This is a genomic window from Rhodococcus sp. KRD197, assembly GCF_017168235.1.
GTDB lineage: Bacteria > Actinomycetota > Actinomycetes > Mycobacteriales > Mycobacteriaceae > Rhodococcoides.
Genome location: NZ_JABFAO010000004.1, coordinates 827,066 through 919,927, shown reverse-complemented (window position 1 = coordinate 919,927; position 92,862 = coordinate 827,066). Strand labels below are relative to the sequence as shown.

Genomic DNA, 92,862 nt, shown 5'->3' with positions numbered 1-92,862 from the left:
CTTCTGGATCGAACGCAGCCCCGGCAACGTCTTTCGACTGTCGCGAATCCTGGGGTCGGTATCGGCGACCTCGGCGACCCAGGCTGCAGTGGTGGTCGCGATGCCGGATAGGTGGCACAGCAGGTTGAGCATGGTTCGCTCGGCGGTCAGAAGTCCCCGTGTCGGTGCGGTGACCGTGAGGATCGACTGACCCGGAGCCACTCGGGCGCCGTCGACCGCCCGGTCGACGATGTCGTAGTTGCCTGCCCCGATGACCTCGTCGAGCACGAGTAGTGCGATGTCGAGGCCGGCGACGGTGCCGGGCTCGCGCGCGACGACAGCGGCCGTGCAGGACGCGTCGGCGGGGACCGTTGCCGTGGTCGTCACATCGGATCCGTACCGGAGGTCCTCGTCGAGGGCTGTTGCGACCAGCGCGCGCACCTCGTCGACGTCCAACCCCTGCCGCCGGAGAGCGTCGTGCGCGCCCGAAGTGTTCGAGGTGATCTCACTGCTGGTCATGTCACTCCTGTCAGGGCGGCGGTGGATTCGAGAACCCCGTCGCGCAGACGCAGTCGAATGCTCCGCGCCGAGTTCTGGTCGAGGTTCGGAAAATCACGCCGGGTGTGCGCGCCGCGGCTTTCGCGCCGCTGTGTGGCAGCGAGGACAAGGGCCGATGCTGTGAGCGTCAGGGCTGCGTCCTCCCGGGCGCGATCGCTGGGCGGCGATTCGCACGCTAGTGAGGTCAGCGCCGATGCCGCGTTCTCCAGGCCCTCCGAATCCCGGACCACTCCGGCGCTATTGGTCATCAGTTGCTGCAGAGCGGCTCTGGGGACGCTGCGGGTGGGGCCCACGGCCGCATCCAATTCGGGGATGTCGAAGTCGGGGATGTCGAAGTCGGGGATACGGCGACCGCGCCGCTGCGCGGCGGCCACACCGGCACGCTCGCCTACGACAAGACCTTCGAGCAGGCTGTTCGAGGCCAACCGGTTCGCGCCGTGCAGACCGGTGCGCGCAACTTCCCCGGCTGCGAGAAGACCGGGAACGCTGGTGCGGCCCGAAACGTCGGTGACCACACCTCCGCAGGCGTAGTGCGCAGCCGGTGCCACGGGAACCAGGTCGTCGAGCGGGTCGATCCCGGCTGCGAGACACGATGCGGTGACCGTGGGAAACCGCGTGTGGAAGTTGCGAATCGCTCGCGCGTCGAGCCACACGTGTTCGGCGCCGGTCCGGTGCAGCTGCTCCGCGATCGCACGCGAGACGACATCGCGCGGAGCGAGGTCGGCGAGAGGGTGTATGCCCGTCATGAACCTCACCCCGTCCGTGTCGACGAGATGGGCACCTTCACCTCGAACAGCTTCGCTCACGAGGGGACGAATACCGGTGGCCCCGGCGGCGAACAGCACCGTGGGATGAAACTGGACGAATTCGAGATCGGCCACTTCTGCGCCGGCATGCAACGCCAGCGCGATGCCGTCTGCCGTGGCACCTTCCGGATTGGTACTGCAGGTGTACAGCTGGCCGGATCCGCCCGTGGCCAGCAGAACCGAGGGCGCATGGATGACGCCGTAGCCGTCGGCGGAGGCTACGAGCAGTCCGGCCACCTCGCCGTCGGCGAGGAGAACTCGAACGGCCGAGGTGTCGCGCAAAACAGGGGTGTCGCGAAGAACAGAGCCGTCGAGCGCGCGCTGTACCTCGGCTCCGGTCGCGTCGCCGCCTGCGTGCACGATTCGGTGCGCCGAGTGGCCACCCTCTCGTGTTCGCGCCCACGCACCGTCCGGTCCGCGGTCGAAGTAGGCCCCGAGCGTTTCGAGCGTGGCGACCGCACGCCGGCCGTCGGCGATGATCGATCGGGCGGCGGACTCGTCGCACAAACCACCGCCGGCCTCGCACGTGTCGGCGACGTGCGCGTCGACCGAATCCGCAGTCCGAGAATCACCGGGAACAGCGATGCCGCCCTGCGCGTAGCGGGTGGCCGTCCCGTCCGAGCCGCCCTTGGCGACCGTCACCACCCGCAGTCCGAGACGTGCGGCAGCCAACCTCGCGCTGAGCCCGGCGACGCCGGCCCCGACCACGACTAGGTCAGCGGACGCTTCCCACGAGACGGTCGTCCCGCGAGGTGTTCTCACTCCCCGCCGCCCGGATTTCCGATCTCGATCATGCGCTGCACCGACTTGCTCGCGACATGCGCGGTGTCGAGGTCGACGTGTACCTCGTCCTTGCCCTCGACGAGGCAGCGAAGCAGCGCGGCCGGAGTGATCATCTTCATGTAGCTGCACGACGCGCGATCGTTGACGGCTTGGAAGTCGACATCAGGCGCGGCGCGGCGCAGCTGATGCAGCATCCCGATCTCGGTGGCGACGAGCACCTGTTTGGCACCCGTGGTGCGGGCCGCTTCGAGCATGCCGCCGGTCGAGAGGATCTTGACCTTGTCCGCGGTGACGAACCCTTCGCCGGCGAGGTACAGAGCCGAGGTTGCGCAACCACATTCGGGGTGGACGTAGAGCTCGGCATCGGGGTGCGAGCGCGACTTCGCTGCAAGTTCGTCTCCGTTGATGCCGGCGTGCACATGGCATTCGCCGGCCCAGATGTGCAGGTTTTCCCGTCCGGTGACCCGTTTGACGTGGGCGCCGAGGAACTGGTCTGGCAGGAACAGGATCTCTCGGTTCGGGTCGATCGACTCGACCACCTCGACAGCGTTCGACGACGTGCAGCAGATGTCGGTGAGCGCCTTGATCTCGGCAGTGGTGTTGACGTACGAGACGACGACCGCGTGCGGGAAGTCGGCTTTCCACTCGCGCAATTGTTCGGCGGTGATGGAATCGGCCAGCGAACACCCGGCACGCTGATCGGGGATGAGTACCGTCTTCGACGGACTGAGGATCTTGGCCGTTTCGGCCATGAAGTGCACGCCACAGAAGATGATCTCGTCTTCCGGAACCTCGGCTGCGATGCGCGAGAGCGCGAGCGAGTCGCCGACGTGGTCGGCGACATCCTGAATGGCCGGCAGCTGATAATTGTGCGCGAGCAGTGTCGCGCCGCGCTTGCGCGCCAATCGTTTGATCTCTGCCGCCCACTCCTCGGTGGGCTCGACGCCGCTGTACCCGCCTGGACCGTCGACGATGTCGGCCGTCCCGGCCCACACCGACTCGGTCGACGCTGCTGCATCCCCTGGCAAGCCCCGGGGTTCGAGCTCGGTTGCACTGCTCGCCATGGCGGTTCTCCTTCGTCCATCATCCGGTCCGCTGATGCCGGATTTCGTTCTTGCAGGTTTTCGACTTACAATCGAAAACATGCGCAATCGTAGCACTGTGCACGAAGTCCTCATCGCGGTCTTCCAAGTTCGCAGCTTCGGCGCAGGTAGGGCACCTGAACTAGCGGTACTGCTCTGGCAGCGCGCGAAGGACCCGGAGAAGGGAACCTGGTCACTTCCCGGCGGCGTGCTCGAGGACGACGAGGACCTCTCGACGTCGGCGCATCGGCAGCTCGCAGTGAAGGTCGATGTCCGCGAGGTCGCCCACCTCGAGCAGCTATCCATTTTCAGCGATCCCAACCGCGTTCCCGGTGCCAGGCGCATCGCGTCGAACTTCCTCGGTCTCGTGCCCTTCTATGCGGATCCGACGCTGCCGCCGGACACGGCCTGGCACCCGGTTGCGTCACTTCCAGAAGCATCGTTCGATCACGGCACCGTTGTCTCGCACGCGCGAAATCGATTGATCGCCAAGCTGTCCTACACGAACATCGGATTCGCTCTGGCTCCCGTCGAGTTCGCGATGTCGACACTGCGCGAGATATATTCCGCAGCCCTCGGCTATCACGTCGACGCCACCAACCTCCAACGCGTGCTCGGCAGGCGCAAGGTGATCGAAACCACAGGCAGGACGTCACCCTCGGGCAAAGCTGGAGGTCGCCCGCCGGCGCTGTACCGGTTCGCCGAATCGTCGTTGCGGGTGACCGACGAGTTCGCGGCGCTGCGCCCTCCGAACCAAACGCTGCCGGACTAGGGCCGCTCGGCCTCGACGTACTCGGTGCCGTTCGCGGACGCGCTCTCCAACTCGTCGCACGGCACGTCTTCGTCCGGGGTGTACCGAAGATTGTCGTGCGGATTCATCGCCGCCAGCAGCACGACGACCAGCGAGGTGATCAACGGCTGCACGACAAGCACGAGCAGGGACCCGATCCCGGGAGCTACCGACACCACCGACCCGACCGCCGAGTCCTCGGGGCGGGGGTGGATCAGGCCGGCGATCCAAATTCCGATTGCGAGCATCGCCGCGGAACCGAGCGCAGCACCGACGAGCAAGCCCAGGTACAACATCGGTCCACGGGCTCGCGTCCATGCCCAGAATGCCACCGGCAGCACGATTCCCGCGACGAACGCACCACAGGCGAACAATGCAAGCGCGTCGAATCGATGCAAACTCTCGCCCGTCAGAGCGGCCCCCACACCGGGAGCGACTACGACGACCTGCTCCGGCGGCGCCAGGACGGACCACACCAGACCGCTCAGCGCGCCGACGAGCACTGACACCGCTATGGGCAAACCGGCCATCCGCCTTCGCTGCATGGTCGTCACCGCTCTCCGAATGCAGCCGAGTCGATCGCCCCATGACGCGAGCATGTCGACGACCACCCGTGCGGCAATACCTGAACCACCCTGCGGCGTCCGCAGTCCGCACAGAATCGAGGCGGTTCCAGCCCGAGCATCACCGCTCGGGGAAGCCTGTCGCCATCCCCGGGCTGCACGGGACGTCCCGTGTAGGGGTTGTAGCGCTCGTCGCTCGTCACGCAGTCCACCTTAGATGGTGGAATTGAGCGCTTTGATCGGCATCCGCAGGCTGTCGAGCAGGTCGAGATCAGCCTCCGCTGGACGTCCGAGTGTGGTGAGGTAGTTGCCGACGATCACCGCGTTGATGCCGCCGAGCATCCCCTGCCGGGCACCGAGGTCTCCCAGGGTGAGCTCGCGGCCACCCGCGAATCGCAGAATGGTGCGCGGGAGAGCAAGGCGGAACGCAGCAACGGCGCGGAGCGCCTCGGAAGCCGGGAGCACGTCGAGATCTCCGAACGGCGTGCCGGGCCTCGGGTTGAGGAAATTGAGCGGAACCTCGTGTGGTTGCACTTCGGCCAGGTCGGCGGCGAACTCGGCCCGTTGATCGAGCGACTCCCCCATGCCGAGGATTCCACCGCAGCAGACCTCCATGCCGGCATCGCGCACCATCGCAAGAGTGTCCCGCCGCTCCTCCCACGTGTGGGTGGTGACCACCTGCGGGAAATACGAGCGTGCGGTTTCGAGATTGTGGTTGTAGCGGTGTACGCCCATCCCGACGAGCCGGTCGACCTGCGCTTGGTCGAGCATTCCCAGCGAGCACGCAATGTCGATCTCGACCTCGCTGCGGATCGCCTCGATCCCAGCAGCGACGCGGTCGAGCAAGCGGTCGTCGGGCGCTCGTACCGCAGCGACAATGCAGAACTCCGTCGCGCCGGATTTTGCGGTCTGCTTCGCTGCTTCGACGAGGCTCGGTATGTCCAGTCGAACCGCGCGCACAGGCGACTCGAACAACCCGGACTGCGAGCAGAAATGGCAGTCCTCAGGGCAACCGCCGGTCTGCAGACTGACGATACCCTCGACCTCGATTTCGGGGCCACACCACGCCATTCGGACCTCGTGAGCGAGAGCGAGCAGCTCCTCCAGTCGCTCGTCGGGTACGTCGAGCGCGCTCCTGACCTGCGCCCGGTCCAGCCCCACCCCGTCGGTCAGCACCTGCTCGCGCGCGATGTCGAGGATGTCGTTTCGGTCTGCTACTCGGCTCACGGACACTCCTGGTTCGGCAATACGCCATCGATAGTTGAACACCGCATAATTGAACACCGTTCAAGTTGAACGGCGTTCAGGCTATGCTGGGCATCGGACGGTGTCAAAAGCCGATCACGACAGGGAGTGTGGAGTGCAACTGCGCAGAGCCGACGTCCTCGACGGCGCGATCGCGATACTCGACGAGTACGGTCTGGGCGATCTCACGATGCGTCGACTGGCCACGTCGCTGCACGTGGGCCCCGGCGCCCTGTACTGGCACTTCAAGGACAAGCAATCCTTGCTGGGCGCGATCGCAGACGCGCTGCTCGCCGATGTCGACGCGCCACCCTCGGGTGAGACATGGGACGAGCGGCTGCGCGATCTCGCGCACCGCCTCAGAAATGCACTGCTCTCACGCCGAGACGGCGCAGAACTGGTCGCGGCCACCTACGCATCACGGCTGGTGACCAACAACATTCGCGAGCGCCTCGCCGCAGTGTGCATTCGCGCGGGCCTCACCCGTCGCGACGCCGAGCCGACCGCCGACACCCTGCTCTACTACATCCTCGGCCAGACCGTCGACGAGCAGGCGCGGATGCAGATGGACTCCGCGGGGGCACTCTCCGAACACGCTTCGCCCCTGTTCGAGACTCCCGATGCGACAACACGATTCAACTTCGGTCTCGGTTTGTTCATCGACGGCGTCCGCCACAAACTCGGCGAGAACGCCCGTATCTAACTGCCGCCGAAAATCGGTCCGAGACCGGCGCTGTTGGCAGTATTGCCCGCAAATGGATTGTCGTGCACCATGTACGTCCACGTCGATGTCGGACGCTGCAGACCTGCCTCGTCGAGGTCGATTCCCTCGGCGGTGATCTCCGCGGATTCGAACGTCGCGCAGGCCTGTTCCATCGCCTTGTTCGACAACTCCCCGAACGCCTCCACGGCAATGCGGTGATACTCGTCGAGCGGGTTCTCGCGTCCCAACGCACGCAGGTGGATGCTCTCCCGCACATCGGCCAGGTGAGCAAGGTACTCCGACCACGATCTATCGAGATGGAACAGCACGATTCGGCGCGCCGCCGTCACGAGCACATCCTCCGAGATCGACTCGCGCAACGTCGCCGCGCGGGCAGGGACAGCGGCGGACAACACATCGAGAGCCTCGTTCGAGGCCAGAAACGTCGCCCGTCGTGCGTCGAGGATGCTGCGGTGTTGCGCCGTCAGCTGGTTGTAACGCCACGTCCGCGAGTGCACCTCGAGCATCGTCCCCTCGGCGATGCGTTGGGCATGGTCCATTCTCGACGCCACCCCCGGCGCCGTGATCAGACCCGAATCATCGTGTTGCCCAGGCTTGTCCTTCGGACCCAGATTCGCTGTCACGACCTCGTCCTCCCAGCTCGAGAAGAACACCGACCGCCCGGGGTCACCCTGCCGACCAGCGCGACCCCGCAGCTGATTGTCGAGTCGTTCGGTGGTGTGACGACCCGTCCCCACCACGAGGAGACCACCCAGCTCGGCCACCTCATCGCGTGCCGCGACGTCGCCGGAGGGGCCGCCGAGCTTGATGTCGGTACCTCGGCCGGCGATCTGGGTGGAGACCGTCACCGCGCCTCGAACGCCCGCTCGGGCAATCACATCCGCTTCCTCGGCGTCGTTCTTGGCGTTGAGAACCACCGCGGGCACACCTGCCGCCGCGAGCAACGCATTCACCTCCTCCGACTCGGCCACATCGTGGGTGCCGATCAGAATCGGCTGCCCGCTCTCGTGGATTTCCTTCACATGAGCCACCATGGCGGCGTTGCGGTGGGCCGCGGTGTCGTAGACGCGATCGGGCTCGTCGAGGCGAACGTTGGGTCGGTGCGGCGGAACGACGGACACACCGAGCCCGTAGAACTTCTTGAGTTGCTCACCGGCCGCCAGGGCCGTGCCGGTCATGCCACACACGGTTGCGTACCGGCCGATCAGTGCCTGGACAGTGATGGTGTCGAGGATTTCACCGGTCTCGGTGGGTTTGAGGCCCTCTTTGGTCTCCACTGCCGCCTGCAATCCGTCGGGCCACCGTTGTAGTTCGGCGACGCGACCGCGCGAGGCATTGATCAACTGGACCCGTCCATCACGGACGATGTAGTGCACGTCTCGCCTGACGAGCACCTGAGCGTGCAGGGCGACGTTGACGGACACGAGCGTCGATCCCACGTGCTCCTCGGAGTACAGGTCGATTCCGCCGAACTCCTTCTCCACTCGCTCTGCACCAGAGTCGGTGAGGAAGACGTTCCGGCCGTCGGTATCGGTGTCGAAATCCGTTCCGGCTTCCAGGAGGCGAACTGTCTCGATGACCTTCGCCGCCGGCACCTCGGTCGAGACCGAGCCCGCCAGCACCAGCGGCACCAGAGCCTCGTCGACCAGCACCGAATCTGCTTCATCGATCAATGCCACGTCGGGTGTCGCCGTCACCAGGTCTTCGGCGTCGTCCACGAGATGGTCGCGAAGCACATCGAAACCGACTTCGTTGACCGAGGCGTACGTGACATCGCTGCCGTATGCCGCCCGACGCTCGTCGAGCGTCGAGGATTCGGACACCGAGCCGACCCGAATGCCGAGAAGGCCGAACATCGGGCCCATCCATTCAGCATCTCGACGAGCAAGAAAATCGTTGATCGACACCACGTGCACGGAGCGGCCAGACAGGACGTATCCGACGGCGGCCATGGCTCCGGCCAGTGTCTTGCCCTCGCCGGTCGCCATCTCGACGACATCGCCTTCGAGCATGCGAAGCGCGGCAAGGAGCTGCACATCGAACGGGGTCATGCCGAGCGAACGGCTCGATGCCTCACGAACGAGTGCCAGGTATCGCGGGACATCGAGTTCGCTGCCGGTGTGGACGCGCAGCTCGTTGGCCGCGGTGGCGATGTCCGTATCGGACAACGCGCTCGCCCAGGCCGAATGCGCAGCCGCCCGGTCCACCTGAGTACGCGAACGCGCCTGACGCTTCTGCGCCGAGCGCCCGAGCACCTTCCAGAACCGATCAGAACCGAATGCCATTCACCAATCCCTACATGCGAAGCCACCGCGATGCTCGCGCATCGTCTCTACCAGCCTACTGACGGCGCCGCTGCAGTCCTCCAGGCCGAGGGTTACGGTCGACATCGAGCGCTGTTCGAGTCCATCGCTGTTCGAGTCCATGGAGTACGCAGCGAGTTCCGACGAAGGAGTACATCAAGTGAGCACTACCACCGAGACCGCCATCCTCGCCGGAGGTTGCTTCTGGGGCGCCCAGGAGCTGATCAGGCATCAGCCGGGCGTGCTGTCCACTCGCGTCGGATACTCCGGGGGTGACGTCCCCAACGCGACGTACCGCAACCACGGCACGCACGCGGAAGCAGTCGAAATCGTCTTCGACTCATCTGTGATCTCGTACCGGGACCTGTTGGAGTTCTTCTTCCAGATACACGACCCGTCGACGAAGAACCGTCAGGGGAACGACGTGGGAGTGAGCTACCGCTCGGCGATCTACTTCACCACCGACGAACAGAAGCGAGTGGCGCTGGACACCATCGCCGACGTCGACGCGTCAGGATTGTGGCCCGGAAAAGTCGTCACCGAGGTGACCGCAGCAGGCCCGTTCTGGGAGGCCGAGCCCGAACACCAGGACTACTTGCAGAACTACCCGAGTGGCTACACCTGCCACTTCGTTCGCCCGGGCTGGAAGTTGCCTCGCCGCGAAGTAGCAGGCAGCTAGCCCGTCGGCTGCTTCTTCGGGCCGGTGCGCGCGGCGTGTTCGATCGCACACCGGCCACCGGTGGTCTGCGATTGTTCTCCGAGGTGAACGCAAAGTATCGTTCGCGCCAACAGGACATCACCCCGATAATCGCCGACCCCCGGAGCCTCAGCCCCCCTTATGCACGCCCAGTACTTACCAGCAGGCGTCGCGGAGACAGATGCTCACGCCGTTGCACCGACGAAGCCGCGTCCGGCGTTGCGGGAGGATCTCAACGGTCTCCGCGGCGTCGCAATTGCGCTCGTGGTGGTATTTCACGTCTGGATGGGTCGGGTCTCCGGCGGCGTCGATGTGTTTCTCACCCTCACCGGTTTCTTCTTCACGGCGTCACTGATTCGCGCGGCCGCATCCGGTGGGTCGTTGAATCCGTTCACTCGGCTCGGACGCGTGCTGCGCCGCCTCGGACCGCCGCTGGTGATCGTGTTGCTCGGCGTCGCGATCGCCACTGTCGTCCTGCTTCCGCAGACGCGGTGGGTCGATATCGGCAACCAATTGATCTCGGGTGTCTTCTTCTTCGTGAACTGGGAGTTGGCGTCGACGTCACAGGACTACCTGGCAGCCGATCCCGATGTCAGCCCTCTCCAGCACCTGTGGTCGGTCGCTGTTCAGTTCCAGTTCTATCTGGCGGCGACCCTCCTCGTATTCGGTCTGGCCTGGGTTCTCCGTCGCTCACGAGGCGGACACAGATTCAGTCCCCACCCGCGAATCTTCTTCGTGATCTTCATGGGCATCGCAGTGGTGTCGTTCGTCTACGCCGCCGACGGCACGGCGCGCCTGCAGTCCTGGAATTACTACGACACCGGTGCGCGCCTCTGGGAGATCCTGCTGGGCGCAGCAGTCGCGGCTCTGTTCGCGTGGCGGCCGCCCAACTCCGGCGCCTGGGCCGACCTGTCTTGGTCGAACCGAGCGTCCAGAACAGTCCTCGCTTCCGCTGGCCTGATCGCGATCCTCGCCTGCGGCTTCGTGGTGAGCGGGGTCGAGGAGTTCCCGGGCCCGTGGGCGCTGCTCCCGGTCCTGGCGACGATCGCGCTGGTGATCGCCGGGCCGAACACGGCGGTGGCGCACCTGCTCAGCACCCGGTTCAGCCTGTGGCTCGGGTCGATCGCGTTTCCGCTGTACCTGTGGCACTGGCCGATACTGATCTTCACGCTCGCCTACACCGGTGCACCGACGGCAGACTTCGCCACCGGCGCACTTGTCATCGCCGCGTCGGTCCTTCTCGCCATGGGCACGGTTCGGCTGTTGGAAAAGCCGGTGCAGGCCTCCCCCCGATCGTTCCACGCCACAACCATCGCAGCCGTTTCGGCAGTACTCGCCGCTGTGCTGGTAGTCGGTGCCATCAGCTGGGATCACTTCATCCGGCAGTCGGTGGCCGACCTCCAGGCCACCTCCACCTTGGATCCCGCGCTCTACCCGGGGGCACTCGCACTGACCAAGGGCAACGTGCCCGACGACGCCGAGGTGGTCCCCGAGCTGTTCTCCGCTCCGGAGGATCTCCCGCAGAGCACGATCGACGGGTGCATCGCCGACTTCGAGACGACCGACGTGTTGAGCTGCGAATACGGCGATACCCTCGCCTCTCGAACCGTGGCCCTCGCAGGCGGCTCGCACGCCGAACACTGGCTGACCGCAGTGGACCTGCTCGGGCGCGAACAAGGGTTCCGCGTTGTCACGTTCCTGAAGATGGGGTGCCCCCTCACCGCAGGACACATGGTGCTCCTCGGCGACAACGAATACCCGGGGTGTGTCGAGTGGTCACGAGCGGCGCTCGATCGCATGGGGGAACTCCGACCGGACTACGTGTTCACCACGTCGAGCCGCCCGAGAGAGCAAGGCCCCGGTGACTACACCCCAGATTGGTACATCGACGTCTGGAACGAACTGGCGTCCTACGGCATCGAAGTCCTCGGGGTACGCGACAACGCATGGCTCGCCCGTGAGGACGTCGCATATCGGGCTATCGACTGCCTCGCCGACGGTGGTGACGCGACATCCTGTGGGATGCGCCGAAGCGATGCGTTGGATGCGGTCAACCCGACCCTCGCCGCATCCTTCCGTCAGCCGGCCGTCCTGCCACTCGACCTCACGAACGCACTCTGCGACACAGCAGTCTGCCGCGTCATCGAGGGCAACGTGCTGATCTACCGCGACGAACACCACCTGACCGCCACATACATGCGCACGATGGCGCCCGAGCTGGGTAGGCAGATAGCTGCCGCGACCGGCTGGTGGTAAGCCGGGTACCGGCGGCCACAGTAAAGTTGCACTCATGTCACAGGACGCACCCACCGAATCACCCGCCGTCGAAGTCTGGCCGGGAAGCGCATATCCGCTGGGCGCGACCTACGACGGGGCCGGTACCAACTTCGCGCTGTTCTCCGAGGTCGCGGAGGCGGTCGACCTCTGCTTGATAGCCGATGACGGAACCGAAACCCGCATCCGTTTCGAAGAGTCCGACGGCTACGTCTGGCACGCTTACCTGCCATCGGTGATCCCCGGCCAGAAGTACGGCTACCGGGTACACGGACCGTGGGACCCGTCGCACGGTCACCGATGCGATCCGAGCAAGTTGCTCCTCGACCCGTACGGCAAAGCGTTCGAGGGTGCGTTCGACGGAGACCGCTCGCTGTTCTCGTATTCGCTCGACATGCCGGAACCTTCGGCGCCGGATCCGCAGGGTGAGGCAGCTGACGCAGACAAGCCATTCGAGGATGCCACCGACCTGACAGATTCGGACAAGAAGATCCTCGAGTCCGATCCCGTCGCCCACGACGAGACCCCCAGCGATGAGTTTCCGCAGCACGATTCACTCGGTCACACGATGACCACGGTGGTCATCAACCCGTTCTTCGACTGGCAGGCCGATCGCGCGCCGAGGCGTCCGTACCACGAGACGGTCATCTACGAGGCGCACGTCAAAGGCATGACCATCGCACACCCCGACGTGCCGGAGTCGCTGCGGGGCACGTACGCAGGCCTGGCGCACCCGGTGATCATCGATCACCTGCAAAATCTGGGCATCACGGCGATCGAACTGATGCCGGTACATCAATTCATGCAGGATCAGACTCTGCTCGACCAAGGACTCCGCAACTACTGGGGCTACAACACGTTCGGGTTCCTCGCCCCGCACGCGGACTACTCCTCCAATCCCACGGCAGGTGCTGCGGTCACCGAGTTCAAGGCGATGGTGCGGGAGTTCCACGCAGCCGGGATCGAGGTGATCCTCGACGTCGTCTACAACCACACCGCCGAGGGCAATCACATGGGCCCGACCATCAGCTTCCGGGGCATCGACAACGCTGCCTACTACCGCCTCGTCGACGGCGACCTCGCGCACTACATGGACTACACCGGCACCGGTAACAGCCTCAACGCCCGACACCCGCACACGCTGCAATTGATCATGGACTCGCTTCGGTATTGGGTGACCGAGATGCACGTGGACGGATTCCGCTTCGATCTCGCGTCCACCCTGGCTCGCGAACTGCACGACGTGGACCGCCTCAGCGCGTTCTTCGATCTGGTGCAACAGGACCCGATCGTCAGCCAGGTCAAACTCATCGCCGAGCCGTGGGACATCGGCGAGGGTGGCTACCAGGTCGGCAACTTCCCAGGACTGTGGACCGAATGGAACGGTAAGTACCGCGACACGGTCCGCGATTACTGGCGCGGCGAGCCGGCCACCCTCGGGGAGTTCGCATCCAGACTCACCGGGTCCTCCGACCTCTACGAGGCCACCGGCAGACGTCCCGGCGCCAGCATCAACTTCGTCATCGCGCACGACGGCTTCACTCTGAACGATCTGGTCTCGTACAACGACAAACACAACGAGGCGAACGGCGAGGACAACAACGACGGCGAGAGCCACAACCGATCGTGGAACTGCGGGGTCGAGGGCCCCACCGACGACCCGGAGATTCTGGACCTGCGCGCCCGCCAGATTCGCAACATCATGGCCACGTTGCTGCTGAGCCAGGGCACCCCGATGATCGCGCACGGGGACGAGATGGGGCGCACCCAACAGGGCAACAACAATGTCTACTGCCAGGACTCCGAACTGGCCTGGATGGACTGGTCGCTCGCCAAGACCAACTCGGACTTGATCGAGTTCACCAGGGCGGCCATCGCCCTGCGTAATCAACATCCGGTGTTTCGTCGCCGTCGTTTCTTCGAAGGCCTACCGATTCGAAGCGGCGAACAGACACGAGACATCGCGTGGTTGACGCCTGCGGGTGAGGAGATGACTCCTGAGGACTGGGACAGTGGATTCGGCAAGGGCTTGACCGTGTTCCTCAACGGCGAGGGCATTCCGGAGCCCAATCAGCGTGGCGAGAAGGTACTCGACGATTCGTTCCTGTTGTGTTTCAACGCGCATCACGAGACCATCGAGTTCCAGACACCCGACGGTGAATACGCCAAGGAGTGGACTGTTGCGCTCGACACAGCCGCGCGAACGGGAGCGAGTGAGAATGTCATCGAAGCGGGTACACCGGTGAAGGTGGCGGCTCGGTCACTGCTCGTTCTACGAAAGACGGACTGACATATGCCGATCCCCTCCAGCACATATCGACTTCAACTGCGTGGGGACGGCTTCACGCTCGACGATGCTCGCGGAATCGTCGACTACCTCGACGACCTCGGTGTCACCCACGCTTATCTGTCTCCGATACTGACGGCGACCGAAGGGTCGACACACGGGTACGACGTGGTGGACCCGACGACGGTCTCCGCTGCACTGGGTGGGCGTGGGGCTCTGATCGAGCTTGTCGCCGAGCTGCATGCGCGCGGCATGGGCGTGATCGTCGACATCGTTCCCAATCATGTCGGTGTCGACAATCCGCGTCAGAACGCATGGTGGTGGGATGTCCTGGGCAAGGGGCAGGCGTCGGAGTACGCCACCTTCTTCGATATCGACTGGTCGCCGGAGAACGGCACCGACGGCAAGATCGCCCTGCCCGTTCTCGGCTCCGACGAGGACGCCTCGGAACTGTTCATCGATCGAAGCGGCGACGAGGTCCTGCTCGCCTACTACGAGCACCGCTTCCCCATCGCAGCCGGAACCGACTCGGCCGCCGACGGCACAGCTGTCGACGATGCGCGCGCCGTTCACGACCGCCAGGCCTACCGATTGGTGAGCTGGAAGGCAGGACTCGTCGGATATCGCCGCTTCTTCTCGGTGAACGGTCTCGCCGGTCTGCGGCAGGAGGACTTCGACGTGTTCGCCGCCTCGCACAAGCAGGTCGCGAGTTGGATGACCGAGGGGCTGGTAGACGGTCTGCGGGTGGATCACCCGGACGGTCTCGCCGACCCCGGCGCGTATCTCACCGAACTGCGTGAGCTCATCGGCGATGATCGCTGGCTCGTGATCGAGAAGATCCTCGCGCGCGGCGAACCACTCGACGAGTCGCTTCCGGTGGACGGCACGACGGGATACGACGCCCTCGCCGATCTCGGTGGAGTGTTCGTCGACCCTTCGGGTGCGTCCGCACTCGGGGACCTGTCTCTCGCGCAGACAGGTACTCGCAGCGACGGCGAATGGTTGCACGCGAGCGAACAGGCACTCAAGGAATCGGTCGCAAGCGGGGATCTCGCACCGGAGGTGCGCAGACTCGCCCGAGCGGTTCGAACCGAAACCGGCACCGATGTATCTGCCGACGTCGTCACCCGCGCGATCGTCGCTGTGCTCGCGCGTATGCCGTACTACCGCGCGGACTACTCACCGCTCGCCGGGACCACCGCACGAGTGCTCGGCGCGGTTGCAGGTGCGGAACCCGCGCTGGAGCCAGGATTGGACGCACTCGCCGCGGCCTTGATCGCGGATCGCGAGTCGGCAGTTCGGTTCGAGCAGGTCTGCGGCGCGGTGACAGCCAAGAGCGTCGAAGACTGCCTGTTCTATCGGGCGACCCGATTGATCTCGCTTCAAGAAGTCGGCGGCGACCCAGCACAATTCGGTTCCACTCCCGCCCAGTTCCACCTTGCGAACGCCGACCGCGCGGTGCGTTGGCCGGCCGCGATGACCACCTTGTCCACGCACGACACAAAGCGAGGCGAGGACGTCAGGGCACGAATCGGCGTGCTGTCGCAGACTCCCGATCTCTGGGCACGGTGCATCGCAGACTGGCACGCAATCGTCCCCGGACCTGACGGCTCCACCGCTCTGTTCCTGTGGCAGAACTTGTTCGGCGTATGGCCCGCCGACGGCAGGATCGACGACGAGCTGCGCGAGCGTGTCCATGCTTACGCGGAGAAGGCAATTCGTGAGGCCGGCCTCGATACCGGTTGGATCGAGGTGAACGAGGCTTTCGAGAACGCGGTGCACGAGTGGCTGGATTCGGTAATGGCAGGTCCGGTGGCGGATTCGATGACAGCACTGGTCTCGCGTCTCGATCCGCACGGCCGTAGCGACGCGCTGGGGCAGAAGCTCCTGCACCTCGTCGGCCCCGGAGTACCCGATGTGTATCAGGGCACCGAGCTCTGGGAGGACTCACTGGTCGACCCGGACAACCGTAGGCCGGTGGACTATTCGGTTCGGCGCGAACTCCTGGCCGCTACGGCTACACCGACTCTCGATCACACCGGCGCCGCCAAGTTCTGGGTCGTCAGAGCAGCCCTTCGCCTTCGGCGTGACCGGCCCGACAGTTTTGTCGGCGGCACCTACGCATCCGTGTGCGCGACAGGCGACGCCTCGTCCCACCTGATCGGCTTCGCTCGTGGACCCGTACTCGGCGCGCCCGATGTCATCGCCCTGGCGACGCGGCATTCGCTGAAACTCGAGTCCGAGGGTTGGGGTTCGACGACAGTGGTATTACCCGATGGGCAGTGGACAGACCGGCTCACCGGCACCACCTACGTAGGCGAGGCCGCAGCCGCCGATTTGTTCGCTGCATTGCCGGTGGCGCTGCTGGTGCGTCAGACACCGACCGTAGAGATCCCGGAGAGTTCAGGAGAGAACGACGCATGACCCACCGCTTCGAGGTATGGGCGCCGAGGCCGAACACCGTCAGTCTGCATCTGGACGGAGAACTGCATCCGATGCACCAGGGCACCGACGGCTGGTGGTACGTCGACGTCGATGCGGCGCCCGACAGCAGGTACGGTTTCGTCCTGGACGAGGACGACACCGTCCTGCCGGACCCCAGGTCGCCTCGACAACCCGAGGGTGTGCACGAGCGGTCTCAGGTACATCGTCTCGACGAGGGAGCTTGGACCGATTCCGCGTGGACGGGGCGACAGCTACCCGGTGGCGTCATCTACGAGTTGCACATCGGAACCTTCACTCCTGAAGGTACTTTCGACGCCGCGGTGGACAAACTCGACTACCTCGTCGATCTCGGTGTCACCTTCGTCGAAATCATGCCGGTCAACGGGTTCAATGGAACCCACAACTGGGGATACGACGGCGTCCTCTGGTACACCGTCCACGAGGCCTACGGCGGCCCCGACGGGTTGCAGCGCCTCGTCGACGCGTGCCACCGCCGCGGACTCGGTGTCGTACTGGACGTGGTCTACAACCACCTGGGACCGTCCGGCAACTATCTGGACCGCTTCGGCCCGTACATGGCCCAGGGAGCGAACAGCTGGGGTCAGGCGATCAACTACTGCGAGGCCGATTCCGGCGCGGTACGGCGTTACGCGATCGAGAATGCTCTGCGCTGGTTTTCCGAGTTCCATATCGATGCCCTGCGTCTGGACGCCGTCCACGCCATCGTCGACCACACCGCGACGCACCTTCTCGAAGAGCTGGCCATCGACACCCGCAGACTCGCAGCACATCTGGGGCGGCCACTGACCTTGATCGCGGAGAGCGATCTGAACGATCCGACCCTCGTCACCGCCCGGTCCGGAGGCGGTCTCGGGCTCGACGCCCAATGGGACGACGACATCCACCACGCGATTCACGCCGCGGTCTCCGGTGAACGGCAGGGGTACTACGGCGATTTCGGATCCCTCCAAGCCTTGGCGAACACGCTGCGCCAGGGTTTCTTCCACGCAGGCACCTACTCGTCGTTCCGGGGTCGTACACACGGTCGGCCGGTGGACACACGGCGCATTCCGGCAAGCTCGTTCGTCACGTACACCACCACGCACGATCAGGTCGGCAATCGCGCGATCGGCGACAGGCCGGGTTTCTACCTATCCCCCGGGCAACTCGCTGTCAAAGCTGCACTGGTTCTGGCCTCTCCGTACACGCCCATGCTGTTCATGGGCGAGGAGTGGGGGGCGTCCACGCCGTTCCAGTTCTTCACCAGTCACCCCGAACCCGCACTCGGCAAGGCCACTGCCGAGGGCAGAAAGGCGGAGTTCGCCGAGCACGGCTGGGACAGCGCGGACATCCCCGATCCGCAGGATCCGGACACCTTCGCTCGATCCAAGCTCGACTGGTCCGAGCTTTCCGCAGGCGACCACGCACGACTGCTGGATACCTACCGGGGCTTGCTGACGTTGCGGCGTCGCTTCGCCGAGATCACCAACCCCTGGCTCGAGAATCTCACAGTCGACTACGACGAGGACGAGCGGTGGATCGTTCTGCACCGTGGTTCACTGCGAGTGGTGTGCAACCTGTCGGAGAACGAGGTCACCGTTCCGGTCGGCGGCACGTCGCTGTTGGCGTGGACCGATCCGATCTCCGACGAAACCGGTTCGGCGACAAAGATTCCGGGTCACTCGTTCGCGGTTCTCGCTGACCCTCGCGCCTGATCGTCAGCGACGGGGCCGCAGACGCACCAGAACGCCGATTGCCGTGGCTGCCATCACGACTGCTGTCGCGATCGCAGCCACGTGCATACCGGTGACGAAGGCATCGTGAGCCGAGGCCGTCAGTGCTGCACCGATATCGGCCGGGAGATCCTCGGCGACAGCGCCTGCGCCGCCTAGTGTTTCCCGAGCCGCGGCAGCCGATTCGCTGCTCAGACTGCCGACGTCCAGACCCCGTCGGAAGAACGACATAACGACGGTGCCCAGGATCGCTACACCGAGTGCGATGCCGAGTTCGTAGGCAGTCTCGGACACTGCGGACGCCGCCCCTGCTCGTTCGGGTTCGACCGCCCCGACGACGAGGTCGGAGGTCAGTGTCAGCGCAACACCCGCCCCGGCGCCGACGAGCACGAACCCGAAGATGAACAGTGCCGGACCGCTGTCGACGCGCAGTCCGTAGAGCGAGGCGGCACCGATCGCGGCAAACGCGAGTCCCCCGGCCAGCAGCGTCGCCGGTGCCACGATCCGCACCATGTATGCCGCCAGCAGCGAGGCGACGATGCTTGCAGCAGTGCCTGGCAGCAACAACAGTCCGGCCTGCAGCGGACTGTTGCCGAGAACGAGTTGCAGATACTGCGCGCCGAAGAACAGCACGCCGGCCAAGGCGAAGACCGACAGGAAGTTCGTGAACACCGCGGTCGAGAAGGCGGGGTTGGCGAACAGGCGCAGGTCGATCATCGGGTCGGCGAGCCGTCGCTGCCTGCGCACGAAGATCACACCGGAGACAATTCCGACCACCGCGGCGAGAATGGTTGCTGGTTCCATGCCATGCGCCACGGTCTCTTTGACGGCGTAGACGAGCGGCACGAGCGCAAGCATCGACAGTGCTGAGCTGATGAGATCGAACTTTCCGGGAAACGGGTCCTTCGATTCCGGTATGACCAGCGGGCCGAAGCCGATGAGCGCGATCATCACCGGAATATTGATCAGGAAGACCGATCCCCACCAGAAGTGTTCGAGCAACCAACCTCCGACGAGGGGGCCGCCGGCCGCGCCGCCGCCGGCCATGGCTCCCCAGATTCCGATGGCCATGACGCGCTGCCGAGGATCGGAGAACATGGTGCGGATCAGGCCGAGGGTTGCCGGCATCAGCGTGGCACCCGATACGCCCTGCAGTACGCGGGCTCCGATCAGCATCTCCGGGCTCGTCGAGAACGCCGCGACCACCGATGCGATGCCGAAGCCCGCAGCACCGATGAGTAGAAGCTTGCGCCTTCCGACTCGGTCGCCCAATGTGCCCATCGTGATGAGCAGTCCGGCCAACACGAACGAGTAGACGTCGATGATCCAGAGCAGCTGATTGCTGGTGGGTGCGAGATCAGCACTGATGAAGGGCAGCGCCAGATCCAGAACGGTGCCGTCGACCGCGACGAGGAGCACCGCGAACGCCAGGACGACAAGGCCGAGCCACTCCCTGGGCGTCGCCTGCTGGGGTGCCTCCGGTTGCATGCTGGGCATGCGCAACTCACTCACTGACTTCTCCTCGAATCATCCGGCGACTGACCGTCCAGCCGGTACAGTGCCAAGCTAGCAGTAAACCGTCCAGCCGGTAAAGTCGATTGGGTACAGTGGGCGGCATGTCATCGGACACACGCGATCGGATACTCGACGCCCTGGAGGAAATGCTCCTCGATCACGGTCTGAGCAAAGTGACGCTGGAATCTGTCGCGGCAAACGCCGGGGTGTCCAAGGGAGGACTGCTCTACCACTTCAGCACCAAGGACGCGATGATCGCCGCGATGGTTCGACGGCTCGGCGAGCGATCCGATCAACAGCGCGCACAGGCCGCAGAGGGCGGCACAACCGTCGCCCAGTGGTACCTGCAACCACCGGGGTCGATCTCGGACAAGGAGACGGCCCTCTTCCGCTCGACACTCGCCGTGCTGCGCAGCGTCGACGGAAACCCCGGCGAGATCCACCGCGCGGTCACCGAGGTGATGCGGTTGTGGGACGAGGGTCTCCGGTCGGAGATACCGGACCCGGTCTCAGCCGAGATCGTTCGACTCGTGGGCGACGGTATCTATCTCGGGGCCCTGCTCGACCTACCGCCCGTGGACCGGGACCTGCATCGACGCGTCGTCGAGCGCCTACTCGGACCGGATCAGGTCAGATAGCGATAGGCGGGCGAACCCGGTTCGAGTTGTTCCACCCGTAGACGAGAGGTCCGCATGCGCTCGAGCAGCGCACTGAGGCCCGTCGCGACTCCCAACTGGATTCCCACCAGCGCAGCGCCGGTCTCGCGATTGTTGCGCTTGACGTACTCGAACAACGTGATGTCGTCCTCCGGGCCCAGCACCTCGTCGAGGAACCGACGGAGCGCACCCGGTTCCTGCGGAAAATCCACCAGGAAGTAGTGCTTGAGTCCGAGGTGGACCAGTGACCGTTCGAGGATTTCCCCGTATCGCGACACGTCGTTGTTGCCACCGGAGATCAGACACACCACGGTGCTGCCCGGCGCCACCGAGATATGCGTCAGCGCGGCCACACTCAACGCACCGGCCGGCTCGGCGATGACACCCTCGTTCTGATACAACTCGAGCATTGCTGTGCAGATGGCACCTTCGTCGACCTGTGTCATCAGAAACGGCCCGGAGTCTGCTGTTCTCCCCGGGAATGTCGGCACCGCCACCAGTGGCAGTGACGCGTGCGTGACCACCTCCGCACCCAGCGAACGCAAGGCCTCGAACGGGACGTCTCCGATGCGGCGAACAGCGGCGCCGTCGACGAACGGGTCGATATCGGTCAGCGTCACCGGTCCCCCGGCGACCAGCGCAGCCGTCATCGATGCCGCTCCCGACGGCTCGACACCGACCAGGGCGGTCGACGGCGACCTCTCGCGCAGGTAGGTGGAGATGCCGGCGATGCATCCGCCGCCGCCCACAGGCATGACGACCGTGTCCGGCGGCGACCCCAATTGCTCGATTATCTCCGCAGCAATGGTCCCTTGACCGGCCACAGTGCGACGATCGTCGAACGGCGGAACCATGGTGGCACCGGTTCGTTCCGCATCGTCCGCGGCAGCAGCCGCAGCCGCGTCGAAGGTGTCCCCCGTCAAGATCAGCTCGACGTAATCGCCGCCGTGCACAAGTATGCGGTCACGTTTCTGCTTGGGCGTGTTCGCGGGCACATAGATGCGGCCGCGCACCTTCATGGATCGACACGCGAAGGCGACGCCCTGCGCATGGTTGCCTGCACTGGCGGTCACCACTCCGACTGCCAACTCCTTGGGAGTCAGCTGCGACATCAGGTTGTATGCGCCCCGGATCTTGTACGAGCGCACGATCTGCAGATCTTCACGCTTGAGGTAGACGTGCGCGCCTGTGACGGCAGACAAGCGCTCGCAGTACTGGAGAGGTGTTGCTGCCACGACATCGGAAATTCGACGGGCAGCCGCGTCGATGTCGTCCGCGGTGACCGCGAACGAACGAGTGCTGTCGACGACATCAGAGGGTGCGACATCAGGGGTATTGACCACGCGTCCATGCTGCCACCAGTGACCATGGACAACCGACTCGGGACTATCCCCGAGGCTCGAACTGCGACGGCAGCGGTACGTTCCGCAAGTTCGACTTCGCCATCTGCACGGCCTCGCCGACGCCTCCGTTCATCACCGTTCGCGACATCGCCAGCGCGAATCCCTTGATCTGCCCGCCGGTGATGTTGGGCGGCAACGACAGTGCGTTGGGATCGGTCACGATGTCGACCAGCGCTGGCCCGTCGTGTTCTAGTGCCGAACGAATTCCCGAATCGAGATCCGACGGATCCTCGATCCGCACCGAGAACATGCCCAGCGCCGACGCCACGGCGGCATAGTCGGTGGCGGGAACGTCGACGCCGAAGTCGGGCAATCCTTCGACGAGCATCTCGAGTTTCACCATCCCGAGGGTCGAGTTGTTGAACACGACGATCTTGACCGGCAGGCGATACATGGCAACGGTCACCAGTTCACCCATCAGCATGGACAGTCCACCGTCACCTGACATGGACACGACCTGCCGTGCCGGCAGTGCAACCTGCGCGCCGATCGCGTGTGGGAGCGCGTTGGCCATGGAGCCGTGCAGCGCCGACGAGAGGAACCTGCGGCGTCCGTTGGGGTTGAGATAGCGGGCGCTCCACACGTTGCACATGCCGGTGTCCGCGGTGAAAACGGCGTCCTCCGCGGCAAGGTCGTCGAGAATCGAGGCCGCAAATTCGGGGTGGATCGGGATGCGCTGCTTGACAGGCTTGGTGTATGCGCCGACTACCTTCGTCATCAGGGTGTTGTGACGATCGAGCGTGCTCTGCAGGAATTTGCGATCGTCCTTGCGGTTCACCAGGTGCAGCAGTGCCGCCATCGTCGCCTTGGCATCACCGTGCACGGCCAGATCGAGACTTGTTCTGCGGCCCAGATTTTCGGCTGCACTGTCGATCTGTGCAGTACGAACGTCGTCCGGAAGAAACTGGTCGTACGGGAAGTCGGTTCCGACGAGCAGGAGCAGATCCGCGTCGTGAATACCGTCGTGCGCGGCGCCGTACCCCAGGAGCCCGGTCATGCCGATATCGAATGGATTGTCGTATTGAACGAACTCCTTGCCGCGCAGGGAGTGTCCGATCGGAGCACCCAGAACCTCCGCCAGCTCGAGTAGTTCCGCCCGCGCATCACGTACACCCGCGCCCGCGAAAATGGCCACCGTGCTCGCCTCGTTCACGGCGACTGCGAGCGCCTCGACGTCTGCCATCGATGGAACGAGCGACGGCGTACCCGTGCGCACGAACGCGGGTGCCTCCCGGGCGACCGTCTGATCCGCAATATCGCCGGGGAGCGTCACCACTGCAACTCCGGACTTGCCGACCGCGTGTTGCACCGCGGAGTGGATCACGCGCGGCGACTGCTCGGCGGTACTGATCAGTTCTGTGTACACCGAACATTCGACGAACAACCGGTCCGGGTGCGTCTCCTGGAAGAAGCTCGACCCGATCTGCACGCTCGGGATGTGGGAGGCGATGGCCAGCACCGGAGCTCCCGAGCGGTTGGCATCGTAGAGACCGTTGATCAGATGCAAATTCCCAGGGCCGCACGAACCCGCGCACACCGCCAGCTTCCCGGTCAGCTGGGCCTCGGCGGAGGCCGCGAAAGCCGCTGCCTCCTCGTGCCGAACGTGCACCCAGTCGATCCCCCCGTCTTTCGAACCGCCACTGCGTCGGACCGCGTCGACGATGGGATTGAGGCTGTCGCCGACTATGCCGTAGATGCGTTCTACGCCGGCTTCGATCAGCTGCGCGACTATCTGTTCTGCAACGGTTCTGGGGCTCAACTCGATTGTTTCCTCACACTTTGGTCAGCACGAAAACGGGGATCTCCCGGTCGGTCTTGCGCTGGTAGTCCGCGTAGTCGGGATACGCCGCTACGGCGCGGTCCCACCACACTGCCTTCTCGTCACCGATTACCTCGCGGGCAAGGTAATCGGCCTTGTCCGGACCGTCCTGGAGCTCCACCAGAGGTTCGGCTTTGACGTTGTAGTACCAGACCGGATGCTTCGGCGCGCCGCCCAGCGAGGCGACCACGGCGTACTCCCCGTCGTGTTCGACCCGCATCAACGGTGTCTTACGAAGCTTGCCGGTCTTGTTGCCCTTGGTCGTCATCAAGACAACCGGCATACCGTTGAGCGTCGTTCCCTCAGTGCCGCCGGAACGTTCGAGAAGCTCGGCCTGCTTGCGCGCCCAATCCATCGTGCTCGGTTCGTATTCTCCTGTAAGTGGCATGACATCCAGTCAACACTCCTGTACCCCGCCAGCGCCAGACAAACCCTGCCCTGCGCCCGCATGTGTCCGCCCCGCGCCCGCATGTGTCCGCCCCGCGCCCGCATGAATGGACCATCACAACGGCTAGACGGCTACAAGGGACCATTCATGCCGAAAAAAGTGCGAAAAAAGTGCGAAAAAAGAGGGGGAAGCAGAAAGTTCGGTGGACCGAATCCTGCATTACGTATACCCTGATGCGGGTAGACAGCATCGCCGAACGGAGAGATCGGATGACGTACGTAGTCCCGAGCACATCGACTCGTCAGCATCGGCGTCCGAACACGGTCGACATCGCGGGTATCGCGTGGCCCGTGTACAAAGTCGAGGCACTCGTACTCGGAATTGCGATCTTCGTCGGCACACTGGCGCTGACGACGTCGCTGCAGATAGCGGTTCTCACCAGCGCCGCGACGACTGTTCTCGCCTGGTGGTCGCTACTTCTCCTCGAGCGCCGCTCACGCGACTGACCCGGCGTCGACGTTCGAAAGCGAGCCCGTTCGGACGCGAGCCCGTCAGCCGGCGAGGCAGCCTGGACCGAGCAACGCTTTGAGGTCACCCATCAGCGCTGAGGTGGGAGTGACCCGCAAGCTGTCGTCGAGCTTCATGGCTGTGACCTTGTCACCGCTCACCAACCGTAGGTGCACATCCGACGTTCCCGGATGACTCATCAGCACCTTCTTGAGGGCACCGACCTTGTCCGCTGTGCACAACCGCGTCGGCAGGCTGACCGCCAGCGGTTTCGCGACGCCCACCGCCGACAGGTCCGGAACCGCAAGATCGTTCGCGATCAGTGATGTTCGGTCGTCGCGGACCGACACGCGCCCCTTCACCAGCACCACGGAGTCCTCGGTGACGTCCGCCCCGAACACCGAATAAGCCTGCGGGAAGAACAACACCTCGATTCCGCCGACGAGGTCCTCGAGCTGCGCCGACGCCCACGTCAAACCGTTCTTGTTGACGCGGCGATTCACCGAGGCAAGGATGCCGCCGATAGTGACCTGGGTGCCGTCCTTGACGTCACCTTCGAGGATCGCGGGGATGTTGGTATCGGATTGCGCCGCGAGCATGTGCTCGACGCCGAGCAGCGGGTGACCCGAAACGTAGAGACCGAGCATCTCGCGCTCGAGCGCCAACCGATGCTTGGATTCCCATTCCTCTTCGGGGACGCGGACATTGAACACCGCCGAAATCGACTCGTCGGCGTCCTCACCACCGAAGAGATCGAACTGACCGATCGCCTCGGCCTTCTTCGTCCCCATCACCGAGTCGATCGCGTCGGCGTGGATGAGCATCAAGCCCTTGCGAGGATGCTCGAGCGAGTCGAACGCTCCGGACTTGATCAGCGACTCGGTGACCTTCTTGCTGCATGCGGTCGCATCGATCTTGTTCAGGTAGTCGGAGAAGTCCGTGTACTTCGACTTCTCCTCGCGTGCCCTGATGATCGACGCCACCACATTGGTGCCCACGTTGCGGACCGCGCCCAGACCGAAACGAATGTCCTTGCCGACCGAGGCGAAGTTGAGCTCGGATTCGTTGACGTCCGGTGGCAGAACGGTGATGCCGAGCTTGCGGCAGTCGGCCAGATAGATGGCCGACTTGTCCTTGTCGTCGCCGACGCTGGTGAGCAGACCCGCCATGTATTCGCCGGGATAGTTGGCCTTGAGGTAACCGGTCCAGTAGGACACCAACCCGTATCCAGCTGCGTGCGACTTGTTGAACGCGTAACCGGCGAACGGGAGAATCGTGTCCCACAACGCCTTGATCGCAGGTTCCGAGAAGCTGTTGGCGAGCATCCCCTCGCGGAAACCGGCGTATGCCTCCTCCAGCACCGAGAGCTTCTTCTTACCCATGGCGCGGCGCAAGATATCGGCCTGACCGAGCGAGTATCCGGCGACCTTCTGCGCGATCTGCATGATCTGCTCCTGATACACGATCAGGCCGTACGTGTCCTTCAGGATCTCGGCGAGCGGTTCCTCGAGCTCGGGGTGAATCGGCTTGACGTCTTGACGACCATTTTTGCGGTCGGCGTAGTCGTTGTGCGCGTTCATGCCCATCGGCCCCGGGCGATACAACGCCAGAACGGCGACGATGTCCTCGAAGCCTGTGGGTTGCATCCTGCGCAGCAGGTCTCGCATAGCGCTGCCGTCGAGCTGGAACACACCGAGCGTGTCACCACGCGCCAGCAATTCGTACGTCGCTGGATCGTCGAGACCGAGAGTGTCGAGATCGACCTCGATCCCCCGGTTGCTCTTGATGTTGTCGATCGCGTCACCGATGACCGTCAGGTTGCGCAGACCGAGGAAGTCCATCTTGAGCAGGCCGATGGCCTCGCACGACGGGTAGTCCCAGCCGGTGATGATCGCGCCGTCCTGGGCGCGCTTCCACACCGGAATGGCGTCGGTCAGCGGCTCCGAGGACATGATGACCGCGCAGGCGTGCACGCCGGCGTTGCGGATGAGGCCCTCGAGTCCGCGCGCGGTCTTGTAGATGGTGGCGACGTCGGGGTTCGAGTCGATGAGCGCTCGGACCTCGGTCGCTTCCTTGTACCGCTCGTTGGCCGGATCGGTGATCCCGGCCACCGAGATGTCCTTGGCCATGATCGGCGGCGGCAGAGCCTTGGTGATCTGGTCGGCGATCGCGAATCCCGGCTGCCCGAACTGGACTCGCGCCGAGTCCTTGATCGCAGCCTTGGTCTTGATGGTGCCGAACGTGATGACCTGCGCGACGCGATCGCTGCCCCACTTCTCGGTGGCGTACCGCACCATCTCGCCGCGGCGACGATCATCGAAGTCGATATCGATATCGGGCATAGACACACGCTCGGGGTTGAGAAATCGCTCGAAGAGCAGGCCGTGCGGAAGCGGGTCGATGTTGGTGATACCCATCGCGTACGCGACGAGTGAGCCTGCCGCCGATCCACGACCCGGTCCGACGCGGATACCGACCGAACGTGCGTACGCGATGAGGTCGCCGACGACGAGGAAGTACGCGGGGAAACCCATCTCGAGAATGACGGAGATCTCATACTTGGCGCGATCACGGTATTCCTGTGGAACACCGTCGGGGAATCGCCATTCGAGGCCGCGGTCGACCTCTTTGGTCAGGAAAGAACCCTGGGTGTCACCTTCAGGGACAGGGAAGACGGGCATGCGATCGCGGTGCGCCCACACGTCGTCGTACGGCTGGACACGCTCGGCGATGAGCAGCGTGCTGTCGCACGCGCCGGGCACCTCGTCATCCCACAGCGCCCGCATCTCTGCTGCGGACTTGAGGTAGTAGCCGTCGCCGTCGAATTTGAACCGGGTCGGGTCACTCAGGGTCTTGCCGGTCTGAATGCAGAGCAGCGCTTCGTGGTTTTCCGCTGCATCCTTGGTGACATAGTGGCAGTCGTTCGTGGCTAGAGGCGGGATCGACAGCTTCTTGCCGATGTCGATCAGCCCTTCGCGCACGCGCCGCTCGATCGACAGTCCGTGGTCCATCAGTTCGAGGAAGAAGTTCTCCGGGCCCCAGATCTCCTGCCACTTGGCTGCCGCTTCGAGGGCCTCCCGATCCTGGCCGAGACGCAGCCGCGTCTGTACCTCACCCGACGGGCACCCGGTGGTCGCGATGATCCCTTCGGCGTGCTTCGCGATGATCTCCTCGTCCATGCGCGCCCACTTGCCCAGCTGACCCTCGATCGAGGCCAGCGAGGACAGCTTGAAGAGGTTCCGTACTCCGGTTGCGTTCTCGGCGACCATCGTCATGTGCGTGTACGCGCCACTACCGGACACGTCGTCCGACTTCTGGCTGCGATCGCCCCACAACACACGCTTCTTGTTGAATCGCGACTCGGGAGCGATGTACGCCTCGATACCGATGATCGGTTTGATTCCGGCCTTCTTGGCCTCGTTGTAGAACTCGCTGGCGCCGTACATGTTGCCGTGGTCGGTCATTCCGACTGCCGTCATCTCGAGGCGCGCGGCCTCTGCGAACATAGGCGCGATCTTGGCGGCCCCGTCGAGCATCGAGTACTCGGTGTGGTTGTGCAGATGAACGAACGAGTCGGCCACGAAGGTTCTCTCCTGAAGGTCGTGCGTTGTCGAAATACGAGCCGCGAACGTACCCACTGTAAGCGGTCCGACCGACAGAATTTTCACGCTGACGGTGTGTCCTGGGAGGACGTGACAGGTGTGACGGAAGAGACCGATCCTCTGCTTCAGAACGAAATCGGCGGCGGTCCCTGCTGCTGATCGGACGGCGCTCGGTAAAACTCCCGCTCGCGCACCCCCGCGATGCCGGCGAACAGTAGCCACGGGATCGTCACGACGAGCTTGTTCAGCGTCGCGACCGCATCGTTGTAGTACTGGCGGGCGAAGGAGAGTTGGTTCTCGGTGTCCGCCAGTTGCCGCTGTAGATCGAGGAAATTGGCGGACGCCTTCAGATCCGGATAGTTCTCGGCCACCGCGAGGACGTCGATCACGGCCTTGTCCAGCTGCGCATCGGCGGCGGCCTTCTCCCCGACCGTGCCCGATGCCGTGGCCTTCGACACGCTCGTTCGCGCTGCCGTCACCGCCTCGAGAACAGATTTCTCGTGGGCGGCATATCCCTTCACGGTCGTCACCAGATTCGGGATCAGGTCTGCTCGACGCGTGAGCTGCACATCGATGCCGCCGAGCGCTTCCTGAGCGGATACATCAGCAGATCTGAGCTTGTTGAAGCCGACGACGAACAGCGCGCCGACCGCGAAAATCACCACCGCCACCACCGCGAGAACCATCACTGTTGCCAACACCATGGAGTTACCCACCTTTCACTGGAGATCGTTGCCGTGTCACCAGGAACCGTAGGAGCTGATCGACGACGACAACGCCGAGTCGAAACTGTCGAACGAGGTCCCCGATCCGAGGAAGCCGTGCGAGGTTCCCGCGGTGACCGGATACCACGTCGGCGTCGGCGGCTCGGTGCCCGTCGCGTCGCGGAACTTCTTCGCCCATTGCTCCGCGACCCCGAAGCCGACGGCATAGGGGACGAACGCGGTGTACATGTCCGCACGCGCCGAGAAGTCGAACCTGTCGACGCTGGACGGGGTGGACAGCAGGCGGCGGAATCCGCCTGCACGGGACCATACTTCGCGTCCGCGTGCCGTCCTGCGCGTTCCGGTTCCCGGACGCGTGAGCGCTCGTCCGCCGATGACGAACGCCGCGAACGGCACTCCCGCCATCGTCGGTGCCAGCCATCCGACGAAGCCGACGATCGCGAGTACGAAGGCCAGAACGACGAGGCAGGCCCCGAGGTACTCGAACTTCGAGGACACGACCAGGTGTTCGTCGCGGCCCCACGCCTTGCACTCGGCCTCGGTCAGCGCCTTGGCGGAACTCAGTGTCTTGCCAGCCGACACCGAACCGTCGGCCGAGAACCCAGCGCCGCGGCGCGTGACACCGAGGCAGGCTCCCAGTGCCACGGTGACACGATCCATGCGGCTCCAGCCAGGGCCGTCGTCGTTGCCGACTATCCGCCAATCCTCGGTGCCCTGCTGTCGGAGCGTGACGACCCCCTGCTGGGCCATGTGCAAGAACGAACTCGACAGCGTTGTCGACCCGAAGCTCTCGCTGTGGATCCAGTTCGCCTGTACCGGTCCGATCCCCTCCGGCGGCGCGTACATCACCGGGAACCCAGGTTCCGGCTCGTGCGCAGCTCGCGCCCACACCCACCCGGCAGCCAGGCCGATGAGGCCGAGCAGCCCGACCAGGGTGGCGACCGCGGGCGAGCGGCCCAGAACCTTGTCGAACGACGACGACCAAGGCAGGGTGTCGCGCGCAGGTGCGGGGAGATTCATCCCGATTCGTACGGTGACCGGCTGTCGGGGATCGAGGTCCGACGCCGCAATCGTCACCACATCGGTGCCCTCTCCACCGACCGCGCAGGGCTGTGCGTTCCGGTCGTCCGCCGAACATTCGACCCGACCGGACGGAGCGGGAAGTGTCACGACTACGTTCGCCTGCCGAATCGGCATCTCCCAGCCCGGGGCGACGACGTTCCAGTAGAAGACCGACTGCGCCGAGGCCGAAGCGTCACCGACCACGGTGGCAAATTCACCTGCACCGGCCGAAGGAGGATCGATGACCCCTTCGACGGTGTACGAGATCTCGTACACGTGAACACCCTGCGAAACATAGGAATTCGGGTCTCCGATCTTTGCTACGACATAGCGTTCGGCAGACTCCGTGCTGTACTCGACCGGAACGTCGCGGCCGTCCAGCGTGACCGACGACACGGTGGGGATCTGCCGAGCACCACTGTCGGTCGGGTTCGTGACGTCCCAGTATCTGAAGATGCCGTGCCTACCCGAAGGAAACTGCGCGGTGATGGTCTCCACGGCGCTCAGATGCCCGTCGACCTGAATGTCGTAGCGCGCGGAGTAGTCGACGATCGACACCGGATCGGACGCTGCCGACGACGACGCGGGTATCGACGCCACGATCACGGGCCACAGTAGACCGGCGGCGGAGAGTATCAGCAGAACCACTACCGCACCGATTCTCTTCACGTGCCCCTCCGGCAGCCGATGAACTGCAGCAACTATGCACTCCGGCGGGCCCCGGTGCCACCGGAACTGTGCAGCATTCTCAGCGCGAGGGAACGTCGCCGTCGTCGGGTAGCGGCGCGACGACATCGACGTACTCCGGGAGGAGCGGCTCCACCGCAAATTTTCCGGACACTACATCCGGTGGAAGCGCCTGCACCGCCCGCACGTCAGCCCGGTCGGCCACCTCGGTCAACTCGGCCGCAGTCCCGCGCACCACCACCGTCACCACGCACGCGCACCCGTCGAGCAGACGTTGCTGCGACACCGCGGCGATCTGCGCCTCCCGGTCCCCCACCCCGAACGATTCCTGCACCTGGCTCGCTGCACGCACGGTCGAATTCAGTACCGACCGTGCGCTGCCCGACACTCCGACGGTGAGTATCGGAGTCTGCACACGATCGAGCGGAACACGCACCAACACCTGCGAGATGCGAATCCCGTCGGCGACGGCATAGGCCTGTTCGGCAGTGAGTTCGCGATCGAACGACACCGAGCCCCATCGAGGTTCGGTGCTGTCGGTATCGCGACTCTCCTCGGCGCGGGCCAGGTAGTCGGCCACCGGCTCACCGCTGTCCGGGCCGAGCCGGTCGGTGCTCACACCCAATTGCCGCACCGGATTCAGGTGCCCGATCACGGCGAGTGCCCCGATCACGGCAGCAGCGGCAACCACGCCGCCGAGCGCACCGGAGACTCCCCTGCTGCGCATCACGCCTTCCGGAGTACCTCGAGCGCGTGCTCCAGATCCGCGGGGTACTTGCTTTCGATTTCCACCCACCGGCCATCGGACGGGTGTGCGAATGCCAGCGATTTCGCGTGCAACCACTGTCGTTCGAGGCCGAGCCTTTCCGCAAGACGCGGATCCGCCCCGTACGTCAGATCACCGCAGCACGGATGCCGCAACGCCGAAAAGTGCACGCGGATCTGGTGCGTACGTCCGGTCTCGAGGTGCACATCCAGCAGGCTCGCCGCCTGAAAAGCCTCGATGGTGTCGTAGTGAGTGACACTCTCCTTGCCATCTGCGCGCACCGCGAACTTCCAGTCGTTGCTGCCGTGCCGAGCGATGGGCGCATCGATGGTTCCGCTACTCGGATCCGGGTGCCCCTGTACGAGAGCGTGATAGCGCTTCTCGATCGTCCGCTGCTTGAACGCTCGCTTGAGCAACGTGTACGCACGCTCGGAGGTCGCGACGACCATCACCCCGGACGTACCCACATCCAGGCGATGCACGATCCCCTGACGCTCGTGTGCACCCGAAGTCGAGATGCGGAAACCCGCTGCAGCCAGGCCCCCGATGACGGTTGGGCCGGTCCATCCGACGCTGGCGTGTGCCGCGACACCGACGGGCTTGTCCACAGCAACGATGTCGTCGTCCGCGTAGAGAATCTCCATGCCCTCGACGGGTTCGGCTTCGATGCTCAGTTCGCGTGCTGGTTCGGGCAGTTGCACCTCGAGCCAGGTTGCCGCCGACAATCGATCGGACTTGCCTACAGCCGAGCCGTCGACGTGCACCGAGCCTTCCTCTGCCAGCGTCGCCGCGACGGTCCGCGAGAGACCGAGAAGCCGCGACACTCCCGCATCCACTCTCATGCCGTCGAGGCCGTCCGGCACCGGCATCGATCGCGATTCCCTCATTCTCGACCCGCCGACTTCGTATCGGCATCGTCCTTGGTGGACCGCACACGCTCGCCGTTGGGTTCGAACCCGAAGAGCGTCAGCACCACGAGCATGATGGCACCACACACGATCGACGAGTCGGCGACGTTGAACACCGGCCACCACCCCACCGAAACGAAGTCGACGACGTGACCTTGCAGCGGACCAGGCGCGCGGAAGAAACGATCGATCAAGTTGCCCAGCGCGCCACCGAGAACGAGTCCGAGGCCGAGGGCCCACAGCGGCGAACGCAGTGTCCGCCCGATCCGAATGACAGCGATGACCACGCACACCGCGACGATGGTGAGAAGCCACGTCATCCCGGTTGCCATCGAGAACGCGGCCCCGGGGTTGCGCACCAATCGAAGAGTGACGACATCGCCGATGATCTCGACGGGATTGCCCGGTTGAATCCACCGCACTGCCGCGATCTTGGTGACCAGGTCCAACGCGAGTACGACGAAGGCAATCGTCACCAGCATGGAAGTTCTGAGCGGCTTCGGCGCCGCGGTAGCCACAGAAGCCGCGGCGGGCTCGCTACCGTCCGGCGGCGTTTCGATAGGAGTCGCTGATTCGTCACCGGAGTTCAGGGCAGAATCCAGGCTTGGTTCATCGGTTTCATGGCTGGTCGAATCGGTCGGGCGGTCATCACTCACACCTCTATCATGTCGCATCCTCGCGATGGCGCCGCCAACAGGACCTCCGGCGGCCGGCATCGCGTGTGTTCGCGGCGAGAGCGGCATACGTAGCCTGGTGGCCGTGATCTCGATTTCCGAAACTTCGACACAGCGTCTGCGTGCGCTTGCCGCCGCCACGGCCGCGGCTCTACTGCTGGCAGGGTGCGGTACCGCCGAGGACGATGCACCGACGGACACCGACGTGTCCGCGTCACCGTCGGCGATATCCCTTCCGGTCACCCCGGTGACGATCGAGTTGGTCGACCCTGGAGCAGAACCTCGCAGTTCCCTGACCTACGAGCCGGCCGGGGAGCAGTCGGTGGTGTTGACGACGAGCTCGACTGTCTCCCAGCAGATCGACGACCAGGCGGCACAGGACTTCTCCACCCCTGAAATCACGCTGCCGTTGACCGCCCAGGCACCGGAGTCCGACGCGGGCGGTGAGATAAGACTCCGCATCGGGACACCTACTTCCGCGGACCAGCGGCTGACCGAGGCCCTTGCCGTCGCCGAAGGATCCGAAGCGGGGCTGACGGTCACCGACACCGGCGCCGTCACCGCCCTGAGTATCTCGCCGAATGCCGACGCCGAGGATGCTGCCCGGGCCGCGATAGAACAGGCGCTCAATCAAGCCGTGTACCGTTCGATCTCTTTCCCGTCCGAGGACGTCGGAGTGGGCGCTGTCTGGACCACAGAGCAGCAGGTCGTCAGCGGGTTGACGCTCAATCAGACAACTACGGCCACGCTACGAGAGCGAGACGGCGACCGCCTGACCATCGATCTGCGCATCGATCAGACGCCCGAGTCGGCGACGCTGGAACTGCCCGACGATGCTGGCCAATTGGCGATCGATACATACACGATGTCCGGTTCCGGCACGCTCGAGTTCGACCTGGGTCGATCGCTACCTGTGTCCGGCGAAGTCACCGTCGCAGGTGAGCAGCAGTACAGCGACCCCGAGGGGACAACGGTGTTGCGGCAGGACATCAGCGACACACTCCGGTGGAGCACCCCGTGAGGCGCGCACGTGCGTTCGCCCCATCGTTTGTCTCTGCGTTCGCCTCTGCGGTCGCGGTCGCCGGTCTGGTCGCCTGTGGGTCTCCCGAAAGCGAAGCTCCGGACGCCGACACGTCCGTACCGGCCGGAGGTGGATTCGGCCCGCAGAGTGTCGCGCCGGACCCACTGCTGGGATCGACTATCACCGATCCGATAGTGCTCGAGTCGTCGATGCTGGCGGCACAGGAGCTCCCCGCCGGGTATGCAGCGATTCCCGATCCGGTCCGCGATCTCGGGCTCGATCCGGCACCCGATTACGACTCACCGGACCGATCCGGCACCGATCCCGACGAGTGCGCGAACGTGCTCGCACCGATCTCCGAACAGCGTGCGGATGCATCCTCCGATGCCGTGGTCCGCTACTCCGGGCCGAACTTCTCCTCGATCGACGAGGACGCCGCCAGTTATCTCGACGACGAAGCCGCTCAGGTGTTCGGCGCCGTGCAAGAGACGTTCGCCGGGTGCGCCACCTACACCGGTACCGACGCCGACGGTTTCGCCGTCGACTACCGACTCGAACCCCGAGATCAGGAAACGATCGGCGACGCGTCCGCGTCGGTTCGGCTCACCACGACGAGCGAGGGATTCAGCCTCGTCTCCGAGGCAGTGGTGGCCGTGGTGGACCGCACGGTGATGCAGTTGGTCGTAACCAGCCAGGAAGGCGCCGATCCCGCGGCCGTCACAGACCTGGCGAAGACCGCGGCCGAAAAGATCCGCGGCGCGAACACCGGCGTCTGACCCAGCCCGTCACAGCACAATGACCGTCACAGCACAATGCCGGTGTGCTCGCCTCGAGTGGGCGAACACACCGGCATCAGTGTGTGGAGACTAGGCAGCAGGCGGGCATGCGGGCGAGGTCAGCCCTGCGACCTGAACCAGACCACAAGCGTTCTCTCGCGACAACTTCCATACGCCGTCCTCGGCAACGAAAGTGAAGCTGCCCGGGTTGGCCTGACCGTTGATGGTCAAGGTCGCACCGGCGTTCAGAGTGCCGTCACCAAGATCGTCGACACTGGTGATCTCGATCTGAGCACCGTTCTGGACCGCCGCGGCAGCAACCTGGTTGATCAGCTCAGGATCCTCTTCGGCACCCTGAATCAGCAGTGCCTTCTCCTCGACCGGAACGGCCGGGTCGAGTCCGCGCATCAGTTCTTCGTTGAGTGCTTCTGCGGTGGGCACCGGCGGGTAGTCGCCCGAGGGCTCGACCGGAGCAGCTTCCGAAGTCGGTGCCGCTGCCGTCGTCGTGGCGTCGGCATCGTTGTCGCCCTCGTCCGATCCACAGGCGGTCATCGTCAGTGCTGCGGCAATAGCGACGCCGGCAACCATGGTCTTTCGGGTGTTACGAAGCTTCAACTGCTCTGTCCCTTCATCGGTTCTACTCGGTCACAGGTGACAACGGAGATCGTCTGAGACTCGTTCGTCACGGGCCGCTCCACTATGCCACCCGAGAACGCGGGCGTGAAGCACCAACCCTACTCGGCGGTAAGAACGAGTTACTCCAAACTACCGAGCGCATCCGCCACGACCAGCACGTCGTCCCCCTCCGCAAAGGTCCGTGCCCGCCCTGGCCCAGAGGACCGAGTCTCGAAGCGAACTGTCACCACGGAGTGTCCTGCCCCCTGAATCCATCCATATCCATATTCAGGATGCCGTACATCCATGCCCGGGTGCCACCTCGATCCGCCCTCACCGACCAAGCTGCCCGAGCTGCCCGCACGATCGAGTTCGAGCGCCGGCGTCGCGCCAGCCTCCCCCACCGCGGCAGCCTCCCCAACCGATTCTGGAGTGTCGTACTCGAGTTCCGGAAACAACGATCCCTGCCGCACCGCCGATAACCCGGCCAAACCGACTCCTACGAGGCGAACGGGTCCCAGCTCGACCGGATCGAGCACTTGACGCTGAGCCGTCGCAACGATCGTCTGCAGGTCGACGGTTGCGTAGGGAAGGGTGAGAGAACGCGTGATGACGCTCATGTCCGATTTCCGAAGTTTCAACACGATCGTTCGCGCACCGCGTCCGTCCTTGCGCAACCGCTCGTGCGCAGCCTCGGCGCTTCTGTCGACGGCGGTGCGCAACTGAGCAAGTGTGACGATGTCGTGCGCAAATGTCGTTTCCGCACTGACCTGTTTGGCCTCGCCTCGCTCGGCGACGGCTCGATCGTCGATCCCCCGCGCCAGCTTGTGCAGACTCGGCCCCACGGTAGCGCCCAGAATCGACGCCGCTTCGGACTCCGGTGTCGCGACGAATTTGCCGATCGTGTCGATTCCGAGTCGGCGCAACTTGTCCTCGGCTACGGGTCCGATACCCCACAGTTTGCGGACTGGCAGGGCTGCCATCAGCTCCGTTTGTTCCTCGGGCGTGACCACCGTGACACCGGCGGGTTTCGCGAGACCGGAGGCAATCTTCGCGATCTGCTTACCGGAACCCGCGCCGATGGAAGCGACGAGCCCGGTCTGCTCCTGAACCAGGTTGCGAAGCATCTCGCAGAATTCGGCGACCTCGAACGCCGTGGCACCGACCAGTTCCGGTGGCTCCCCGAATGCCTCGTCCATGGACAACTGTTCGAGTACAGGCATCCTGCCGCGCAGGCCCTCGAACACTCGACGACTGAGCGCTTGATAGAGGACACCCCGCGGCGGGAGCACCACAGCCGAGGCGCCCACCAGCCTGCGCGCCTGATGCATAGGCATCGCCGAGCGCGCGCCGAACACCCGCGCCTCGTAGCTGCATCCGGCGACGACACCGCGGCCCCCGGCGCCACCCACCAACACCGGCCGTCCCCTCAGTGTGGGACGGGTCAACTGCTCCACTGACGCGAAGAACGCGTCCATGTCGAGGTGCAGCACCCATCGCCTACTGCGGGATTCGGTCACGATCGAAAAATACTCTTCGCCGCGATCATGCGGTACCGGTGTCGTTCTCGGCCGGGTCGAGGTGGAAGTCGAGCACTTCGGCGGCCCGGCGCGGCGACGGGTCCGCCCACATCTCCGTGTAGACGTCGTTGGCGGCCAGCGACCTCACCTCGGCCCTGTCGATATACAGCGTGCCGTCCAGGTGATCGGTTTCGTGCGCGACGATGCGCGCCGGCCAACCCTCGACGGTCTCGTCGATTCGACCACCGTCGAGGTCCTGGCAGCGCAGCCGGACGACTGCGCTGCGCGAGACCACCGCCTGGTACCCGGGAACGCTGAGACATCCCTCGTAGAAGGATCGGCGCCCTGCACCGATGTGGGTGTACTGCGGATCGACCAAGACCCGAAACGGCAGCGGAGTGCGCTCACGTTCGCGCGCTACTTCCTCGGCCACCTCGTACGTATCCTCGATCACCGCCAGCCGCAACGAGATTCCGATCTGAGGGGCGGCCAATCCGACGCCGGGCGCGTCGTGCATCGTCGCGCGCATCACCTCGACGAGTCGTTCCAGAGTGCGCTGTTCGAGCTGATCGACGCGCCCGACCGCCGGCGTCCGCAACACGGGTTCACCGACCGGGACGATCGGCACGACTCCGTCGCGAGCCTCCGAGAGAAGCTCGCGGACGGTCTCCTCCAGCGGCCGGCGCAACGTCACTTCGCCCGCGTGATCCGAGCGCGCACACCCTCCCCCAGGTCCAGCGCACCGGAACCGGCAACGCCGCCCTCGGTGACATCACCATCGACCAGAGTCAGGGCGAGAACTTCGCCCGAAATGAGGCCACGATGGGTGTCGAGCCACGTCCGACGGTTCTCGGGCACCTCGATGACGATGTCGATCCGGTCGGACACGTCCAGGCCCATGCTCCGGCGGGCGTCCTGCAGCTCGCGGATACGGTCCTTCGCCCACCCTTCGGCTTCCAGCTCCTCGGTGACCCGCGAATCGAGCACCACCAGTCCTGCATTTCCGGGCAACGCAGCAGTCGAATCAGGCTCGGCCGCAACAAGTTTGCGGGTGTACTCGGCGGGCAGCAATTCGATGCCCGCAGCGTGGACGACGCCCGCCGCATCCTCGTTCCAGTCACCCGCCTTGACTGCCTTGATCACCTTCTGCACGTCCTTGCCGATTCGAGGACCGGCAGCACGAGCGTTGACGACGAGCTCGAACTTCCCGTGAACCGCTACATCCTCGGTGAGATCGACCTTCTTGACGTTGACCTCGTCCGCGATGATGTCGGCGTACGGACGCAGACGTTCCGCGTCCTCCGCGGCGACGGTGACCTCGGGCAACGGCAGTCGCACTCGAAGGTTCTGCGCCTTGCGCAGACCCAGCACCGTCGAGCACACCGTCCGCACCTCATCCATCGCACTGACGAGTTCGGGATCCGACGGCAGATCCGTGCTCGACGGCCAATCCGTCAGATGCACCGATCGTCCGCCGGTCAAGCCGCGCCAGACCACTTCGCTGACCAGTGGCAGCATCGGAGCGGAGATGCGGGTCAGCACTTCGAGCACCGTGTGCAGAGTGTCGATGGCGTCGGCGTCCTCGGCCCAGAACCGCGAACGAGACCGTCGGACATACCAATTGGTGAGCGCGTCACAGAACGTCCGCAGCTCGTCGCACGCGCCGGCGATGTCGGTCTTCTCGAGCGCCTCGGTGATGGCGTCGCGAGTTGCAGCAAGCTTGGCAAGCACGTACCGGTCGAGCACGTTCGGCGAGTCGGTTCGCCACTGCCCCGGTTTGCCGGCGTAGAGCTGCAGAAAGCTCCAGGCGTTCCAGATGGGCAACAACGCCTGACGCACGCCCTCACGGATACCCTGCTCGGTCACGATGAGGTTTCCGCCGCGAAGAATCGGCGAGGACATGAGGAACCAGCGCATCGCATCACTGCCGTCTCGGTCGAACACCTCCTTCACATCCGGGTAGTTGCCCTTGGACTTGCTCATCTTCTGGCCGTCTTCGCCCAGCACGATGCCGTGCGCGGCAACCGTCTTGAACGCGGGACGGTCGAACAGCGCAGTCGCCAGCACGTGCAGCGTGTAGAACCAACCGCGCGTCTGACCGTTGTACTCGACGATGAAATCGCCCGGATTGTGACCGTGTCGATCCCCCGTCGCTTCACTCGCCCCGTTGAACCATTCTTCGTTCTCGAACGGGAAATGCACCTGGGCATACGGCATGGACCCGGACTCGAACCAGCAGTCGAGAACCTCGGGTACGCGCCGCATCGTCGACTTGCCGGTCGGATCGTCCGGGTTGGGCCGGGTCAGATCGTCGATGTACGGGCGATGCAGGTCATCCGGGCGCACACCGAAGTCGCGTTCGAGTTCGTCGAGGCTGCCGTACACGTCGAGTCGCGGGTACTCGGGATCATCGGATACCCACACCGGGATCGGGCTGCCCCAGTATCGGTTTCGACTGATATTCCAGTCACGCGCACCTTCGAGCCACTTGCCGAACTGTCCGTCCTTGATGTGCTCGGGAACCCAGGTGATCTCCTGGTTGAGTTCCACCATCCGGTCGCGGAACTTCGTGACAGCAACGAACCACGAGGGCACAGCCATGTAGATCAGCGGCTCACCGCTCCGCCAGCTGTGCGGATACGAGTGCTCGATGGTCTCGTGACGCAGCAGTCGACCCGCCGCCTTCAAGTCCTTGATGATGACGGGATTGGCGTCGAAGACCATCAAGCCCTCGTACGGCGGCACCAGAGAAGTGAACTTCCCGCCCGGATCGAGCGGCTGTACCACCTCGATGCCGTGCGCCGTTGCCACGTCCATGTCCTCCTCGCCGAACGCCGGCGCGAGGTGCACGATCCCGGTTCCGGAATCGGTGGTGACGTAGTCGGCTTGGAGGACCCGGTGGGCATTTTCGTGACCGAGAAAGAAGTCGAACGGAGGTGTGTACGTGAGGCCGACGAGCTCGGCACCGGTGTGCTCGGACAGCAGCTCCGGTTCCTCACCGAGCTCGCGCGCGTAGTGCGCGAGCCGCTCAGCAGCTAAGACGTAACGTTCGCCGTCGCTTCCGCGCACCTGGAGGTAGCGGATCTCGGGGTGAACCGCGATTGCCAGGTTCGATGGGAGAGTCCAGGGAGTGGTGGTCCAGATGAGCGCCGATGCACCATCGAGCGGCGATCCCGGCGCAGACAGCGGCATCGTGACGGTGACGGCAGGATCCTGACGCATCTTGTACGCGTCGTCGAGACGTGTCTCCTGGTTGGAAAGCGGCGTTTGCTCGTACCAGCTGTACGGAAGAACCCGGTAGCCCTGGTAGATCAGACCCTTGTCGTACAACGACTTGAAGGCCCACATGACGGACTCCATGAAGTCGACGTCGAGAGTCTTGTAGTCGTTGTCGAAATCGACCCACCGGGCCTGACGGGTGACGTAGTCGCGCCATTCGTCCGTGTACTGCAACACGGATTGCTTGCAGTAGGCATTGAACTTGGCGAGGCCCATCTCGTCGATCTCGGACTTGTCCTTGATGCCGAGCTGCTTCTCCGCTTCGAGTTCGGCAGGCAAACCATGGCAGTCCCACCCGAACCGCCGTTCGACCTTCTTGCCGCGCATGGTCTGAAACCGCGGGATGAGGTCCTTGACGTATCCGGTCAGCAAGTGACCGTAGTGCGGGAGGCCGTTGGCGAAAGGCGGACCGTCGTAGAAGACAAACTCCTCGGCATCAGCGCGGTTGTCGATACTCGCTTGGAACGTCTCGTCGTCCGCCCACGCTCGAAGCACTTTCTGCTCCAACTCGGGGAACGACACGCTGCCGGCCTTGGTGCCCGAGATGTCGACACGTGGGTATCGGTCTCCGACGGGAAAAGCCGCAGTCTCCTGGAGCTGGGCGCCGGCCTGGGACTGTGCGTCTTGTTGGGACATGATGCTCGCTTCCGTGCCGTCCGATCCGCATGCGAATCGGCGATGTCGTTCGGCACGGGGACGATGACCGACGTGTGGGACGTCAGTACCGCGGTACCACCCCGTTTGCGGCAGGTTCATCGATCGATGAACCTGCCGCCACTCGCACAGGCTGTGACGGGCCGACCCGTTCGGTTCTACTGAGCCCCGCAGAAATGGGGCCGTTCTTCCGAAGACTCCCCGGTGATGGCCGGATCAACGCCTGAAAAGCTCTTTGCGTCGATAGTACGACGCGCCCACCCGTTCTATTGCTCAGGAGGGTTGTTACGCCCGGTGAGTGCACCGACCAGTAACAGGACAGCGCCGACGATACAGACCGCGATACATGCCCACGCCCATACTACGGACCCGGTAGTCAACGCGACCACCAGCAACGCAAAGCCGATTGCGGCCGCACACAAGGTCAGAACCAGCACAGCATTCCTCGCTCCGGACGAGCCTCACGGCTGTCGTCGGATCCAGGACGGGCCGTCACGCGCCGAGCCAGGAACAGACGAGAGTCAGTTGTTTCCCTTGGCATAGGACTGGCTGTATCCGGACGACTGATTGTCCTGGTTGAAGCTGTCGGAACCATTGTCCACCGGGAGGGCCGACGAACGGTTCTCGAGCTCCTCGAGCTGCGACTCCAGGTAGGACTTGAGCCGAACACGGTACTCGCGCTCGAACGTCTTGAGCTGCTCGATGCGACCCTCGAGGACCGAACGCTGCTCGTTGATCGTCGCCATGATTTCGGTGTGCTTGCGCTCGGCATCGGCCTGCAGGGCATCTGCCTTTTCCTTGGCCTGGCGCAGCTGCGTCTCGGAACGTGTCTGCGCGTCCGTGACGAGCGACTCGGACTTCTGACGGGCGTCGGAGACCATCGCTTCGGAGCGCGTCCGAGCATCCGTGACCAGACGCTCCGCGTTGGTGCGCGCATTTCCGAGCAACTGCTCGGACTCAGTCTTGGCGTCGCTGGTGAGGCGGTCGGCCATTTCCTGGGCGAGGCCGAGGATCTTCGCAGCCTGCATGTTGGAGTCGCCACTCTGTGCCGCGGCAACCGGAGCTGCGGCAGGGGCGACCACGGGAGCAGGCTTCGGTGGCTCGACGGGACGCGCAGGCTCGGGGGCCTTCGACTGGACTGGCGCGGACTGCGCTGCGCTGCCCCTGGAACTCTTGGCATCAGCCAGTTCCTGGTCGAGCTCTCCCACGCGCTGGCGCAGGTCGGCGTTCTCTTCGATGAGTCGCGACAACTCTTGCTCGACGAGGTCGAGGAAAGCATCTACCTCGTCTTCGTTGTAGCCACGCTTACCGATAGGCGGCTTGCTGAACGCGACATTGTGCACATCGGCTGGAGTCAGCGGCATGGAAGGATCCCTTCACGCGTCTTGAGGCGGTAGAGCAAGCATTCAGTTTTATCCCATTCCGCACTAGCCGGAACAATCAAACTGTAACTGGCGTCCATTCTGTCACATCGGTCGCGCTGGTCGCGCGCGCCCGACGAAGTCTTACTGCGATAGTGCGATATTCACGACGCCAATGTCCGCACGATCGTCATGAGAATGAACACTCCGAACAGCAGCACCATGATCGAAAGGTCCAGCCGAACCCCGCCCAGATTGACCGGCGGAATCAGTCGGCGCAGGAGTTTCACCGGCGGATCCGTCACAGTGAAAATCGCTTCGAGAACGATCACCACGAAGCCGGAGGGTTGCCAGTCACGCGCAAACGACCTGATGAATTCGATGATGATGCGGCCGATGAGGAGCAGCCAGAATATGAAAAGTATGAAGTAGACAACCGCGAACAAGGCCACACGTCATACTCTGCCCGAAAACAACGGCTCGATCAAAGCGAGCAGGTCAGACGGTCATGCCGAGAGGAGCGGAGCGCCCTACTGGCTGTAGAAGCCCGTCTCTGCGATACGCCGACGTTCCTGGGGCGAGACGTCGATATCCGCGGGAGAGAGCAGGAAAACCTTGGTTGCGACCTTGTCGAACGATCCCCTGAGCGCAAACGCGAGACCGGCCGCGAAATCCACCAGACGCTTGGCGTCAGCGTTGCTCATCTCGACGAGGTCCATGATGACCGGCGTGCCGTCACGGAAACGTTCGCCGATGGTCCGTGCCTCGCTGTAGTCACGCGGGCGCAGGGTGGTGATCTTCGACAGGGCGCTGCCGTCGTCGGTGACCGGGCTTCGGCGCGACTCGGCGCGCACCATCGAATCACTACGCAGGCTCCGCTCCGGATCCATGCGCGTGTCCACGGCGAGGTTCCCACGGGTGGCCGCACCGCGCCCTCCGCCCGATGTCGAACGCGAGGTTCGGCCGATCGGCGCAAGCGTCGGCGCAGATCGAGGCGCCTCGTAGTCGTCGTACTCGCCATCGACGTCGTCGAGGTCGTCACGGGTCGGCCGACGGGAGGAGAACGACGGCTTGACGAATTCACGATCACGCCGGTCGTCGAGATCGCCGTACGGATCGCGGCCACGCGAGGATCGATGAGAGTCCGGTTCGTCGAGGTAGTCGTCTTCGTAGTCCGCGAGCGGAACCATGCCGAAGTACGCCTTGAACTTGTGCAGGGTGCTCATCGATCTTGCCTTCCGTGGCGGGTGTCAACGTGGCCTGAGTGTCAGAAACACTGCCACTCGTCGAGCGCTGTGTCAGTTGTTACTGATGTGGTTTTCGGCCTGTACTGGCGAGGTTATCGGCCGTGAACCGAGTATTGCGGTACCGACACGCACGCACGTCGATCCGTGTCGCACTGCAGCTTCGAGATCGGAGGTCATGCCGGCCGACAACTCGCTCGCACCGGGGTGCTGCGTCAACAATCGCTGATGCAGCTCGGCCAAATCCGCGAAAGCGGCGTCGGGATCGGCCTCGATCGGCGGCACTGCCATCAACCCGGACAATCTCAGGTTTGCTGCCGAGGCCACGCGGTCGGTCAACTCGTCGAGATCCCCGCGCTCGACTCCCCCACGATGAACATCTCCGTCGAGACTCACCTGCACCAGCACGTCCAGCGGTGCTGACCTGTCGCCGTCGCCGATCGCCTTGCCGACCGCTTTCGCCAGCGCGTCCACAAGTCGCGCACTGTCGACGGAATGAATCGACGCAGCCCAGCGGGCGACCGACCTTGCCTTGTTGCGTTGCAGGTGACCGATCATGTGCCATCGGGCCGGTGCGGTGGCGAATACCTCGGCCAGCTCGTCCGCTTTCGCCGACGCTTCCTGTTCGCGGGATTCGCCGAACTCTCGGCAACCGAGCTTCCAGAGAATCTCGACATCGCTGGCGGGAAAGAACTTCGTCACCGGAAGCAGTCGGACTTCGTTGCTGCCGCGACCAGCCGACGTGCACGCTGCGCGCAGTCGCGCACGGACGGACTCCAGCGCGGTCTCGATCTGGTGCGACCTGTCCGAGGGTGTAGTCATGAGCCCAGTCAAGCAGGTCCACTTTCCATCCAGATGACGCTCGCCATTCGGCCGGTCGGGGCGGATCGTCGATGACTGAACAGCGTGCGATCCTCGATGGTGCAGCGCGGATCCATGGCGACACCAGCGATTCCCGCATCGAGAAGTTGCTTCCTGATCCCCGCTCGAATATCGAGGCCTGGGGTCTTCCTGACGGTCGTGGTGGCGCTACCGGGCAGGTGGCGTTCGACATCGGCCTGCATCGCGGCGGGCACCTCGTACTGACGCCCACTCGCCGCCGGTCCCATGAAGGCCCCGATACGGCTCAGTTCGGCGCCCTGCTCCACCATGGCGTCGAGAACCCGGGTGACGATGCCGATACGTGCCCCGACTCGGCCGGCGTGCACGGCAGCGATGACTCCCGCATCCTCGTCGGACAGCAGCAGAGGTACGCAATCTGCCGTCAGCACGACCAACCCCAAGTTCCGTGTGGTGGTCACCACCGCGTCGGTGACGGGGATCGGATCCGACTGAGGGCCGTCCACCACGGTCACCGACCGGCCATGGACCTGTTCCATCCACACCAGACGGTCAGCGCCGAGACCGAGCTCACGACCCAGTCGGGCACGGTTGGCGGCGACCGCCGACGGTTCGTCTCCGACGTGGTCGCCGAGATTGAAACTGTCGAACGGCGGGGCCGACACACCTCCCGCGCGGGAGGTGGTGACCCGACGAATCCTGAATGTCTCTTGCGGCACCGTGGATCTACCGACGCATGAACGATGGCACGTCCACGTCGTCTTCACCGTCGTCGTCGGCAACCGGGACGCGGCGGCCCGAACCGGACTGACTGCTCGACCCGCCATTGGAACTGGAGGACGGTAGAGGCGGAAGCGTACTGCCGTTTCCACCTCCGACGGAGTCACGGAAGACCGCGCCCGACTCGGCCGGTTCGGACGAACGCGAGGAGGCCACCTCGCCGGAGCGCGCCGAGCCGATCGGACTGCGAGTGGACGATGTGGACGCTTCGACGGGTCGGCGAGTAGGTGTGCCCCCGTCGAATCCGGCGGCAATGACGGTCACTCGCACTTCGTCGCCGAGCGAATCGTCGATGACGGTTCCGAAGATGATGTTCGCATCGATGTGCGCAGCTTCCTGCACCAGCGAGGCCGCCTCGTTGATCTCGAACAGTCCGAGATCGGAGCCGCCGGCTATGGACAGGAGTACTCCACGGGCCCCTTCCATCGAGGCTTCGAGGAGTGGTGAGTTGATCGCCGATTCAGCGGCCTTGATGGCCCGGCCTTCCCCACGCGAGGAGCCGATGCCCATCAGGGCGCTGCCGGCGCCCGACATCACGCCCTTCACGTCTGCGAAGTCGACGTTGATCAGACCCGGGGTGGTGATGAGATCGGTGATGCCCTGCACGCCGTTGAGAAGAACCTCGTCCGCGCTGCGGAAAGCATCCATCAAGCTGACCGCTGCGTCACCGAGTTGCAGGAGGCGATCGTTGGGGATCACGATGAGTGTGTCGCAGGATTCGCGAAGTTGCTGGATGCCGGTATCAGCCTGTCCGCCACGTCGTTTGCCCTCGAACGAGAACGGCCGCGTGACGACGCCGACTGTCAGTGCGCCGAGCTTGCGGGCGATGTTGGCCACCACGGGCGCACCTCCCGTGCCCGTGCCGCCACCTTCACCTGCGGTGACGAAGACCATGTCGGCACCCTTGAGCACCTCTTCGATCTCGTCTTTGTGGTCGTCGGCCGCTCTTCTGCCGACCTCGGGGTCGGCGCCGGCGCCGAGCCCACGTGTGAGTTCCCGACCGACGTCCAGCTTGACGTCGGCGTCACTCATCAGCAGTGCCTGGGCGTCGGTGTTGACCGCGATGAACTCGACTCCCTTGAGTCCCTGTTCGATCATGCGGTTGACCGCGTTAACGCCGCCGCCGCCGATGCCGACGACCTTGATTACGGCGAGGTAGTTGTGCGGGGGCGTCATTGGCTCTCGCCTTCCGTGGTTGTGTTCTGATGTCCCGAGCCTCGAGGCAAACCCTCAACCTAAACCACAGGCTCAGAGTTATGTCAAGTACTCGACGTTCGGAACGCTATTCACCGGGACCTCGATCCGCCACTAGGCGCGCCGAGGACACGGAAACAATTTCAGAAGTTGCATCACCGGCCGATGCCGATCCGGTGAAAAGTGCTACTTGGTGGTGGGAAGATCCGGACTCGACACGTCGATGATCTGTCCCGGCTGCGACAGCAGGGCAAGAGCGACAGCGGATTTGCGTTCCGCCTTGCTCCCATCCCCCCAGATGACAGTGCGTCCGTCGTTCAGCAATAGAGACACGTCCGAAACGGAACTCGCACGCACTTCCACGACCAGAGCGCGCAACGCCGGTGACATCGAGTCGAGTATCGCCAACGCGGCCTCGGTCGAACCGTCGCCGACGCCGGGGCTCTCGGTCACCAACCGCGGCAGCCCCGGCGGCGGCGGAGCAATCGCGAAATCGACTGCACTGGAATCCAACAGGTGCGTGCCGTCCGATTGATCGACGAAGACGACGGGAACGCGTTCGGTGACGGTGACCTTGACCGTCGAGGGGTAGACCCGCTGTACACGCACCGATGCCAGTGCGGGGATCGTTGCGACCCGCTGCGCCGCCGCACCGGCGTCGACGCGGACGAGCCTCTCCCCCAGCGTCACTCCGAGCTCGGCAATCACCTGCTCCTCGGCTACCGACTCGGCGCCGTTCACTTCGATCGCCCGGACCGAGAGCAGTGGGGTGAAATAGACCGCGGCCACACCCCCCGAAACGAGGGCGAGCACGGCGACCGCAATCATCACAGCCTTGCGCCGAGACCGCGATACGCGACGACGTTCCTCATCACGGGCCCGACGCCGATCATCGCGCTCCGAGGGTTCCGAACCAGGGACTGTCGAGGCGTCCGTGCTCGGACGTCCCGACCGCTCCCGCCTGGACGTCACGTCGTGGCCCGGCCGGTCCCGTTCCCGAAATCGGTCTTGGACCGAAGTGCGTCGAGAATCGGACCGGCGAGCATCGTGACGTCACCCGCCCCCATCGTGATCACCACGTCCCCGGGTGCGCTCAGGGCTGCGACTTGCTTGGCTACGAGCGAGAGATCGGGTTGATAGTTGACAGGCTTCGTCACCGCCGATGCCACCAATGCACCGGTCACGCCGGGCAGCGGTTCCTCGCGCGCGCCGAACACGTCCAGCACGACCACCTCGTCGGCGATGCTCAGAGCCTCGCCGAACTCGTCCGCAAACGTTTCGGTTCGTGAGTACAAGTGCGGCTGAAACACCACGACTACTTTGCCGCGGGGCGCGGAGTCCGGTACGTCTTTTCCGACGCCGGCGACGAGTTGCTGGGCGGCGTTCAGGACGGCACGCACTTCGGTCGGGTGGTGGGCGTAATCGTCGAACACCCGCACACCGTGCTCGCGTCCGCGCAGCTGGAACCGACGGTGCACGCCACCGAATCCGGCCAGTCCAGCCAGCATGTGCGACGGCTCGGCACCGGCCTGGATGCCGGCGGTGAACGCGGCCAGGGCGTTGAGCGCGGTGTGCCGCCCGGGGACGCCGAGCCGCAACGTTCGCGGCGCGTCCTCTCCCTGAATCATCAGCTGCGCTACCCCGCCGACGTCCTCTGGCTCCCATTGCAGCAACCGAACGGCCATCTCGACGTCACCGGTCTCGGTGTCGGCCGATCCGTAACCGAGAACTCGTACACCCGGTAGCGCACGCGCCTGCACTCGATGCGCCAGTGCTGCTGAGCCCGGGTCGTCCATGCAGGCGACCAGCACGCCGCCGGGACCGAGCAGAGCGACGAAGTCGTCGAAAACCTGAACGTAGGCCTCGGTGGTGCCGAAGTAATCGAGATGGTCGGCCTCGATGTTCGTCACGATCACGACGTTCGGTGTGTATTGGAGCAACGAACCGTCACTCTCGTCGGCCTCGGCGACGAAAACCTCGCCGCTGCCGTGATGCGCGTTGGTGCCGGCCTCGTTGAGCTCACCGCCTACCGCGAACGACGGATCGAAACCACAGTGCTGCAACGCGACGATCAGCATGGACGTGGTGGACGTCTTGCCGTGCGTACCGGAAACCAGCAGGGTGCGGTAGCCCTCCATCAGCGAAGACAGCACTGTCGGCCGTAGCACCACGGGTATGCCCCGCCGACGCGCCTCGACCAACTCGGGGTTGGTCTTCGGTATCGCCGCGTGGGTCGTCACGACCACCGTCGGGCCGCCGGGGAGAAGATCGAGCGCAGATGCATCGTGTCCCACCCGCACTTGCGCACCTCTGGCCCGCAGCGCGAGCACCGCCCTGCTGTCCTTGGCATCGGATCCGGAAACCTGGCCCCCACGGGCGAGCAGGATGCGCGCGATGCCGGACATCCCGGCACCACCGATGCCTACCATGTGCACCCGCGTCAGCTCTGCGGGAAGCTCGGACATGTCCGTCCCTTCACTTGTCACTTCGACTCACTCGTCACTGCGCCAGCGCCTCGCTTCTGTGTCTCGACGCCACATCGAGCACGATGCGCGCGACGGTCGTGGCTGCGTCACGATGACCTGCACTCGATGCTCCAGCGGACATCCGTGTCAGCGCCGCCGAGTCGGTGATCAACTCGACGATCTTCTCCGCCACATAGCGTGAGGTCAACGCGCTGTCCGCCAGAAGTATGCCGCCTCCGGACTCGACGATCGGCCGGGCGTTGAGTTCCTGCTCGCCGTTTCCGTGTGGAAGAGGAACATAGATCGCGGGCAGACCGGTCGCCGAGACCTCGGCGACCGTCATCGCACCCGATCGACAGATCGCCAAGTCTGCGGCGGCGTACGCCAGGTCCATACGAGTCAGGTACGGGACGGCAACGTACCGCGCGGCGGGCCTGCCATCGACAACGGCGGATTCGTTCACCGCGACGTCCACGGTGTTCTTCGGGCCGTGTGCGTGCAGAACGGAGACGCCGGCCTCGGCGAGCTCCGTAGCTGCTCCTGCGACGGCTTCGTTGAGTGACCTCGCACCCTGCGAGCCCCCGAAGACGAGCAGTACCGGTCCGTGAGACGGAAGGCCGAAATGCTCGCGCGCCTGTTCGCGGGTTGCGGCGCGGTCCAGTCCGGTGATGGTGGGGCGCACCGGAATGCCGACGATCTCCGCCTCGTCGGAACCGCGGGCCTTGACCCCGCTACCCGGGACTGCTGCCAGGACGCGCCGAGCCAGCCGCGCGCCGACTTTGTTGGCGATTCCTGCGCTGGCATTCGCCTCGTGGACGACGATGGGAACTGCTCGCCGGCGACCCAGACCGCCGCGTGCAGCCAGATAAGCGGGCAGGGCGACGTAGCCACCGAAACCGACCAGCACATCCGCGTCGGTAGCGTCGAGCACGGCCCTGGTCCGCCGCACGGACCGGACGACCCGAGCGGGCAACCGCAGCAGATCCAGCGTGGGCTTGCGGGGCAGCGGTACCGGAGGTATCAGTTCGAGGCGGTATCCACGAGCAGGGACCAGCGTCGTTTCGAGGCCACGCTGGGTACCGAGTGCGGTGATACGCACGTCGGCATCGAGCGCACGGAGGGCGTCGGCGACAGCCATCGCGGGTTCGATGTGCCCGGCGGTGCCGCCACCTGCCAGGACGACCGACAACGGTTCAGTTGGAGCATTCACCCTCGATATCCTCGCCCATCGGGGTGCCTGCGCCCATTGGCGGGTTGCCCGCGGCCGCGAACACCGGGGTCCGCGCGCCTTCGACCTGGGACGGGCTGACGCTCTCTGCCCGCTCTGCCACCGACTTCGGCCATATCGCGACCACCGCGTGGTCGCGGTGCTGCCTCTCGCGCTTCGGATCGGCGGCGTTCGGCGGCCCCGAGAGCGGGGCGCGTCGAGCGAGAGCGGGCCGCGGCTGCCCGCAGTGGTGAGTAGGAGGCGGGCATCGGCAGGCGTAGCACCCGGTCGAGTCGAGACTGGTGGCCCGCATGCAGCGCCGCGATTGCCTCGGGCTCGTGCCGCGCAGCATTGGCGATCACTCCGAACATGAGCAGTGTGATCGCCGTCGACGATCCACCGTAGGACACCAGCGGGAGCTGCAGTCCGGTGACCGGCAGTAGTCCGACGACATATCCGATGTTGATCATTGCCTGTGCGAAAATCCATGTCGTTGCGCCGGCGGCGAGGAGTCGCAGGAATGGATCGACCGAACGCGCCGCGATACGCAGACCGGTGTAGACGAAGAGGGCGAACAGTCCGAGCACGGCCATACAGCCGATGAAACCGAGTTCCTCGCCGATTATCGCGAAGATGAAGTCGTTGTGCGCGTTGGGTAGATAGCTCCATTTGGCCCGGCTCTGGCCAGGTCCGACGCCGAACAATCCGCCGTCCGCGAGGGAGAACCTGGCCTGATTGGACTGGTATCCAAGTCCCTGTGGATCGTCTCCGGGGTTGAGCCATGCCTTGATTCGGTTCGATCGATACCCGGCGGTGAAGGCCAACACCGTTGCGGCCGCGAGACCACCTCCGACCAGGATGGCGAACAACCGGGCTTGGAGGCCGGCGAACCAAAGCAACGCAACAAGAATGATCCCGATGGCGATCGCGGTGCTCAGGTTGGGCTGCAGGACGATCAGTCCGGCCATGAGCAGTGCGGCCGGGACGAGTGGAATCAGCAGCGACTTCAGACTGGCGTGCTCGCTGCGCCGCGAGGCCAACAGGTGTGCGCCCCATAGGACGAGTGTCACCTTCGCCAGCTCGGAAGGCTGGAACGAGACTCCGGCGACGTTGAACCAGCGACGAGCGCCGTCCGCACCCTCGGAGCCGACGCCAGGAATCAGCACCATCATCAGCATCACGACGGACATGCAGAACAGCGGGAAAGACAGTTTGCGCAGCATGCGAACCGACATCCGCAGCGCGATGTAGAAGCCGACTACGCCGAGACCGACACCGATCAACTGCTGTGTGAAGAGTGAGTACGCGGAGCCGTCCGCCGCGTAGGCCTCCGGGGCCGAGGACGAGAGAACCATGACCAGCCCGAGAATCGTCAGCAAGGCTGCGACGGTCACGATCAGGTGAAACGATGCCAGCGGCCGTTCCAGCCACAGGCCGATTCTGGTGCGCGGCGAAGGTGACTTCCGCTCGCCGGTCCCTTTCACGAGGAGTGCCCGCCGGCGCGCCCGATCTCGGCGCCGTCGAGTGCGAGGACCGCCTCGGCGAAGCTTCGGCCTCGGTGCCCGTAATCGACGAACATGTCCAGGGACGCTGCGGCCGGCGCGAGAAGCACGGTATCTCCCGGCTGTGCGCGAGACGCGGCCTCTCGCACGACGGCTCGCATCACTACATCCGCATCTTCCGCCACATGAGTCACACCCGTATCGTCTCCCGGCGGGAACGTCACGACCGGAACATTCGGCGCGTGTCGCGCCAAAGCCTCCGCGATCTGCGCCCCGTCCCGCCCGATCACCACAGCAGCTACGAGCCGCGGGGCGATCTCGGCGACGAGTTCGTCGACGGACGCGCCCTTCAACAGTCCCCCCGCTATCCAGACGACCCGTTCGTGAGCGAGCAGCGACGACCGCGCCGCATGCGGATTCGTCGCCTTGGAGTCGTCGACGAACGTCACCGCGGCAACCGTTGCGACCACCGCGGCGCGGTGCGGGCCCACGCTGTACGTCCGTAGTCCGGTGGCGACATGCTCGGCGGAGATCCCGATGGAACGGGCGAGTGCGGCAGCGGCGAGCGCGTCCATGAACCCGGCCGGGCCCTGAGGCACGATCTCATCTGTGTGCAGCAGTCGCCGCGCAGCACCGAACGCGTCGTCGATCAGGTATCCGTCGCGTATTCCCAGTTCTTCGCGGTTCGGCTCCGCCAGGCGAAAGCCGACGACCTTATTCGCCGGCGACGTCCTCGCCAACGCGGCTGCTCGCGCATCGTCGAGACCGACAACCGCGACATCCCCGGTCAGCGCGCGAGCTTTCGACAAGGTGTAGCCGTCCATTCCGCCGTGCCAGTCCAGATGATCCTCGGCGATGTTGAGAACGACCCCCGCATCCGGTTTCACCGAAGGCGCCCAGAACAGTTGGAAGGAGGAGAGTTCCACCGCAAGCACCGTCGGGTGCGGCGTGGCGCGCAGTGCGTCCAGGATGGGAAGACCGATGTTGCCGCACGCGGCACTGGGCAGACCTGCGGACGACAGGATCGACGCCAGCATCGATGTCGTCGTTGTCTTTCCGTTGGTTCCGGTCACCACCAACCATTTCGCCGGTGGCCCGTAGATAGCCGCGCGGTCGACCCTCCAGGCCAGCTCGACATCACCCCAGATCGGTATCCCGCGCTGCGCGGCTGCGGCGAGCACGGGCGCGTCAGGCCGAAATCCGGGACTGGTCACCACCAGTGCGATCCGGTCGAGCATCGCTTCGTCGGCGAGGAGCTCATCCTGGCGCACTCCCGCCGCACCGACCGAGCGCGCGGCTTCGATCGCATCCGGGTCGGAGTCGGTGACCACGACCTCGGCGCCGAGCTCGCGCAGCGGCACCACTGCCGCGAGGCCCGATATCCGCCCGCCGGCCACGAGGACGGTCTTACCCTTCAACCAGTCCAGACCCTCGGACACAGCATCTTCGGACACAGCGGCCTAGCCGCCGACCGCGGCGAGATACTCGCTGTAGAACAGCGCGAGACCCACCGCCGACGCGATTGCGGCCAACAACCAGAATCGAATTATCACCGTGGTTTCTGCCCAGCCACCGAGTTCGAAGTGGTGATGGAACGGAGCCATCCGGAAGACACGACGCCTGCTGGTTCGGAATACCGCAACCTGGATCACGACGGAGGCCGCCTCGGCCACGAACAGCGCTGCGATGACAACCATGATGAGCTCGGTCCGGGTCACGATGGACAGACCGGCGATCAACCCACCGAGTGCGAGCGAACCGGTGTCGCCCATGAATATCTTCGCCGGGGCGGCGTTCCACCAGAGGAAGCCGATACAGGCACCGGCCGCTGCAGCACAAATGAGTGCAAGGTCCAACGGATCACGTACGTCGTAGCAACCCGGTCCGGGGTTGGTGGAACATGCCTGCCGGTACTGCCAGAACGTGATGACGGTGTAGGCACCGAGCACCAACGTCATCGAGCCCGCCGCGAGGCCGTCGAGGCCGTCCGTGAGGTTGACCGCATTGGACCAGGCGGTCACCAGGAAGTAGCACCAGATGATGAACACGATGGGACCCAAGCTGATGGTCGCGATATCGCGGACGTAGGAGAGCTGCTGACTGGCCGGGGTGAGTCCGTTCTCACCCTTGAACTGCAGGGCGAGTATTCCGAACAGAACGGCTGCGACGAGTTGCCCGACCAGCTTCGCGGTCTTGTTCAGTCCGAGGTTGCGCTGCTTGCGGATCTTGATGAAATCGTCGAGAAACCCGACGAGCCCCAGCACCGTGGTCAACCCGAGCACGAGGAGAGCCGACGCCGACGGACCGTCCGCGTCGTAGCCGACGCCGATGAGGTGCGAGCCCCAGTAGCCGGCCCACAGGCCGGCGAGTATGGCGACGCCGCCCATGGTCGGGGTGCCGCGTTTCGACTGGTGACTGGCCGGGCCCTCGACTCGGATCTCCTGGCCGAAGCCCTGCTTCGAGAACGCTTTGATCAGCACCGGCGTCAGCAGAATCGCGACTGCGAGCGCAATACCTCCAGCGAAGAGGATCTGTCTCACTGCGATTCCTCCGGTGTCATGATGTCCTTCTCCCCATCCGCAGCGGTGTTCTGTACGAGCGCATCGGCAACCGACCACAGTGCGACCGACTGAGATGCTTTGACCAGCACGATGTCACCGGGCTCCAACTCGGCCGCGAGCACCGCGACTGCTGCTGCGTGGTCCGGGACGAGCATCGACTCCTCACCCCAGGACCCCTCCATCACCGCCCCCTGGTGCATTGCCCGTGTGGGCCTTCCGGACTCCACGATGATCAGCCGACTGACGTCCAGACGCACCGCGAGCCGTCCGATCGCGTCGTGCTCGACCACCGAATCCGGTCCCAGCTCGCCCATCTCGCCCAGCACCGCCCAGGTGCGTCTGGGCGGGCCACCTCCGGACCTCGACATCGACACCAACGCCTTGAGCGCAGCACGCATCGAATCCGGATTGGCATTGTAGGAGTCGTTGACGATGGTGACGCCATCGGCGCGAGTGCGCACATCCATCCGTCGGGCCGAGGCCGCAGCCGAGCCGGCGAGCGCGTCAGCTATCTGGCTGAGTTCGGCGCCGCATTCGAGCGCCACTGCTGCCGCAGCCAGTGCGTTACCGACTTGGTGTTCACCGTGCACAGCCAGCTCTATCTCGGTGCGGCCGACCGGGGTCACCAGGGTGAAACGTGCACGCGCATGGTCGTCCAGCACCACGTTCTCGGCACGAATGTCCGCATCGGCAGAGTGCCCGACGGTCACCACGCGTGCCGAGGTCCGAGATTTCATCTCGAGGACGAGGCGATCATCGGCATTGAGCACCGCTACTCCCCCGTCTGCCGCGCTGGGGAGCGACTCGACCAGCTCACCCTTCGCCAGAGCGATCCGATCTCTCGATCCGAACTCACCGAGGTGAGCCGTACCCACGTTGAGAACGACACCGATGCGGGGCGGGGCCGCGTGCGCCAGCGAGGCCACGTGACCGACACCACGCGCCGACAGCTCGAGAACGAGAAAATCGGACTCCTCGTCCGCGCGCAGCGCGGTCCACGGATGGCCGAGTTCGTTGTTGAACGATCCGGGCGGCGCGACGACTGTGCCCAGCGGGCGAAGGACCGATGCCAGCAGGTCCTTGGTCGAGGTCTTGCCGGATGATCCGGTGACTCCGACGACGGTGAGCCCCGAGGTGGCTGTCAGCTCCGTCACCGAGGCACGGGCCAACGCGCTGAGCGCGGTCAGCACCGCTGCGCCCGACCCGTCGGCGTCGTGTTCGAGAGCCATTGCTCGGCCGTCGTGCGGGATCGGGTCGACCACGATAGTCGGCACACCGAGCGGACGAGCGGCCAACACTGCCACCGCACCCGCATCCACCGCGGCGACCGCATGGTCGTGACCGTCCACGCGAGCGCCGGGCAGCGCGAGAAAGAGGCCCCCGGGAGCGACTCTGCGTGAATCGAATTCGACGGTGCCGTCGACGACGCGGGACGGGTCGTCGACATCGTGGAGCTTCCCGCCGACGATGTCGGCGATCTGCGCGATGGTCATGGCTTTCACGAGGTCGCTCCTGCTTGTTGGCCGATCTTTCGATCGATGGCGTCTGCCAGCACGACACGGTCGTCGAACGGATACTTCACGCCGCCGATCTCCTGCCCTGTCTCGTGCCCTTTACCTGCGACGAGAACGACGTCGCCGTCCTGCGCCCACCGCACGGCCTCGGAAATGGCGTTTCCGCGGCCCTCGACGTTCCTCACTTCTCCGCGATCCTCGGGAGCGAGTGACATGGCGCCGAGCAGTACAGCCTCGCGGATGGCCGCGGGATCCTCCGAACGCGGGTTGTCGTCGGTGATGACCAGCAGATCAGCGCCTCTGGCACCGGCTGCGCCCATCGGCGCTCGTTTCGTGGTGTCGCGGTTTCCCCCGGCTCCGAGCACGACGGCGACTCTGCCGGTGGTCTGCTTGCGCAAGGTTTCGATAACTGCCTCGACGGCGGCGGGTTTGTGGGCGTAGTCGACCACTGCCAGGAAATTCTGGCCCCGGGAGATGCGCTGCACTCGTCCCGGTACGTCGACCTCCTTCATTCCGGGCACCGCCCGTTGAACGTCGACGCCAGCTGAATCGCAGATCGCGGCAGCGAGCACCGCGTTGGCGACGTTGTAGCGTCCCGGCAGCCGTATCGACGCGTGGTGACGGCCTCCGCCGGGGCCGAGCAGGGTGAAGGTCTGGGCGCCGCTGGGATCCGGCGCCCAATCGGCGACGGTCCAGTCGGCACTGCCGGTCACCGACACGGTGATCACGTCGGATCCCCCCGAGGCGGCGACGTCGGCCATGCGGCGGCCCCAGTCGTCATCGACACAGACGCACGCAGACTGGGATCGCACACGCGAATCCGCTGCGAACAGTCGACTCTTGGCGAGGAAGTAGTCCTCGAGGGTGCCGTGAAAGTCGAGATGATCCTGCGAGAGGTTGGTGAAGGCAGCGACCGAAAACACGGTTCCGTCCACTCGTCCGAGTGAGAGTGCGTGACTCGAAACTTCCATCACGACGGTGTCGAGGCCACGTTCGAGCATCAATGCGAACAAGGCGTGTAGCTGCGGCGCTTCCGGTGTTGTCAGGGCGCTGGGTACGCGAGTGCCCGCAATCTTGGTTTCGATCGTGCCGATCAATCCGGTGCGGCGGCCCGCGGCGGTCAAGGCCGCTTCGAGCAGGTACGCCGTCGTCGTCTTGCCCGATGTCCCGGTGATCCCGACCACGGTCATCTTTTCCGAGGGTCGTCCGTAGACGAGTGCCGACATATCGCCGAGCACGGTACGCGGCTGGTCGTGCACGAGCACCGGTACCGGTAGAACGGGGAACTGTCGCTGCAGGATCTCGAGGCCGGCCGAATCGGTGAAGATCGCGACAGCTCCGCGCTCGATCGCGTCACCGGCGAAGGATGCCCCGTGGGCCGTCGATCCGGCCAAGGCAGCGAAAAGATCGCCGTCGAGGATGGATTGGGCGCGCAAGTCCACACCGGTCACCATTCGATGTTGTCCGTCTGCGGCCGGCACGACGGTGGCGTCCGCAGCGGCGGCGATGTCCTCGACAGTGGTGTGCGGGGGGTTCGACGGACGGGACGGGGTCGGAGCAGGCTGTGGCTCGGCTGGCACAGACACTGTGCTCCTTTCTGCTGAACTGCTGGCGCGGGACATTGAGACGGTGGTTGCGCTCGGGCCGAAACGAAAGGTCGAGGAAAGCGACATTTCGAAACCGAGCACGAGGACCGAAGGGTCAGGTTACCGGCGGGTGCCGGTCCCCCAGCCCCCCGACCCACGGGCCGAGAGGTCGATCACGCTCAATCGGCTTGCAGAACCAGCTTCGGACCGGGGTCTGCAGAGAACGGCACGCTGTCGCGTTCGAGCATCCAGCTGGCGATGTTGTGGAACAACGGCGCGGCCGACTGCCCTCCGGAACCATCGGCGCTCCGCGTTGGAGCATCGAGCATGATTCCGATCACGTAGCGCGGATCGTCCGCAGGTGCAATACCAGCGAAGGTGATCCAATAGTCCGAGTTCGAGTAGCAGCCGCAATTGGGATCCACCTGCTGGGCGGTGCCTGTCTTGCCGCTGATCTGGTAGCCCTCGACGCCCGCGGCGACGCCGGTACCCCGCTGGTTGCCGTTGTCGTCCTGGGTGACCGATCGAAACATCTGCCGGACGGTCGACGCAGTCTCCGGACTGACGACATGGACACCCTCAGGCTGTTCGGTCTCTGTCCTGTTTCCGTCCGGGTCGACCGTGGCATCGACGATGCGCGGCGGGATGCGTACTCCGTCGTTGGCAATCGCCTGATACATCGCAGTCATCTGCAGCAGGGTCATCGACAGGCCCTGCCCGATGGGGAGGTTCGCGAACGTGCCACCCGACCACTGATCGCGATTCGGCACGCTTCCCGCGCTCTCTCCGGGTAGGCCGACGTCCGTTCTCTGTCCGAGACCGAAACGAGCCAGCATGTCCGCGAAGCGATCCTCGCCGACGCGCTCGGCAAGCATCAGGGTGCCGACGTTCGAGGACTTACCGAACACGCCGGTCGTGGTGTAGGGCGCGAGGCCGTGCTCCCACGCATCCTTCACCGAGACACCTGACATGAAGATATTGCCGGGAACTTGCAGTACCTCTTCGGGTGTTGTCAGTCCGTACTCGATCGCCGCCGCTGCAGTGATGATCTTGTTGACCGAGCCGGGCTCGAAGGGTGTGGAGACAGCGAGGTTGCCCATCTCTTTGCTTCGGTCGTTGTTTCCGACACCGACACCGGGGTTGAACGTGTTGTCGTTGGACATCGCAAGAACCTCACCGGTTCTCGCATCCTGCACCACTGCCGAAGCGTTCTTTGCTCCCGACAGATCTTTGGCGAGCTGAACTTGCTGCTGCACGTAGTACTGCAGGTCGGCGTCGATGGTCAGTTCGACACCGGAACCATTGACGGCCGTTTGCTTGTCCCGCCAGCTACCTGGGATGACAGCGCCGTCGGACCCGCGATCGTAGGTCTGTGACCCATCGGTTCCGGCCAACGTCGAGTCCAGAGAGTCTTCGAGCCCCAGGAGTCCGTGACCGTCCCAGCCGGTTGCTCCCACCAGATTGGCAGCGAGGGACCCACCGGGGTACTCGCGAATGTCCTGTCGTTCGAGACCGACTTCTTCGAATTCTTCGCTGATCCGCGTAGCGATGGTCGCATCCACTCCGCGCACCAGATAGGTGAAGGTGTCGTCGCTTTCGAGTTTGTCGAGAATGACGTCCTCGGGTGCGAGATCGCCCAGTTCATCGTGTATCCCGGCCGCGATCGCATCGAGTCGGTCTTGCGTGGACGGCTTCGTCGGATCCTTCGCGCGCGCCTCGTCCAGTTCACGGCGAACCCGGACAGGCTGGAAGGTCAGCGCTTTCGCTTCCATCGTGAATGCGATGGGCTTGCCGTTGCGGTCCATGATCGAGCCTCGAGTCGCCGGATCGACGAGCGTCGTTGTTCGTTGCGAGGCCGCCTCGGCGGAGAGTCGGTGCCCGTCGACTCCCATGATCCAAACCAACTGCAGGGCCACCACGGCCAGTACACCGAACATGGCGATACGGCCGAACCCGCTTCGAAAAGCGAAGGACGACGCATCGAAGCGTGTATCGGATCCCGCGCGCGGTCGACCGGCGGGTGCTCCCGGACGTCGAGACGATTCGGCTCGACGACGCGGGACGCCGTATCGCTGATCGTCGGATGCATTCCGCGACAGCGGCTTACGGCGAGGCCTTCCGGTGGACGGCCTGGTCACTGCCGACTACCCGAAGGACTCGCCGACGGGATGCTCATGGGAACCAATTGTTCACCGAGGGCTGCGGTTCCAGCGGCATTCGATGTGTTCGGCGTGGCGCGTGTGACCGGTGGGACCGAACTGGCACGCGGGACGGAGTCGGCTGTTGAGCTTGCGGCACGCGCAGGCAGGGAGTTGCTCGAGCTGCCGGCAGAACCGGATTCGGACGATCCCGTCGACCGATCCGAGTTCGCTGCAGCCACCTCCGACGGGGGATCCAACGGGGCCACGGGCGCGCCCTGCGCAGGCTGTGGCGTACCGATCACCTGGACCGAGCCGTCCTCCGCGACGAGAAGGCGCGCGGTGTCGAGGGCAGGAATCATGCCCTGCTCTGCGGCTTTTCGGGCCAGCTCGGGCGCGGAATCCGCAAGCTCGACGTCCCGCTGCAGCGACGCACGTTCCTGGACGAGACTCTGGTTGTAGGCCTTCGCGTCACTGAGCATGTACGAGTCACCCGCAGAACGGGTCGTGAGCAGAAGGGTCAGACCCAGTCCCAGCGAAAGCAATCCGATGATCAGCGCCACGAAAGGAATTCGGGCAGTGATCGCGGACGCAGTCAGAGATCCACGCTCCGCCGGATTTCCGGCACCCAACCCGCGAGCGCTGGCCCGCTGCTGACGCCTCTCGTATGCGCGGAGAGCCGCTCCGGAACGCCCAGTTTCGGGTTCCGATCCCTTCGACCGTCGCCGACGCTTCGCCGGAGCCGTACCCGCGGTGACAGTCATGCCGATTTCCTCGCAATCCGCTCCGCCGCGCGCAGACGTACTGGCGCCGAACGCGGGTTCTCTTCGATTTCTTGGTCAGAGGCGCGCTCGGCACCTCTGGTGAGCAGACGAAACTCCGGCCCCATACCCGGAAGCTCAACGGGAAGCCCCTCGGGGCTCGTCGATTTGACGCGCGGCGCCAGCTCTCTCTTGACCACGCGATCCTCGAGCGATTGGTACGACATGAACACCACCCGACCCCCGACCGCGAGCGCGTCGAGACCTGCCGGGACTGCCCGCTTCAACGAGTCCAGCTCACCGTTGACCTCTATCCGCAACGCCTGAAACGTTCGTTTGGCGGGATGGCCACCCGTTCGTCGAGTGGCAGCAGGGATCGACGCGTAGAGCAGTTCGACAAGCGCGGCACTGGTGGTGAATGGCTTCGCTTCGCGCTGTCGAACGACCGCGGAGGCTATCCGGCCCGCGAACCGCTCCTCGCCGTAAGTGCTCAGAACGCGCGCGATCTCACCGTGCGAATAAGTATTGAGAACGTCCGCCGCGGTGATACCCACGGTGGGATTCATGCGCATGTCCAGCGGAGCATCCACCGAGTACGCAAATCCGCGTTCGGCTTCGTCGAGTTGCATGGAGGAGACGCCGAGATCGAACAGGATTGCATGCACCGCGTCACGTTCCGGCAACCCGGCCTCTTCCAATGCAGCACCGATTCCGTCGTAGGTGGTGTGCACGAACGTCGTCCGATCGGAGAAACCGGCGAGACGCTTGCTCGCGAGCCGGAGTGCATCCGGATCGCGATCGAGTCCGATCAACCGGAGTGTCGGATAGGTACGAAGGAAATGCTCCGAATGACCGCCGAGACCGAGTGTCGCGTCGATCATGACCGGCGACTCACCTCGCGCCGCAACTGCAGTCAGTGCAGGTCCGAGAAGCTCGTCTGCCCGGCCCAGTCGAACTGGAATATGTTCGGGTTCGAAAGCCTTCGACGTTCCGACTAGCTCGGGAGCGATCTCCGGGTCGGGCGAGTTCGTGTCGCCTTCCACAATGTTTCCTCCCGGTCTTGCTTGTGAACACCCTCGTGCGGTGCTCACATAGATCGATGATGGGGGCGAATGCCGCGAGGTCCCTGTCCGATAGGAACCTGGCGTTGGGGAAGAACGTCAGGGTCCTGATCTGCGAAACCTGGCGTTGGGGAAGAACGTCAGGGTTCTGATCGGGCAGAGGCCTCGCGGCACTCGGCGTGTTGATCCGGGCGGCTACACGATGCCTTCCAGCGATTCGTCGAACGCGTCCGAGAAACTCTGCTCACTCTCGGCCGAGTAGCGAGCCCACGCCTCTTCGTTCCAGACCTCGATGAACTCGATGGATCCGTTCACGACGACGTTGCGCTCGAGGTTTGCGTACTGGCGGTGGTCCGCCCTCAGGGTGATTCGCCCCTGGCCGTCGAGCTTCTGCTCGTCGGTGCCTGCGCCGAGCTGCCGTATGTACGAGCGAGCAACCGGGTTGGAGCGCGAGGCCTCGGTCAGTTTCCGAACCTTTTCCGCGAACGCGTCCTGGGTGTAGATGGCGAGGCTGTGGTCCTGACCTTTACTCACCATCAACCCACCCTCCAGCGCTTCGCGGAACTTCGCCGGCAGCGTCAACCGGCCTTTGTCGTCGAGCTTGGGCGTGTAGGTACCGAGGAACACTCGACACCTCCCACTCTCTTCGCTTCCACCACTTTACCCCACTTTCCCCCACATACAATCCCGCCAGCGCACTTTTCTCGAACTATCATCATAAAACTCCAGGTCGAGCGCGTGGAAGACAGTGGGGAAGAATTCTGCGACATGCGCACCGCCGCGAACCAGCGAAGGACATCGGACCGCAGTCGAGGTGCAAAACCCCAGGTGAAAGCCAGGATCTCACTCGATGCAATTCGGCATGCAAGATCAGTGGGGGGAAGTGGGGATCGGCGGTGCCACCACCGATCGAGTGGGTGAGAGTGGGGAACCTCAGCCGGCACGAGCCCGATCTATGACTTGCAGGAATTCAGCCAGCGCATGCAAAAGCGGCGCCTACCGTGTGGTAGACGCCGCTTCGACAATCAGAATAGTGACGATCAAACTTGTAGTGACGCTCGACCTTTGGGGGACGAGCGCACGTTGTATGTGATGACGAGTGGTGCCGTAGCCCTTCGGACCCCGTCACCGCTCATCGAGTTCACTCCTGTTCGAACCGCCGCCGGAACCGATCTTCCATTCGCGAAGTGAAACTGCCGCCCTTGCGGCCCGGCTTCGACTTTTGTCCCGAACTGCTGCGTTTCCCAGGACCTGCGGCCGCAGTGCCCGAGCTTTCGCCCGACGCCGTGTCCTCCTCGGAGGCAGACGCACCGCCGCGGGGGCCACCGAGCAGATACAGAACCCCGGCGCCGAACATGAACGCGAATCCGACAAGACTGATCACCGGGAACCCGCCGGGCTGGAATGGAATAGCCACACCGGAAACGAGAAGAACAAGCCCCAATACGAACAGCGCGATCGCTTGAAAGCGCCGCTTGCTCGTCGCCGTACGCATACGGCCGCTTCTCACGTGAGAGGCGAACTTGGGATCCTCGGCGTAGAGAGCGCTCTCGATCTGATCGAGCATGCGCTGCTCGTGCTCGGAGAGTGGCACGGTACCTCCCCCTGCACAGATATTGAAAGTCATTTCGGGTGCGAAACGACGGGAAGCTGACCTTGGCGGCTACCTACCGTTGATAATACGAGCAGAATCGCCCGCTTACCACCTACTCGGTCGATGTGTTCCTGAGAATGTTCGAAGAGTCCCTGCGCTGGGGTCCGGACCGCCACCGGATTCGGTCCGCGATCCGGCCCGAGGGCGGCGCTTCGACCACGTTACCGCTCCGTTTTCGGTGCAATGCGCCCTCTCACGCGGTCATCGAGCGCGGATGGGCGCCGACAGGGTCGAGGCGGGAATCCGCCCCGATATATTCCTCGACCACGTGCAGGAACCGCCCTACCTGGCGATAGAAATCGTCAGCCATGTCGAGGTCGATCGACCTCGACAGTCCTGCGAGAACCGCTGCCCGTGTTGCCGAGTAGCCGGAGAAGTACTCCGCCCACGCTTCCAGTTCGGGCGCTGCCTTGGTCAACAACACCCACGCATTCCGCGAACGCGCTCGTGCCGTCGAGATCGGCGCGGCCTCGATCACTGCGGCGGCCCCACGCAACGCAGCGGTGTAGCAGTCGAGAAACTGGTCCGATGCAGTAGCTGCGCCTATCGAACCGGACAAGAACGCATCCGCTCGACCGAGAAGCAGCCTGGCGCGCGGCGACACCGGCGGACGAACTCCGGCGCGGAGACCTTGTGTTGCCATACTCGAACACCTCCCGATCGATTCGCCGTTGTCGACCGCGTTTTCGCCACGCCCGGCCCTCGACGACGCTCTAAGGTCGGAACCCGGCGAACCCTCGCTTCCCTCGAGACTTCGCCGGATCGCCGACATCGAACATCCGTTCGACATATTCAATATAGCTGCGCCCACCGACAAGTAGTCAAGGAAAGGTTGAGAACAGTCGCCACCGAAGCGGAACCGACCCCCCACCTGGTCGACCTGTCAGCCCAGGAAATCCGCCGAAGACTGCCTGAAGCGCTGTCGATCTACGTCGAGGCGATGGGCTACCCGCAGGGCACCGAGTACCACCGCGCGCCGATGTGGTCCGAGCACGTCCTTCGGCCGGGCTGGCGCGGTGTCGGCGCAGTCCTGCCCACACCCGAGAGCCCTCTCGTGGCGATTGCCTACGGATATCGTGGAGCGCCCCACCAATGGTGGAATCAGCAGGTCCGCGACGGCCTGCGTCGTTCGGGAAAAAGCAACGAGTACATCGACGCAGTTCTGTCCGACTACTTCGAGCTCACCGAGTTGCACGTCCGACCGGACGCTCAGGGGCATGGCCTCGGTAGCGCCCTGACGCGCCGACTGCTGGCCGGACGCACGGAAAAAAACGTGCTGCTGTCCACTCCCGAGGTCGCCGGTGAGGACAACCGAGCTTGGCGACTCTACCGTCGGCTCGGTTTCGAGGACGTCCTCCGCGACTTCACGTTCGCCGGTGACCGTCGCCCCTTCGCAGTGCTCGGACGCGTCCTGCCGTTCGAATAGCGCCTGCTGTTCCAACACCGGCGCCCTTCCAACACCACAGCCGACCCGTCGCGGAAGACCTATAGCCTGGAGTGGTGATCGACGCTGTAGTTGTGGGATCTGGCCACAACGCCCTCACCTCGGCCTGCTATCTCGCTGACGCAGGGTTGTCGGTGGAAGTACTGGAAGGGGACACGATCATCGGCGGCGGGGTGTCCTCGGTCGAACGCTTTCCGGGTCACCAGGTGGATCGAGGTTCTTCTGCCCACATCATGATCCGGCACACCGGAGTGATCGAGGAATTGGAATTGGCCGAACACGGATTGCGCTACGTCGAGTGCGATCCGTGGGCGTTCGCACCGGGTGCGCCGGGAACCGACGAACCGCCGCTGGTGTTTCGACGCGATCTGGACGCTACGTGCTCGTCCATAGCGCAGGCGTGCGGGTCGCAGGACGCACGCGCGTACCGAAATTTCGTCGACAAGTGGGGACCGAGAAGCGTCCGAACGATGCGGGCCTTCTCCGGTGCGCCCACCGGCCCCAATCTGCTCCGGTCGTTCTGGGGATTGGATGCCCCGAGCGGTGGTAGCGCACTGTCGCGAGAATTCATCACCAGCGGTGATGCACTGCTGGACGAGACGTTCTCCTCCGAGCGCCTGAAGGCTGCTCTGGCATGGTTCGGGGCGCAGTCCGGTCCCCCGATGTCCGAACCAGGGACCGCACCGATGGTCGGATTCGCCGCTCTCATGCATACGCTGCCGCCGGGGCGGGCCATCGGTGGCAGCGGCGTGCTGACCGATGCTCTCGCCTCCAGACTTCGATCCCGCGGTGGACGCGTCACCGCGGGCGACGCGGTCGAAGCGCTGACCCCGTCGGAACAGGCGTGGACGACACGTACCGCCTCCGGCCGAACCGTGCGCAGCAGGATGGTCGTCGCTGGCTGCCACATCCTGACCACACTGAAACTTCTGGAGGCAGGTGGGCACAACCCACGCCAGATCGACACATGGCGGCGCGGCATTCGGGTCGGGCCCGGCATCGGAATGGCTGTCCGCCTCGCCACCGATGCCCTCCCCCAGTACCCGAATGCACCGTCGACGCTGTCCGCGACGTCCGGCCTGCAACTGCTTGTCCGAGATCGAGCCCAACTGAGGATGGCGCATGCGTGTGCGCTCACCGGCGAGCTACCCACCACGCCGGCTGTCCTAGCCATGTCCTTCACTTCGATCGATCCCAGTGTGGCCCCGGAGGGTGAGCATCAGATCTCGCTGTGGTCGCAGTGGCAGCCACACACTCTGACCGGCAGCCGGCAATGGCGAAGCAGCTCCGACAGGGTGGACCCGACCGATCTGGCCGAAATCGAGGCCGACCGCATCGTCGACCAGGTGGAAGCCGCTGCCCCGGGTTTCCAACGTTCGATTCTGCACCGCCACGTACAGTCACCCGCCGATATCGAACGGGAATTGGGAATGGTCGGAGGCAACATCATGCACGTGGAGATGTCCTTGGACCAGATGATGATGTGGCGCCCCATCCCGCAGTTGTCGCAGCACCGCGTTCCCGGCGCGCCCGGCTTGTACCTCACCGGCGCTTCGACACATCCCGGCGGTGGCGTGATGGCCGCGAGTGGCCGTAACGCCGCGAGGTTGGCTCTCGCCGACGCCGGCGCAGGTCGATTCCGTCGATGGATCGGTGCCCGACGCCGATGAACAAACTAGTGATAGCACTCGCTGCGGGCGCGATCGGAGCACAGATCGTGTATCCGCTCGTGAGCGGAAGTACCCGAGATATGGTCACCGTGGCCGTCGTCGGATTCTTGGCGGCAACTGCCGTCACCCACGCCGTGCTGACCCGGGGACCATGGTGGGCTGCGGTGATGGCCTGCGGCACTGCCGGCCTCGGCCTCGCCTCCGAGATAATCGGTACAGCGACCGGCTTCCCCTTCGGCAGCTACTTCTATTCCACCGGACGCCTCGGACCCGAGGTCTTCGGCATTCCCGCCGTCATTCCGTTTGCCTGGACCGCGGGCTTCTATCCGATCTGGTGCACGGTGACTTTCCTTCTGCAACGCAGACAGAGGTCGCCGATGAACATGTCCGTGCGACGTATTGCCCTCACCGCGGTGTCGATGGTGGGCTGGGACCTGTATCTCGACACGCAGATGGTCACCGACGGCCACTGGACATGGACGACACCCATCCCCGGTTTGCCCGGCATCCCGTCGATACCGATGAGCAACTACCTCGGCTGGTTTCTGGTTTCGCTCCTCATGGCGTCGATCATCGAGGCAGCCACCCGACTGCTGCTGCGAACCCCGATCGAATCCACCGCTACGGAAACCGCCACGCACGCTGGGACCGGATCCGATACCGTCCCCATCGTATTGTTCATGTGGACCTGGCTCGGGTCCGCCTTCGCACACGCCGTCCTCCTCTCCGGCGGAGAGATGCACTACTCGGCCATATACGGGTTTGTCGTGATGGGAGTGGTCGGGATACCTGTCCTGCGTTCGCTGATCGTCGATCGCCGACGCGCCGGCTCAGCCTCTGTCTGAGCGCCACCGACAGCTCTACGCGCACTGTCTGGCACGATGTCGCTGTGCAGTCGACAACCCGTGAAAGCAGGTCCCGCAACCATCGCCGGCTTCTGTCCGCGCTCACCCTGGCGTTGCTCCTCGCTCCCCTGTTGACCGGGTGCCTGCGCGCCCAGGTCTCGATGGGTGTGTCGGCCGACGACCGAGTGTCCGGACAGATAATCGCCGCGACGATTCCCACCTCGGACACCGACACCGGACCCACGCTCACGCCGCCGTCCACTCTCGCGAACAAGATCCGCGTCTCCGAGTATCGGCAGGACGGTTACGTCGGCAGCGAAGCCAGATTCGACGATCTGACGTTCGGCGATGTGCAGACGCTCGGGTCGATGTCCGACCAGGCGGTGGGCAGCTTCCAGTTGATCTTCCAGCGCTCCGGCGACACCGTCAGCCTCGATGGCAATGCCGACCTGCAGTCGGTCCCGACTCAGGGTTCCGATGTTCAATTCACCATCGCTTTTCCTGCACGTATCGGAACGACGAACGGGACTCGTGAAGGCGACAACATCATCACGTGGAAGCTCCCCCCGGGAGAAATCACCGCGATGCGTGCCGAGGTCAACTACCCCGACCCCAATACGCGCAGTTTCGCCGGCTGGGCCGGAATCGTAGGCGGAGTGACCATCGGTGTCGCTGCAATCGTCGGAGCAATGGCGTGGGTCAACCGCAATCCCCCCGTGCGGCGCCGCGACTCGTCTGCGTGAGCGCCACGTCCGATGTCATCCGACGCCTGACAGCAGCGGGCGCAGTACTAGCAGGGGTATCCGCAGCGCTCTCGGTCGTCAATGCGACCACGATGCGCCGACTCACGCCGCCGCGGACGGACGCTCCCGAAAGCGTCGCGATCTGCATCCCGGCCCGGAACGAAAGAGAAAATCTCCCAGCACTTCTGGTCGATCTCAGGGCACAGGCACGGTGCCCCGACCTCGAGGTGTTCGTACTCGACGACGGATCCACCGACGACACCTTCGCACTCGCCGAACGAGCGGTGGCGGCGGATCCTCGATTCGAACTGATCCGTTCGGATACGGACCCACCCCCGGGCTGGACCGGCAAAGCCGCCGCATGCCGAATCCTCGCGGAACGCGCGTTCGACCGTGGCAGCGTCGACTACATCGCATTCGTCGACGCGGACGTCCGTCTCGACAGCCATGCCGTCGCATCCGTAGCCTCGGCCCTTCGGTCCAGCGGAGCCTCGCTGCTATGCCCCTGGCCGCGGCAACTGTCCGGCACGCTTGTCGAATCCCTTGTACAACCGCTCCTGAGCTTTTCCTGGATGTCGACACTTCCGATACGAGCAGCCGACGCGTCGACACGCCCGTCCACTGTGGTGGCGTGCGGTCAGTTCATGATGTTCGACGCGAACGCGTATCGATCGATCGGCGGGCACGTTTCGGTGGCTGGGAGCCCGACCGAGGACCTCGACATCGCTCGCGCGCTCCGGCGACAGGGCCGACGCACAGTTCTCGTTGCCGGTGGAGAATTCGTCCGATGTCGCATGTACGACGGCTGGCCTGCGGTGCGTGACGGGTACACGCGGTGGTTGTGGAACGCGTTCGGGGGTTCTTTCGGGTCTGCTTCGCTTCTCGGCGCGATCAGCGTCATCTATCTCCTGCCGCCGGCAGCCGCACTTTTCGGGTCCGGAGCGACGCGCCGATGGGGGCTGCTCGGATACTGCGCCGCGGTCTCCTCGCGCGTCGCGGCGGGGTACGCGGAATCGGGTGGCTCGACACCCTCGCTGCGGACCGTCGCTCGCGCGACCGCGCACCCGGTGTCCGTGGCGATCTATGGCGCACTCACTATCGAGTCGTTTCGCCGCCACCGCCTGGGCACCACCACGTGGAAGGGCAGACCGCTGACGACAGAAGTCTGAGGGTGTCAGACCCGAGCTTCGCAGACACCGAGATTGGTGAGAACCTCGCGAGTCGCCCGCGCGAAGTTCAGTGTGATGAAGTGCAGCGCCGGAGCACCCTCGGCGATGAGCCGCTCGCCCATCGACGTCGCCAATTCGATACCCACCTCGCGAACAGCCGCGCGATCTTCCTCCGGACCGGTACCCGCTGCGGCCGTGAAACGATCGTCGATCTCGCGGGGTAGAGCAGAACCCGACAGCGCGAGCGCCCGACGAACCGTTCGCAGCGAGGTTATCGGCATGATCTCGGGAATGATCGGCTTCGCTCCCTCCTCGGGATCGCACGCCACCACGCGGTCCCGCAACCTCAGATAGTCGTCCACATCGAAAAACATCTGGGTGATGGAGTATTCGGCGCCCGCGCGCAGCTTGTCGACGAGAACTCTGGTGTCCTGTTCCAGGTCGATCGCGCGGTAGTGCCCCTGGGGGAACGAGGCGACGCCGACATGGAAATCGCCCAGCTCGCGGACCAGACGGACCAATTCCTCGGCGTACTCGACCCCGTCCGGGTGCTTCTCCCAGTGTCCCAGCGGATCACCGGGCGGGTCCCCGCGCAGGACAAGGACGTTGGAGATTCCGCGGTCCGCGTAGGCGCCGACCATCGACCGCAACTCGGCGACGCTATGGGACACCGCGGTCAGGTGCGCCACGGGCAACAGCGTGGTCTCCTCGGCGATCTGCCCGGTGACCCGAACAGTGCGGTCACGGGTCGACCCGCCGGCTCCGTACGTCATGGAGACGAATGCCGGTTGCATCTGTTCGAACTCGCGAACAGCCCGCCACAGCCTGGCCTCCGCGGCCTCGTCTCTGGGCGGTGAGAATTCGACCGAGAATGGGATCTTGGTGGAGTCGGCGTCGCGAAGCCGGTCCACTATCGACGGAGTTCGGGTGAGCCGCGCCGCGCTGGGCCGCCCCCTGACGGCTTCGGATGTCACACCGCAATCATAGTTTCGCACTGTGACACCGTCGACGGCAGCCTCACATGGCCGGGTACATCGTCGGCGTTGGCTAAAGTGGACATGCAGCATCGCTCTCTCGCGTCCGACTGGAGGATCCCCTGTCCGGCAAACTGCCCACGCACCCTGCAACCGCGACCATCGACACCACCGACACCACCGCCGCCGTGCTCGGCGCGGGCACGGCGAAGCCGCGCGAGCTCGTCGAAGCTGCGCTGATCGAATTCTTCGCCTCGAGGACCGAACAGGTAGCTGAGCTCGGCGACCGTTACGTAACGGCCGTTCGCGAACTCACCGAGTTCGTTCTGCGCGGCGGCAAACGAGTGCGTCCCGCGTTCGCCTGGACTGCCTGGCTGGGAGCCGGTGGCGACAGCACCAGCGACGGCGCGGCGTCGATCGTTCGCGCCTGCTCAGCACTCGAACTGGTCCAGGCGTGTGCATTGATCCACGACGACATCATCGACGCCTCGGTGACGCGGCGTGGCTTCCCCACCGTGCACGTCGCGTTCGCCGACCGGCATCGCAGTGCGAACTGGTCCGGCTCCTCCGAACGCTTCGGCGAATCGGCCGCAATCCTGCTCGGCGACCTCGCGTTGTGCTGGGCCGACGACATGCTCAGGGAGTCGGGCATCGACGCCGCGGCGGCCGCACGTGTCTCACCGGTGTGGTCGGCGATGCGAACCGAGGTGCTCGGCGGCCAGTTGCTCGACATCGAAGCAGAGGCAGGACTCGACGAGTCCATCGATGCCGCAATGCGCGTCAATCGGTACAAGACCGCTGCGTACACCGTCGAACGACCACTGCAGATCGGAGCGGTTCTCGCCGATGCCGCGCCGGACCTGACCGCTGCGTATCGATCGTTCGGCACCGACATCGGGCTGGCCTTCCAACTCCGAGACGACCTTCTCGGGGTTTTCGGCGACCCCGGTGTCACCGGAAAGCCGTCGGGCGACGACATCCGCGAGGGCAAGCGCACCGTTCTGATGGCCATGGGGATGAAATTGGCGGACCGCGATTCGCCTGTATCAGCACGAACTCTGCGCTCGACTCTCGGCACGATCGACCTGAGCGAGGACCGAATTGCCGATGTTCGATCCATTCTTTGCGATGTCGGTGCTGTGGCTGACGTAGAGCGCCGCATCGAGGACCTGACCGACCGGGCACTGGAAACACTCGCCGAAAGTGCCACCGAACCCGGCGCAGCGGCGCAACTGCGGGCCATGGCGATCGCGGCCACACAACGTACGTACTAGACCGCTTCTTCCTCGACCACATCTTCCGAAAGGCACACGTGCACTCGATAACCGGCCCCACAGAGTCCGTCGTCGTTGTGGGAGCGGGGCTCGCCGGACTCTCCGCCGCGCTGCATCTCACTGGCGCGGGGAGGCGCGTGACCGTATTGGAACGCGAGAACTTCGTCGGCGGTCGTGTCGGCATCTATCCGGTGTCGGCCGAGGACGGCTCGCGGCTGTACGACATCGACAACGGGGCCAGTGTGCTCACCATGCCCGATCTCATCGAGTCGGCTTTGGCAGCAGTGGGTGAGAACTTCGAGACCGTCACGCCCAGAATCGAACTCACTGCACTCTCGCCGAGTTATCACACCCGATATGCCGACGGGAGTTCCATCGACGTCTACGCCGACCCCGACGAGATGGCCGCGGAGGTCGCCCGCACGTGCGGTGCGGCCGAAGCGGAGGGGTATCGCGCGCTGCGTCGCTGGTTGGCTTCCATTTTCGATGCCGAGTTCGACCGATACATCGACTCGAACTTCGATTCGCCGCTCGACCTCGTGTCCACTCCGTCCGCGTTGCGCGACACGCTGACACTGGCGCGGCTCGGAGGCTTCGGTCGTCTCGGACCCCGAGTGGAGAAGTTCTTGAAGGATGAGCGGCTGCGTCGCGTGTTCACCTTTCAGGCGCTGTATGCCGGTATGGCTCCCGCGAAGGCACTGGCCGTGTACGGCGCTATCGCGCACATGGACACCTCGCTCGGGGTGTATTTCCCAGTGGGAGGTATGGCATCGATCGCCGCGGGCATGGCGGACGCGGTCACCCGCAACGGGGGTTCGGTGATCACCGGCGCCGAGGTCTCGCACATCACGCGCTCGCACGACCGGGTGAGCTCCGTTCGAACCACCGATGGCAGAGACTTCGAGTGCGACGCGCTCGTGTTGACACCGGATCTTCCGGTCGTGGACCAGTTGCTCGACGAGTCAGGTGCGCCGTCGCGTTTTCGACGCCGCGGCTACAGTTCGGTGTCGCCGTCGGCCGTGGTCTTCCACGGCACGGTTCCGACCGAGGTGACAGCGACCTGGCCGGCGCGTTCGCACCACAGCATCGACTTCGGTGCGGAGTGGGCGTCGACATTCGATCGGATCACCGCGCGCCGCGGTCGAGGCTCGCTGATGACGGACCCTTCGTTGTTGATCACCCGCCCCGGCGTGACCGACTCCGCACTGCTCGTCGAACGCGACGGCGAGTTGTGCGAACCGGTCTCGGTTCTCGCACCGTGCCCGAATTTGCGCAGTGCACCGTTGGACTGGAATCGTCTTCAGGGTCCTTACGTAAGAGAACTACAGCGAGAATTGGTACAACGCGGTTACCACGGGGCGACTTCGATGACGATCGACCACATCGACACGCCGCAGACCTGGGCTGATCGGGGAATGGTCGACGGCAGTCCGTTCTCGTCCTCGCACGTCTTCCGGCAAACCGGTCCGTTCCGCAGAAAGAACTTGGTGGCGGGCCTGGCCAACGTGGTGCTCGCGGGTTCCTCGACCACCCCAGGAGTGGGGGTACCGACTGTGCTCGTCTCCGGCAGACTTGCCGCCGAGCGTATAGTCGGCCGATCCTGACGCACAGGAAACGAACCGCCGATGATTGGGAATCTTGCCTCACGCACTAAACTGCGGCCGTGGGTCGGTGGCATCACCCCCTGCTCTGCAAACCGATACCGAGACCGCAAGCAACACTGAAATCGCAGACCGACCTGCCGTATGGCCGTGAGGAGGATGACCGTACCGATGTCCTCGGTCTCGAGATCAGCAGCCTCCGGCGCAAGTCGTCCCGCCCCGACGGGCCACGAAGAGCCGTCGGCGGTGCCGCACCGGTCGGCGGTCCGCCAGTTGGCGCTATTTCTCCGAAGCCCCGAAGGGCACGCAGCAGCTCTGGGCCTGATCGGTACAGTGCTGATCACCTTCGGCGGATTCGGCGCCGGCAGCGTACGTCGCCGCGATCCGCTCCTCGAGGTCATGCACCTGTCGTGGTTGCGGTTCGGCCACGGACTCGTACTGTCGTCCATCCTCGTCTGGCTCGGTGTGGTGCTGATGATCGTCGCCTGGGTTCGTCTCGGGCGCGCAACCCTCGGCGGGCGCACGACACTGAGCGAGCTTCGGTGGATCGTCCCCGTCTGGACAGCCCCGCTACTGCTGTCCGTCCCGATGTTCAGCCGGGACGCCTACTCCTACCTTGCGCAAGGCGCGCTGCTGCGCGACGGCTTCGACCCGTATGCGGTGGGTCCGGTGGCCAATCCCGGCCTGCTCCTCGACAACGTCAGCAATGTCTGGACGACGACGACGGCGCCGTACGGACCACTCTTCCTCCTGCTCGGTCAGGCGATCACCAGCATCACCGGCGACAACGTGATCGCAGGAACGATGCTGTTGCGCATCACTATGCTTCCCGGCCTCGCCCTGATGATGTGGGCAGTTCCGAGATTGGCGACGCACATGGGCGGCAAGCCCACGATCGCGCTGTGGCTCGCTGTCCTCAACCCGCTGGTACTCATCCACCTCATCGGTGGAGTTCACAACGAACTCCTGATGGTCGGGCTCATGACGGCCGGCATCGTGCTGGTTCTCGAACACAAGCACGTCGGCGGTGTAGCGCTCGTCGCAGTCGCCGTCGCGATCAAGGCCACGGCCGGTCTCGCGCTGCCATTCATGGTGTGGATCTGGATGATTCACGAACGTGAGCGTGCGATCGCGGAGAACAGATCCCCGATGTCGCCGGTGAAGTCCTTCCTCAAGACGGCCGGAACCGGGGCCGGGGTCTTCGGAGCGGTGTTCGTCGCAGCGTCGCTGGTGGCAGGTGTGGGCATCGGCTGGCTCACCGCGCTCTCCGGCTCCGCCAAGATCATCAACTGGTTGTCCTTGCCGACGATTCTGGCTCACCTGATCACGGTGAGCACATCGTGGTTCCTGGACACCAACCTCGGACCGGTCCTCGAGATCACACGCATGATTTGCGCCCTGGCTCTCGTGATCATCATCGTCGGAGCGTGGTGGTTCTACCGACGCACCGAGCGCGACGCGGTCAAAGGCATCGTCGTCGCTCTGGTCGCCATCGTCGTACTCTCCCCTGCAGCTCTGCCGTGGTACTACTCGTGGCCGCTTGCCCTCGCAGCAGGCTTCGCCCTGTCGACGCGCACGCTGATGGTGCTGGTCGGATTGTCTGCGTGGCTGATGCTCGTCTTCCGACCCGACGGTTCGATCGGGTTGTACACCCTCGGCCACGTCGCCCTCGCCACCTTCGCCGCGGTCGTGGCAGCTCTCTCACTCACCACCGTCGATCCATTGAGGCTGCGAGGAAAGCCCCCACATACATCGATTCCGGAGGAAAGCCGTGCCACATCGCAGACGACCCCTGCCGACCGTGGGTGAACTGGACGGAATCGATCCGGCGTTGCACGGTGCTTACCGGCTGTGCCGGGACCTGAACGCGCGCCACGGGAAGACGTACTTTCTGGCCACGCGTTTGTTGCCGGTGGACAAGCGCGCGGGGGTGCACGCCCTGTACGGGTTCGCTCGCATGGTGGACGACATCATCGATGTCGACGTCGACGGTTCGCTCGTCGACGAATCGTCCGAGGACAAGACCCCTCTGGCGCCGGCGGATCGGCGCGCAGCCGAGCGAGTCGACTCGCTCGAGGACCGTGTCCGCTCGGCACTGAGCGGTGCGGTACTGGGCGAGAGTCCCTCCGAGCAGGTTCTGACGGCCCTCGTCGACACGGTGGATCGGTACGCGATCCCCCACGAATACTTCTATGCGTTCTTCCGTTCGATGCGGATGGACATTCCCGGCACGGATTTCTTCCGGTCGCGCTACCGAACAATGGCCGAACTCCGCGAATACATGTACGGTTCCGCCGCCGTCATCGGACTCGAGATGCTGCCCATCCTCGGCGCCTCCAGCGTGAACGCAGAAGGGCCCGCTGCTGCCCTCGGCGAAGCCTTTCAGCTCACGAATTTCATCCGAGACATGGGAGAGGATCTCGACCGGGATCGGATATACCTGCCGACCGACGAATTGGCCGCCTTCGGCGTCGACGAGGCACTGCTGCGGCACTGTCGCGATTCGGGGCGCACCGACCAGAGACTCTCCCGAGCCCTGGCGCACCTGATTGCGCACACCCGCGCGGTGTACCGCCTCGCCGAACCCGGCATCGAGATGTTGGACCCACGCGTGCAGTCGAGCATGCGAACGGCATTCCTGCTCTACGGCGGGATCCTCCGCGAGGTCGAGGACGGCGGCTATCGGGTTCTTCAGGAGCGGGCCCGAGTGCCGGGATGGCGTCGACTCTCGGTTGCCGGGCCCCGCCTCGTGGCCACCGGTTGGACCAGGCTCAGATCGCCATCGCCTGTGCGCGCCTGATCACCTCGCGCATCAGATCCCCGTGCATCGCGTCGATCGGGGTGCCGGGAAGGCTGTCGTCCGGTTCGAACAGCCACTCCAGAATTTCTTCGTCTCGGTATCCGCCGTCGTGGAGCACGGCCAGCAAGCCGGGCAGCCCCTTGACGATCTGCTTGCCGGGAGTGTTCAGAAACACCTCTGGGACCCCGGGGACTCGATTGCGTTTGACCGCGATGAGCTGTCGGTCACGCAGCATCTGCTCAACCCTGGCCTTGGGAACCTCGAGAATTTTGCTCACATCGGCCAGCTGTAGCAGTGAAACCGAGGGAGCCAACACGTCGTCGGAATATGGGATAGCGCTCACTGCAGTAACGTTAACTGGTTGGTCCTCGGATGCGAAAAACACAGTCCGGGTGCGTTGCGCCGAGACTACGGCGATATCTGCGCTGGCTACCATCGTCTCGAAGCGCTCGATTCGGTGCTCATTTCTCGAGGAGGTACACCACGGTGATGTCCGGAGGATCCGTAACGGCGGGTTCACTGCTGGATCGGCGCTACCGCATCGACGCCCAGATCGCTCGCGGCGGAATGTCCACGGTGTATCGCGCCCTGGACACGCGACTGGATCGGCCTGTCGCGGTCAAGATCATGGACCCCAAGTTCGCCGAGGATCCGCAGTTCGTGGCGCGCTTCGAGTTCGAAGCCCGGGCAGTCGCGCGGCTGAACAATCCAGGTCTGGTGGCCGTTTACGATCATGGCCGCGACAGGGATGTCGCGTTCCTCGTCATGGAACTGGTCGAGGGTGGGACGCTCAGGGAGCTTCTTCGCGAACGCGGACCGATGCCGCCGCATGCTGCGGCCGCAGTCGTGGGACCGGTTCTCGGTGCACTCGCCACCGCACATCGCGCAGGTCTGGTCCATCGTGACATCAAGCCCGAGAACATTCTGATCTCCGACTCGGGCGATGTGAAGATAGCGGATTTCGGCCTCGTCCGAGCTGTAGCCGCTTCCAATGCCACATCGGCAAGCGTCATCCTCGGCACTGCCGCATACCTCTCACCGGAACAGGTCACCACCGGTTCGGCCAACGCCGGTAGCGACGTCTACGGGGTGGGAGTCGTACTGTTCGAGTTGCTGACGGGGCGTACACCCTTCAGCGGTGACACCTCACTCTCCATCGCCTACCAGCGAATCGACAACGACGTCCCCCGTCCGGGCGGTTTCATCGCCGGGGTGCCGCCCGAGTTCGACGATTTGGTGCGCAGGGCCACCGAGAGAGACCCGGCGACGCGATTCCAGAACGCCGATGAAATGGCACGGGCGCTTCGCGCAGTATGCGCCGAGCTCCAGTTACCGCCGTACCGCGTACCTGCGCCTCGCCGGTCGGCCGGGCATCGAAGTGCCGCAGCGTTGGGCGCCCCCACCACATTCGCCGACCGTGAGAGCGAACAACCCCGGGCCCCGCAAACCGAAGTCGTCGCGGCATCCGCAGGCACGGGCACCCATCACACGCGTGTACACACCGCGCCGACCTCTCGCGACGAGCAGGATGACGTCGATTCGGTCCCACCTCGTCGAGTCGGACGTCGAGAATACGAGTTCCCCGATTTCGTCGCCGACAGGCAACGCTCTCGCCGCGCAATCGTCGTCTGGCTCACCATAGTTGCCTTGCTCGCGGTCCTCGTCGGAGTCGGCGGCTGGTGGATGGGGTCAGGTCGCTACACAAGCGTGCCCGAGGTCGGCGGACTCGATCTCGTCAGCGCACAGAACGCCCTGGAATCGGCGGATCTGGCGAGCGAATCTCGTGGAACCTACTCGGACACGGCACCGGTCGACATGCTCATCGGCACCGACCCGGCGTCAGGGTCACGGGTCGCGCGGGGTGAGACCGTGTTCCTGCTGGTATCCCTGGGACAGCCAACCGTGCCGGAGGTTCCGCCGAACACCGACGTCGCCGCCATGGAGGAAGAGCTGCGTGAACGTACCTTCGCTACCGAGGACGGCGGTGAGGTCTTCAGCACGAACGCGCCGATAGGCGATGTCGCGGCACTCGATCCGCCGCCCGGGACAGTGCTGTCGGTCGGGGACACCGTCAAGGTACTGCGGTCGAAGGGAGCTCCCCCCGTCGATGTACCCGACGTTGCGGGAATGTCCACCGACGATGCTGTCGCGACCCTCGCGTCGATCGGCATTTCGGTTTCGGCCACCGATGTGGAGTTCGACGAGAACACCGACGGTGGCAAGGTGATCGATACATCGCCGCAGATCGGTACCACCGTCACCGCCGGTAGCAGCGTTCGAATGCAGGTGTCCAACGCCGTCACGGTCCCGTCGCTGCTGGGACGATCCGCCGGGTCGGCTCGTGAGATTCTCGAGCGACTCGACTTGGAGGCGCAAGTTCGTCAGGTATTCGATACCGACGGTTCCCTCGTGGTCTCGCAAACCCCGGGGCCGGGGTCCAGAGTTGCCCCGGGGTCGTCGGTGACCGTGGTGTCCTTGCCGTAGCGGCCACCTGCTGCGGGCCTTCGGCCAGCCGAGCTCAGCCTCGCAGCATCTCCGCGACGAGGAACGCGAGCTCGAGCGACTGCTGGGTGTTGAGCCGCGGATCACACGCAGTCTCGTAGCGTCCCGCCAGATCCAGATCCGATATCTCCTGCGCACCGCCCAGGCATTCGGTGACGTTGTCCCCGGTCAGCTCGACGTGGATTCCGCCCGGGTGCGTTCCGAGTCCGTTGTGGATCTCGAAGAACCCCTGGACTTCGTCAACGATTCGATCGAAGTGCCTGGTCTTGTATCCAGTGGACGCCTCGTGGGTGTTGCCGTGCATCGGATCGCACTGCCAGATGACCTGATGGCCGGTTGCCTGGACCTTCTCGATGATCGGCGGAAGCATCTCGCGGATCTTTCCGTTGCCCATCCGGGAAATGAGAGTCAACCGGCCAGGCTTGTTGGTCGGATCCAATCGCTCGACGTACTCCACCGCCATGTCGGGCGTGGTGGACGGCCCGATCTTGAGTCCGATGGGATTGCTGATCAACTCGGCGAGTGCGATGTGTGCGCCGTCGAGCTGCCTCGTCCGATCGCCGATCCACAGGAAATGAGCGGAGAGATCGTACAATTTCGGGTGGTCGGCGTCGGCGTTGTCCAACCGCAGCATCGCACGCTCGTAGTCCAGCACGAGCGCCTCATGGCTGGCGAAGATCTGGGCTGTCTCCAGATTCGGGTCCTTCACTCCGCATGCATCCATGAACCGCAGTCCCCGATCGATCTCGCCGGCGAGAGCCTCGTACCTGGCTCCTGCTGGTGAGCTCGCAACGAATTCGCGATTCCAGTCGTGCACCTTGTGCAGATCGGCCATCCCTGCGCCGGTGAGAGCTCGCACCAGGTTCATTGCGGCACTCGCGTTGGCGTACGCACGCACGAGCCTCGACGGGTCGTGCCGCCGCACGGCCTCGTCGGCGAAGAGTGAGTTGACCATGTCGCCGCGATAAGACTTCAGTCCGAGCGCATCGACATCGGACGAACGCGGTTTCGCGTACTGCCCTGCGATGCGTCCAACCTTCACCACCGGCATACTCGCGCCGTAGGTGAGCACCACGGCCATCTGCAGCAGGGTGCGGATGTTGCCCTTGATGTGGGGTTCGGTGTTGTCGACGAACGTCTCCGCACAGTCACCGCCCTGCAGCAGGAACGCCTCTCCCCTGGCGACAGCTGCAAGCTGATCGGACAGCGCCTCGACCTCACTGGCAACGGTGATCGGCGGTACACTCTCGAGCACCTTGCGCATGTCGGCGGCCTGCGCGGGATCCCACGACGGCTGTTGCGCCGCGGGCTTCGCGAGGGCATCGTCCAACTGCTTGCGCAGCGTCGTCGGCAGCGGCGGAAGATCGGGCAAGCGGTCGATAGGTACGTCGACAGTCCAGTTCACCTGTTCAGGATATTCGCTCCTCGTCCTGGCTCGGCGCGCGGCTCCCGGTAGCGGCTCGGTCGATCAAGCCGATGACGCTTCGATGGCCTCGAATCTCGCCAGGTTGTGCCGCGCATCGGCGAGCGCGTCGTGAGCGTCGTCTGGTGCCGGGGGCAGGTACGGGCTCCCTTGATCCTCCCAGTGCTGACGAAGCTCACGAGTGAAGCGCGGCAACGAACGCGGCAATTCGGTCATCGAACCCCACAGCTGGCACAGCGCCACGTGGTCGTACGCGGCCATCCATGCCCACAGCTCGACCTCGGCATCGGGAGACGGCACGAGGAAATCGAGTAGGTCGTCGCGAATCCGAGCTCTGCTCTTCCACAAGGGTGACGAATACGGCGGCAGCTTGGGCAACACGTTCCGACGGACCCATTTACCGGCGCGCTCCGGGTCGAACTCGGAGGACACCGCATAAAATTCTCGACCATCCTCGGATACCACTGCAATCGAGACCAGCTCGATTGTGCGACCATCCTCGATGAACTCGGTGTCATAGAAATAACGCACGCACACAGCGTATCCCTCGCGTCGGTACCTACCGCGCAGCGCAGTCAGAAGAAGGAACGATGTTCACGCCACCGGAAACCACAACACCTTCCTCGCCGACACGCTCGCGCCTTCCGCTCGAGCTGCGGTCCGTCGCTACCGTTCTCGCGTGTGTCGTGATAGTCGCGGGCGCCCTGGCCGGAGTCACGTACAACCTCCTCGGGCTACCCCCCCTTCGCGATCTACCGAACCTCGGCGACTTCTACCGCCTCGATCTCGATGTGTACCGCATCGGTGGCCAGGTCTTCGCGAGCGGATCACCGCTGTACGGCAGTATCCCCACCACTGAATCGGGTACGTCGCTACCGTTCACGTACCCGCCGATCGCGGCGGTGCTGTTCAGTCCCCTTTCGGCCATGTCGCTGTATTGGGCCGGACTGCTCGTCACAACGCTGTCGTTGGCGCTGCTCATCGTGACGATCGTGCTGACCCTGCGTTCCCTGGGCTACACCCCGACTTCGCTGATGCTCTGGGCTGCAGCAGCGGTATTCGCCGTGTCGATGATTCTCGAACCGGTCTCCTCCACCCTCGACTTCGGCCAGATCAACATCGTTCTGATGGCATTCGTCGCCGCGGACTGCCTACTCGACAAGACCCCCTGGCCCCGCGGAGCGCTCATCGGGCTCGTCGCAGCGGTGAAACTGACGCCCGCCGTGTTCATTCTGTACTTCCTCCTGCGCAAGGACTTTCGCGCTGCAACCATCGCCGCGATCAGCTTCGCCGCATTCACCGCACTCGGCTTCGTCGCCACCTTCTCGGATTCGGTGAAGTATTGGACCCACACTCTGATCGACTCGGACCGCATCGGAAATCCGGCGTACCCCGGGAATCAGAGCATCACAGGCGTCCTGGCCCGCTTCGGACTCCACGACTCGATGCGTTCAGCTGTGTGGATCGTTCTCGCCTGCGCTCTGCTCGCCGTTGCAGCCTTCGCCATGAGACGAGCGTTCGCGACCGATCACAGTGCGTTGGCCCTCGGCGTCAACGCACTGTTCGGGCTGTTGGTCTCCCCTGTGTCGTGGTCGCACCACTGGGTGTGGGCAATCCCGTTCGCGGTGGCTTTGGGGACGTTGGCATACCGAAGCCGGAACGCGTTCGCGATGGCTTTCGTCGCTTTCGGAGTCGTCCTGTTCTACGTCGCTCCACAGTGGCGAGTGGCCGACGGACGGTTCTCCGGGATCGGTTGGCCCATCTTGGACCAGCTCGCTGCATCGTCATACGTGTGGTGGGCGATCGCAGCGATCACCATGGTTGCGTTCGTCCCGAAAGGTCACCCCGCCGGCGCCCAGACAGAACGCGGACAGCTCGACCCGGCGGTGCCGAGCTCCTGAGCGGGGTCGAACTTCTGAGCGACCGACGGGCCGGAAGAGCTCCTCGCGGTCAGCTCGCCTTGGTGTTCGGTAGCCGCTCAGGATCGACGGAAGAGCTTCTCGCGCCGGATGACTCGGCATCGAGCACAGGCTTGTCAGCCGCCTTCTTCAGCGAAGCGGCGTACACATCCACATATTCCTGACCGGACAGCAGCATCAACTCGTACATCACCTCGTCGGTGACAGCGCGCTCTACGAACCTGTTGCCCGCGAGTCCTTCGAACCTCGAGAAATCGATCGGCTTACCGATCTTGATGGTGATCTTGGTGGGCCGCCACACCTTTGATCCGATCGGGTTCATCTTGTCGGTACCGATCATTGCGACGGGAACAACCTGAACGCCGGTCTGAAGCGCCAACCGGGCCATGCCGGTCTTGCCCTTGTACAGCCGACCGTCCGGCGAACGGGTGCCCTCGGGATAGATGCCGAGCAACTTGCCCGACTCGATCACACGCTTGCCTGCGTTGAGTGCATCCTGGGCGGCGTCGGCACCGGTCCTGTCGATGGGAACTTGACCGACCGCGGTGAAGAACCATTTCTGGAACGCACCCTTGAGGCCTGAGCCGGTGAAGTACTCGCTCTTCGCAAGGAAAGTGATACGCCGCTTCACTTTGAGCGGCAGATAGAACGAGTCCAGAACCGCCTGATGGTTACTGGCCAGGATCATCGGTCCGCGGGCCGGGACGTTCTCCAGACCTTCGATTGTCGGCCGACCGAGTGCGGCCAAGATCGGGCCGATGAGGACGTACTTGAACAGCCAGTACCACATGGCGCCCTTCCTGGATTCGAACGTTCCCGATGCGAGGAACCAAAAGAAACTGTACCTACCGTTTATGACCCCAGCCACAGGAACTGCGAAGTGGCGGCAAACATCACATCCTACGTCCGCCAGCAGGTGTGGAGAACTCGGCCCGTGCAAGATCCGCGGCGCCGATCATTCCAGCGGCCTCACCCAGTTGGGTGCTCCGTATGCGCGCGAGCGGTCGGTGTCCGGCGCCGGTGGACAGGCGCGAGTAATGCTCACGCGCCTCGGCCAAGAACTGGCTCGACGACGTCGCCACCCCTCCCGCGATGACTATCAGATCGGGGTCGTATACGTCGCTCACCATAGCGAGTCCCATGCCTAGCCAACGCGCGAAATCCTCCATGGTTCGGCGGCCGATCTCGTCGCCGTCCTGCGCCGCAGAGGCGATGCGTCGGCCGGTGAGCGAGCCCGGGTCGAGGAACACCTCGCGCGCCAAGATCGTCGACGATCCCCGATCTGCCGCGAGCAACTCGACGGCTGTATCAACGAGAGCCGTTCCGCTGCAGTAGCGTTCCCAGCAGCCTCGCTTACCGCACGGGCAGGATCGGCCGTCCTGGACAACCTGGATATGCCCCAGTTCCGGTGCAACACCATAACTTCCACGATAGATGCGCCCGTCGATCAACAGTGCGGCACCGATGCCTGTGCCGATCGCGACCATCACCACGTTTCGGCCGTCCGAAGCGGCGCCGAACCGATATTCCGCCCAGGCAGCAGAGTTGGCGTCGTGCTCGAGAAGCACAGGAAGGCCGATTCGCTCGCTCATCTGACGCGCAACCGGGGTGTCGACCCAGGGCAGGTGTGGTGCGAATCGCACCGAAGTTCGATCCGAGTCGATGAAGCCCGCAACGGCCAACCCGACCGCGTCGACGGGGTGCCGCGCAGAGAGCTCGTACACAACGCGGTCGAGACCCTGTTCGAGTGCTTTCGCGGAGTGCGGAGTCGGCGACTGCGTCGAATCGATGACGTGGCCCGAGGCATCGACGACCGAAGCGCGGAGACTTGTTCCCCCGACGTCGATGCCGATCGTCAGGGACTCCCGATAACGCTTCATTTCCGACCTTCCTCGGCCGCCCCCCGAACGGCGTACGAACTTCTCCCGACCGATCGCAGAATCGGGCGAGTGGACTGTGCTCAGTCTTGGGAATCCGACTTGGTCGAATCTTTCACGGTTACGGTAATCGGTTCGAATGCTGGACGTCGAATCATCGACTCCTCCGGCTCGCGTGCGACAGTCGGCTCTTCGGCACGAGTTGAGCCATCGGGCCGATCCTCGCTCTGCGCTGCGGACGGCTGACTCGCCGGGTCCACATGCTCAGCGACGATCTGGCGGATCAACGCGATGACAGATGCACCTTCTGAGGTGACCAGGGTGAGCAGGTCGTGCTGCTCACCCCTCAGCAGGGCTGCCAGTGCGCAAACCGGACACCAACTGCATCCCTGCCGAGGGCGCTCGCTCTGCTCTTGAACAGCCTGACGCAACAGCGGCTCCAGCCGCGTCAGAACGGTCTCGGCGAGCGACCAGAGCTCGGCCGCGACGTCGGAGTGTTGGTTGTCCACCTAGAGTCCGCCCCTCACGCCGGCCATAGAGACGGGTCCGGTCGGAAGCGGATCGTGAGCATGCCGCTTTCGTACTCGGCGCCGATCACGGTGCACCGGCGCAGCACAGAGGCCAGACGGACACGATGTCTGGTTCCGTCGGCGCCGATGATGACGTCATCCTCCACTCGGCCGAGATTCAGCGTCGTCGGGTCGACGACGGGCAGCACCATCGTCATCGTGTAAATCGATTCCAAACCCGAGCCCGAGGCGCGCGCAACCACCGGTTCGGCACCGCTCGCAGCGTCGTCGACGGAGCGATCGAGCGCATCCGCCGCACCTCCCCGAAACGCGAGACTACCGAGAGAGGCCAACCCTACCGGTTCACCCGGAGTGAGTTCGATCACCACCAGCTCGTACCCTCGGGCGACGGACTCGATCTCCGTGAGCACATGTTGCTGAGCCGAACGCCACCCTTCGAACCAGAACACGGCCGCGTGCGTGCCGATCAGAGTCGTCGACGCCGAATTCAAGTTCGGCAACACCCGATTGACCATGACTGTGTCGACGGGCAGCCCGGTCAGCGCCGCCGCGGACAGGGTCCGTCGGGTCTCCGCGAGTGCCACCGAATCAGGTGTGAGCACGATCGTTACCGAGGTTCGGGAGTGGTCGAACAGCAGGCCACGGACGATGTCGGCATCGGCTACCACCCGCTCCACCAGCGCAACGACGACTGTCAAACGCGGATCGGATCCTGTGCCTGCAACGATCCGATCGTGCTGGGGCCACAGCCGCTCGAGATAGCTGCCCACCAGGTCCGGCATCCGCAGTGTTCGGAGCGCATCGGCAGTCGCGGGGAGATCGACGAAAACTGTGTCCCACGTGCCTTGCTCGACGAGTTCGGCAATGCGCTGCAGACCGAGCAGCTCCTGCACCCCCGGTGCCCCCACGATCTCCTCGGGCTCGACTGCGCCGAATCTGACGCCGTGCTCGTGACCGGCGCCGGACACTGCAAGCAACGCACCGAGCGCGCGGTACCGCGCCTCGACCAATGCGAGGGTGTCGAGCTCGAGGGCATCGAGTCCCGGCTCGACCGAAACCACGTCACCGGCGGAGTATCGCGTGACCGACCCCAGGACATCGGCCAGGGAATGCGCCTGATCGAGTGAGACCACGAGGGCGCGCGAGCCCGAGCGGGCATGTTTCACCGCCGCCGCAGCAGCCAGCGTCGTCTTGCCGGATCCACCCTTCCCAACGAACAGACGAAGAGCGGTACGGACATCGGAGCGAGAGTCTTTCAGCCTTCGACCCGCTTCTTCAGTTCCTTCAGCGCAGTATCGGTGATGACCTTCTCGGCCTTGCGTTTGAACAGTCCGATCATGGGGATATTGAGGTCGACGGTCAGCTGATAGGTGACCTCTGTGCCGCCGTCGACGTTGTCGGCCAGCGTGTACGAACCGGCCTGGGATTTCTGCATCTCGCCCGACACCAGCTCCCAGGACACGGACTTGCCGTCCGGTGCCCACCGGTAGCTGAGTTCGTAGGTGTCCTTGACCATCCCCGCATCCAGCACGAATTTGACACGGTCGGCACGGCCGTCGGGACCCGTGGCCAACACTTCCACCGACTTCGCGGCCGAAACCCAGGACGGATAGGCATCGAAATCGGCGATCACGTCCATGACCTGCGCGGACGGTGCATCGATCGTGATCGACCTCTGAGTCTTCTCGGCCATGCTGTTACTCGGTGTCCCTTCTCTTCTTGTCCGGGCCCGCGGTCACGAAACCGGTTCACGCATCGGTAGCGCGACGTCATTCATCTCACACGATGGCAGGTGGACACACAACGGAGGTGGACACGAACGGGCCGAAAACTCCACCCACCCCACAGTGGCACTCAGGTCGACGCATGTCCGGGTCGCTCCCCGGCAGCCCGCCCCGATTCCAAGTGTCGCTTGATCTCGAATGCCATCGCCTTACCTGCAGTCCTGCGTCGACGATTCTCGTCAGCGAGATCGCGTGCCTGCCCCGATGCCGGCTCCGCATGAAGAAAGTAGTGCACGATCACACCGTCGAGGGCCGGTATGGGTTCGAGCCACACCTCCATTGTGCCCTCGAGTGCACCGTCGACGGCCCACCTGATGCCCTTGTCGCCGCGATCGTCGGTGACGCGCACCCTCAGATCGGGCCACCAGGCGCGCCAACTGTCCGGTCGAGCCAGCGCTTCGGCCACCACCGATCCTGGGGCCGCAACGAAGGTCTGATCGGCAACCTGCACACTGCTCACCCTGTGAGCTTCACATATCACCGAAACTCGACACACACGAGGCAGTCGTTCGCCTCGCGCAGCCGGGTTCTACAGTGAGACCTCCGAGCTACTCGTGAGTAGAGCTAACTGTATTTCTTTCCTGGAGGTCACCCGTGCGTGAGTTCACATCGCCCGCCCGATTCGTCGTGGAAGACGGTGCGTCGGCCGTCGACACGGTGTTCACGCGCGCATCCGCTGCACCGAAATCGATCGCGTTTCGTCGCCTGCACGAGGGCACCTGGTCCGACGTCACTGCCGAGACGTTCGCGACCGAGGTGACAGCCGTCGCGAAGGGGCTGATCGCGTCAGGCATACAGCCGGGCGACCGTGTCGCGCTGATGTCCTCAACTCGCTACGAGTGGTCACTTATCGACTACGCGATCTGGGCGTCAGGTGGAGTCACGGTCCCCATCTATGAAACCTCCTCGACCGGCCAGGTCGAGTGGATTCTCTCCGATGCCGAGCCGGTGCTTTTCGTCATCGAGACCGTCGAGCACGCCGCACAGACGGCGGAGGTTGTCACGGCCTCCACTTCAGTCCAGCGCACATTCCAAATCGACGGCGGCACCGGCGAATCCGGGGCGATACGCGAGTTGACCGAGCTCGGTTCCAACATCTCCGACGACGAGGTTCGAGCACGAGCTTCCGCACTGCGTTCGACTGATCCTGCAACGCTGATCTACACCTCGGGAACAACGGGACGGCCGAGAGGGGTGCAGCTGACACACGCCAATCTGCTCTCCGAATCCCATGGGATACGCGAGACATCGCTGAAAGTGCTTCTCCACGAGGGCAGTCGAACCCTGATGTTCCTTCCGCTCGCGCACGTCCTCGCCCGAGCCGTCACCATCGCGGCCTTCGACGCCGGCACAACCGTCGGCCATACCAGCGACATACCGAATCTCGTACCGACTTTCGGCACCTTTCAACCGGACTTCATTCTGTCGGTCCCCCGAGTCTTCGAGAAGGTCTACAACACCGCGAAACTGAAGGCCCACGCCGACGGCAAAGGCAGAATCTTCGATGCCGCGGCCGAGACTGCCATCGCGTGGAGCGAAGCGAAGGACAGCAGCGCGGGAGCAGGTTTGGCGCTGCGCATCAAGCACGCACTTTTCGATCGACTCGTCTACGCAAAGCTTCGAAATGCGCTCGGCGGGCGATGCCAACTCGCCATTTCCGGAGGCGCACCGCTCGGGGCACGGCTAGGACACTTCTATCGCGGAATCGGTATCCCGATCTACGAGGGCTACGGCCTGACGGAGACCAGCGCCGCGTTCGCGGTCAACACCATCGGAAATCAACGCGTGGGCAGCGTCGGCCGTCCATTGCCGGGAAACTCCGTGCGAATCGCCGACGACGGTGAGATCCAGATGCGCGGTCCCGTGGTGTTCGCCGGATACTGGCGCAACGACGACGCCTCCGCAGAATCCCTCGCCGACGGCTGGTTCCGCACCGGCGATCTGGGTTCACTCGACGAGGACGGGTACATCACCATCACAGGTCGAAAGAAGGAGATCATCGTCACCGCCGGGGGCAAGAACGTCTCACCCGCCGGTCTCGAAGATCAGCTCCGCGCGCACTCGTTGATCAGTCAAGCCATCGTCGTCGGAGATCAGAAGCCGTTCATCGGAGCTCTGGTGACTCTCGATGCGGATGCTCTGTCCAAGTGGAAGGCCACCCACAGCAAGCCCGCCGACGCCACAGCCGCCGACCTCGCGCAGGATGGCGATCTAATGTCCGAAATCGACTCCGCAGTTGCGGCGGCGAACAAGTCCGTCTCGCACGCCGAGGCCATCAAGAAGTACCGAATTCTGCCGAACGACTTCACTGAGGAGTCCGGGGAGATGACGCCGACGATGAAATTGAAGAGAAACGTCATCACCGAGTCGTACGCGGACGACATCGAGGCGATCTACGCCTGACGGCCACCAGTTGCTACAGAAGCCGGCGTAGCTTTTCCGCGAGAACGTCCCAGCGCCAGCTGCTCTGTACCCACCGGCGTCCTGCCATACCCATCGACGCGGCCAGCGCACGGTCACCGAGGATGTTTGCGACCGCCTCGGTGATCTGCTCGACGGATCGCCCGTCGACGACGAGGCCAGTCTTGTTCTGCAGCACGGTTTCCGGTGCACCACCGGACATTCCAGCGATCACCGGCACTCCACAGGCGCTGGCCTCGAGGTACACGATCCCGAGCCCTTCAACATCGAGTCCCGCGCCTCGAGTACGGCTGGGCATCGCGAAGACATCTGCAATGGTGTGGTGCGCGGCGAGTTCCGCCGACGGCACCGTTCCGGTGAACACCACATGTTCCTCGACACCCGATCTGCGTGCGAGCTCGCGAAGCGTCTTCTCGTAGGGCCCGCCGCCGACGATAACGAGGACGGCACCGTCGATTCTCTTGCGGATGCCGGTGAGCGACCGGATGAGCACGTCCTGCCCCTTGCGCGGAACAAGCCTGGACAGGCACAGCACGGTCGGTCTGTCCCCCAGCCCGTACCGCGCCCTCAACTCGGCGCGGGCACCAGCATCGGGCTTGAATCGTTCGGTGTCGACGCCTGGTGGCACGTGCTCGAGGGCCGCCTCGGGACCGAAGGCCGAGGCGAATCGGCTGCGGGTGTACTTGCTGACGTAGGTAACCGTGTCGACGGAATTACCGATGGTGCGCAGCGTCGATCGTGCGCCAGGGATCATCGACCAGCCCACCTCGTGGCCGTGGGTACTGGCCACGACGGTGTCGGCACCGGCACGCCGGAGCGTTGGCGCCATCACCGCCAACGGGGCTGCGGCGCCGAACCACACGCTCTCGCACGAGTGAGACTGGACGAGTTGCGACGCGCGGCGGGCAACACACGGAGTCGGGAGCATCAACGTCGTCGGGTGCCGAACAACCTCGAACGGCTGACGCGCATCGAACTTCACGTGACTGTCCCCACGCCAGCGGGGCGCGTACACGACAAGTTCGTCTTCGGGGAACCTCGAGGCAAAGCTGTGCAGGTAGGACTGGATGCCACCGGGCCGCGGCGGAAAATCGTTCGTCACCAGCAGTGTCCGTGGCATTGCACCACCGTAGGTCAGCGTGACTGCTGCAGCACCCACGCCCCCCATGCCTGCAAGAACTCCGGGGTACCCATCTCCGTTGCTGCCCTCAGCGCCTCATCGACTTCGGTCGCATTCTTAGCACCGGTGGCGAGCTGCGCGTACAACCCAAGCAATGCCTGCTCGCCGAACTGCTCGACCACGAAGGCGCAGATCGACCACGCCGACTCGTAGGCCAGCGTCGCCCGCAACCCACCCGCGGTGAAGTCCGAATCCTCCGGGAGCACAGTCGGCGCTCCACCCGCGGCGACGACCCGACTCAGCGTCGGCGCAAGTCCGGCGAACTCGGCACCGGAACCGCGATAGCCCGAGAAGTCGGCGAACCCCTCGAGCAACCACGTCGGTGACCCGTCGACAGTGTCCGCGCGTGCTGCCACGTGCGTCAGCTCGTGCCGAAGAACGGATCTGGTCGTGAACTCGGTGAGCAGGTCCTGCGCGGCAGGACCGAACACCACCCGTTGACCCGACACCGGACGATCCGGTTCGATTGCGTCGGACACCGTGACCGCCGCGACGTCGGTGGCCGCTCGTGCGTCGCCGACGGAGGCCGCGAATTCCTCGGGCGATCGCGAGGAAAAAATCAGTGCGGTCTGCGACCAGTCCGAGCCGTAGAAGTCGGACACCGCGTCGACAGCGGCCGGCAGCTCACGAACCAGCCGGTCGATCAGCACTCCATGCTCGGGAGGTCCTACTACAACGGACGTGCCGCCCCTGGTCGATACGGATGTTGCGTTGACCGGCCCGAAGTCCCAAGGCCCGCGCCACGTCGGACGATCCGTACCGACAGCGGTGTCCGAGACGATCCGCCATTCATCGTCTCGTTTCGCGAGTAGCAGTGACACCGGTCGGCGAGTGGGGTCTGCGTCGGGCCCGGTGACCGCGAAATTGAGAATCACCGACGGTGCCCAGACGTCGGCAGCGTCGAGCGGTCCTGCGACAGCGGACGGAACGGGAACCTCCGGTTCGTCCACGACTTCGTATTCCCACTGGTCGAGCGGCACAGCGGCGAGATTTTCGGCACGGCGCAATTCCGAGTCGAGGAAACCGGGAGCGGCCGCCGGATCGATCACATCCGCGATGGCGTCCTGGTCGTTGGTTCGAACTGCCTCCGACCAACGCCGGAGCAGTGATTCGGCGCCCTCGCGTCGTTGCTGCTCGTAGGGGTTGACGACGGTGGTGGTCGAAGTGTCGGAGCCGTCCCCTCCCGACGATTCGCTGGGCGGGGACGCTGAGCTACACGCCGATGCGAAAACGAGGAGCGTGCACAGCAGGCTCGCCGAGAAGAATCGAGACCGGGTCACTACCGAAGATCAGTAGCGTCGAGCGCCGTAGAAGGGGTATGACGCCATCGACTGAACCTTGACGGGAACACCGTAGGTGGACGCGTGCAGAACGTTGCCGTTGCCCGCGTACAGCCCGACATGTGAGGCGTTTGGATAGAACAGGACGAGGTCGCCCGGCTGAAGGTCCTTTTGGTCCACCGGGGTACCACCGGCCGCTTGCGCTTGACTCGAACGTGGGAGCGTCTTACCCACCTGCTTGTACGACCAGACCACCAGACCGGAGCAGTCGAAACCGTCGGGGCCGGCAGCCCCCCAGGAGTACGGCTTGCCGACCTGAGTCAGACCGGCCTGAAGGGCTCCGGAGGAGGACCCGGGCACAAGACCGGACAGGAGTTTCGACAGATCGAAGCCCTCCGGTAGCGGTGATCCGGCGAGTTCGGCCTGTTCGGCGCCGGAGAGTGCGTTGTAGCTCGCCACTACCTCCGCAGTTTGTTCCTGCAACTGACTCTGTTTCGCCTGCAGATCGTCGCTTACCACCCGGGCCTGCTCAGCGGCTGTACGAGCCAGATCGACGGCCGCTTGCGACGCCTCCTGCGCAGCCGCCGCGTCGGCGCTGGCCTGCTTGAACTGCTCTACCTGACGCGTTGTTTCGGCCGAGATGATGTCGAGGGCCGACATCTGGTCGAGTAGCTGCTGCGGCGAATCGCTGACCATGACAGCGAAAAGGCGATTGGTTCGGCCGCCCTGATAGTTGACATTGGCGACCTTGTCCATGGCGGGCTTGAGCTCCGCGAGCGCCTGCTGTGCCCTGGTGAGGGCGTCCTGGTTCGCCGCGAGAGCAGCGTCGGCGTCACGCTGCGCGGCAATCTTGGCATCGAGGTCGATCTGCGCGTTGTGCAGAGCTTCCGTGGTCTGCTCCGATTCGCGTGAGAGCTCTGCCAATCTGGTCTGCGCATCGGACGCAGTGTCGATACCTGGCTGAGCGTGCGCTATTGCTCCCTGACCTGCGATCAGGAATACGGCAAGCACTGCTGCAACAAGGACGCTCAGCTTGGAACGATTGACTATCGGTGTCGCCACGAAAGGTGACTCTCCGTTTCTGCCTGGGAGGCCTGAGGGGCCAGCGTAACGGTTCGAAAAACAAACCCTACCCACGAGTAGTGGGTAGCGGGCAGGAATTCGGTCGGAAAACCGCCATTTGTTGGGATTCGATCGAAATAATGGGTACTCGGCGGACTCGGTCAGGTTACGGAACGGCCACAATCGTGTCCACCCGTGTTGTCCATCGAGGAGGCACCGAACCAAACAGAACAGCACCAGAGCGCGCCGACGAGTCGGTGCGCTCTGGTGCTGTGATGAAACGCGGTCGCGAAAATCAGTAGCGACGCGCTCCGTCGAACGGCATGGAATCGACAGGTGCCACCTTGACCGGCACACCGGATGTGGACGCATGGATCACGTTGCCGTTGCCCGAGTAGATGCCCGAGTGCGAACCGCCGTAGAAGGAAACGACGTCACCGGGGCGCAGATCCGCCTTCGAGACAGGCGTGCCAGCGGCTGCCTGGTCGTAGCTGGTACGGGGCAGGCTGACACCGGCCTGCTTGTATGCCCACTGGACGAGACCCGAGCAGTCGAACGAATCCGGGCCCGAAGCGCCGTAGACGTACGGTGCGCCGATCTTCGTCTCCGCAGCCTGAACGGCCTTCGCTGCCGGCGTCACCTGGGGTGCGACCGGAGCCGGGGCGTTAGGTGCGGGAACCTGAGCCGGAAGCGGCGGCATACCCGGAATCTCGGGGATCTCGAACGTTCCGACACCGGGGATGGTGATGGGGGCCGCCATTGCGGGGGCAGCGGGAAGAATGACCGCACCGGCTGTGATCGCACCGGCTACGAGAATTCGACGCAATGGGCGGGTTGAAGTATGTGACGCCACGAAAAGTTGTGCTCCGTTTCTTCCGTTCATCCGCCGACCGAGTTAGCTGACGGGTTCGGGCTGGGAAGATCAGCCCTACCCGCGTCATCACCGTGAAGGCGACTTAGCGGGATTCACCCCAATGGAAATCGGGTTCCCGGTACGGGCACTCTCACGAGCGGCCCGATTAGGCGGTGACTTGCGACGCCACTCCGGTGTGGACTGGCGAGACTCCGCAAGGTCTCAGGAAGGTTACGAAATGGCATACCCCTGTGTCGACCCCAACGCGCCCAACGCGCGTGAACAGTTCGCTTCTGCACTACATGGCATGCCGATTCGCCCCAGTGTCACGAGTGGATAACGACTCGCCCACAACCCGGTCGTTCGCGTCCACCACGAGGCGCAATCGCGGCACCAGGCCGCTGTCCGCAAGTACGTCCATGGCGCCCAATTCTTCCTGGTCGAAAGCCATTTTGGACAGTTTCGACACCGCCTCGGTACCGCCTCGGCCGGCCCGACCCGGGGCACCGAGGAGCACCGTGACAACGCAGTCGGCGCACGCGATATCGCGGACCTTGCAATCACCACAGTCGACGATCATGTGATCCTCATCTCTTTCATCGAGTCAGCCCGGAATTCCGGCTGTCGAACGAGAACCTAACGACAGGCACCGACACGAACCGCCGAGCCGGCGGACTGTCAAGGGACTGTCGGTGGGCCGCGCTAGCGTCCACGATCGTGAGCCTTCCGATCCAGCTGAGCTTCGACGAACTCGACACTCCGTTGCACGAGACGACCTTCGTCGTAGTCGACCTCGA

The 92,862-nt window shown here is 64.4% G+C and carries 80 protein-coding genes and 1 riboswitch (1 of these 81 running past the window's edge); of the genes, 24 read left to right on the top strand and 56 right to left on the bottom strand.

The features are described 5' to 3' along the window. The 3 genes from J1M86_RS10585 to nadA all read right to left on the bottom strand — a co-directional run. On the bottom strand, positions 1 to 498 hold a 498-nt coding region (locus tag J1M86_RS10585), incomplete at its 3' end, for a nicotinate-nucleotide diphosphorylase (protein WP_368857262.1). Continuing rightward, positions 495 to 2,105, bottom strand: a complete 1,611-nt coding sequence (locus J1M86_RS10580) for an L-aspartate oxidase (protein WP_206509749.1) — start codon at positions 2,103 to 2,105, stop codon at positions 495 to 497. The genes J1M86_RS10580 and J1M86_RS10585, both read right to left, overlap by 4 nt. Beyond that, positions 2,102 to 3,190 carry a quinolinate synthase NadA gene (gene nadA / locus J1M86_RS10575; RefSeq protein ID WP_206509748.1) on the bottom strand — a complete coding sequence of 363 codons (1,089 nt, stop codon included), beginning with the start codon at positions 3,188 to 3,190 and terminating at the stop codon, positions 2,102 to 2,104. The genes J1M86_RS10580 and nadA overlap by 4 nt, the downstream gene beginning before the upstream one ends. A gap of 79 nt (positions 3,191 to 3,269) precedes the next feature. Here nadA and J1M86_RS10570 point away from each other — a divergent pair, with 79 nt between their 5' ends. Then, positions 3,270 to 3,980, top strand: coding sequence for an NUDIX domain-containing protein (locus tag J1M86_RS10570; RefSeq protein ID WP_206509747.1), 711 nt, complete (start codon positions 3,270 to 3,272; stop codon positions 3,978 to 3,980). On the opposite strand, the gene J1M86_RS10565 is transcribed toward J1M86_RS10570, so the two are convergent. The 3 genes from J1M86_RS10565 to bioB are packed head-to-tail and all read right to left on the bottom strand — an operon-like array spanning position 3,977 to position 5,788. After that, positions 3,977 to 4,528 (bottom strand): DUF2567 domain-containing protein, encoded by a 552-nt coding sequence (locus J1M86_RS10565; RefSeq protein WP_230555974.1) that lies wholly within the window; start codon positions 4,526 to 4,528, stop codon positions 3,977 to 3,979. The genes J1M86_RS10570 and J1M86_RS10565 overlap by 4 nt on opposite strands. A 20-nt stretch (positions 4,529 to 4,548) precedes the next feature. Continuing rightward, positions 4,549 to 4,764, bottom strand: a complete 216-nt coding sequence (locus J1M86_RS10560; protein WP_075840703.1) for a hypothetical protein — start codon at positions 4,762 to 4,764, stop codon at positions 4,549 to 4,551. 10 nt (positions 4,765 to 4,774) lie between these two features. Further along, the gene (gene bioB / locus J1M86_RS10555; RefSeq protein WP_075840702.1) at positions 4,775 to 5,788 is read right to left on the bottom strand and encodes a biotin synthase BioB; all 1,014 of its coding nucleotides are present in this window, start codon (positions 5,786 to 5,788) and stop codon (positions 4,775 to 4,777) included. Positions 5,789 to 5,921: 133 nt separating this feature from the next. Here bioB and J1M86_RS10550 point away from each other — a divergent pair, with 133 nt between their 5' ends. Next, positions 5,922 to 6,509, top strand: a complete 588-nt coding sequence (locus tag J1M86_RS10550) for a TetR/AcrR family transcriptional regulator C-terminal domain-containing protein (protein ID WP_206509746.1) — start codon at positions 5,922 to 5,924, stop codon at positions 6,507 to 6,509. On the opposite strand, the gene secA2 is transcribed toward J1M86_RS10550, so the two are convergent. Further along, the gene (gene secA2, locus J1M86_RS10545; protein ID WP_206509745.1) at positions 6,506 to 8,815 is read right to left on the bottom strand and encodes an accessory Sec system translocase SecA2; all 2,310 of its coding nucleotides are present in this window, start codon (positions 8,813 to 8,815) and stop codon (positions 6,506 to 6,508) included. The genes J1M86_RS10550 and secA2 overlap by 4 nt on opposite strands. A 178-nt stretch (positions 8,816 to 8,993) precedes the next feature. Here secA2 and msrA point away from each other — a divergent pair, with 178 nt between their 5' ends. From msrA to treZ, 5 genes are all read left to right on the top strand, one after another. Further along, a complete protein-coding gene (gene msrA / locus J1M86_RS10540) occupies positions 8,994 to 9,512 on the top strand; it encodes a peptide-methionine (S)-S-oxide reductase MsrA (RefSeq protein ID WP_230555976.1) in 519 nt (172 codons plus the stop codon). A gap of 159 nt (positions 9,513 to 9,671) precedes the next feature. Continuing rightward, complete coding sequence (locus J1M86_RS10535; protein WP_075840577.1) at positions 9,672 to 11,786, top strand: acyltransferase family protein; 2,115 nt, start codon at positions 9,672 to 9,674, stop codon at positions 11,784 to 11,786. Positions 11,787 to 11,820: 34 nt separating this feature from the next. Continuing rightward, the gene (gene glgX, locus J1M86_RS10530; RefSeq protein WP_206509743.1) at positions 11,821 to 14,094 is read left to right on the top strand and encodes a glycogen debranching protein GlgX; all 2,274 of its coding nucleotides are present in this window, start codon (positions 11,821 to 11,823) and stop codon (positions 14,092 to 14,094) included. A 3-nt stretch (positions 14,095 to 14,097) separates the two neighbouring features. Next, on the top strand, positions 14,098 to 16,515 hold the full coding sequence (gene treY / locus J1M86_RS10525) for a malto-oligosyltrehalose synthase (RefSeq protein ID WP_206509742.1): 2,418 nt from the start codon (positions 14,098 to 14,100) through the stop codon (positions 16,513 to 16,515). After that, on the top strand, positions 16,512 to 18,251 hold the full coding sequence (treZ, locus tag J1M86_RS10520; RefSeq protein WP_206509741.1) for a malto-oligosyltrehalose trehalohydrolase: 1,740 nt from the start codon (positions 16,512 to 16,514) through the stop codon (positions 18,249 to 18,251). Before treY ends, treZ begins: the two co-directional genes overlap by 4 nt. A 3-nt stretch (positions 18,252 to 18,254) precedes the next feature. Here the strand turns inward: treZ and J1M86_RS10515 are convergent, their stop codons facing one another. Beyond that, a complete protein-coding gene (locus J1M86_RS10515) occupies positions 18,255 to 19,766 on the bottom strand; it encodes an MFS transporter (protein ID WP_206510045.1) in 1,512 nt (503 codons plus the stop codon). Between the two features lie 119 nt (positions 19,767 to 19,885). On the opposite strand from J1M86_RS10515, the gene J1M86_RS10510 reads away from it, so the two are divergent. Continuing rightward, positions 19,886 to 20,422: a TetR/AcrR family transcriptional regulator gene (locus J1M86_RS10510; RefSeq protein ID WP_075840574.1), complete on the top strand. Its 537-nt coding sequence runs from the start codon at positions 19,886 to 19,888 to the stop codon at positions 20,420 to 20,422. On the opposite strand, the gene ilvA is transcribed toward J1M86_RS10510, so the two are convergent. Genes ilvA through J1M86_RS10495 form a run of 3 tightly spaced genes read right to left on the bottom strand, consistent with a single transcriptional unit; the run spans position 20,410 to position 24,050 of the window. Beyond that, positions 20,410 to 21,783, bottom strand: a complete 1,374-nt coding sequence (gene ilvA, locus J1M86_RS10505; protein ID WP_206509740.1) for a threonine ammonia-lyase IlvA — start codon at positions 21,781 to 21,783, stop codon at positions 20,410 to 20,412. The genes J1M86_RS10510 and ilvA overlap by 13 nt on opposite strands. Before the next feature lie 43 nt (positions 21,784 to 21,826). Further along, on the bottom strand, positions 21,827 to 23,602 hold the full coding sequence (locus tag J1M86_RS10500; protein ID WP_206509739.1) for a pyruvate dehydrogenase: 1,776 nt from the start codon (positions 23,600 to 23,602) through the stop codon (positions 21,827 to 21,829). A gap of 13 nt (positions 23,603 to 23,615) precedes the next feature. Continuing rightward, the gene (locus tag J1M86_RS10495) at positions 23,616 to 24,050 is read right to left on the bottom strand and encodes a nitroreductase family deazaflavin-dependent oxidoreductase (protein ID WP_075840572.1); all 435 of its coding nucleotides are present in this window, start codon (positions 24,048 to 24,050) and stop codon (positions 23,616 to 23,618) included. A 269-nt stretch (positions 24,051 to 24,319) separates the two neighbouring features. On the opposite strand from J1M86_RS10495, the gene J1M86_RS10490 reads away from it, so the two are divergent. After that, positions 24,320 to 24,556, top strand: a complete 237-nt coding sequence (locus tag J1M86_RS10490; protein WP_075840700.1) for a hypothetical protein — start codon at positions 24,320 to 24,322, stop codon at positions 24,554 to 24,556. Between the two features lie 45 nt (positions 24,557 to 24,601). Here the strand turns inward: J1M86_RS10490 and dnaE are convergent, their stop codons facing one another. The 6 genes from dnaE to lspA form a co-directional block, all read right to left on the bottom strand. Further along, entirely contained in the window at positions 24,602 to 28,138 is a 3,537-nt protein-coding gene (gene dnaE / locus J1M86_RS10485) for a DNA polymerase III subunit alpha (RefSeq protein ID WP_206509738.1), read from the bottom strand. Positions 28,139 to 28,284: 146 nt separating this feature from the next. Beyond that, positions 28,285 to 28,845: a LemA family protein gene (locus J1M86_RS10480; RefSeq protein WP_206510044.1), complete on the bottom strand. Its 561-nt coding sequence runs from the start codon at positions 28,843 to 28,845 to the stop codon at positions 28,285 to 28,287. A gap of 54 nt (positions 28,846 to 28,899) precedes the next feature. Then, complete coding sequence (locus tag J1M86_RS10475) at positions 28,900 to 30,615, bottom strand: DUF2207 domain-containing protein (RefSeq protein WP_206509737.1); 1,716 nt, start codon at positions 30,613 to 30,615, stop codon at positions 28,900 to 28,902. A gap of 79 nt (positions 30,616 to 30,694) precedes the next feature. Next, on the bottom strand, positions 30,695 to 31,360 hold the full coding sequence (locus J1M86_RS10470; protein ID WP_206509736.1) for a hypothetical protein: 666 nt from the start codon (positions 31,358 to 31,360) through the stop codon (positions 30,695 to 30,697). After that, positions 31,360 to 32,286, bottom strand: coding sequence for an RluA family pseudouridine synthase (locus tag J1M86_RS10465; RefSeq protein WP_075840567.1), 927 nt, complete (start codon positions 32,284 to 32,286; stop codon positions 31,360 to 31,362). The genes J1M86_RS10470 and J1M86_RS10465 overlap by 1 nt, the downstream gene beginning before the upstream one ends. Continuing rightward, positions 32,283 to 32,789 carry a signal peptidase II gene (gene lspA, locus J1M86_RS10460; RefSeq protein WP_241259960.1) on the bottom strand — a complete coding sequence of 169 codons (507 nt, stop codon included), beginning with the start codon at positions 32,787 to 32,789 and terminating at the stop codon, positions 32,283 to 32,285. The genes J1M86_RS10465 and lspA overlap by 4 nt, the downstream gene beginning before the upstream one ends. A gap of 277 nt (positions 32,790 to 33,066) precedes the next feature. Here lspA and J1M86_RS10455 point away from each other — a divergent pair, with 277 nt between their 5' ends. Together J1M86_RS10455 and J1M86_RS10450 are read left to right on the top strand one after the other, a co-directional pair. Continuing rightward, on the top strand, positions 33,067 to 34,002 hold the full coding sequence (locus tag J1M86_RS10455) for a hypothetical protein (protein ID WP_307786595.1): 936 nt from the start codon (positions 33,067 to 33,069) through the stop codon (positions 34,000 to 34,002). After that, positions 33,999 to 34,778 carry a sensor domain-containing protein gene (locus J1M86_RS10450; protein ID WP_206509734.1) on the top strand — a complete coding sequence of 260 codons (780 nt, stop codon included), beginning with the start codon at positions 33,999 to 34,001 and terminating at the stop codon, positions 34,776 to 34,778. Before J1M86_RS10455 ends, J1M86_RS10450 begins: the two co-directional genes overlap by 4 nt. 90 nt (positions 34,779 to 34,868) lie before the next feature. Here J1M86_RS10450 and J1M86_RS10445 read toward each other — a convergent pair whose 3' ends face one another. The 24 genes from J1M86_RS10445 to J1M86_RS10335 all read right to left on the bottom strand — a co-directional run bounded on the left by J1M86_RS10445 (position 34,869) and on the right by J1M86_RS10335 (position 63,357). Beyond that, complete coding sequence (locus J1M86_RS10445; protein ID WP_206509733.1) at positions 34,869 to 35,393, bottom strand: hypothetical protein; 525 nt, start codon at positions 35,391 to 35,393, stop codon at positions 34,869 to 34,871. Positions 35,394 to 35,533: 140 nt separating this feature from the next. Next, a complete protein-coding gene (locus tag J1M86_RS10440) occupies positions 35,534 to 36,913 on the bottom strand; it encodes a DNA polymerase IV (protein WP_307786594.1) in 1,380 nt (459 codons plus the stop codon). A gap of 25 nt (positions 36,914 to 36,938) precedes the next feature. After that, positions 36,939 to 37,607: a peptide deformylase gene (locus tag J1M86_RS10435; RefSeq protein WP_206509732.1), complete on the bottom strand. Its 669-nt coding sequence runs from the start codon at positions 37,605 to 37,607 to the stop codon at positions 36,939 to 36,941. Beyond that, positions 37,604 to 40,828, bottom strand: coding sequence for an isoleucine--tRNA ligase (ileS, locus tag J1M86_RS10430; RefSeq protein ID WP_206509731.1), 3,225 nt, complete (start codon positions 40,826 to 40,828; stop codon positions 37,604 to 37,606). Before ileS ends, J1M86_RS10435 begins: the two co-directional genes overlap by 4 nt. A gap of 539 nt (positions 40,829 to 41,367) precedes the next feature. Continuing rightward, complete coding sequence (locus tag J1M86_RS10425) at positions 41,368 to 42,210, bottom strand: DivIVA domain-containing protein (protein WP_075840564.1); 843 nt, start codon at positions 42,208 to 42,210, stop codon at positions 41,368 to 41,370. 161 nt (positions 42,211 to 42,371) lie between these two features. Next, positions 42,372 to 42,659, bottom strand: a complete 288-nt coding sequence (locus tag J1M86_RS10420) for a YggT family protein (protein ID WP_075840562.1) — start codon at positions 42,657 to 42,659, stop codon at positions 42,372 to 42,374. A 78-nt stretch (positions 42,660 to 42,737) separates the two neighbouring features. Then, entirely contained in the window at positions 42,738 to 43,433 is a 696-nt protein-coding gene (locus J1M86_RS10415; RefSeq protein WP_075840561.1) for a cell division protein SepF, read from the bottom strand. Positions 43,434 to 43,505: 72 nt separating this feature from the next. Next, the gene (locus tag J1M86_RS10410) at positions 43,506 to 44,273 is read right to left on the bottom strand and encodes a YggS family pyridoxal phosphate-dependent enzyme (RefSeq protein WP_206509730.1); all 768 of its coding nucleotides are present in this window, start codon (positions 44,271 to 44,273) and stop codon (positions 43,506 to 43,508) included. Between the two features lie 8 nt (positions 44,274 to 44,281). After that, positions 44,282 to 45,010, bottom strand: coding sequence for a peptidoglycan editing factor PgeF (pgeF, locus tag J1M86_RS10405; protein WP_307786593.1), 729 nt, complete (start codon positions 45,008 to 45,010; stop codon positions 44,282 to 44,284). Between the two features lie 7 nt (positions 45,011 to 45,017). Continuing rightward, entirely contained in the window at positions 45,018 to 46,247 is a 1,230-nt protein-coding gene (ftsZ, locus tag J1M86_RS10400; protein WP_206509728.1) for a cell division protein FtsZ, read from the bottom strand. Positions 46,248 to 46,451: 204 nt separating this feature from the next. Then, positions 46,452 to 47,093, bottom strand: a complete 642-nt coding sequence (locus tag J1M86_RS10395) for a cell division protein FtsQ/DivIB (protein ID WP_206510041.1) — start codon at positions 47,091 to 47,093, stop codon at positions 46,452 to 46,454. 140 nt (positions 47,094 to 47,233) lie between these two features. Next, positions 47,234 to 48,730: a UDP-N-acetylmuramate--L-alanine ligase gene (gene murC, locus J1M86_RS10390; RefSeq protein WP_206509727.1), complete on the bottom strand. Its 1,497-nt coding sequence runs from the start codon at positions 48,728 to 48,730 to the stop codon at positions 47,234 to 47,236. Between the two features lie 34 nt (positions 48,731 to 48,764). Further along, complete coding sequence (murG, locus tag J1M86_RS10385) at positions 48,765 to 49,940, bottom strand: undecaprenyldiphospho-muramoylpentapeptide beta-N-acetylglucosaminyltransferase (protein WP_269417848.1); 1,176 nt, start codon at positions 49,938 to 49,940, stop codon at positions 48,765 to 48,767. After that, positions 49,937 to 51,421 (bottom strand): putative lipid II flippase FtsW, encoded by a 1,485-nt coding sequence (gene ftsW / locus J1M86_RS26310; RefSeq protein ID WP_075840556.1) that lies wholly within the window; start codon positions 51,419 to 51,421, stop codon positions 49,937 to 49,939. The genes murG and ftsW overlap by 4 nt, the downstream gene beginning before the upstream one ends. Beyond that, positions 51,418 to 52,893 (bottom strand): UDP-N-acetylmuramoyl-L-alanine--D-glutamate ligase, encoded by a 1,476-nt coding sequence (gene murD / locus J1M86_RS10380; protein WP_206509725.1) that lies wholly within the window; start codon positions 52,891 to 52,893, stop codon positions 51,418 to 51,420. The genes ftsW and murD overlap by 4 nt, the downstream gene beginning before the upstream one ends. A gap of 6 nt (positions 52,894 to 52,899) precedes the next feature. Then, entirely contained in the window at positions 52,900 to 53,979 is a 1,080-nt protein-coding gene (gene mraY / locus J1M86_RS10375; RefSeq protein WP_206509724.1) for a phospho-N-acetylmuramoyl-pentapeptide-transferase, read from the bottom strand. Continuing rightward, positions 53,976 to 55,502 carry a UDP-N-acetylmuramoyl-tripeptide--D-alanyl-D-alanine ligase gene (gene murF, locus J1M86_RS10370; protein ID WP_083668032.1) on the bottom strand — a complete coding sequence of 509 codons (1,527 nt, stop codon included), beginning with the start codon at positions 55,500 to 55,502 and terminating at the stop codon, positions 53,976 to 53,978. Before murF ends, mraY begins: the two co-directional genes overlap by 4 nt. After that, complete coding sequence (locus J1M86_RS10365) at positions 55,499 to 57,100, bottom strand: UDP-N-acetylmuramoyl-L-alanyl-D-glutamate--2,6-diaminopimelate ligase (protein WP_307786592.1); 1,602 nt, start codon at positions 57,098 to 57,100, stop codon at positions 55,499 to 55,501. Before J1M86_RS10365 ends, murF begins: the two co-directional genes overlap by 4 nt. A gap of 179 nt (positions 57,101 to 57,279) precedes the next feature. Then, positions 57,280 to 59,238: a penicillin-binding protein 2 gene (locus J1M86_RS10360; RefSeq protein WP_307786591.1), complete on the bottom strand. Its 1,959-nt coding sequence runs from the start codon at positions 59,236 to 59,238 to the stop codon at positions 57,280 to 57,282. Then, positions 59,235 to 60,002 (bottom strand): hypothetical protein, encoded by a 768-nt coding sequence (locus J1M86_RS10355; protein WP_241259754.1) that lies wholly within the window; start codon positions 60,000 to 60,002, stop codon positions 59,235 to 59,237. The genes J1M86_RS10360 and J1M86_RS10355 overlap by 4 nt, the downstream gene beginning before the upstream one ends. Next, a complete protein-coding gene (gene rsmH, locus J1M86_RS10350) occupies positions 59,999 to 61,009 on the bottom strand; it encodes a 16S rRNA (cytosine(1402)-N(4))-methyltransferase RsmH (RefSeq protein ID WP_187346830.1) in 1,011 nt (336 codons plus the stop codon). Before rsmH ends, J1M86_RS10355 begins: the two co-directional genes overlap by 4 nt. A 246-nt stretch (positions 61,010 to 61,255) precedes the next feature. Beyond that, the gene (mraZ, locus tag J1M86_RS10345) at positions 61,256 to 61,687 is read right to left on the bottom strand and encodes a division/cell wall cluster transcriptional repressor MraZ (protein ID WP_075840552.1); all 432 of its coding nucleotides are present in this window, start codon (positions 61,685 to 61,687) and stop codon (positions 61,256 to 61,258) included. Positions 61,688 to 62,201: 514 nt separating this feature from the next. Continuing rightward, positions 62,202 to 62,654: a DUF3040 domain-containing protein gene (locus J1M86_RS10340; protein ID WP_206509722.1), complete on the bottom strand. Its 453-nt coding sequence runs from the start codon at positions 62,652 to 62,654 to the stop codon at positions 62,202 to 62,204. Between the two features lie 253 nt (positions 62,655 to 62,907). After that, entirely contained in the window at positions 62,908 to 63,357 is a 450-nt protein-coding gene (locus J1M86_RS10335; RefSeq protein WP_075840549.1) for an SAV_6107 family HEPN domain-containing protein, read from the bottom strand. A 189-nt stretch (positions 63,358 to 63,546) separates the two neighbouring features. Between J1M86_RS10335 and J1M86_RS10330 the strand changes: the two genes are divergently transcribed. From J1M86_RS10330 to J1M86_RS10310, 5 genes are all read left to right on the top strand, one after another. Beyond that, positions 63,547 to 64,140 carry an N-acetyltransferase gene (locus J1M86_RS10330; protein ID WP_206509721.1) on the top strand — a complete coding sequence of 198 codons (594 nt, stop codon included), beginning with the start codon at positions 63,547 to 63,549 and terminating at the stop codon, positions 64,138 to 64,140. Positions 64,141 to 64,214: 74 nt separating this feature from the next. After that, positions 64,215 to 65,828: an NAD(P)/FAD-dependent oxidoreductase gene (locus J1M86_RS10325; RefSeq protein ID WP_206509720.1), complete on the top strand. Its 1,614-nt coding sequence runs from the start codon at positions 64,215 to 64,217 to the stop codon at positions 65,826 to 65,828. Then, positions 65,825 to 66,673: a carotenoid biosynthesis protein gene (locus J1M86_RS10320; RefSeq protein WP_075840547.1), complete on the top strand. Its 849-nt coding sequence runs from the start codon at positions 65,825 to 65,827 to the stop codon at positions 66,671 to 66,673. Before J1M86_RS10325 ends, J1M86_RS10320 begins: the two co-directional genes overlap by 4 nt. Positions 66,674 to 66,717: 44 nt before the next feature. Continuing rightward, complete coding sequence (locus tag J1M86_RS10315; RefSeq protein WP_075840545.1) at positions 66,718 to 67,416, top strand: DUF3153 domain-containing protein; 699 nt, start codon at positions 66,718 to 66,720, stop codon at positions 67,414 to 67,416. Then, positions 67,413 to 68,585: a glycosyltransferase family 2 protein gene (locus J1M86_RS10310; RefSeq protein WP_307786590.1), complete on the top strand. Its 1,173-nt coding sequence runs from the start codon at positions 67,413 to 67,415 to the stop codon at positions 68,583 to 68,585. Before J1M86_RS10315 ends, J1M86_RS10310 begins: the two co-directional genes overlap by 4 nt. Before the next feature lie 5 nt (positions 68,586 to 68,590). Here J1M86_RS10310 and J1M86_RS10305 read toward each other — a convergent pair whose 3' ends face one another. Then, positions 68,591 to 69,559, bottom strand: coding sequence for a methylenetetrahydrofolate reductase (locus J1M86_RS10305; RefSeq protein WP_269417853.1), 969 nt, complete (start codon positions 69,557 to 69,559; stop codon positions 68,591 to 68,593). Positions 69,560 to 69,747: 188 nt separating this feature from the next. On the opposite strand from J1M86_RS10305, the gene J1M86_RS10300 reads away from it, so the two are divergent. The 4 genes from J1M86_RS10300 to J1M86_RS10285 all read left to right on the top strand — a co-directional run bounded on the left by J1M86_RS10300 (position 69,748) and on the right by J1M86_RS10285 (position 75,234). Next, on the top strand, positions 69,748 to 70,833 hold the full coding sequence (locus J1M86_RS10300) for a polyprenyl synthetase family protein (protein WP_307786589.1): 1,086 nt from the start codon (positions 69,748 to 69,750) through the stop codon (positions 70,831 to 70,833). 38 nt (positions 70,834 to 70,871) lie between these two features. Further along, the gene (crtI, locus tag J1M86_RS10295) at positions 70,872 to 72,437 is read left to right on the top strand and encodes a phytoene desaturase family protein (protein WP_206509718.1); all 1,566 of its coding nucleotides are present in this window, start codon (positions 70,872 to 70,874) and stop codon (positions 72,435 to 72,437) included. 156 nt (positions 72,438 to 72,593) lie between these two features. Further along, positions 72,594 to 74,243, top strand: coding sequence for an alpha-(1->6)-mannopyranosyltransferase A (locus J1M86_RS10290; protein ID WP_241259752.1), 1,650 nt, complete (start codon positions 72,594 to 72,596; stop codon positions 74,241 to 74,243). Further along, positions 74,236 to 75,234, top strand: coding sequence for a phytoene/squalene synthase family protein (locus tag J1M86_RS10285; protein ID WP_206509717.1), 999 nt, complete (start codon positions 74,236 to 74,238; stop codon positions 75,232 to 75,234). The genes J1M86_RS10290 and J1M86_RS10285 overlap by 8 nt, the downstream gene beginning before the upstream one ends. Here the strand turns inward: J1M86_RS10285 and J1M86_RS10280 are convergent. Beyond that, positions 75,206 to 75,577, bottom strand: a complete 372-nt coding sequence (locus J1M86_RS10280) for an Rv2175c family DNA-binding protein (protein WP_075840540.1) — start codon at positions 75,575 to 75,577, stop codon at positions 75,206 to 75,208. The two genes, J1M86_RS10285 and J1M86_RS10280, sit on opposite strands and share 29 nt — an antisense overlap. 146 nt (positions 75,578 to 75,723) lie before the next feature. Between J1M86_RS10280 and pknB the strand changes: the two genes are divergently transcribed. Continuing rightward, positions 75,724 to 77,718, top strand: a complete 1,995-nt coding sequence (pknB, locus tag J1M86_RS10275; protein WP_206509715.1) for a Stk1 family PASTA domain-containing Ser/Thr kinase — start codon at positions 75,724 to 75,726, stop codon at positions 77,716 to 77,718. Positions 77,719 to 77,752: 34 nt separating this feature from the next. Here pknB and J1M86_RS10270 read toward each other — a convergent pair whose 3' ends face one another. Together J1M86_RS10270 and J1M86_RS10265 are read right to left on the bottom strand one after the other, a co-directional pair. Further along, positions 77,753 to 79,141 carry a class II 3-deoxy-7-phosphoheptulonate synthase gene (locus tag J1M86_RS10270; protein WP_206509714.1) on the bottom strand — a complete coding sequence of 463 codons (1,389 nt, stop codon included), beginning with the start codon at positions 79,139 to 79,141 and terminating at the stop codon, positions 77,753 to 77,755. A gap of 63 nt (positions 79,142 to 79,204) precedes the next feature. After that, positions 79,205 to 79,690: a polyadenylate-specific 3'-exoribonuclease AS gene (locus J1M86_RS10265; RefSeq protein ID WP_206509713.1), complete on the bottom strand. Its 486-nt coding sequence runs from the start codon at positions 79,688 to 79,690 to the stop codon at positions 79,205 to 79,207. Between the two features lie 59 nt (positions 79,691 to 79,749). Here J1M86_RS10265 and J1M86_RS10260 point away from each other — a divergent pair, with 59 nt between their 5' ends. Further along, the gene (locus J1M86_RS10260) at positions 79,750 to 81,060 is read left to right on the top strand and encodes a glycosyltransferase 87 family protein (protein ID WP_206509712.1); all 1,311 of its coding nucleotides are present in this window, start codon (positions 79,750 to 79,752) and stop codon (positions 81,058 to 81,060) included. A gap of 49 nt (positions 81,061 to 81,109) precedes the next feature. Here J1M86_RS10260 and J1M86_RS10255 read toward each other — a convergent pair whose 3' ends face one another. The 6 genes from J1M86_RS10255 to J1M86_RS10230 all read right to left on the bottom strand — a co-directional run bounded on the left by J1M86_RS10255 (position 81,110) and on the right by J1M86_RS10230 (position 85,729). After that, positions 81,110 to 81,868, bottom strand: coding sequence for a 1-acyl-sn-glycerol-3-phosphate acyltransferase (locus J1M86_RS10255; RefSeq protein ID WP_075840539.1), 759 nt, complete (start codon positions 81,866 to 81,868; stop codon positions 81,110 to 81,112). Positions 81,869 to 81,971: 103 nt separating this feature from the next. Then, on the bottom strand, positions 81,972 to 82,958 hold the full coding sequence (locus tag J1M86_RS10250) for an ROK family protein (protein WP_206509711.1): 987 nt from the start codon (positions 82,956 to 82,958) through the stop codon (positions 81,972 to 81,974). An 80-nt stretch (positions 82,959 to 83,038) separates the two neighbouring features. Continuing rightward, entirely contained in the window at positions 83,039 to 83,464 is a 426-nt protein-coding gene (locus J1M86_RS10245) for a hypothetical protein (RefSeq protein ID WP_206509710.1), read from the bottom strand. 14 nt (positions 83,465 to 83,478) lie between these two features. Then, complete coding sequence (locus J1M86_RS10240; protein ID WP_075840690.1) at positions 83,479 to 84,705, bottom strand: ArsA family ATPase; 1,227 nt, start codon at positions 84,703 to 84,705, stop codon at positions 83,479 to 83,481. A 35-nt stretch (positions 84,706 to 84,740) separates the two neighbouring features. Continuing rightward, positions 84,741 to 85,178, bottom strand: coding sequence for an SRPBCC family protein (locus J1M86_RS10235; protein ID WP_075840536.1), 438 nt, complete (start codon positions 85,176 to 85,178; stop codon positions 84,741 to 84,743). A 161-nt stretch (positions 85,179 to 85,339) separates the two neighbouring features. Further along, complete coding sequence (locus J1M86_RS10230; RefSeq protein WP_206509709.1) at positions 85,340 to 85,729, bottom strand: polyketide cyclase / dehydrase and lipid transport; 390 nt, start codon at positions 85,727 to 85,729, stop codon at positions 85,340 to 85,342. A gap of 134 nt (positions 85,730 to 85,863) precedes the next feature. On the opposite strand from J1M86_RS10230, the gene J1M86_RS10225 reads away from it, so the two are divergent. Next, the gene (locus tag J1M86_RS10225) at positions 85,864 to 87,672 is read left to right on the top strand and encodes a long-chain fatty acid--CoA ligase (protein WP_206509708.1); all 1,809 of its coding nucleotides are present in this window, start codon (positions 85,864 to 85,866) and stop codon (positions 87,670 to 87,672) included. Between the two features lie 13 nt (positions 87,673 to 87,685). Here J1M86_RS10225 and J1M86_RS10220 read toward each other — a convergent pair whose 3' ends face one another. From J1M86_RS10220 to J1M86_RS10200, 5 genes are all read right to left on the bottom strand, one after another. Further along, the gene (locus J1M86_RS10220; RefSeq protein WP_075840689.1) at positions 87,686 to 88,810 is read right to left on the bottom strand and encodes a glycosyltransferase family 4 protein; all 1,125 of its coding nucleotides are present in this window, start codon (positions 88,808 to 88,810) and stop codon (positions 87,686 to 87,688) included. 14 nt (positions 88,811 to 88,824) lie between these two features. Next, positions 88,825 to 90,150, bottom strand: coding sequence for a hypothetical protein (locus tag J1M86_RS10215; RefSeq protein WP_206509707.1), 1,326 nt, complete (start codon positions 90,148 to 90,150; stop codon positions 88,825 to 88,827). Between the two features lie 9 nt (positions 90,151 to 90,159). Next, positions 90,160 to 91,212, bottom strand: coding sequence for an NlpC/P60 family protein (locus J1M86_RS10210; protein ID WP_206509706.1), 1,053 nt, complete (start codon positions 91,210 to 91,212; stop codon positions 90,160 to 90,162). 295 nt (positions 91,213 to 91,507) lie between these two features. Continuing rightward, positions 91,508 to 92,065 (bottom strand): C40 family peptidase, encoded by a 558-nt coding sequence (locus tag J1M86_RS10205; RefSeq protein WP_206509705.1) that lies wholly within the window; start codon positions 92,063 to 92,065, stop codon positions 91,508 to 91,510. A 15-nt stretch (positions 92,066 to 92,080) separates the two neighbouring features. After that, a riboswitch (cyclic di-AMP (ydaO/yuaA leader) is annotated at positions 92,081 to 92,248 on the bottom strand. 115 nt (positions 92,249 to 92,363) lie between these two features. Continuing rightward, on the bottom strand, positions 92,364 to 92,645 hold the full coding sequence (locus tag J1M86_RS10200) for a hypothetical protein (protein ID WP_206509704.1): 282 nt from the start codon (positions 92,643 to 92,645) through the stop codon (positions 92,364 to 92,366). 137 nt (positions 92,646 to 92,782) lie between these two features. On the opposite strand from J1M86_RS10200, the gene J1M86_RS10195 reads away from it, so the two are divergent. Further along, a protein-coding gene (locus J1M86_RS10195) for a DEDD exonuclease domain-containing protein (protein ID WP_075840532.1) crosses the window boundary here: on the top strand, positions 92,783 to 92,862 show its beginning. Its footprint extends 1,651 nt past the window's final position; the window shows 80 of its 1,731 coding nt (coding positions 1-80); its start codon is at positions 92,783 to 92,785; its stop codon lies beyond the right edge, outside the window.

What these genes read in the sequence shown, in the direction of transcription:
- nadA (WP_206509748.1), bottom strand. Translation starts at nt 3,190, where the DNA reads ATGGCGAGCAGTGCAACCGAGCTCGAACCCCGGGGCTTGCCAGGGGAT.
- J1M86_RS10570 (WP_206509747.1), top strand. Translation starts at nt 3,270, where the DNA reads ATGCGCAATCGTAGCACTGTGCACGAAGTCCTCATCGCGGTCTTCCAA.
- J1M86_RS10565 (WP_230555974.1), bottom strand. Translation starts at nt 4,528, where the DNA reads ATGGCCGGTTTGCCCATAGCGGTGTCAGTGCTCGTCGGCGCGCTGAGC.
- secA2 (WP_206509745.1), bottom strand. Translation starts at nt 8,815, where the DNA reads ATGGCATTCGGTTCTGATCGGTTCTGGAAGGTGCTCGGGCGCTCGGCG.
- J1M86_RS10535 (WP_075840577.1), top strand. Translation starts at nt 9,672, where the DNA reads ATGCACGCCCAGTACTTACCAGCAGGCGTCGCGGAGACAGATGCTCAC.
- glgX (WP_206509743.1), top strand. Translation starts at nt 11,821, where the DNA reads ATGTCACAGGACGCACCCACCGAATCACCCGCCGTCGAAGTCTGGCCG.
- treY (WP_206509742.1), top strand. Translation starts at nt 14,098, where the DNA reads ATGCCGATCCCCTCCAGCACATATCGACTTCAACTGCGTGGGGACGGC.
- treZ (WP_206509741.1), top strand. Translation starts at nt 16,512, where the DNA reads ATGACCCACCGCTTCGAGGTATGGGCGCCGAGGCCGAACACCGTCAGT.
- J1M86_RS10515 (WP_206510045.1), bottom strand. Translation starts at nt 19,766, where the DNA reads ATGCCCAGCATGCAACCGGAGGCACCCCAGCAGGCGACGCCCAGGGAG.
- J1M86_RS10510 (WP_075840574.1), top strand. Translation starts at nt 19,886, where the DNA reads ATGTCATCGGACACACGCGATCGGATACTCGACGCCCTGGAGGAAATG.
- J1M86_RS10495 (WP_075840572.1), bottom strand. Translation starts at nt 24,050, where the DNA reads ATGCCACTTACAGGAGAATACGAACCGAGCACGATGGATTGGGCGCGC.
- J1M86_RS10490 (WP_075840700.1), top strand. Translation starts at nt 24,320, where the DNA reads ATGACGTACGTAGTCCCGAGCACATCGACTCGTCAGCATCGGCGTCCG.
- J1M86_RS10480 (WP_206510044.1), bottom strand. Translation starts at nt 28,845, where the DNA reads ATGGTTCTCGCGGTGGTGGCGGTGGTGATTTTCGCGGTCGGCGCGCTG.
- J1M86_RS10470 (WP_206509736.1), bottom strand. Translation starts at nt 31,360, where the DNA reads ATGCGCAGCAGGGGAGTCTCCGGTGCGCTCGGCGGCGTGGTTGCCGCT.
- J1M86_RS10465 (WP_075840567.1), bottom strand. Translation starts at nt 32,286, where the DNA reads ATGAGGGAATCGCGATCGATGCCGGTGCCGGACGGCCTCGACGGCATG.
- lspA (WP_241259960.1), bottom strand. Translation starts at nt 32,789, where the DNA reads ATGCTGGTGACGATTGCCTTCGTCGTACTCGCGTTGGACCTGGTCACC.
- ileS (WP_206509731.1), bottom strand. Translation starts at nt 40,828, where the DNA reads ATGTCCCAACAAGACGCACAGTCCCAGGCCGGCGCCCAGCTCCAGGAG.
- J1M86_RS10425 (WP_075840564.1), bottom strand. Translation starts at nt 42,210, where the DNA reads ATGCCGCTGACTCCAGCCGATGTGCACAATGTCGCGTTCAGCAAGCCG.
- J1M86_RS10415 (WP_075840561.1), bottom strand. Translation starts at nt 43,433, where the DNA reads ATGAGCACCCTGCACAAGTTCAAGGCGTACTTCGGCATGGTTCCGCTC.
- J1M86_RS10410 (WP_206509730.1), bottom strand. Translation starts at nt 44,273, where the DNA reads ATGACTACACCCTCGGACAGGTCGCACCAGATCGAGACCGCGCTGGAG.
- ftsZ (WP_206509728.1), bottom strand. Translation starts at nt 46,247, where the DNA reads ATGACGCCCCCGCACAACTACCTCGCCGTAATCAAGGTCGTCGGCATC.
- J1M86_RS10395 (WP_206510041.1), bottom strand. Translation starts at nt 47,093, where the DNA reads ATGATTGCGGTCGCCGTGCTCGCCCTCGTTTCGGGGGGTGTGGCCGCG.
- murC (WP_206509727.1), bottom strand. Translation starts at nt 48,730, where the DNA reads ATGTCCGAGCTTCCCGCAGAGCTGACGCGGGTGCACATGGTAGGCATC.
- J1M86_RS10355 (WP_241259754.1), bottom strand. Translation starts at nt 60,002, where the DNA reads ATGACTGTCACCGCGGGTACGGCTCCGGCGAAGCGTCGGCGACGGTCG.
- J1M86_RS10335 (WP_075840549.1), bottom strand. Translation starts at nt 63,357, where the DNA reads ATGGCAACACAAGGTCTCCGCGCCGGAGTTCGTCCGCCGGTGTCGCCG.
- J1M86_RS10320 (WP_075840547.1), top strand. Translation starts at nt 65,825, where the DNA reads ATGAACAAACTAGTGATAGCACTCGCTGCGGGCGCGATCGGAGCACAG.
- J1M86_RS10290 (WP_241259752.1), top strand. Translation starts at nt 72,594, where the DNA reads ATGACCGTACCGATGTCCTCGGTCTCGAGATCAGCAGCCTCCGGCGCA.
- pknB (WP_206509715.1), top strand. Translation starts at nt 75,724, where the DNA reads ATGTCCGGAGGATCCGTAACGGCGGGTTCACTGCTGGATCGGCGCTAC.
- J1M86_RS10260 (WP_206509712.1), top strand. Translation starts at nt 79,750, where the DNA reads ATGTTCACGCCACCGGAAACCACAACACCTTCCTCGCCGACACGCTCG.
- J1M86_RS10255 (WP_075840539.1), bottom strand. Translation starts at nt 81,868, where the DNA reads ATGTGGTACTGGCTGTTCAAGTACGTCCTCATCGGCCCGATCTTGGCC.
- J1M86_RS10250 (WP_206509711.1), bottom strand. Translation starts at nt 82,958, where the DNA reads ATGAAGCGTTATCGGGAGTCCCTGACGATCGGCATCGACGTCGGGGGA.
- J1M86_RS10235 (WP_075840536.1), bottom strand. Translation starts at nt 85,178, where the DNA reads ATGGCCGAGAAGACTCAGAGGTCGATCACGATCGATGCACCGTCCGCG.
- J1M86_RS10220 (WP_075840689.1), bottom strand. Translation starts at nt 88,810, where the DNA reads ATGCCACGGACACTGCTGGTGACGAACGATTTTCCGCCGCGGCCCGGT.
- J1M86_RS10200 (WP_206509704.1), bottom strand. Translation starts at nt 92,645, where the DNA reads ATGATCGTCGACTGTGGTGATTGCAAGGTCCGCGATATCGCGTGCGCC.